Source organism: Streptomyces sp. NPDC030809 (assembly GCF_055572195.1).
Genome location: NZ_JBVIDV010000006.1, coordinates 27,333 through 140,323, shown reverse-complemented (window position 1 = coordinate 140,323; position 112,991 = coordinate 27,333). Strand labels below are relative to the sequence as shown.

General features: G+C 74.1%; 101 protein-coding genes, 7 tRNA genes and 2 pseudogenes. 78 read left to right on the top strand and 32 right to left on the bottom strand.

Annotated features, from left to right (window positions below; translation table 11 throughout):
- Positions 1-45 precede the first annotated feature (45 nt).
- Together ACZ407_RS10760 and ACZ407_RS10755 are read left to right on the top strand one after the other, a co-directional pair.
- Positions 46-2,883 (top strand): DEAD/DEAH box helicase, encoded by a 2,838-nt coding sequence (locus ACZ407_RS10760; RefSeq protein WP_468127318.1) that lies wholly within the window; start codon positions 46-48, stop codon positions 2,881-2,883.
- A gap of 114 nt (positions 2,884-2,997) precedes the next feature.
- The gene (locus tag ACZ407_RS10755) at positions 2,998-3,669 is read left to right on the top strand and encodes a TetR/AcrR family transcriptional regulator (RefSeq protein ID WP_468127317.1); all 672 of its coding nucleotides are present in this window, start codon (positions 2,998-3,000) and stop codon (positions 3,667-3,669) included.
- Positions 3,670-3,687: 18 nt separating this feature from the next.
- Here ACZ407_RS10755 and ACZ407_RS10750 read toward each other — a convergent pair whose 3' ends face one another.
- From ACZ407_RS10750 to ACZ407_RS10740, 3 genes are all read right to left on the bottom strand, one after another.
- On the bottom strand, positions 3,688-4,632 hold the full coding sequence (locus ACZ407_RS10750; RefSeq protein ID WP_468127315.1) for an RluA family pseudouridine synthase: 945 nt from the start codon (positions 4,630-4,632) through the stop codon (positions 3,688-3,690).
- A gap of 48 nt (positions 4,633-4,680) precedes the next feature.
- On the bottom strand, positions 4,681-5,523 hold the full coding sequence (locus ACZ407_RS10745) for a siderophore-interacting protein (protein ID WP_468127314.1): 843 nt from the start codon (positions 5,521-5,523) through the stop codon (positions 4,681-4,683).
- A gap of 70 nt (positions 5,524-5,593) precedes the next feature.
- Positions 5,594-6,499: a 5'-3' exonuclease gene (locus ACZ407_RS10740; RefSeq protein WP_468127582.1), complete on the bottom strand. Its 906-nt coding sequence runs from the start codon at positions 6,497-6,499 to the stop codon at positions 5,594-5,596.
- 176 nt (positions 6,500-6,675) lie between these two features.
- Between ACZ407_RS10740 and ACZ407_RS10735 the strand changes: the two genes are divergently transcribed.
- From ACZ407_RS10735 to ACZ407_RS10725, 3 genes are all read left to right on the top strand, one after another.
- The gene (locus tag ACZ407_RS10735; protein WP_468127313.1) at positions 6,676-7,332 is read left to right on the top strand and encodes a helix-turn-helix domain-containing protein; all 657 of its coding nucleotides are present in this window, start codon (positions 6,676-6,678) and stop codon (positions 7,330-7,332) included.
- On the top strand, positions 7,332-8,054 hold the full coding sequence (locus ACZ407_RS10730; protein ID WP_468127311.1) for a helical backbone metal receptor: 723 nt from the start codon (positions 7,332-7,334) through the stop codon (positions 8,052-8,054). The genes ACZ407_RS10735 and ACZ407_RS10730 overlap by 1 nt, the downstream gene beginning before the upstream one ends.
- 140 nt (positions 8,055-8,194) lie before the next feature.
- A complete protein-coding gene (locus ACZ407_RS10725) occupies positions 8,195-8,386 on the top strand; it encodes a hypothetical protein (RefSeq protein WP_468127310.1) in 192 nt (63 codons plus the stop codon).
- A 1-nt stretch (position 8,387) separates the two neighbouring features.
- Here ACZ407_RS10725 and ACZ407_RS10720 read toward each other — a convergent pair whose 3' ends face one another.
- Positions 8,388-9,557 carry a TDT family transporter gene (locus ACZ407_RS10720; RefSeq protein ID WP_468127308.1) on the bottom strand — a complete coding sequence of 390 codons (1,170 nt, stop codon included), beginning with the start codon at positions 9,555-9,557 and terminating at the stop codon, positions 8,388-8,390.
- A gap of 70 nt (positions 9,558-9,627) precedes the next feature.
- Here ACZ407_RS10720 and ACZ407_RS10715 point away from each other — a divergent pair, with 70 nt between their 5' ends.
- Complete coding sequence (locus ACZ407_RS10715; protein ID WP_468127307.1) at positions 9,628-10,575, top strand: LysR family transcriptional regulator; 948 nt, start codon at positions 9,628-9,630, stop codon at positions 10,573-10,575.
- A gap of 355 nt (positions 10,576-10,930) precedes the next feature.
- Here the strand turns inward: ACZ407_RS10715 and ACZ407_RS10710 are convergent, their stop codons facing one another.
- The 3 genes from ACZ407_RS10710 to ACZ407_RS10700 all read right to left on the bottom strand — a co-directional run bounded on the left by ACZ407_RS10710 (position 10,931) and on the right by ACZ407_RS10700 (position 14,176).
- Positions 10,931-11,632 (bottom strand): gamma-glutamyl-gamma-aminobutyrate hydrolase family protein, encoded by a 702-nt coding sequence (locus tag ACZ407_RS10710; protein WP_468127305.1) that lies wholly within the window; start codon positions 11,630-11,632, stop codon positions 10,931-10,933.
- A gap of 82 nt (positions 11,633-11,714) precedes the next feature.
- A complete protein-coding gene (gene eat, locus ACZ407_RS10705) occupies positions 11,715-13,253 on the bottom strand; it encodes an ethanolamine permease (protein WP_468127303.1) in 1,539 nt (512 codons plus the stop codon).
- Positions 13,254-13,390: 137 nt separating this feature from the next.
- Positions 13,391-14,176, bottom strand: coding sequence for a FadR/GntR family transcriptional regulator (locus ACZ407_RS10700; RefSeq protein ID WP_468127301.1), 786 nt, complete (start codon positions 14,174-14,176; stop codon positions 13,391-13,393).
- Between the two features lie 38 nt (positions 14,177-14,214).
- Here ACZ407_RS10700 and ACZ407_RS10695 point away from each other — a divergent pair, with 38 nt between their 5' ends.
- From ACZ407_RS10695 to ACZ407_RS10680, 4 genes are all read left to right on the top strand, one after another.
- Positions 14,215-15,588 carry a glutamine synthetase family protein gene (locus ACZ407_RS10695; RefSeq protein ID WP_468127299.1) on the top strand — a complete coding sequence of 458 codons (1,374 nt, stop codon included), beginning with the start codon at positions 14,215-14,217 and terminating at the stop codon, positions 15,586-15,588.
- An 8-nt stretch (positions 15,589-15,596) separates the two neighbouring features.
- Positions 15,597-16,964 carry an aldehyde dehydrogenase family protein gene (locus tag ACZ407_RS10690; protein ID WP_468127297.1) on the top strand — a complete coding sequence of 456 codons (1,368 nt, stop codon included), beginning with the start codon at positions 15,597-15,599 and terminating at the stop codon, positions 16,962-16,964.
- Between the two features lie 5 nt (positions 16,965-16,969).
- Positions 16,970-17,755 (top strand): 3-oxoacyl-ACP reductase, encoded by a 786-nt coding sequence (locus ACZ407_RS10685; RefSeq protein ID WP_468127295.1) that lies wholly within the window; start codon positions 16,970-16,972, stop codon positions 17,753-17,755.
- Positions 17,756-17,936: 181 nt separating this feature from the next.
- Complete coding sequence (locus ACZ407_RS10680) at positions 17,937-19,256, top strand: HAD family hydrolase (protein WP_468127294.1); 1,320 nt, start codon at positions 17,937-17,939, stop codon at positions 19,254-19,256.
- A 39-nt stretch (positions 19,257-19,295) separates the two neighbouring features.
- On the opposite strand, the gene ACZ407_RS10675 is transcribed toward ACZ407_RS10680, so the two are convergent.
- Positions 19,296-20,498, bottom strand: a complete 1,203-nt coding sequence (locus ACZ407_RS10675; protein WP_468127292.1) for an amino acid deaminase/aldolase — start codon at positions 20,496-20,498, stop codon at positions 19,296-19,298.
- Positions 20,499-21,081: 583 nt separating this feature from the next.
- Here ACZ407_RS10675 and ACZ407_RS10670 point away from each other — a divergent pair.
- The 3 genes from ACZ407_RS10670 to ACZ407_RS10660 are packed head-to-tail and all read left to right on the top strand — an operon-like array spanning position 21,082 to position 23,729.
- Complete coding sequence (locus ACZ407_RS10670) at positions 21,082-21,771, top strand: hypothetical protein (RefSeq protein WP_468127291.1); 690 nt, start codon at positions 21,082-21,084, stop codon at positions 21,769-21,771.
- Positions 21,768-22,976, top strand: coding sequence for a type VII secretion-associated serine protease mycosin (gene mycP / locus ACZ407_RS10665; RefSeq protein WP_468127289.1), 1,209 nt, complete (start codon positions 21,768-21,770; stop codon positions 22,974-22,976). The genes ACZ407_RS10670 and mycP overlap by 4 nt, the downstream gene beginning before the upstream one ends.
- A gap of 12 nt (positions 22,977-22,988) precedes the next feature.
- Positions 22,989-23,729 (top strand): SseB family protein, encoded by a 741-nt coding sequence (locus tag ACZ407_RS10660; protein WP_468127581.1) that lies wholly within the window; start codon positions 22,989-22,991, stop codon positions 23,727-23,729.
- A gap of 151 nt (positions 23,730-23,880) precedes the next feature.
- Here the strand turns inward: ACZ407_RS10660 and ACZ407_RS10655 are convergent, their stop codons facing one another.
- Positions 23,881-24,267 (bottom strand): DUF1844 domain-containing protein, encoded by a 387-nt coding sequence (locus ACZ407_RS10655; RefSeq protein ID WP_468127287.1) that lies wholly within the window; start codon positions 24,265-24,267, stop codon positions 23,881-23,883.
- Positions 24,268-24,632: 365 nt separating this feature from the next.
- Between ACZ407_RS10655 and infC the strand changes: the two genes are divergently transcribed.
- The 10 genes from infC (at position 24,633) to ACZ407_RS10605 (ending at position 35,599) form a co-directional block, all read left to right on the top strand.
- Positions 24,633-25,298 carry a translation initiation factor IF-3 gene (infC, locus tag ACZ407_RS10650; RefSeq protein WP_468127285.1) on the top strand — a complete coding sequence of 222 codons (666 nt, stop codon included), beginning with the start codon at positions 24,633-24,635 and terminating at the stop codon, positions 25,296-25,298.
- A gap of 101 nt (positions 25,299-25,399) precedes the next feature.
- On the top strand, positions 25,400-25,594 hold the full coding sequence (gene rpmI, locus ACZ407_RS10645) for a 50S ribosomal protein L35 (protein ID WP_030192941.1): 195 nt from the start codon (positions 25,400-25,402) through the stop codon (positions 25,592-25,594).
- A gap of 101 nt (positions 25,595-25,695) precedes the next feature.
- Positions 25,696-26,082, top strand: a complete 387-nt coding sequence (rplT, locus tag ACZ407_RS10640; RefSeq protein WP_043227974.1) for a 50S ribosomal protein L20 — start codon at positions 25,696-25,698, stop codon at positions 26,080-26,082.
- A 143-nt stretch (positions 26,083-26,225) separates the two neighbouring features.
- Positions 26,226-27,083 (top strand): TrmH family RNA methyltransferase, encoded by an 858-nt coding sequence (locus ACZ407_RS10635; RefSeq protein WP_468127283.1) that lies wholly within the window; start codon positions 26,226-26,228, stop codon positions 27,081-27,083.
- A gap of 53 nt (positions 27,084-27,136) precedes the next feature.
- A complete protein-coding gene (locus ACZ407_RS10630; RefSeq protein ID WP_468127281.1) occupies positions 27,137-28,291 on the top strand; it encodes a sensor histidine kinase in 1,155 nt (384 codons plus the stop codon).
- A 133-nt stretch (positions 28,292-28,424) separates the two neighbouring features.
- The gene (gene pheS / locus ACZ407_RS10625) at positions 28,425-29,552 is read left to right on the top strand and encodes a phenylalanine--tRNA ligase subunit alpha (protein ID WP_468127280.1); all 1,128 of its coding nucleotides are present in this window, start codon (positions 28,425-28,427) and stop codon (positions 29,550-29,552) included.
- Positions 29,552-32,080 carry a phenylalanine--tRNA ligase subunit beta gene (gene pheT / locus ACZ407_RS10620; protein WP_468127278.1) on the top strand — a complete coding sequence of 843 codons (2,529 nt, stop codon included), beginning with the start codon at positions 29,552-29,554 and terminating at the stop codon, positions 32,078-32,080. Before pheS ends, pheT begins: the two co-directional genes overlap by 1 nt.
- Before the next feature lie 208 nt (positions 32,081-32,288).
- Positions 32,289-33,386, top strand: coding sequence for a PP2C family protein-serine/threonine phosphatase (locus ACZ407_RS10615; protein WP_468127276.1), 1,098 nt, complete (start codon positions 32,289-32,291; stop codon positions 33,384-33,386).
- Between the two features lie 286 nt (positions 33,387-33,672).
- Positions 33,673-35,016 (top strand): transcriptional regulator, encoded by a 1,344-nt coding sequence (locus tag ACZ407_RS10610; protein WP_468127275.1) that lies wholly within the window; start codon positions 33,673-33,675, stop codon positions 35,014-35,016.
- Between the two features lie 52 nt (positions 35,017-35,068).
- Positions 35,069-35,599 carry an NUDIX domain-containing protein gene (locus ACZ407_RS10605; protein ID WP_468127274.1) on the top strand — a complete coding sequence of 177 codons (531 nt, stop codon included), beginning with the start codon at positions 35,069-35,071 and terminating at the stop codon, positions 35,597-35,599.
- Between the two features lie 27 nt (positions 35,600-35,626).
- On the opposite strand, the gene ACZ407_RS10600 is transcribed toward ACZ407_RS10605, so the two are convergent.
- Positions 35,627-36,499 carry a 3-hydroxybutyryl-CoA dehydrogenase gene (locus tag ACZ407_RS10600; protein ID WP_468127273.1) on the bottom strand — a complete coding sequence of 291 codons (873 nt, stop codon included), beginning with the start codon at positions 36,497-36,499 and terminating at the stop codon, positions 35,627-35,629.
- Positions 36,500-36,686: 187 nt separating this feature from the next.
- Here ACZ407_RS10600 and ACZ407_RS10595 point away from each other — a divergent pair, with 187 nt between their 5' ends.
- Entirely contained in the window at positions 36,687-37,928 is a 1,242-nt protein-coding gene (locus ACZ407_RS10595) for a glycoside hydrolase family 10-like protein (protein WP_468127271.1), read from the top strand.
- A gap of 52 nt (positions 37,929-37,980) precedes the next feature.
- Here ACZ407_RS10595 and ACZ407_RS10590 read toward each other — a convergent pair whose 3' ends face one another.
- On the bottom strand, positions 37,981-38,178 hold the full coding sequence (locus tag ACZ407_RS10590) for a DUF1918 domain-containing protein (protein ID WP_468127270.1): 198 nt from the start codon (positions 38,176-38,178) through the stop codon (positions 37,981-37,983).
- A 128-nt stretch (positions 38,179-38,306) separates the two neighbouring features.
- Positions 38,307-39,311: pseudogene (locus tag ACZ407_RS10585) on the bottom strand (DMT family transporter); the annotation flags it as partial.
- 343 nt (positions 39,312-39,654) lie between these two features.
- On the opposite strand from ACZ407_RS10585, the gene ACZ407_RS10580 reads away from it, so the two are divergent.
- The 8 genes from ACZ407_RS10580 to ACZ407_RS10545 all read left to right on the top strand — a co-directional run bounded on the left by ACZ407_RS10580 (position 39,655) and on the right by ACZ407_RS10545 (position 47,592).
- Complete coding sequence (locus ACZ407_RS10580) at positions 39,655-41,097, top strand: aminotransferase-like domain-containing protein (RefSeq protein ID WP_468127268.1); 1,443 nt, start codon at positions 39,655-39,657, stop codon at positions 41,095-41,097.
- 31 nt (positions 41,098-41,128) lie between these two features.
- Positions 41,129-41,704 carry a histidine phosphatase family protein gene (locus ACZ407_RS10575; protein ID WP_468127266.1) on the top strand — a complete coding sequence of 192 codons (576 nt, stop codon included), beginning with the start codon at positions 41,129-41,131 and terminating at the stop codon, positions 41,702-41,704.
- 85 nt (positions 41,705-41,789) lie between these two features.
- Entirely contained in the window at positions 41,790-42,575 is a 786-nt protein-coding gene (locus ACZ407_RS10570; protein WP_468127264.1) for an N-acetyltransferase, read from the top strand.
- A gap of 132 nt (positions 42,576-42,707) precedes the next feature.
- Positions 42,708-43,748 (top strand): N-acetyl-gamma-glutamyl-phosphate reductase, encoded by a 1,041-nt coding sequence (gene argC / locus ACZ407_RS10565; protein ID WP_468127263.1) that lies wholly within the window; start codon positions 42,708-42,710, stop codon positions 43,746-43,748.
- Positions 43,745-44,902: a bifunctional glutamate N-acetyltransferase/amino-acid acetyltransferase ArgJ gene (gene argJ / locus ACZ407_RS10560; RefSeq protein ID WP_468127261.1), complete on the top strand. Its 1,158-nt coding sequence runs from the start codon at positions 43,745-43,747 to the stop codon at positions 44,900-44,902. The genes argC and argJ overlap by 4 nt, the downstream gene beginning before the upstream one ends.
- Positions 44,899-45,810 carry an acetylglutamate kinase gene (argB, locus tag ACZ407_RS10555; protein ID WP_468127259.1) on the top strand — a complete coding sequence of 304 codons (912 nt, stop codon included), beginning with the start codon at positions 44,899-44,901 and terminating at the stop codon, positions 45,808-45,810. The genes argJ and argB overlap by 4 nt, the downstream gene beginning before the upstream one ends.
- Complete coding sequence (locus ACZ407_RS10550) at positions 45,807-47,021, top strand: acetylornithine transaminase (RefSeq protein ID WP_468127257.1); 1,215 nt, start codon at positions 45,807-45,809, stop codon at positions 47,019-47,021. The genes argB and ACZ407_RS10550 overlap by 4 nt, the downstream gene beginning before the upstream one ends.
- Positions 47,022-47,028: 7 nt before the next feature.
- Positions 47,029-47,592, top strand: a complete 564-nt coding sequence (locus tag ACZ407_RS10545) for an arginine repressor (protein ID WP_468127256.1) — start codon at positions 47,029-47,031, stop codon at positions 47,590-47,592.
- Positions 47,593-47,670: 78 nt separating this feature from the next.
- Here the strand turns inward: ACZ407_RS10545 and ACZ407_RS10540 are convergent, their stop codons facing one another.
- The 4 genes from ACZ407_RS10540 to ACZ407_RS10525 are packed head-to-tail and all read right to left on the bottom strand — an operon-like array spanning position 47,671 to position 52,110.
- The gene (locus tag ACZ407_RS10540; protein ID WP_468127255.1) at positions 47,671-48,390 is read right to left on the bottom strand and encodes a L,D-transpeptidase family protein; all 720 of its coding nucleotides are present in this window, start codon (positions 48,388-48,390) and stop codon (positions 47,671-47,673) included.
- 3 nt (positions 48,391-48,393) lie between these two features.
- Complete coding sequence (locus ACZ407_RS10535) at positions 48,394-48,975, bottom strand: pyridoxamine 5'-phosphate oxidase family protein (RefSeq protein WP_468127253.1); 582 nt, start codon at positions 48,973-48,975, stop codon at positions 48,394-48,396.
- A gap of 43 nt (positions 48,976-49,018) precedes the next feature.
- On the bottom strand, positions 49,019-50,554 hold the full coding sequence (locus ACZ407_RS10530; RefSeq protein ID WP_468127252.1) for a hypothetical protein: 1,536 nt from the start codon (positions 50,552-50,554) through the stop codon (positions 49,019-49,021).
- On the bottom strand, positions 50,551-52,110 hold the full coding sequence (locus tag ACZ407_RS10525; protein WP_468127250.1) for a hypothetical protein: 1,560 nt from the start codon (positions 52,108-52,110) through the stop codon (positions 50,551-50,553). The genes ACZ407_RS10530 and ACZ407_RS10525 overlap by 4 nt, the downstream gene beginning before the upstream one ends.
- Before the next feature lie 117 nt (positions 52,111-52,227).
- Between ACZ407_RS10525 and ACZ407_RS10520 the strand changes: the two genes are divergently transcribed.
- From ACZ407_RS10520 to ACZ407_RS10500, 5 genes are all read left to right on the top strand, one after another.
- Positions 52,228-53,421: an argininosuccinate synthase gene (locus ACZ407_RS10520; RefSeq protein ID WP_468127248.1), complete on the top strand. Its 1,194-nt coding sequence runs from the start codon at positions 52,228-52,230 to the stop codon at positions 53,419-53,421.
- A 137-nt stretch (positions 53,422-53,558) separates the two neighbouring features.
- A complete protein-coding gene (gene argH, locus ACZ407_RS10515) occupies positions 53,559-54,992 on the top strand; it encodes an argininosuccinate lyase (RefSeq protein WP_468127246.1) in 1,434 nt (477 codons plus the stop codon).
- 334 nt (positions 54,993-55,326) lie between these two features.
- A complete protein-coding gene (locus ACZ407_RS10510; protein ID WP_468127244.1) occupies positions 55,327-55,878 on the top strand; it encodes a TetR/AcrR family transcriptional regulator in 552 nt (183 codons plus the stop codon).
- Complete coding sequence (locus tag ACZ407_RS10505; RefSeq protein WP_468127242.1) at positions 55,875-57,419, top strand: MFS transporter; 1,545 nt, start codon at positions 55,875-55,877, stop codon at positions 57,417-57,419. The genes ACZ407_RS10510 and ACZ407_RS10505 overlap by 4 nt, the downstream gene beginning before the upstream one ends.
- A gap of 162 nt (positions 57,420-57,581) precedes the next feature.
- Positions 57,582-59,075, top strand: coding sequence for a membrane-associated oxidoreductase (locus tag ACZ407_RS10500; RefSeq protein ID WP_468127240.1), 1,494 nt, complete (start codon positions 57,582-57,584; stop codon positions 59,073-59,075).
- A 120-nt stretch (positions 59,076-59,195) separates the two neighbouring features.
- On the opposite strand, the gene ACZ407_RS10495 is transcribed toward ACZ407_RS10500, so the two are convergent.
- Complete coding sequence (locus ACZ407_RS10495) at positions 59,196-59,960, bottom strand: lysophospholipid acyltransferase family protein (RefSeq protein WP_468127239.1); 765 nt, start codon at positions 59,958-59,960, stop codon at positions 59,196-59,198.
- Positions 59,961-60,141: 181 nt separating this feature from the next.
- Between ACZ407_RS10495 and ACZ407_RS10490 the strand changes: the two are divergent.
- The 3 genes and pseudogenes from ACZ407_RS10490 to ACZ407_RS10480 all read left to right on the top strand — a co-directional run bounded on the left by ACZ407_RS10490 (position 60,142) and on the right by ACZ407_RS10480 (position 62,547).
- A pseudogene (locus tag ACZ407_RS10490) lies at positions 60,142-61,315 on the top strand (glycerophosphodiester phosphodiesterase).
- Between the two features lie 181 nt (positions 61,316-61,496).
- Complete coding sequence (locus ACZ407_RS10485; protein ID WP_468127238.1) at positions 61,497-62,012, top strand: sigma-70 RNA polymerase sigma factor region 4 domain-containing protein; 516 nt, start codon at positions 61,497-61,499, stop codon at positions 62,010-62,012.
- Between the two features lie 37 nt (positions 62,013-62,049).
- Positions 62,050-62,547 carry a GNAT family N-acetyltransferase gene (locus ACZ407_RS10480; protein ID WP_468127236.1) on the top strand — a complete coding sequence of 166 codons (498 nt, stop codon included), beginning with the start codon at positions 62,050-62,052 and terminating at the stop codon, positions 62,545-62,547.
- Positions 62,548-62,634: 87 nt separating this feature from the next.
- Here ACZ407_RS10480 and ACZ407_RS10475 read toward each other — a convergent pair whose 3' ends face one another.
- Positions 62,635-63,063 (bottom strand): hypothetical protein, encoded by a 429-nt coding sequence (locus ACZ407_RS10475; protein WP_468127235.1) that lies wholly within the window; start codon positions 63,061-63,063, stop codon positions 62,635-62,637.
- Complete coding sequence (locus ACZ407_RS10470; RefSeq protein ID WP_468127234.1) at positions 63,056-63,424, bottom strand: hypothetical protein; 369 nt, start codon at positions 63,422-63,424, stop codon at positions 63,056-63,058. The genes ACZ407_RS10475 and ACZ407_RS10470 overlap by 8 nt, the downstream gene beginning before the upstream one ends.
- A 562-nt stretch (positions 63,425-63,986) precedes the next feature.
- Between ACZ407_RS10470 and ACZ407_RS10465 the strand changes: the two genes are divergently transcribed.
- The 8 genes from ACZ407_RS10465 (at position 63,987) to ACZ407_RS10430 (ending at position 75,352) form a co-directional block, all read left to right on the top strand.
- Positions 63,987-65,075, top strand: a complete 1,089-nt coding sequence (locus ACZ407_RS10465) for a methionine ABC transporter ATP-binding protein (protein ID WP_468127232.1) — start codon at positions 63,987-63,989, stop codon at positions 65,073-65,075.
- The gene (locus ACZ407_RS10460; protein ID WP_468127231.1) at positions 65,072-65,740 is read left to right on the top strand and encodes a methionine ABC transporter permease; all 669 of its coding nucleotides are present in this window, start codon (positions 65,072-65,074) and stop codon (positions 65,738-65,740) included. Before ACZ407_RS10465 ends, ACZ407_RS10460 begins: the two co-directional genes overlap by 4 nt.
- 88 nt (positions 65,741-65,828) lie before the next feature.
- Positions 65,829-66,695 carry a MetQ/NlpA family ABC transporter substrate-binding protein gene (locus tag ACZ407_RS10455; protein ID WP_468127229.1) on the top strand — a complete coding sequence of 289 codons (867 nt, stop codon included), beginning with the start codon at positions 65,829-65,831 and terminating at the stop codon, positions 66,693-66,695.
- A 174-nt stretch (positions 66,696-66,869) separates the two neighbouring features.
- The gene (locus tag ACZ407_RS10450; protein WP_468127228.1) at positions 66,870-67,523 is read left to right on the top strand and encodes a GNAT family N-acetyltransferase; all 654 of its coding nucleotides are present in this window, start codon (positions 66,870-66,872) and stop codon (positions 67,521-67,523) included.
- 216 nt (positions 67,524-67,739) lie between these two features.
- On the top strand, positions 67,740-68,966 hold the full coding sequence (gene cbiE / locus ACZ407_RS10445) for a precorrin-6y C5,15-methyltransferase (decarboxylating) subunit CbiE (RefSeq protein WP_468127226.1): 1,227 nt from the start codon (positions 67,740-67,742) through the stop codon (positions 68,964-68,966).
- Between the two features lie 329 nt (positions 68,967-69,295).
- Positions 69,296-72,913 (top strand): nicotinate-nucleotide--dimethylbenzimidazole phosphoribosyltransferase, encoded by a 3,618-nt coding sequence (gene cobT, locus ACZ407_RS10440; protein ID WP_468127224.1) that lies wholly within the window; start codon positions 69,296-69,298, stop codon positions 72,911-72,913.
- 187 nt (positions 72,914-73,100) lie between these two features.
- Positions 73,101-74,330 carry a uroporphyrinogen-III C-methyltransferase gene (cobA, locus tag ACZ407_RS10435; RefSeq protein ID WP_468127222.1) on the top strand — a complete coding sequence of 410 codons (1,230 nt, stop codon included), beginning with the start codon at positions 73,101-73,103 and terminating at the stop codon, positions 74,328-74,330.
- A gap of 203 nt (positions 74,331-74,533) precedes the next feature.
- Complete coding sequence (locus ACZ407_RS10430; protein WP_468127220.1) at positions 74,534-75,352, top strand: TrmH family RNA methyltransferase; 819 nt, start codon at positions 74,534-74,536, stop codon at positions 75,350-75,352.
- A gap of 776 nt (positions 75,353-76,128) precedes the next feature.
- On the opposite strand, the gene ACZ407_RS10425 is transcribed toward ACZ407_RS10430, so the two are convergent.
- On the bottom strand, positions 76,129-77,325 hold the full coding sequence (locus ACZ407_RS10425) for a serine/threonine-protein kinase (protein ID WP_468127579.1): 1,197 nt from the start codon (positions 77,323-77,325) through the stop codon (positions 76,129-76,131).
- A 621-nt stretch (positions 77,326-77,946) separates the two neighbouring features.
- On the opposite strand from ACZ407_RS10425, the gene ACZ407_RS10420 reads away from it, so the two are divergent.
- From ACZ407_RS10420 to ACZ407_RS10410, 3 genes are all read left to right on the top strand, one after another.
- Positions 77,947-78,126, top strand: a complete 180-nt coding sequence (locus tag ACZ407_RS10420) for a hypothetical protein (protein WP_468127218.1) — start codon at positions 77,947-77,949, stop codon at positions 78,124-78,126.
- 262 nt (positions 78,127-78,388) lie between these two features.
- Positions 78,389-79,363: a phosphotransferase family protein gene (locus ACZ407_RS10415; protein WP_468127216.1), complete on the top strand. Its 975-nt coding sequence runs from the start codon at positions 78,389-78,391 to the stop codon at positions 79,361-79,363.
- A gap of 66 nt (positions 79,364-79,429) precedes the next feature.
- Entirely contained in the window at positions 79,430-79,708 is a 279-nt protein-coding gene (locus ACZ407_RS10410; RefSeq protein ID WP_468127214.1) for a TFIIB-type zinc ribbon-containing protein, read from the top strand.
- 150 nt (positions 79,709-79,858) lie between these two features.
- Here ACZ407_RS10410 and ACZ407_RS10405 read toward each other — a convergent pair.
- The 5 genes from ACZ407_RS10405 to ACZ407_RS10385 form a co-directional block, all read right to left on the bottom strand.
- Positions 79,859-79,930 (bottom strand) — tRNA-Val (locus ACZ407_RS10405).
- A gap of 39 nt (positions 79,931-79,969) precedes the next feature.
- Positions 79,970-80,041: transfer RNA gene (locus tag ACZ407_RS10400), tRNA-Val, on the bottom strand.
- A 34-nt stretch (positions 80,042-80,075) separates the two neighbouring features.
- Positions 80,076-80,147: transfer RNA gene (locus ACZ407_RS10395), tRNA-Val, on the bottom strand.
- Position 80,148: 1 nt separating this feature from the next.
- Positions 80,149-80,222 (bottom strand) — tRNA-Cys (locus tag ACZ407_RS10390).
- Between the two features lie 38 nt (positions 80,223-80,260).
- A tRNA-Gly gene (locus ACZ407_RS10385) sits at positions 80,261-80,333 on the bottom strand.
- A 178-nt stretch (positions 80,334-80,511) separates the two neighbouring features.
- On the opposite strand from ACZ407_RS10385, the gene ACZ407_RS10380 reads away from it, so the two are divergent.
- Genes ACZ407_RS10380 through ACZ407_RS10370 form a run of 3 tightly spaced genes read left to right on the top strand, consistent with a single transcriptional unit; the run spans position 80,512 to position 83,279 of the window.
- Positions 80,512-81,570, top strand: coding sequence for a chorismate-binding protein (locus tag ACZ407_RS10380; protein ID WP_468127212.1), 1,059 nt, complete (start codon positions 80,512-80,514; stop codon positions 81,568-81,570).
- Positions 81,567-82,388, top strand: coding sequence for an aminotransferase class IV (locus ACZ407_RS10375; RefSeq protein ID WP_468127210.1), 822 nt, complete (start codon positions 81,567-81,569; stop codon positions 82,386-82,388). Before ACZ407_RS10380 ends, ACZ407_RS10375 begins: the two co-directional genes overlap by 4 nt.
- A 42-nt stretch (positions 82,389-82,430) precedes the next feature.
- A complete protein-coding gene (locus tag ACZ407_RS10370) occupies positions 82,431-83,279 on the top strand; it encodes a GNAT family N-acetyltransferase (protein ID WP_468127209.1) in 849 nt (282 codons plus the stop codon).
- A 110-nt stretch (positions 83,280-83,389) separates the two neighbouring features.
- On the opposite strand, the gene ACZ407_RS10365 is transcribed toward ACZ407_RS10370, so the two are convergent.
- Positions 83,390-83,917 (bottom strand): DsbA family protein, encoded by a 528-nt coding sequence (locus ACZ407_RS10365; protein WP_468127207.1) that lies wholly within the window; start codon positions 83,915-83,917, stop codon positions 83,390-83,392.
- A 252-nt stretch (positions 83,918-84,169) separates the two neighbouring features.
- Between ACZ407_RS10365 and ACZ407_RS10360 the strand changes: the two genes are divergently transcribed.
- Positions 84,170-84,610, top strand: a complete 441-nt coding sequence (locus ACZ407_RS10360; RefSeq protein ID WP_468127206.1) for a hypothetical protein — start codon at positions 84,170-84,172, stop codon at positions 84,608-84,610.
- A 68-nt stretch (positions 84,611-84,678) separates the two neighbouring features.
- Complete coding sequence (locus tag ACZ407_RS10355; RefSeq protein ID WP_468127606.1) at positions 84,679-84,891, top strand: hypothetical protein; 213 nt, start codon at positions 84,679-84,681, stop codon at positions 84,889-84,891.
- A gap of 27 nt (positions 84,892-84,918) precedes the next feature.
- On the opposite strand, the gene ACZ407_RS10350 is transcribed toward ACZ407_RS10355, so the two are convergent.
- Together ACZ407_RS10350 and ACZ407_RS10345 are read right to left on the bottom strand one after the other, a co-directional pair.
- Complete coding sequence (locus tag ACZ407_RS10350; protein ID WP_468127204.1) at positions 84,919-85,476, bottom strand: CGNR zinc finger domain-containing protein; 558 nt, start codon at positions 85,474-85,476, stop codon at positions 84,919-84,921.
- 193 nt (positions 85,477-85,669) lie between these two features.
- Complete coding sequence (locus ACZ407_RS10345; RefSeq protein WP_004002642.1) at positions 85,670-86,083, bottom strand: SsgA family sporulation/cell division regulator; 414 nt, start codon at positions 86,081-86,083, stop codon at positions 85,670-85,672.
- 177 nt (positions 86,084-86,260) lie between these two features.
- Between ACZ407_RS10345 and ACZ407_RS10340 the strand changes: the two genes are divergently transcribed.
- Both ACZ407_RS10340 and ACZ407_RS10335 read left to right on the top strand, forming a co-directional pair.
- A complete protein-coding gene (locus tag ACZ407_RS10340) occupies positions 86,261-86,683 on the top strand; it encodes a TIGR02611 family protein (protein ID WP_468127203.1) in 423 nt (140 codons plus the stop codon).
- 64 nt (positions 86,684-86,747) lie between these two features.
- Positions 86,748-86,819, top strand: a tRNA-Val gene (locus ACZ407_RS10335).
- A gap of 105 nt (positions 86,820-86,924) precedes the next feature.
- On the opposite strand, the gene ACZ407_RS10330 is transcribed toward ACZ407_RS10335, so the two are convergent.
- On the bottom strand, positions 86,925-89,261 hold the full coding sequence (locus ACZ407_RS10330; protein ID WP_468127201.1) for an SCO7613 C-terminal domain-containing membrane protein: 2,337 nt from the start codon (positions 89,259-89,261) through the stop codon (positions 86,925-86,927).
- Between the two features lie 94 nt (positions 89,262-89,355).
- Here ACZ407_RS10330 and ACZ407_RS10325 point away from each other — a divergent pair, with 94 nt between their 5' ends.
- Together ACZ407_RS10325 and ACZ407_RS10320 are read left to right on the top strand one after the other, a co-directional pair.
- Positions 89,356-89,865, top strand: coding sequence for an SRPBCC family protein (locus ACZ407_RS10325; protein ID WP_468127199.1), 510 nt, complete (start codon positions 89,356-89,358; stop codon positions 89,863-89,865).
- 38 nt (positions 89,866-89,903) lie between these two features.
- A tRNA-Val gene (locus ACZ407_RS10320) sits at positions 89,904-89,978 on the top strand.
- Positions 89,979-90,076: 98 nt separating this feature from the next.
- Here the strand turns inward: ACZ407_RS10320 and ACZ407_RS10315 are convergent.
- Positions 90,077-90,802 (bottom strand): exonuclease domain-containing protein, encoded by a 726-nt coding sequence (locus ACZ407_RS10315; protein WP_468127197.1) that lies wholly within the window; start codon positions 90,800-90,802, stop codon positions 90,077-90,079.
- A gap of 216 nt (positions 90,803-91,018) precedes the next feature.
- Between ACZ407_RS10315 and ACZ407_RS10310 the strand changes: the two genes are divergently transcribed.
- From ACZ407_RS10310 to ACZ407_RS10295, 4 genes are all read left to right on the top strand, one after another.
- Complete coding sequence (locus ACZ407_RS10310) at positions 91,019-91,579, top strand: DUF4365 domain-containing protein (protein WP_468127195.1); 561 nt, start codon at positions 91,019-91,021, stop codon at positions 91,577-91,579.
- A 22-nt stretch (positions 91,580-91,601) separates the two neighbouring features.
- On the top strand, positions 91,602-92,816 hold the full coding sequence (locus tag ACZ407_RS10305; RefSeq protein ID WP_468127193.1) for a hypothetical protein: 1,215 nt from the start codon (positions 91,602-91,604) through the stop codon (positions 92,814-92,816).
- A gap of 169 nt (positions 92,817-92,985) precedes the next feature.
- Complete coding sequence (gene thrS, locus ACZ407_RS10300) at positions 92,986-94,962, top strand: threonine--tRNA ligase (protein WP_468127191.1); 1,977 nt, start codon at positions 92,986-92,988, stop codon at positions 94,960-94,962.
- An 84-nt stretch (positions 94,963-95,046) separates the two neighbouring features.
- Positions 95,047-95,607, top strand: coding sequence for an HIT family protein (locus ACZ407_RS10295; protein ID WP_468127189.1), 561 nt, complete (start codon positions 95,047-95,049; stop codon positions 95,605-95,607).
- Between the two features lie 122 nt (positions 95,608-95,729).
- Here the strand turns inward: ACZ407_RS10295 and ACZ407_RS10290 are convergent, their stop codons facing one another.
- Both ACZ407_RS10290 and ACZ407_RS10285 read right to left on the bottom strand, forming a co-directional pair.
- A complete protein-coding gene (locus ACZ407_RS10290; protein WP_468127187.1) occupies positions 95,730-97,397 on the bottom strand; it encodes a hypothetical protein in 1,668 nt (555 codons plus the stop codon).
- A gap of 210 nt (positions 97,398-97,607) precedes the next feature.
- Complete coding sequence (locus ACZ407_RS10285; protein WP_468127185.1) at positions 97,608-99,806, bottom strand: elongation factor G-like protein EF-G2; 2,199 nt, start codon at positions 99,804-99,806, stop codon at positions 97,608-97,610.
- A gap of 236 nt (positions 99,807-100,042) precedes the next feature.
- Between ACZ407_RS10285 and pgsA the strand changes: the two genes are divergently transcribed.
- The 14 genes from pgsA (at position 100,043) to ACZ407_RS10215 (ending at position 112,869) form a co-directional block, all read left to right on the top strand.
- Positions 100,043-100,726: a phosphatidylinositol phosphate synthase gene (gene pgsA, locus ACZ407_RS10280; protein WP_468127184.1), complete on the top strand. Its 684-nt coding sequence runs from the start codon at positions 100,043-100,045 to the stop codon at positions 100,724-100,726.
- Entirely contained in the window at positions 100,723-101,670 is a 948-nt protein-coding gene (locus tag ACZ407_RS10275; RefSeq protein ID WP_468127182.1) for a phosphatidylinositol mannoside acyltransferase, read from the top strand. The genes pgsA and ACZ407_RS10275 overlap by 4 nt, the downstream gene beginning before the upstream one ends.
- Positions 101,667-102,866, top strand: coding sequence for a glycosyltransferase family 4 protein (locus tag ACZ407_RS10270; RefSeq protein WP_468127180.1), 1,200 nt, complete (start codon positions 101,667-101,669; stop codon positions 102,864-102,866). The genes ACZ407_RS10275 and ACZ407_RS10270 overlap by 4 nt, the downstream gene beginning before the upstream one ends.
- A gap of 145 nt (positions 102,867-103,011) precedes the next feature.
- Positions 103,012-103,557, top strand: a complete 546-nt coding sequence (locus tag ACZ407_RS10265; protein WP_468127178.1) for a LemA family protein — start codon at positions 103,012-103,014, stop codon at positions 103,555-103,557.
- 339 nt (positions 103,558-103,896) lie between these two features.
- Complete coding sequence (pdxS, locus tag ACZ407_RS10260; protein ID WP_468127176.1) at positions 103,897-104,808, top strand: pyridoxal 5'-phosphate synthase lyase subunit PdxS; 912 nt, start codon at positions 103,897-103,899, stop codon at positions 104,806-104,808.
- Between the two features lie 6 nt (positions 104,809-104,814).
- Positions 104,815-105,408: a pyridoxal 5'-phosphate synthase glutaminase subunit PdxT gene (pdxT, locus tag ACZ407_RS10255; protein WP_468127174.1), complete on the top strand. Its 594-nt coding sequence runs from the start codon at positions 104,815-104,817 to the stop codon at positions 105,406-105,408.
- A 57-nt stretch (positions 105,409-105,465) separates the two neighbouring features.
- Positions 105,466-106,218: a YebC/PmpR family DNA-binding transcriptional regulator gene (locus ACZ407_RS10250; RefSeq protein WP_468127172.1), complete on the top strand. Its 753-nt coding sequence runs from the start codon at positions 105,466-105,468 to the stop codon at positions 106,216-106,218.
- 120 nt (positions 106,219-106,338) lie between these two features.
- Positions 106,339-106,869 carry a crossover junction endodeoxyribonuclease RuvC gene (gene ruvC / locus ACZ407_RS10245; RefSeq protein WP_468127170.1) on the top strand — a complete coding sequence of 177 codons (531 nt, stop codon included), beginning with the start codon at positions 106,339-106,341 and terminating at the stop codon, positions 106,867-106,869.
- Positions 106,866-107,501, top strand: a complete 636-nt coding sequence (ruvA, locus tag ACZ407_RS10240; protein WP_468127168.1) for a Holliday junction branch migration protein RuvA — start codon at positions 106,866-106,868, stop codon at positions 107,499-107,501. The genes ruvC and ruvA overlap by 4 nt, the downstream gene beginning before the upstream one ends.
- A 148-nt stretch (positions 107,502-107,649) precedes the next feature.
- A complete protein-coding gene (gene ruvB, locus ACZ407_RS10235; RefSeq protein ID WP_468127166.1) occupies positions 107,650-108,717 on the top strand; it encodes a Holliday junction branch migration DNA helicase RuvB in 1,068 nt (355 codons plus the stop codon).
- Positions 108,718-108,883: 166 nt separating this feature from the next.
- Positions 108,884-109,336, top strand: a complete 453-nt coding sequence (gene yajC / locus ACZ407_RS10230; protein ID WP_468127164.1) for a preprotein translocase subunit YajC — start codon at positions 108,884-108,886, stop codon at positions 109,334-109,336.
- 155 nt (positions 109,337-109,491) lie between these two features.
- Positions 109,492-111,267, top strand: a complete 1,776-nt coding sequence (secD, locus tag ACZ407_RS10225) for a protein translocase subunit SecD (protein WP_468127162.1) — start codon at positions 109,492-109,494, stop codon at positions 111,265-111,267.
- Between the two features lies 1 nt (position 111,268).
- Positions 111,269-112,324, top strand: a complete 1,056-nt coding sequence (secF, locus tag ACZ407_RS10220) for a protein translocase subunit SecF (RefSeq protein WP_468127160.1) — start codon at positions 111,269-111,271, stop codon at positions 112,322-112,324.
- Positions 112,321-112,869, top strand: a complete 549-nt coding sequence (locus tag ACZ407_RS10215) for an adenine phosphoribosyltransferase (protein WP_468127159.1) — start codon at positions 112,321-112,323, stop codon at positions 112,867-112,869. The genes secF and ACZ407_RS10215 overlap by 4 nt, the downstream gene beginning before the upstream one ends.
- Positions 112,870-112,991 lie beyond the last annotated feature (122 nt).

The following is a 112,991-nucleotide window of genomic DNA, read 5'->3' as shown; positions in this document are numbered from 1 at the left end:
AGATCGCGCCCGCTGTCAGAGGGGGCGGGTAGGCTCGGAGACAAGATGACAGAGGACCTCTCCCCCGCCGAGCGGTACGCCGCTGCCCGGATCCGCGCCGCCGAGGAGGCCACTGCCCTGGCCCCCTTCCGCGAGATGTACGAATTCGGCCTGGACCCGTTCCAGATCGAGGCGTGCAAGGCGCTGGAAGCCGGCAAGGGCGTGCTCGTGGCCGCGCCGACCGGCTCGGGCAAGACGATCGTCGGCGAGTTCGCCGTGCACCTGGCCCTGGCCCAGGGCCGCAAGTGCTTCTACACCACCCCCATCAAGGCGCTCTCGAACCAGAAGTACGCCGACCTGGTCAAGCGCTACGGCGCGGACAAGGTCGGCCTGCTGACCGGTGACAACAGCGTCAACTCCGAGGCGCCCATCGTGGTCATGACCACCGAGGTGCTGCGGAACATGCTGTACGCGGGCTCGCAGTCGCTGCTGGGCCTGGGCTACGTGGTGATGGACGAGGTGCACTACCTCTCCGACCGGTTCCGCGGGGCGGTGTGGGAGGAAGTGATCATCCACCTCCCCGAGTCCGTGACCCTGGTGTCGCTCTCCGCGACCGTCTCCAACGCCGAGGAGTTCGGCGACTGGCTGGACACCGTCCGCGGGGACACCGAGGTGATCGTCTCCGAGGAGCGGCCGGTCCCGCTGTGGCAGCACGTCATGGCCGGGCGCCGGATCTACGACCTCTTCGAGGAGGAGAGCGACCACGGCGGCCGCGGCTCCGCCCGCCGCGAGGTCAACCCCGACCTGCTGCGCATGGCGCGCATGGAGAACAGCCGCACCTACAACCCGCGGGACCGGCGGCGCGGGAAGATGGTCCGCGAGGCCGACCGGGAGCGGGAGCGGCGCTCGCGCAGCCGGATCTGGACCCCCGGCCGCCCCGAGGTCATCGAGCGCCTCGACAGCGAGGGGCTGCTGCCCGCGATCACCTTCATCTTCAGCCGGGCCGGCTGCGAGGCCGCCGTCCAGCAGTGCCTGTACGCGGGGCAGCGGTTGAACGACGACGAGGCCCGGCTCAAGGTGCGGGAGATCGTCGAGGAGCGCACCGCGTCCATCCCGGCCGAGGACCTGCACGTCCTGGGCTACTTCGAGTGGCTGGAGGGCCTGGAGCGGGGCATCGCCGCGCACCACGCCGGCATGCTGCCGACCTTCAAGGAGGTCGTGGAGGAGCTGTTCGTACGCGGCCTGGTCAAGGCCGTGTTCGCCACCGAGACCCTCGCGCTGGGCATCAACATGCCCGCCCGCACGGTGATCCTGGAGAAGCTGGTCAAGTGGAACGGCGAGCAGCACGCGGACATCACCCCCGGTGAGTACACGCAGCTGACGGGGCGGGCCGGGCGGCGCGGCATCGACGTGGAGGGCCACGCGGTGGTCCTGTGGCAGCGGGGCATGGACCCGGGCGCCCTCGCCGGCCTGGCGGGCACGCGCACGTATCCGCTGCGCTCCAGCTTCCGGCCCTCGTACAACATGGCCGTGAACCTGGTGCAGCAGTTCGGGCGGCACCGCTCGCGGGAGCTGCTGGAGACCTCGTTCGCCCAGTTCCAGGCGGACCGGTCGGTGGTGGGCATCTCCCGGCAGGTCCAGCGCAACGAGGAGGGCCTCCAGGGCTACCGCGAGGGCATGACCTGCCACCTGGGCGACTTCGAGGAGTACGCGCAGCTGCGCAGGGACCTCAAGGACCGGGAGACGGAGCTCGCCAAGCAGGGCGCGGCGCAGCGCCGGGCGCAGGCGGCGGCCTCGCTGGAGAAGCTGAAGCCGGGCGACGTGATCCACGTGCCGACGGGCAAGTTCGCGGGCCTGGCGCTGGTGCTGGACCCGGGGGTGCCGGCCGGGCGGGTCAACGGGCACCGCGGCTTCGAGTACCAGGAGGGCCCGCGCCCGCTGGTGCTGACCGCGGAGCGGCAGGTCAAGCGGCTGGCCTCGATCGACTTCCCGGTGCCGGTGGAGGCGCTGGAGCGGATGCGGATCCCCAAGTCGTTCAACCCCAAGTCCCCGCAGTCGCGGCGGGACCTGGCGTCGGCGCTGCGGACCAAGGCCGGGCACATCGTGCCCGACCGGCACCGCAAGGGCCGGGCGGCGGCGGCCGACGACCGGCAGATCGCGCGGCTGCGGGCCGAGCTGCGGGCGCACCCGTGCCACGGGTGCGACGAGCGCGAGGACCACGCGCGCTGGGCGGAGCGCTACCACCGGCTGCAGCGGGACACCAAGCAGCTGGAGCGCCGGATCGAGGGGCGCACCAACACCATCGCGCGCACCTTCGACCGGATCCACGCGCTGCTGACCGAGCTGGACTACCTGCGCGAGGACGAGGTCACCGAGCACGGCAGGCGGCTGGCCCGGCTGTACGGGGAGCTGGACCTGCTGGCCTCGGAGTGCCTGCGAGCTGGCATCTGGGAGGGGCTGAACCCCGCCGAGCTCGCCGCGTGCGTCTCCGCGCTCGTCTTCGAGGCGCGGCAGTCCGACGACGCGGTGGCGCCCAAGGTGCCGGGCGGTGCGGCCAAGGTGGCGCTCGGCGAGATGGTGCGGATCTGGGGCCGGCTGGACGCCCTGGAGGAGGAGCACCGGATCAACCAGGCCGAGGGCGTGGGCCAGCGCGAGCCCGACCTCGGTTTCGCGTGGGCGGCCTACCAGTGGGCTTCGGACAAGAGCCTGGACGAGGTGCTGCGCGAGGCGGAGATGCCGGCCGGGGACTTCGTCCGCTGGTGCAAGCAGGTCATCGACGTGCTCGGGCAGATCGCGGCGGCCGCTCCGGCCGCCGGTGAGGGCGGCAGCACGGTGGCGCGCAACGCGCGCAAGGCCGTGGACGCCCTGCTCCGCGGGGTGGTGGCCTACAGCTCGGTGGGCTAGCCCGCGCCTTCTCTCCCGGCCGCCCCTGCTTCGGAGCTTCCTCCGAAGCAGGGGCGGCTCTGATGTGGTCTGCACGCATGATCGAATCCGGCCGCGCTGTGCGAGGATCCGGCCATGAGTACGACAGGTCGCCGGGTGGGGCGCCCGCGGGCGCAGCGGAGGCAGCCGCAGAGCGGGCTGCCGCCCCGTCAGGAACTCCTCGTGGCGGCCGCCGAGCTGTTCACGGTCCGCGGATACGCGGCCACCACCACCCGGGCGGTGGCGGAACGGGCCGGCATGCGGCAGGCCACGATGTACCACTACTTCGGCGGCAAGGAGGAACTCCTCGCCGAGCTCCTGGAGTCGACGGTCGCCCCCTCCCTCCGGTTGGCCCGGCGGCTGCTCGCGGAGGGGGACCGCGCCGCCGAGACCCGGCTGTGGGAGCTGTGCCGCTCCGATGTGCTGCTGCTGTGCGGGGGGCCGCACAACCTCGGGGCGCTGTACCTGCTGCCGGAGGTGCGCAGCGAGCGGTTCGCCGGATTCCGGCGGATGCACCGGGAGCTGAAGGACTCCTACTGCAGGCTGCTGGCCCGCACCGGGGCCGCAGCCGGCCTGCCGGCTTCCGAACTGGAGCTCCGCGGGGACCTGGTGTTCGGGCTGATCGAGGGCGTGATCCTGGTCCACGACGCGGATCCGCCGCGCGAACCGGTCCGGTTCGCGGAGGCCACCGCCGACGCGGCGCTGCGGATCGCGGGGGTGCCGGCGGGCCGGGAGCGGGCTGCGGCCGGGGACCCCTCGCCGGCGTAGGGTCGGGCGGGGACGGGGCTACGGAGTGTCCCGAGGGGGCCAGGCGGCCAGGGTGCGGGTGCTTTCGAAGCGGTGGGCGCGGCCGGTGACGGGGTCGGTGAACTCCAGGCTCCGGGCGAGCAGTTGCAGCGGGTCGCGGTAGTCGTCGGGGGCCGGGTCGGTGACCTCGGGGTAGACCGGGTCCCCGAGGATCGGGACGCCGAGCGCGTTCATGTGCACGCGCAGCTGGTGGGTGCGGCCGGTCTGCGGGAGCAGCCGGTAGCGGCCCAGGCCGCCGCGGTGGGCGAGGAGTTCGATGCGGCTCTCGGCGTTGGCCGGGCCGGGGACCTCGGCCGCCGCCATCACCCCGCGGACCTTCTCGATGCGGCTGCGGACGGTGCGCGGCAGGGTGGCCGCCAGCTCCGGGTCGTGGCGGGCGACGGCCTCGTACTCCTTGCGGATCTCCTTGGCCTGGAACAGCTTCTGGTACGCGCCCCGGTCCTCGGGCCGCACCGTGAACATCACCAGCCCGGCGGTCAGCCGGTCCAGCCGGTGCGCCGGGCTGAGGGCGGGCAGCCCGAGGTCGCGGCGCAGCCGGGCGAGGACCGTCTCGGCGACGTGGGTGCCGCGCGGGGTGGTGGCGAGGAAATGCGGTTTGTCGGCCACGACCAGGTGCTCGTCCCGGTGGACGACGGTGACGGCGAAGGGCACCGGCGGCTCGGGCGGCAGCTCGCGGTGGAACCAGACGAACGCGCCGGGCTCGTACGGGTCCCCGGCCGCGCGGGGGCGGCCGTCGGCGCCGACGATCCCGCCGGAGGAGAGCAGCGCGGCGACCGCGTCCGCCCCGGCCCCGCCCGCGTACCGCTCGCGGAGGAAGGCGCCCAGGGTCTCCCAGGTGCCGTCCGCGGGCAGCCGCAGGCGCACGGGGTCGATCCCGTCCCGCTGGGGGAGGGGCGAGGGCGGGGGAGTGGGGCGGCGTCGCACCGCCCCACCCTACGTGCCGCCGCGGCGCGGACCGCGGTTCCCGTCGGGTCAGGCGGCGGAGCCGGACTGCTCCTGCTCGGCCTCGACCTGCGCGTTCCAGTCGCGCTTGATCGCGCGCCAGCCCTCGTCGGTCTGGCCCAGGCGCCAGTAGCCGGAGATGGACAGCTGCTCGCGGGGCACGGCCCGGTCGATGCGCAGGTGCCGGCGGAGCTCCTTGACGAAGCCGGCCTCGCCGTGGACGAACACCTGCGGGGTGCCGGCCGGGAAGGCGAGGGCGGTCACGGCCTGCACCAGCAGTTCGCCGACGGGGCGGTCCCCGCGGTGCAGCCACACCGGGGTGACCCCGTCGGCCGTGATGATCTTCAGCTCGTCCTCGGGGCCCGGGACCTCGATGAAGGCGTGCACGGTCGCCCCGGCCGGGATCCGCTCCAGCGAGGCGGCGATCGCGGGCAGGGCGCTCTCGTCACCGGCCAGCAGGTGCCAGTCGGCGGCCGGGTCGGGGGCGTACGCGCCGCCGGGGCCGAGGAAGTACACCCGCTCGCCGGGCCGGACCGAGGCCGCCCAGGGGCCGCCGACGCCCTCGTCCCCGTGCACCACGAAGTCGACGGTCATCTCCAGGTGCTCCGGGTCCCAGCTGCGCACCGTGTACGCGCGGTTGCGCGGCCACTCCTCGCGGGGGTGGGCGGCGCGGATCTGCTCCAGGTCCCAGGGCTCCTGGTACGTGGCGCCCTCCGCCGCGAAGAGGATCTTGATGTAGTGGTCGGTGAACTCGCCCGCGCCGAAGCCGGCCAGCTCCTCCCCGCCCAGGATGAGCCGCACCATGTGCTCTGTCAGCCGCTCGGTGCGCACGACGCGCGCAGTGCCGACCTTGCGGGCTGGTGCTTCTGCCACGGTTCTCCCCTGATCCCCTGGATGCGCTCCGGCAGGCGCCGGACGACTTAGGCTTGCCTAAGTTAACACTTCAGCGCTGGAGAGTGGAGAGCAGCCGGCCAACGGCTCCACCCAGCCCCCAGCGCTGGGCGAGCGCTTCGAGGGCCTCCGGGTCCGCGGGCGCGGCGGGCAGCGCCGGGTCGAAGGCCGGCAGCGGCACGTCCGAGGCCACCTTGACCACCTTCGGGGCCACCGCGACGTACGGCCGGGCCCCGTCGAGCTTCTTGCGCTGCGAAGGGGTCAGCTTCGAGGCCGGGTCGTCCACCGCGGCCATGATCCCTGCCAGGCTCCCGTACGCCTCCAGCAGTTTCGCGGCGGTCTTCTCCCCGATCCCCGGGACGCCCGGCAGGCCGTCGCTCGGGTCCCCGCGCAGCAGCGCCAGATCCGCGTACCCCGGGCCGTCCACCCCGTACTTCTCGCGCAGCACCGCCTCGTCCGTCAGCTGGAGGGTGCCCACCCCCTTGAGCGGGTAGAGCACGCGGATCCCGCGGGCGTCGTCGACCAGCTGGTAGAGGTCGCGGTCGCCGGTCACGATGTCCACCGGGCCCGCGGCCCGCCCGGCCAGGGTGCCGATCACGTCGTCCGCCTCGTACGAAGCCGCGCCCACCCGGGCGATGCCGAACGCGTCGAGCACCGCCTCGATCACCGGGATCTGCGGGAGCAGGGTGTCGGGGGTCTCCTCCTCGTCCGGCCCCGCCGGGATCTCCACGGCCACCCGGTGCGCCTTGTACGTCGGGATCAGCTCCACCCGCCAGTGCGGCCGCCAGTCGGCGTCCATGCAGGCCACGAGGTCGTCCGGCCGGTGGTCCTGGACCAGCCGGGCGATGAAGTCGAGCAGCCCGCGCACGGCGTTGACCGGGGTCCCGTCGGGGGCCCGGACCGAGTCCGGCACACCGAAGTACGCGCGGTAGTAGAGGGAAGCGGTGTCGAGGAGCATCAGGCGTCGGGTCACACCCAGGATGATGCCGCACCCCACCGACAGTGACCGTACGGGCACGTTCGTTCACCGGCGGCGTAGACCGGCTGGGCCGTGGGCGCGAAACCTGGGACCGAAGCTGCGTAAGGTGCTTACAGCACACCGATGTGCCGGGACAAGGGGAGGGCAGCCCCGCCATGGACCACACGGACGGCAACCGCGCCAGGGACGACAGGGACTCCCGGGACGACCGGGACGACCGGGACGACAAGGAAAAAGACCGCGAGAAGGACGCCAAGGAGCCGCTCCGGGTCGGAGTGGCCGTACGCAAGCGGCGGCGCGCGCTCCAGCTCACGCTGGCTGCGGTGTCGGCGCGCAGCGGCCTGTCGGTCCCCTTCCTCAGCCAGATAGAGAACGAGCGGGCCCGGCCGAGCATGCGCTCCCTGGAGCGCGTGGCCGATGCACTGGAGACCACCGCGGTCGAACTGCTGGCCGCCTCCGACAGCACCCGGACCGTCGACCTGGTGCGCGCCGACGACACCTCCGGGCTGGAGCCCGCGGCCGGGGTGCGCCCGCTGGTCCGCGGGCACCACCAGCTGCACGCGCTGGAGTTCACCGGCGAGCAGGACGCGGGCCGGGAGTACCAGCACCGCAACGACGAGCTGATGTACGTGGTCTCCGGGGCCTGCCAGGTCGAGGCGGAGGGGCGGGCCTACCGGCTGGAGAGCGGGGACGCGCTGTTCCTCTCGGGCGGGGTGCGCCACCGGTGGCGGGCGGCGACCGAGGACACCCGGATCCTGGTGGTCGCGGTCGGCGACCACATCGAGGCCACCGCCGAACCCCCGGGCCGCTGATGCGGGTCGTCTCCCTGGTGCCCTCGCTGACCGAGGCGGTCGCCGAGACCGCCCCGGGGCTGCTCGTCGGGGCCACCGACTGGTGCAGCCATCCCGCGGACCTCGCGGTCGCGCGGATCGGCGGCACCAAGAACCCGGACCCGGCCGCGATCACCGCCCTGCGGCCCGACCTCGTGATCGCGAACGAGGAGGAGAACCGGGCGCCCGACCTGGACGCCCTGCGCGCCGCCGGGCTGCGGGTGCTCGTGACCGAGATCCGCGACCTCCCGCAGGCCTTCCGCGAACTGGACCGGGTCCTGGTGGCGGGCTGCGGGCTGGCGCGGCCCCGCTGGCTGGACGAGGCGGAGGCCGCCTGGGCCGCGGTGCGCCCGGCCGGGCGGTGGACGGCGGTGGTGCCGGTGTGGCGGCGGCCGTGGATGGTGCTCGGCCGGGACACCTTCGCCGGCGACCTGCTGGCCCGGCTGGGCGTCCGCAACGCGTACGCGGACCATGCCGAGCGGTATCCGCGGGTGCCGGCGGACGGGGCCGCGCGCGGCTGCGACCTGGTGGTGCTGCCGGACGAGCCGTACGCCTTCTCGGCCGGCGACGGGCCGGAGGCCTTCCCGGGCCTGCCCGCCGCCCTCGTCAGCGGACGCCACCTGACCTGGTACGGGCCCTCGCTGCGGGAGGCCCCGGCGGTCCTGGGCGAGGCCCTGCGGGCGGCGCTGGAGCCGGCGGGCTGAGCTTGGGCGGCGGGCTGGACGGTGGCGCGGCGCGACGGGCGCCGCCGGCCGGGCGGCACCGGCCGGGCGGCACCGGCCGCAGTGCGCCGGGCCCGAGGACCGGCTGCAGCGCGGCAGGCCGGGCCGCGTACGCTGCGCACATGCGTTCCGTACGATGTTCCGCCCTGGTCCTCGGGGCCGTGCTGCTGGCCGGTGCCTGCGCCGCCCCCGACCGGGAGCCGCAGCCGGAGGAGCCGGCCCCGTCGGCCACGCTGCGGGGAGTCCCCCACGAGGCGTGGAACCTGGAGCCGGCTCCGCGAGGCACGGCCGCAGCGGACCGTACGGAGAAGTAGGTCAGCCGCGCGCTCCGGCGGGAACGGCGCAGGCGGGGGCGGGGGCCGCGAGCAGGCGCCCGGCGGCCAGGCCGCGCAGGGTGTGGAAGGCGGCGGTGAGCCAGGCGGCCACCAGGACCGCGAACAGCGCGGTGGCCAGCCACTCGAAGGCGATCAGGCCGGTGTGCCGGGCCAGGCCCTCGGCGCCGGTGACGCAGGTGCCGACGGGGAAGGTGAAGGCCCACCAGGTCATGGCGAAGCCCATCCCGGAGCGGGCGGCGCGAACCACCATGGACACGGCCAGGGCCAGCCACAGCAGGGCGAAGCCGATCACGGGCACCCCGTAGACCACCGCGAAGCCGCCGAGGGCGTCCGCGTACCCGCTGTCCACGGTGCCGGCGGCCTGGTCGGCGAGCTGGTTGACGGCGGTGACCGACTGGCCCAGGGGACCCAGCACCAGGAACAGGGTGGGGGTCAGGGGCAGGGGCAGGGGGTCGCCGGTCAGCAGCCGGCCGAAGATCAGGGGCAGCATCAGCAGGGTGGCCAGCAGGCTGATCCCGTACATGGCGTAGCAGGCCAGCAGGAGGCTCTCGCGGGCCTGGCCGGCGGCCAGGTGGGGGATGAGCAGGGGGCCGACCGCGGCCGAGACCATGGGGGCGACCACGGGCAGCAGCCACACGGGGGTGGCGGAGCCCGGGGCGACCTGGTGCCGGGTGACCATCAGGAAGGGTACGGCCACGGCGGCGGTCAGGCCGATGGCGGTGCCGGCGGTGAACAGCACGGTGTCCACGGCCACGGCGGCCGGGAGGCCGATCAGGTCCTTGCCGACGATGACGGTGCCGGCGCCGACCGCGAGCAGGGCCATCGAGAGGCAGCCGTAGAAGGGGGCCACGGCGGGGTCCATGAGGTGCGCGCGGGCCTGGTCGCGGTGGTGCAGCCAGTGGCCGGCGCGGGCGGTGAGGAGCACGGCGAGGGCGAGCGCGGACAGCGCCCAGACGAGCTGGCAGACCACCCGCTGTCCCGGCAGCTGGACCGGGAGGGCGGCACCCGCGTTGGCGATGATCGCCGTGCCCATGACGGAGGCGTACCAGTTGGGGCCCAGGTGGCGCAGCGCCGGGAGGCGGCGGGCGGGGCCCTGGGCGGTGGTACGGGCGAAGCGGGTGCCGGGTCGGAGGTCTGTGAGGGAGGACATGGCCCCAGCGTGCGCCGCGGCGGAACCCGCCAGTAGAACCGTTCTTCCTATGGCCCCATAAACTGGATTTATGAGCAACATCCCGAAGGGTCCGCACGATCCCGCCCCGGACGTCCCGCTGGCCCACCGGGTGCCCGACCTGGGCGCCCTGGAGCTGCTGCTCGCGGTGGCCCGCCTGGGCAGCCTGGGGGCGGCGGCCCGTCAGCTGGGCATCACCCAGCCCGCGGCCAGCGCCCGGATCCGCGCCCTGGAGGTCCGGCTCGGCGTGGGTCTCGTGGACCGGTCCCCGCGCGGCTCCACCCTGACCGCCGAAGGCGCCCTGGTCACGGACTGGGCGCGGGCGGTGGTCGAGGCGGCCGAGGCCTTCGACGCGGCGGCCCAGGCGCTGCGCGGCCGCCGGGACTCGCGGCTGCGGGTGGCGGCCAGCATGACCATCGCCGAGTACCTGCTGCCGGGCTGGCTGGTGGCCCTGCGCGCCGAGCGGCCGGGCACGGCGGTCTCGCTGCACGCCGGGAACTCGGCCACGGTGGCCGAACGGGTCCTCGCCCACGAGGACGACCTCGGCTTCGTGGAGGGGCTGACGGTGCCCGACGGGCTGGACTCGGCCGTGATCGCGCACGACCGGCTGGTGGTGGCGGTGGCGCCCGGGCACCCCTGGGCCCGGCGGCGGGCGGAGCTGCCGGCGGGGGAGCTGGCGGCCACCCCGCTCATCCTGCGCGAGCGCGGCTCGGGCACCCGGCAGGTCCTGGACGCGGCCCTCGCCGCGCACGGGGGGCTGGCGGCGCCGCTGTTGGAACTGGCCTCGACCACCGCGGTGAAGGCGGCCGCGGTCAGCGGGGCGGGGCCGTGCGTGCTGAGCGAACTGGCGCTCGGTGCGGAGCTGGCCGCCCGGCAGCTGGTCGCCGTACCGGTGGCGGGGGCGCCGCTGCGGCGGGCCCTGCGCGCGGTGTGGCCCTCCGGTGCGCGGCCGGCGGGGCCGGCGCGGGACCTGCTGTCGCTGACGCGGTTGGCCGGCTGAGCCGGCCGTCCTGCGGCGGGGTCGGCCCGGCCGCTCCGCCGGGTGGGCGGGGCGGCCGGGCCGGTGGGGGTGGGCCTGCCGGGTGGGGATGGCGGTCCCGGCGGCCCCGGGAGGTGGACCTGTCTGCTGCGCGGGGGCCTTGCACGGGGCTCCGCCCCGGACCCCGGTCCTCAATCGCCGGACGGGCTGGATTGTGCCGGGCCGGTTTGCCGGGGAGGGGGATCCTGCGCAGCACGCGGGGCTCCGCCCCGGACCCCGGTCCTCAATCGCCGGACGGGCTGGATCTTCGCCGGCTCGGTCCGGAACCGGAGCCGGAGCCGGAGCCGGGGCGAGGCGGGGGGCGGGCCGGGGAGTGTCAGGTGACCGGGGCCGTTGCGCGGCAGGACTCGATCAGGGACTGCATGACGCGGAGGTCCGTGCCGCGTTCCGGATGCCACTGGACGCCCAGGACCCACTGCTCGCCGGGCAGTTCCACGGCCTCGACCGTGCCGTCCTCGGCCCAGGCCGAGACGATCAGCCCTGTGCCCAGCCGGTCCACCGCCTGGTGGTGGTAGGTGGGCACGTCGCAGGGCTCGGGGGCGATCGCCGCGTACCGGGTGCCCGCCACCGGCTGGACCGGATGCGGGGTGACCACGGCCGGGGCGGCCGCGTGCCCGTCGATGTGCTGGACCAGGGTGCCGCCGAGGGCCACGTTCAGCACCTGCATGCCGCGGCAGATGCCCAGCAGCGGCAGGGTGCCCTCGGCCAGCGCGGCCTGCACCAGGGCCAGTTCCCACGTGTCGCGCGCCGGGTTGGCCGGGCCGGTGCGCGGCTCGCGCGCCGCCCCGTACCGGGCGGGATCTACGTCCGGACCGCCCGAGACCACCAGCCCGTCCAGCCGCTCCACCAGCGCGGCCGCCACCTCGGGTTCGTCGGGCGGGAGCAGTACCGCGGTGCCGCCGCACGCCTGGACGAGCTCGTGGTACCCGGAGGGGGCGAGGGCCGCGGGAACGTCCCAGGGCCCGTAGCGGGTGGACGCCTCCAGGTAGGTGGTGATGCCGATGAGCGGCCTGTGCACGGTGGGAACCTCCGGACGGGATGGGGCGGGACGGGGGCGGGAAAGGCGTGAAACGGACGGTCGGGCGGGCGGTGCGGCCGGATCAGCCGCGGTCGAGTTCCGCCTCGGCCGCGGCCAGGGCGGCGAACTCCTCCTCGGGCGCGCCCGCCACCAGACGGTGCCGACTGTAGAAGGCGAAGTAGGCCAGGGCGACGGCGTACACGGCGACTGCGATGAATGCCGCGTCCTTGTCCACCAGGAAGGTGGCGACGAGGGCCGACAGGGCGAGTACGAAGGCCACCGAGGAGGTCGCGATGCCGCCCGGGGTCCGGTACGGCCGGGCCAGCCCCGGCTCGCGCCGCCGCAGCACGATGTGCGACAGGGCCATGAGCGCGTACGAGATCGTCGCGCCGAAGACGGCGATGTTGAGCATGCGGGCCCCGTTGCCGGTGGCCGCGGCGAGGGCGAAGCCGATCGCGCCGGGGATCAGCAGGCCCAGGTACGGGGCCTTGCGGCGGCTGGTCAGCGAGAGGAACCGGGGCAGGTACCCGGCCCGGGAGAGGGCGAACAACTGGCGGGAGCCGGCGTAGATGAGCGAGAAGAAGGAGGCCACCAGCCCGGCCAGGCCCGCGTAGTTGACGAACCGGCTCAGTGCGGTGGGGCCGCCGTCCCCTTCCAGGGCGACGACCAGCGGGTTCCCCGCGTCCTTCACCGCGGCCGCGCCCTGCGCCCCGGTGGCCGCGAAGAAGGTGAGCACCGCGAGGAGTACGAGCACGCCCATGGAGATGGCCAGGGCCTTGGGCATGGAGCGCACCGGGTCCTGGGCCTCCTCCGCGGCCAGCGGCACCCCTTCGACCCCGAGGAAGAACCACATGCCGAAGGGGAAGGCCGCCCAGATGCCGAGGACCCCGAAGGGAAGCCAGGAGCTCGATCCGGCGGCGCCCGGGTCCACCGGGATGTCGTCGAGGCCGCCCGCGTCGAAGCCGGTGAAGGCGCCGACGGCGAAGACCAGCAGGGCGGCGACCGCGATGGCGGTCACGACCAGGCTGAAGCGCAGGGCCTCGCCGACGCCCCACAGGTGGATGCCGATGAACAGGGCGAAGCAGGCCAGGTAGACGGGCCAGCCGGAGGTGAGCCCGAACAGGCCGAGGGATTCCACGTAGTCGCCGATGAAGATGACGATCGCGGCCGGGGCGAGGATGTACTCGATGAGGATGGCGGTGCCGGTCAGGAAGCCGCCCCAGGTGCCGAGCGCGCGCCGGGCGAACCCGTAGCCGCCGCCCGCGGTGGGGAGGATCGCCGAGAGCTCGGCGAGGGAGAACACCAGGCAGGCGTACATGGCGCCCATCAGCACGGTGGCGAGGGCGAGGCCGCCGAAGCCGCCCTTGGCCAGGCCCAGGTTCCAGCCGGAGAAGTCCCCGGACACGACGTAGGCGACGCCCAGGCCGGTGAGCAGGAGCCAGCCGGCGCTGCCCCGGCGCAGGGTGCGGCGCTCCAGGTAGTCGGCGTCGGGGCCGGCGGCAGCGGAAGGGGTCGGAGCGGCCGAAGGGGCGGAAGGGGCGGAAGGGGCGGAAGGGGCCGCGGGGGCGGCGGGGGAGGTGCTCGCGGACCCTGCTGGTGTGCTCTCGGCATAGTCGGCCATGTGCGCTCCTGCCTCGGGATGCTTGCGCAGGGTGGACGGTACCCCGGCAATGGTTTAGGCGCATACCTTTGCGGCCGGATCCGGCCACGCGCAAGACCCGTGCGTAAAACGGCCGTTACGGAACCCTCACGCGCGGCTCAGGCCAGGAACCCGCGCAGCAGGGCCGCCGTGCCGCAGCAGTGCTCGCGCATCACCTCGCGGGCGGCCTCGGCGTCCCGCTCCAGCACCGCCCCCACCAGCACCTCGTGCTGCTGCTGGGAGTGTTCGAGGTTGCGCACCAGCAGCGGGATGCAGTCCAGCAGCTCGTTGACGGTCGCGCGGACGGCCGCGTACTGCGCGGTGAGGGTGGGGGAGCCGGACAGCTCGGCCAGGGTCAGGTGGAAGAGCGTGTCCCGGCGCCGGTAGTCGGACAGCGGCGCGTCGTGGGTGGCCTGCAGCGCCGCGCGCAGCCGGGCGGCGTCCGGCCCGGCCAGGCCCTGGGCGGCGCACAGTCCGGCGGCGCCCACCTCCAGCACCTCGCGGAAGCGCAGCACGTCCTCGATGTCCACGCCGGCGACCCGGCGGCGCAGCTCCGCCTCGGCGCTGTCCGCGGGAGTGTCGGGGCGGGGCAGCACGAACGTACCGCCGTACCGGCCGCGCCGGCTCTCCAGCAGGCCCTGGTCCTGGAGCACCTTCAGCACCTCGCGGAGGGTGACCCGGCTGATTCCCATCCGCTCCGCCAACTCCCGCTCGGGCGGAAGTCGTTCGCCGGCGGGCACCAGGCCGAGTCGGACCACCTGGAGGATCTGGGCCAGGGCCTCCTCGAAGCCGTTGCCGGCGCGCACCTGGCGCAGCACCGGGTTCAGCCGGTCCGCGCCCCCCGGGTTCACACTTTCGACGGCCACGATGGCTTCCCCTCTTCCCAAGCAATGGTTGTTCCCCATACCTTATGGCTTCTCGGCGCACCGAAGGAGAGAATCCCGTGGTAGACCGCACGCCGCCGCTCGGCATCGGGGAGCTTCGCGCCCTCGTCGCCGCCGGCGAGATCGACACAGTCGTCCTGGCCTTCCCCGACATGCAGGGCCGGCTCCAGGGCAAGCGGTTCGCCGCACAGTTCTTCCTCGACGACGTCCTCGCGCACGGCACCGAGGGCTGCAACTACCTGCTCGCCGTGGACGCCGACATGAACACCGTCGACGGCTACGAGATGTCCTCCTGGGACCGGGGCTACGGCGACTTCGCCATGCACCCGGACCTGTCCACCCTCCGCCGGGTCCCCTGGAACGAGGGGACCGCGATGGTCATGGCCGACCTCGCCTGGAACGACGGCAGCCCCGTCGTCGCCGCCCCCCGCCAGATCCTGCGGCGCCAGCTGGAGCGCCTCGCCGCCCACGGCTGGACCGCACAGGTCGGCACCGAGCTGGAGTTCATCGTCTTCAAGGACACCTACGAGCAGGCCTGGAACTCCGCCTACCGGGACCTGACCCCGGCCAACCAGTACAACATCGACTACTCGGTCCTCGGCACCGGCCGCATCGAGCCGCTGCTGCGCCGGATCCGCAACGAGATGGGCGCCGCCGGGCTGACCGTCGAGTCCGCCAAGGGCGAGTGCAACCTCGGACAGCACGAGATCGCCTTCCGCTACGACGAGGCGCTCGTCACCTGCGACCAGCACTCCGTCTACAAGACCGGGGCCAAGGAGATCGCCGCCCAGGAGGGCATGTCCCTCACCTTCATGGCCAAGTACAACGAGCGCGAAGGCAACTCCTGCCACATCCACCTCTCGCTCGCCGACGCCGAAGGCCGCAACGTCATGGCGGGTGACGACGGCGGCCCGCACCACGGGATGTCACCCGTCATGCGGCACTTCCTCGCCGGACAGCTCGCGGCCCTCCGGGAGTTCTCCCTTCTCTACGCCCCGAACATCAACTCGTACAAGCGGTTCCGCCCGGGTTCCTTCGCGCCCACGGCCGTCGCCTGGGGAGCGGACAACCGGACCTGCGCCCTGCGGGTGGTCGGCCACGGCCGCTCCATGCGCTTCGAGAACCGCCTCCCCGGCGGGGACGTCAACCCGTACCTGGCCGTCGCCGGCCTGGTCGCGGCCGGGCTCTACGGCATCGAGAACCGCCTCGAACTGCCCCCCGCCTGCCCCGGCAACGCCTACACCGCCGACTACGAACACGTACCCGGCACCCTGCGCGAGGCCGCCGAGCTGTGGGAGAACAGCGCCATCGCCAAGGCCGCCTTCGGCGACGAGGTCGTGGCCCACTACCGCAACATGGCCCGCGTCGAGCTCGACGCCTACGACTCCGCGGTGACCGACTGGGAACTGCGCCGCTCCTTCGAACGCATGTGAGGCACCACTTGCACCCGCTCGAACACCAGGTACTCAACCCCGCCACCGAAGAGCTCGTGGCCACCGTCCCGGCCGCCACGGCCGCCGACGTGGACGCGGCCGTCACCCGCGCCGCGGCCGCCCAGCGGTCCTGGGCCGCCACCGCCCCCGCGGACCGGGCCCGGCTGCTGCGCCGCTTCGCCGCCGTCGTCGACGAGCACCGCGAGGAGCTCGCCCGGCTGGAGGTCACCGAGGCCGGGCACACCATCGGCAACGCCCGCTGGGAGGCGGGCAACGTCCGCGACCTGCTCGACTTCGCCGCCGGGGGAGTGGAACGGCTCTCCGGACGGCAGATCCCGGTCCCCGGCGGCCTCGACGTCACCTTCCTCGAACCCCTCGGCGTGGTCGGCGTCATCGCGCCGTGGAACTTCCCCATGCCGATCGCCGCATGGGGCACCGCCCCGGCCCTCGCCGCCGGGAACGCCGTCATCCTCAAACCGGCCGAGACCACCCCGCTCACCGCACTCCGGCTGGCCGCACTCGCCCTGGAGGCGGGCCTGCCCGAACACCTCTTCCAGGTGCTGCCCGGGGCCGGCCCGGTCGCCGGGGACGCCCTCGTCGAGCACCCCGGCGTGGCGAAGATCGTCTTCACCGGCTCCACCCGGGTCGGCAAGCAGATCATGGCCAAGTGCGCCGCCCGCGTGAAGCGGGTGACCCTCGAACTCGGCGGGAAGAGCCCCAACATCGTCTTCGCCGACGCCGACCTCGAAGCGGCCGCCGCCGCCGCGCCGATGGCCTTCCTCGACAACAGCGGCCAGGACTGCTGCGCCCGCACCCGGATCCTCGTCCAGCGGTCCGTGTACGACGAGTTCCTCGCCCGCCTCGCCCCCGCCGTCGAGAAGGTGGTCGTGGGCGACCCCGCCGACGAGCGCACCGAGATGGGCCCGCTGATCTCCCGCGCCCAGCTGGAGCGCGTACGGTCGTACGTCACCGAAGAGCTCACGGCCGTCCGCGGCACCGCCCCCGAAGGCCCCGGCTTCTGGTACCCGCCGACCCTCGTCACCGGCGCCGCGCCCACCGCGCCCGTCGCCGCCGAGGAGGTCTTCGGACCCGTCGCCGTCGTCCTGCCCTTCGAGGACGAGGAGGAGGCCGTCCGGCTGGCCAACGCCACCGAGTACGGGCTCTCCGGCTCGCTCTGGACCCGCGACGTGGGCCGCGCCATCCGCGTCTCCCGCGCCGTCCGGGCCGGCAACCTGTCCGTCAACTCCCACAGCAGCGTCCGCTACTGGACCCCTTTCGGCGGCTTCGGCCAGTCGGGACTCGGCCGCGAGCTCGGCCCCGACGCCCTCGCCGCCTTCACGGAAACCAAGAACGTCTTCATCAGCACGGAGGCCTGAACCCGATGAGCACCGAAGAGATCGTCTGCCGCCGCCTGGTCGGCCGCACCGCCGTCATCACCGGGGCCGGCAGCGGCATCGGCCTCGCCACCGCCCGCCGCCTCGCGTCCGAGGGCGCGAACGTGGTCTGCGCGGACATCGACGAGAAGGCGGGCAAGGCCGCCGCCGAGGAGGTCGGCGGCACCTTCGTCAAGGTCGACGTCACCGACCCCGAAGAGGTCGAGGCCCTGTTCAAGACCGCTTACGACACCTACGGCTCGGTGGACATCGCCTTCAACAACGCCGGCATCTCGCCCCCCGACGACGACTCGATCCTCACCACCGGCCTGGAGGCCTGGAAGCGGGTCCAGGACGTCAACCTCACCTCGGTCTACCTCTGCTGCAAGGCGGCCCTGCCCTACATGCAGCGCCAGGGCCGCGGCTCCATCATCAACACCGCCTCCTTCGTGGCGATCATGGGCGCCGCCACCTCCCAGATCTCGTACACCGCCTCCAAGGGCGGGGTGCTCGCGATGTCCCGCGAACTCGGCGTGCAGTTCGCCCGCGAGGGCATCCGCGTCAACGCCCTGTGCCCGGGGCCGGTCAACACCCCGCTCCTCCAGGAGCTGTTCGCCAAGGACCCGGAGCGCGCCGCGCGCCGCCTCGTGCACATCCCGCTGGGCCGGTTCGCCGAGCCCACCGAGATCGCGGCCGCCGTCGCCTTCCTCGCCAGCGACGACTCCTCGTTCATCAACGCCACCGACTTCCTCGTCGACGGCGGCATCTCCGGGGCCTACGTCACCCCCCTGTAGACCGCCCGCGGCGGACGCCGTCCCCAGGCCGCCTCCCCCCCGGGTGTCCGCAGCCCCTCCGCCGGGGCGCGCACCGAGCGTTCACCCGGATCCCCCCACCCCGACAGCCGGGCGTCGCACGACGCCCGGCTGTCGCGTCTACCGTCCGCGACGATCACCCCCAGACAGGAGCGCCACCCGAGTGACCACCTTCACCACCCCGCGCGGACTGCCGGCCGTCGCCGCCGCCCTCGCGATCGCCGCGGGCGGGCTCGCCGCCGCCGCACCCGCCCAGGCCGCCCGCCCCGCCGCCACCGGCTCCCCGGCCGCCGCGCACTGCACCCTCCCGCAGGTCGGCGGCGGCTGGTACGGCGACAACCGGGCCCGCCTCCAGCGGCTCGTCGACACGTACGGCACGTGCAGCCCGCAGCGGCCCGGCGGGAGCGCCAAGCCCCTCGCCGTCTTCGACTGGGACAACACCGTCGTCAAGAACGACGTCGGCGACGCCACCATGTTCTGGATGCTGCGCAACGGCCGGATCCGCCGGCCCGCGGGCGGGGACTGGACCACCACCAGCCGGTACCTCACCGAACCCGCCGCCCGCTCCCTGGCCGCCGCCTGCGACGGCCTGGCCGCCCCCGGCGCCCCGCTGCCCACCGGCACCCCGGCCGGCACCGCCTGCGCCGACGAGATCAACGCCGTCTACGGCACCGGGGCCACCACCGCCGGCGCCCCCGCCTTCGCCGGCTGGAACCGCCGCACCACCGAACCCGGGTACGCCTGGCTGGCCCAGCTCCTGCACGGCTGGACCCCTGCGCAGATACGTTCCTTCGCCGCGGCCGCGCGCACCGAGAACCTCGCCGCGCCCATCGGCGCCAAGCAGCAGGTCGGCAGCGGCTCCGCCACCGGCTGGGTCCGCTACTACGACCAGCAGAAGGACCTCGTCCGCACCCTGCAGCGGGCCGGCTTCGACGTGTGGATCAGCTCCGCCTCCCCGCAGCCCGTGGTCGAGGTCTGGGCCCGCGGGATCGGCATCGGTCCCGGCCGCGTCATCGGGATCCGCAACACCACCACGCCCCGCGGCCGCCTCACCACCCACCTCCAGGGCTGCGGGACCGTCCGCGACGGCCAGGACTCGATGATCACGTACATCGACGGCAAGCGCTGCTGGATCAACAAGGCCGTCCTCGGGATCCGCGGCGCCGCCGCCGAGAAGGTCCAGCCGGCCGGCCGCCGCCAGGTGTTCGCCGCCGGGGACTCCGACACCGACGTATCGTTCCTGCGCGACGCGACCGCCCTGCGCCTGGTCCTCAACCGCAACAAGAACGAGCTGATGTGCCGGGCGTACGACAACAGCGACCGCCGCTGGATCGTCAACCCCATGTTCATCGAGCCGAAGAAGCAGAAGACCACCCCGTACCCCTGCGCCAGTACCGCCTACACCGGGGCCGACGGCACCCCGGCCCCGGTGCTGCGCAAGGACGGCAGCACCGTCCCCGACCAGCTCGACACCGTGTACTGAGCCGGGGCCGGGCACCGGGCCCGGCCCCCGCCCACCGCCTCAGAGGAAGGTGCGGCCCTCGCCCCGGTAGGTCGGGACGGCGGCCGTCACCCGGTCCCCCTCCACGAGGTGCAGCTCGTCGAAGCGCTCGCACATCTCGCCCGCCTTCGCATGGCGGAACCACACCCGGTCGCCGATCAGCAGGTCGTCGGCCGGGGCCCCCAGGAGCGGGGTCTGCACCTCGCCGGCCCCCTCCTGCGGGTCGTACCGCAGCCCCTGCGGCAGGTACGGGACCGGCAGCCGGTCCGCGCCCGCCGCCCCGGAGGCCGGGTAGCCGCCGCCCAGCACCGTCACCACGCCCACCCCGGGGCGCCGCACCACCGGCTGCGCGAACAGCGCCGCCGGCCGGCCCCGGAACGAGGTGTAGTTGTCGAACAGCCGCGGCACGTACAGCCCCGAGCCGGCCGCGATCTCCGTCACCGCCGCCTCGGCCGCCGTGTGCTGCACACTGCCCGTACCGCCGCCGTTGACGAACTCCAGTTCACCCACGGCCTCGCGGACGGCCCGCACCACCTCCGCCCGCCGCACCGCCAGCTCCTTGCGCGCGGCCGCCTGCATCAGCCGGACCGCCCGCGAGCGCAGCGGCCGCCCGGCCACCGCGTCCCCGACCCCGGCGATGTGCCCCTCGTACGCCATCAGGCCCACCACACGGAAGCCAGGGCGCTGCTGCACGGTCCGCGCCAGGGCCGCCAGCGCGGCCGGCTCGCGCAGCGGGGAGCGCCGCGCGCCCACCCGGACCCGGCCGCCGAACAGGTGCAGCGCCGTGTCCAGCTCCAGGCACACCCGGATCTCCTGCGCGCCGCCCGCCCGCGCCCGGTCGATCAGGTCCAGCTGGGCCACGTCGTCGACCATCACGGTCACGGCCGCCGCCAGCTTCGGATCGCCCGCCAGCTCCGCGTATCCGGCCCGGTCCGCGGAGGGATAGGCGAGCAGCACGTCCTCGAAGCCGGACCGGGCCAGCCACAGCGACTCGGCGAGCGTGTACGACATCAGGCCCGCGAACCCGTCCATGGCCAGGACCCGTTCCAGCAGCGCCCGGCACCGGACCGACTTGCTCGCCACGCGCACCGGCTTGCCCCCGGCCCGGCGGCGCAAGTCCCGCGCGTTCGCGTCGAACGCCTCCAGATCGACGATCGCGAGCGGAGCGTCGAGATGGGCGGTGGCCCGGTCGTAGCGGGCCCGGTCGGCGGCAGGGGAAGTCATGCGCGCAGCGTGCCAGATCGCGCTACCCGTGGGTAGGGGTCAACCCGTCCGCACACGGCCACCGGAGCCCCGCCGGGCCCCGTAGAGTACGCGGCGTACGAGGGGTACGGAACGGGGGCGGATCCGCATGACGACCAGTCACCACCCGCCCGAACCGCGCCCGCGGCCCCCCGCCCCGGCCCCGGGCCCGGGCCCTGGCCCGCAGGGCAGGTTTCCGGCCCGGTCCGCACCACCGCCCGGACCCTGGTCCGCACCACCCCCCGGACCCTGGTCCGCGCCGCCTTCCGGACCCCGGCCCGCCCGCCACCCGGCAGGCCCGGCCGAGCACTCCGGCCCACCCGAACACTCAGGCCCGTCCGCGCACTTCGGCCCGGGCCCGGCCGAGCCGCGGCCGCTCCCGCCCGGCCCCGGCCCGTACCCGCAGGCCCGCCCCGCGTCCGGGCCGCATCCCGCTCGGCACCCCGGCCCCGGATCCCCCCCGACGCCCCCGCCCCGCCCCGGCCCGCCGCCGGGGGAGCCGGGGCCGGGCGCGGCCCCCGCGCGGGCGGGCCGGGGGGCCCGCGCCGCAGCCGTCGTCTGCTGGGTGCTCGGCAGCGGGCTCGTGGCCGGCGCCGTGGCCGGGAGCTGGGCCGCACGGGCCGTGGAGGAGGTGCCCGCCGACGAGGCCTCCTGGGCGCGGGCCGGCGAACTCTGGCGGGAGGAGCCCGTGGACACCCTGCTCCCGCCGGTCCTCGTGGGCGAGGGCGCCGGGCCCGGCGGGGCCGCCCGCCGCTGGATCCGCACCTCGGTCGCCCCCGACGGCCCCTGCACCCCGGCCCTCGGGGACGCCTGGGCGCAGGCCCTCGCCCCCGTCGGCTGCACCCGGCTGCTCCGGGCCACGTACACCGATGCCACCCGCAGCTCGGTCGTCAGCGCGGGGATGGTCTTCACCCCCGCCGGCCGCACCGCGATGGGCACCCTGCGCGCCCGCTTCGAACCCGTCGCCCCGCCGCCCCGCGCCCTCGGCCTCGCCGACCGGCAGCGCGCCAGCTGGGCCGTCTCCGTCCTCCCCGACGCCCCCGTGGTCGTCTACGCCGTGTCCGCCTTCGCCGACGGCCGCACGGTCGCGCGCCCCCGCCCCGCCGCCTCGGCCACCGCCCCCACCGACACCAGCCCCGCCGCCCAGGCCGGCCTCGGCCACGAGGCACAGGCGGTGGCCGACCGCATCGAGCGGGCCCTGCGCCGCACCGCCGCCGGCCCCGCCCCGGCCGCCCGCCCGGGGGCCGGCCGGTGACCGCGCGCACGGGGCGGCCCGTCGTACGGGCGCTGGGGGCCGTGCTCGGCCTCGCCGCGGCCTCCGTGGCCGGGAGCGCGGCGCCCGCGGCGGCCGACGGCATCCGCGACCGGCAGTGGGCCCTCGAAGCACTGCACGCGCACGAGGCCTGGCAGACCACCGACGGGGCCGGGGTCACCGTGGCCGTCCTCGACACCGGAGTCGACGCCACCCACCCCGACCTGCGCGGCCAGGTGGCCGAGGGCACCGACCTGGTCGGCTTCGGCGCCGCCCGCGGGGACCGCACCTGGGCCCGGCACGGCACCGCCATGGCCGGGATCATCGCGGGCCGCGGCCACGGCCCCGGCGACGGCCGCGGAGTGCTCGGCATCGCACCCGGCGCCCGCATCCTGCCGGTCCGCGTGATCCTCGAAGAGGGCGACCCAGGCCGCGCCAAGGCCCGGCAGAGCAAGGGCGGCGCCCTCGCCGAGGGCATCCGCTGGGCCGCCGACCACGGCGCCGACGTGATCAACCTCTCCCTCGGCGACGACAGCGCCTCCGCCCACCACGAGGCCGCCGAGGACGAGGCGGTCCAGTACGCCCTGGCCAAGGGCATCGTCGTGGTCGCCTCCGCCGGCAACGGCGGCCAGGGCGGCGACCGGGTCTCCTATCCGGCCGCCTACCCCGGGGTGATCGCCGTCACGGCCGTCGACCGCCTCGACAACAAGGCCCCCTTCTCCACCCGCCACTGGTACGCCACCGTCAGCGCCCCCGGCGTGGACATCGTCATCGCCGACCCCGACCGCAGCTACTACGAGGGCTGGGGCACCAGCGCCGCCGCCGCCTTCGTCTCCGGTGCCGCGGCCCTGCTGCGCTCCGCCTACCCGGGCCTGTCGCCCGCACAGATCAAGCGGCTGCTGGAGGACACCGCCCGGGACGCGCCCGAAGGCGGCCGCGACGACTCCCGCGGGCACGGCCTGGTCGATCCCGCCGCCGCGCTGGCCGCCGCCGCGCGGCAGACGCCCGAGCCCGCCGTGCCGGTGCCCGCACCCGCGCCGCAGCGCTGGTTCGGGCCCGGCCCCCGGCCCCCGGCCCCGCCGGACCCGGCCGCCTCGCTGCCCGCGCTCACCGCCGGCGGGGCCGGGGCGCTGCTGCTGGCCGCGGGCCTCGCGCTCGGACGCCGCCGCCGCGCACCGGCGGACCCCGGGGGCCGGGGCAGGGGATAGGGTCGGGTGATTGTGGCCCTGAAGAACATTCCCGACCCCGGTTTCTCCGAAGACGACGGCTCCGCCGATCCCCGGCTGAGCGCGGCCCTCGCCGCGTGGGCCGAGGACAGATCGGCCGAGCCCCAGGTGCTGGCCGCCCTCGCGGGTGCGCGCCTGCTGGTCCCCGTGGTCGCCGTCCTCGGCGAGGTCGAGGAGGACCCGGAGACCGGGCTGCGGCGGGAGAAGACCAGCGACATGGCCGTGCCCACCCTGCGGGCCGGCGACCGGCGGGCGCTGCCCGCCTTCACCTCGACCGAGTCCCTGGCCCGCTGGGACCCCTCGGCCCGCCCCGTGGCCGTACCGCTGCACCAGGCGCTCCAGGCCGCCGCCCACGAGAAGGCCGACACCGTCGTCCTCGACATGGCCGGCCCGGTCACCTACCAGCTCACCGGGGCCGCCCTGCTCGCCCTCGCCGAGGGCCGCAGCTCGGCGGACCCGCTGGCCGACCCCGCCGTCACCGCCGCGGTCCGTGCGGCCGTCGCCGCCGAGCCCGCCGTGCTGCGGGCCCACCTCGCCCCGGGCGGCCCCGACGCGGACGGCATCCTCGCCATCGTCCTCGCCGACGGTACGCAGGCCCCGGCCGCGGCCCGCCGGGTCGCGGAGGCCCTGGCCGCCGACGAGACGCTGCGGGCCCGCCTGGTGCGCGGGCTCAACCTGGCGCTGCTGCCCGCCGCCGCCCCCGCCCCGCCCGGCGAGCCGCTGTTCACCCGCTGAACCGCCGGGAACGCGACGAGGCCGGCACCCGGACACGCGGTCCGGGTGCCGGCCTCGGCACATGCACGGCAGATCAGGAACAGCAGGAGCAGCAGAAAAGCAGAAGGAGAGCAGAACGGGTGGGAGCGGCCGCGGCGGCGCGGCCGTCCCGTCAGGCGAAGACCGGGCCCGTGAACTTCTCGCCCGGGCCCTGGCCCGCCTCGTCGGGGACGATCGAGGCCTCGCGGAAGGCCAGCTGGAGCGACTTCAGCCCGTCACGCAGCGGAGCCGCGTGGAAGGAGCTGATCTCGGTCGCGCTCGCGGTGACCAGCCCGGCCAGGGCCGTGATCAGCTTGCGGGCCTCGTCGAGGTCCTTGTGCTCGGAGTCCGGCTTGTCGAGGCCGAGGTTGACCGCGGCGGCGCTCAGCAGGTGGACCGCCACCGTGGTGATCACCTCGACCGCGGGCACGTCCGCGATGTCGCGGGTCATGGCGTCGTAGTCGGGGGCGTCCGGGGCCTGGCCGGCCTCCGGGGCGGTGGGGGGCGTCGCGTCAGTCATGCCTCACACGATAAGCCGGTGGGCGGGAGGCGGACGACGCCGGTCCGCTCCCACCCGGTTCGCACCCGCGGCCCGGTCCTGCTAACCTTGTGTGACGACCGGCCGGAGACGCATGTCCCCGGCCCGCAAGTGGAGGCTCCGTACTCCCACCCGACCGCCCTCCGGGACGGCGGGTCACCGGTCAGGTGGCATCCATCGTTCCGTACGGACGATGGAACGCCTCCCGATGTGCGCCCCGCACGTTCATGCGGCGGTGCTCCGGTTCCATGGAGCTCCCGCCTGTGTCCGTTCCGGGGCTTTTTTCATTGTCCTCGGTACGGCAGGTCTCCCAAGAACAGACGTCCGCGGCTGTCTGCCAGGCAGCCGTGTGGTGCTACCGAGGAGGATCCATCAGCGCCGAGCCCCGCATCAACGACCGGATTCGCGTTCCCGAGGTGCGACTTGTCGGTCCCAGCGGCGAGCAGGTCGGGATTGTTCCGCTTGCCAAGGCCCTGGAGCTTGCGCAGGAGTACGACCTCGACCTTGTCGAGGTGGCGGCGAACGCCCGTCCGCCCGTCTGCAAGCTCATGGACTACGGGAAGTTCAAGTACGAGTCGGCCATGAAGGCCCGTGAGGCGCGCAAGAACCAGGCGCACACGGTCATCAAGGAGATGAAGCTCCGGCCGAAGATCGACCCGCACGACTACGACACCAAGAAGGGTCACGTCGTCCGGTTCCTCAAGCAGGGCGACAAGGTCAAGATCACGATCATGTTCCGTGGTCGCGAGCAGTCCCGGCCGGAGCTCGGCTACCGACTGCTGCAGCGTCTGGCGGAGGACGTCCAGGACCTCGGTTTCGTCGAGTCGAACCCGAAGCAGGACGGCCGCAACATGATCATGGTCCTCGGTCCGCACAAGAAGAAGACCGAGGCGATGGCCGAAGCCCGCGAGGCGCAGGCCGCCCGCAAGGCCGAGCGCCAGGGCCAGCCCGCGGAGGCGTCCGAGGACGTCCCCGCCGAGGCCCCCGCAGCTGAGGAATCCGCCGAGGCCTGATTCCGGAGCAGCCTGCCCCGGATCAATCGACACAACTGACGCTCCCGGTGCCGGTCCGCAAGGACCGGTGGGAGCGCCACCGACGAGGAGACAACGGCGCCATGCCGAAGAACAAGACGCACAGCGGTTCCAAGAAGCGCTTCAAGATCACCGGCTCCGGCAAGGTGCTCCGTGAGCGCGCCGGCAAGCGCCACCTGCTCGAGCACAAGTCGTCCAAGCTGACGCGTCGCCTCACCGGCAACGCCGAGATGGCCCCGGGCGACGCCGCGAAGATCAAGAAGCTTCTCGGCAAGTGACGTCCTTCCGCTCCCCCTCGGGAGCGGGACGTCGAGACCGGGACCCTATCGAATTCGGGCCGTGTGAAGACAACCACGGCCCCGCTACAAGGAGTTAACAAGTGGCACGCGTCAAGCGGGCAGTAAACGCCCACAAGAAGCGCCGGGCGATCCTCGAGGCGGCCTCCGGCTACCGCGGTCAGCGTTCGCGCCTGTACCGCAAGGCCAAGGAGCAGGTCACCCACTCGCTGGTCTACAACTACAACGACCGCAAGAAGCGCAAGGGCGACTTCCGTCAGCTGTGGATCCAGCGCATCAACGCCGCTGCCCGCCAGAACGGCATGACGTACAACCGCCTCATCCAGGGTCTGAAGGCCGCCAACATCGAGGTGGACCGCAAGATCCTCGCCGAGCTGGCCGTCAACGACAGCAACGCGTTCGCCGCGCTGGTCGAGGTCGCGCAGAAGGCGCTCCCGGCCGACGTCAACGCCCCGAAGGCCGCCGCCTGATCCAGGCCCCCTTCGCCGAGGCCGCTCCGAGCCTCACCGCTCAGCGCCTCATAGGCATGTGCCCGGACCCGCAGGCCCCGCGCCTGCGGGTCCGGTGCGTTTGAACGATCCCTCCGCACGTACGGAAGAGAGCCGACCCTCCCATGGCAACCCCCGCCGAGCCGATCTCCCCGCGGTCCCCCAGGGTGGCCGCCGCCCGCCGACTCGCGCGGCGCAACTTCCGTACCAAGGAGCGCAGGTTCATCGCCGAGGGCCCGCAGGCCGTCCGCGAGGCCGTCGAGCACCGCGGCGAGGCCGGCCCGACCCTGATCGAGCTGTTCTCGACCGCCGAGGCAGCCGAGCGCTACGCCGACATCATCGAGGCCGCCCGGGCCGCCGGCGCCCGCGTCCACCACGCCTCCGACGAGGTGCTCGCCGAGGTCTCCCAGACGGTCACCCCGCAGGGCCTGGTCGGCGTCTGCCACTTCCTGGACTCGCCCTTCGAGGAGATCCTCAAGGCCCGGCCCCGGCTGGTCGCCGTGCTCGCGCACGTCCGCGACCCCGGGAACGCCGGCACCGTCCTGCGCTGCGCCGACGCGGCCGGAGCCGACGCCGTGGTGCTCACCGACGCCTCCGTGGACCTGTACAACCCCAAGTCCGTCCGCGCCTCCGTCGGCTCGCTCTTCCACCTGCCCGTCGCCGTCGGCGTACCGGTCGAGCAGGCCGTCGCCGGACTGCGGGAGGCCGGGGTGCGGATCCTCGCCGCCGACGGGGCCGGCACCGACGACCTCGACGCCGAGCTCGACGCCGGCACCATGGGCGGCCCCACCGCCTGGGTCTTCGGCAACGAGGCCTGGGGCCTGCCCGAGGAGACCCGCGCCCTGGCCGACGCCGTGGTCCGCGTCCCGATCCACGGCAAGGCCGAGAGCCTCAACCTCGCCACCGCCGCCGCGGTGTGCCTGTACGCGTCCGCGCGTGCACAGCGGGCGCCCGGAGGGTGCCGCTCCGTCACCCCCACCTAGTAATGTGGCGGCCCGGGGCCCACTGCGCACTCGGAGATGTGGGGTACGGGGACATGACCGTCGGTACGAACAGCTCGCCGCACGTGCACGGGACGGCCGCGCCCGGCCCCGTGCCCCGGCAGCCCCACCCCGCCCCGGAGCGCCCCCCGGCCCCCGCCGGCGACGGCCCGTACGGGCTGGACCCCGACGAACTCCCGGACGGCCTGGTCGTGGCCGACGCCACCGGCCGCGTGGTCTGCTTCAACCGGGCCGCCGCCCGCATCACCGCCGTGGACCCCCGTACCGCCCTCGGCGCCCGGATCGAGAGCGCCCTTCCGCTGGAGGACCTCGAAGGCCGCCGCTGGTGGGCCCTCACCGACCCGTACGGGGGCCTCGCCACCCGCCGCGGCCAGCCCGAGCGCAACCTGCTGCTGCCCGGCGGCCGCGAGGTGCTCGTCTCCGCCCGGTACGTCCGCGAGCACCCCACCGGCCCGCTGCGGCGCCTGGTGGTGACCCTCCGCGGCACCGAGGCCCGCCGCCGCACCGAGCGCAGCCACGCCGAGCTGATCGCCACCGTCGCCCACGAGCTGCGCTCCCCGCTGACCTCCGTGAAGGGGTTCACCGCCACCCTGCTGGCCAAGTGGGAGCGGTTCACCGACGACCAGAAGCGGCTCATGCTGGAGACCGTCGACGCCGACGCCAACCGGGTCACCCGGCTGATCGCCGAGCTCCTCGACATCTCCCGCATCGACTCCGGGCGGCTGGAGCTGCGCCGCCAGCCCGTGGACATCGCCACCGCCGTCGGCCGCCACATCCAGGCCCTCACCGCGAACGGGCAGGCCCCCGAGCGCTTCCTCGTCCGCATCGGCCGGCCCCTGCCCGACCTGTGGGCCGACCCCGACAAGATCGACCAGGTGCTCGGCAACCTGCTCGAAAATGCCGTGCGGCACGGCGAGGGAACAGTCACCATCGAGGTGGCCCCCCACGAGAAGGGAACCGCCGTCACCGTGACCGACGAAGGCCCCGGCATCCCCGAAGAGTCGATGGGCCGCGTTTTCACCCGCTTCTGGCGGGGGAGCAAGCGCGGCGGCACCGGCCTGGGCCTGTACATCGTCAAGGGCATCGTGGAGGCGCACGGCGGCGGCATCACGGTCGGCCGCGGCCCCGGCGGCGGCGCCGAGTTCCGATTTACCCTGCCCGTGGCAGCCCCGGCCTACCTCGCGCAGTAACCCTGCCGAGCGTCTCGCCAGGCGGCCCACGGGCTCCTTCACCCCCAGCGGCCTTTAGACTCGTCCTTTGGCACCTTTGTGTCCTTGTGTCGAGCGGGGACCTCCAGCCAGCCCATCGGAAGTACGGGAAGAGATGTCGGCACCGAACAAGTCGTACGACCCTGTCGAGGTCGAGGCACTGAAACCGGAAGAGATCGAGCGCATGCGGGACGAGGCGCTCGCCGCCTTCGCGGCCGCCGGCGACCTCGAGGCACTGGCGCACGCGAAGACCGCCCACGCCGGCGGCACCTCGCCGCTGTCCCTCGCCAACCGCGAGATCGGCGCGCTGCCGCCGCAGGCGAAGGCCGAGGCCGGCAAGCGCGTCGGCCAGGCCCGCGGCGCCGTGAACAAGGCGTTCGCGGAGCGCCTCGCGGAGCTCGAGGCGGAGCGCGACGAGCGCGTGCTGGTCGAGGAGGCGGTGGACGTCACGCTGCCGTACGACCGCGTGCCCGCCGGCGCCCGCCACCCCCTGACCACGCTGATGGACCGCATCGCGGACATCTTCGTGGCCATGGGGTACGAGGTCGCCGAGGGCCCCGAGGTCGAGGCGGAGTGGTTCAACTTCGACGCCCTCAACTTCACGCCCGACCACCCGGCGCGCCAGATGCAGGACACCTTCTTCGTCCAGGGCCCCGAGGGCACCGAAGGAGACGAGTCCGGCGTCGTGCTGCGCACCCACACCTCCCCGGTGCAGGCCCGCTCGCTGCTCGACCGGCAGCCGCCCGTGTACGTCGTCTGCCCGGGCCGGGTCTTCCGTACCGACGAGCTCGACGCCACGCACACCCCGGTCTTCCACCAGGTCGAGCTGCTCGCCGTGGACGAGGGCCTCACCATGGCCGACCTGAAGGGCACCCTGGACCACATGGTGCAGGCCCTCTTCGGCCCGGACATGACCACGCGGCTGCGCCCGAACTTCTTCCCGTTCACCGAGCCGTCCGCCGAGATGGACATGCAGTGCTACGTGTGCCGCGGCGAGTCGGTGGGCAACCCCGACCGCCCGTGCCGCACCTGCTCCAGCGAGGGCTGGATCGAGCTCGGCGGCTGCGGAATGGTCAACCCCAAGGTGCTCACCGCCTGCGGTGTGGACCCCGAGAAGTACAGCGGGTTCGCCTTCGGGTTCGGCATCGAGCGGATGCTGATGTTCCGCCACAACGTGGAAGACATGCGAGACATGGTCGAGGGTGACGTCCGGTTCACCCGGCCGTTCGGGATGGAGATCTGATGCGGGTCCCGCTTTCTTGGCTGCGGGAATACGTCGACCTGCCTGCGGGCGAGACCGGTCGTGACGTACAGGCCAAGCTCATCGATGCCGGTCTCGAGGTCGAGACCGTCGAACAGCTCGGCGCGGGCCTCAAGGGCCCCCTGGTCGTCGGCCAGGTGCTGACCATCGAGGAGCTCGAGGGCTTCCGCAAGCCGATCCGTTTCTGCACGGTCGACGTCGGCCAGGCCAACGGCACCGGCGAGCCCCAGGAGATCGTCTGCGGCGCCCGCAACTTCTCCGTGGGCGACAAGGTCGTCGTGGTCCTCCCCGGCGCCGTCCTGCCCGGCGACTTCGCGATCGCCTCGCGCAAGACGTACGGCCGGACCTCGCACGGCATGATCTGCTCCGGCGACGAGCTGGGCATGGGCGACGACGGTTCCGGCGGCATCATCGTGCTGCCCCCGGAGCACGAGGTCGGCACCGACGCGATCGAGCTCCTGGAGCTCGTCGACGAGGTGCTCGACATCGCCGTCACCCCGGACCGCGGCTACTGCCTCTCGATGCGCGGCGTCGCCCGCGAGACGGCCACCGCGTACGGCCTGCCGCTGCGCGACCCGGCGCTGCTCGACGTCCCGGCGCCGAACTCGTACGGCTACCTGGTCCAGATCAACGACCCGCAGGGCTGCGACCGCTTCACGGCCCGCACCGTCACCGGGGTCTCCCCGGACGCCCGGTCGCCGATCTGGCTCAAGCGCCGCCTGCAGAAGGCGGGCATGCGCCCGATCTCGCTGGCCGTCGACATCACCAACTACGTGATGCTGGAGCTCGGCCAGCCGCTGCACGCGTACGACCGCGCGCGCCTCGACGGCCCCATCGGGGTCCGCCGGGCCGAGCCGGGCGAGAAGTTCACCACCCTCGACGGGACCAAGCGGACCCTCGACGCCGAGGACCTGGTGATCACCGACAACAACGGGCCGATCGGTCTGGCCGGCGTCATGGGCGGCCAGAACACCGAGATCGCCGACCCGGTGACCGACCCCGAGACCGGCCTGGTCACGGGCACCACGGACATCGTGGTCGAGGCGGCGCACTTCGACCCCCTGTCGATCTCGCGCACCGCCCGCCGCCACAAGCTGTCCTCGGAGGCCTCGCGGCGCTTCGAGCGCGGGGTGGACCCGCAGGCCGCCGCCGCGGCCGCGCAGCGGACCGTGGACCTGCTGGTGCTGCTGGCCGGCGGCACCGCCGAGGCCGGCGTCACCGAGCTGACCGCCCCCTCGGCCCCGCACACCATCGCGATGCCGGCCGACCACCCGGACAAGGTGGCCGGCGTGGCGTACGGCCGCGAGACCGTCGTCCGCCGCCTCCAGGAGGTCGGCTGCGACGTCTACGGCCAGGACGAGCTCGTCGTCACCGTGCCCTCGTGGCGCCCCGACCTGCGCGAGCCCAACGACCTGGCCGAAGAGGTCATCCGGCTGGAGGGCTACGCCAACCTGCCCTCCACCCTGCCGCAGCCCCCGTCGGGCCGCGGTCTGACCGCCCGGCAGCAGCTGCACCGCCGGGTGGGCCGCGCGCTGGCCGGGGCCGGCTACGTCGAGGCGCTGAACTACCCGTTCCTCGGCGAGCAGGTCTTCGACCAGCTCCAGCTGCCCGCGCACGACGCCACCCGCCAGGTGGTCAAGCTCGTCAACCCGATCTCCGACGAGGAGCCGGCCCTGCGCAGCACCCTGCTGCCGGGCCTGCTCGGGGCGCTGCGCCGCAACGACAGCCGCGGCAGCCACGACCTCGCGCTGTTCGAGACCGGCCTGGTCTTCAAGGCCGGGGCCGAGCCGGGCCGCGCGGTGCGCCTGCCCGTCGACCGCCGTCCCACGGACGAGGAGGTGGCCGCGCTCAACGCCGCGCTGCCCGCCCAGCCGCGGCACGCCGCGGTCGTGCTGGCCGGTGCGCGCGAGCAGGCCGGCTGGTGGGGCAAGGGCCGTCCGGCCGACTGGGCGGACGCCGTCGAGGCCGCGCGCTCCCTGGCCCGCGAGGCCGGCGCGGAGCTCGTGGTCCGGCAGGGCCGCTACGGCCCCTGGCACCCGGGCCGCTGCGCCGAGCTGCTCGTCACCCTCGACGGGGTGGAGCAGGTCATCGGCCACGCCGGCGAGCTGCACCCGCGCGTGGTCAAGGCCCTCGGCCTGCCCGCCCGCACCAGCGCCATGGAGATCGACCTCGACCGCCTCGCGGCGGCCGGCGGCCGGGCCCTGCAGGCCCCGCGGATCTCCACCTTCCCGGTGGCCACCCAGGACGTGGCGCTGATCGTCGACGCGTCGGTTCCGGCCGCCGCCGTCGAGGCCGCGCTGCGCAAGGGCGCCGGCGAACTGCTCGAATCGCTGCGGCTGTTCGACGTGTTCACCGGCGAGCAGGTCGGCGAGGGCAAGAAGTCGCTCGCGTACGCGCTGCGCTTCCGCGCCCCCGACCGGACGCTGACGGCCGAGGAGTCCACGGCGGCCCGCGACGCGGCCGTCGCGCTCGCCGCCGAGCGCACCGGCGCGGTGCTGCGCGGCGCCTGAGAGCGGGCACGGCCGCACCGCGGCCACGGTCCGTGAGGATCATCGAGGGGCGTACCCGGGTCACCGGGTGCGCCCCTCACTCGTTCAGGTGAGAAGTGCCGGCAGGCCCCGTGAGCAGATCCGGACGATCGGCACAATCGTTCCGGCCGTGGGGGAGCAGAGAGTCACCGGCCGCCCAGACGCAGAGGCCTTCGGGGAGGTCGCCGGGATGATCCGTATGAGGGCCCGGTGGGCCGCGCCCGGCGAGGTGTCCCCGATGTGCCGGGCGGCCGTCCTGGCCTGGGGCGGGGCGGCGGTCTCCTGGCAGCTGTGGGCCCCGGCCCCCGGGGCCCTGCCGGCCCGGCTGGTCAGCGTGGCGGCCTTCCTGCTGCCGGCCGTGGGGACCGCCCTGTACATCCGCCGGCACCTGCTCGGCGAGCTGCGGCGCACCCAGGAGATCGCCGGGGCCGCCCAGCGGGCGCTGCTGCGGCCGCTCCCGCCCCGGATGGAGGGCCTGGCCCTGGCGGCGGCCCAGATGTCCGCGAGCCGGGGGGCGGCGGTGGGCGGGGACCTGTACGAGGCTGTGGCCTGCCCGTACGGGGTGCGGGTGGTCATCGGGGACGTCCGCGGACACGGTCTGGCCGCGCTGGGGGCGGCCGCCGCCGTCCTCGGCAGCTTCCGGGAGGCGGCGTACGACGAGCAGCACCTCGCGGGGGTGCTGCGCCGGATGGAGCGGGCCCTCCAGCGGCACCTGCGGGACCGGGTCCGGGCCGAGCACCCCGCCGCCTGTGCGGGGGAGCCGGAGAGCCCGGTGGCCGAGGAGTTCGTGACGGTCCTGCTGCTGGAGATCGCTCCGGACGGCCGGATCCGGGCCCTCAACTGCGGCCATCCCTGGCCCTACCGGCTGCGCCGGCTGCCGGGGCGGTACCCGGGGGTCCGCGACGGGTACGCCGAGGTGCTCACCGGCGAGGACCCGCTGCCCCCGCTGGGGGCCTTCCCGCTGCCCGCGGAGCTGCCCGTGCAGCTGCGGGCCCGGCTGCTGCCCGGCGAGGCGCTGTTCCTGCACACCGACGGGGCCGAGGACGCGCGGGACGGGGCGGGCCGGTACTTCCCGCTGCGCGGCGCGCTCACCGAGGCGGCGGGAGCCGTCGGGGCGGTCTCTCCGGCCGGCCTGGTGGCCGGTGTGCACGCCGCGCTGCTGCGCCACACCGGGGGGCGGCTCGCCGACGACGTCGCCCTGCTGGTGGTGCGCAACGACCGCCGCTCGCTGCCCGCACAGCCGCACGGGCAGGCGGTGTGCCGGGCGGGGACCCCGCACGGGACCTGACAGGTCCCCGGGAGCGGCGTCCGGACGCGGCGGTGGCAGGTGCGCCGCCCGCCCTGCCATGGAGTGTCGGGCAGACAGCAGGGCGGGCGACGCGGTATCGGGCCGTCGCACTGTACGAGGGGGAGCCGACGGCCCGGGGCTGCCTCTTGGCGAGGCGTCGCTTCAGTCAACCGGTTCCGGGGCCGCCCGCGGCAGGGTGCGCGGCGCATTTATGCGCGTACGCGGTTCACACCCCGTGTGAACTCCCCGCCCACTAGGCTGAGTCCGACGAGCCCTGGAGCGGCCCATGCAGCAGCCCAACACCCTGCTCGACGCCCTCCTCGCGGAAGCGGGGATGTCCCACGCCGGCCTGGCGGCGCACGTCAACCAGGCGGGACGGGCCAGGGGCCTGGCCCTGCGCTACGAACACACCGCGGTGAACCGGTGGTTGAGGGGCCAGCGGCCGCGCGGCCAGGTGCCCGACCTGATCTGCGAGGTGCTGACCCGCCGACTGGGCCGCAGCCTCGGGCTCGACGACATCGGACTCGGCGTCCCCGGGCGGGCCGCCGAGGGGCACGGCTGCCCGCTGAGCGGCTTCGTGGACCGGGCCACCGCCCTGTGGCGGGCCGACGACCAGGGCCGGGCCCAGTTGCTCTCGGCGGCCGCGGTCACCGGCACCCCCGCGGTGATCCCGGTCTGGGAGTGGGAGAACCCGCCCGAGGACTCCGACGTGTCGCGTGCCGGGCCGACCCGGGTGGGCCCCGAGCACATCGAGATCCTGCGGGCGGCCCGCGCCCACTACGAGCTGATGTACCGCCGGGCGGGCGGCCTGGCCACCCGGGCCCGGGTCGTGCGCTTCCTGGGGACCGAGGCCGCCCCGCTGCTGCGCGGCGGCTATCCCGACGCGGTGGGCCGCCGGCTGTACCGGGCCTCGGGCTCGCTGGTGGCCGTGGCGGGCATCTGCGCGTACGACTCGGACGCCCACGGCCTCGCCCAGCAGTACTTCCACCAGGCGCTGCGGCTGGCGAAGGCGAGCGGGGACCGGGGGCTGGGGGCGTACGTCATCGCGCTGATCGTCAACCAGTCCCTGCACCTGCGGGAGTTCCGCCAGGCGGTGGCCTTCGCGGAGGCGGCCCTGCGGGTGGCCGGGCGGCAGACCACCCCCGCGCTGACCGCGGACCTGTACGCGATGCAGGCCAAGGCCTTCGCCCAACTCGGCGACGCCTCGGCCGCGTTGGCGTGCATCCGGCGGGCCGAGGCGGCCGCGGAGCGGATCCGGCCGGGCGCCGAGCCCGACGAGACCGGCTACGTACAGCCCGGGCTGGTCAACGTGCAGGTGGCGGAGGCCCTGCTGAGCCTCGGGGACCTGCCGGCGGCCCACGAGCAGGCGGCCGCGGCGGTGGGCACCCCGGCGCACGACCGCGGCCGGGTGCACCGGCTGGCGATGCTCTGCGAGATCCAGCTGAGGCAGGGCGAAGCGGAACGGGCGGTGGCGGCGGCGGCCGAGATGGCCGAGCGGGCCCGGGGGATGGAGTCGCGCCGGCTGCGGGACCGGCTGCGGGCGGTCCGCGAACAGCTCCTGACCAGCGGGTGTGCCGGGGCGGAGGAGACGGCGGCGCTGATCGACGGGGCGCTGCGCGTTCCCCTGTGACCTGTCGGCTGCTGCCATGTTGCCACCTACTCGAACGGAAGGTGGCAGAACCGTGCAGTGGACGAACCTGAGTGAGCAGACCGTGTACAAGAACCGCTGGTTCCGCGTGAACCTGGCCGATGTGGCGCTGCCCGACGGCCGGCACCTGGACCACTTCCTGATCCGCATGCGGCCCGTCGCCGCGGCGACCGCCGTCAACGCGGCCGACGAGGTGCTGCTGCTGTGGCGGCACCGGTTCATCACCGACAGCTGGGGCTGGGAGCTGCCCGCGGGGGTGGTCGAGGACGGCGAGGACATCGCCGCGGCCGCGGCCCGCGAGATGGAGGAGGAGTCCGGCTGGCGCCCCGGACCGCTCCGCCACCTGATGACCGTGGAGCCGTCCAACGGGCTCACGGACGCCCGCCACCACCTCTACTGGGCGGACGGGGCGACGTACACCGGGCACCCCGAGGACGCGTTCGAGTCCTCGCGCCGGGAGTGGGTCCCGCTCAAACTGGTGCCCGGCATGATCGCCCGAGGGGAGGTCCCGGCCGCCAACATGGCGGCCGGCCTCCTCCTGCTGCACCACCTCCGGCTGGGCTGACCCGGGCGGGAGGCGGCGCGGGCCGGGTCACCCGTAGGGGTAGAAGCCCGAGCCGGTCTTGCGGCCGAGCCGGCCCGCGTCGACCATCCGCTGGAGCAGCGGGGGAGCGGCGTACAGCGGCTCCTTGTACTCGGCGTACATCGAGTCGGCGATGGAGACGATCGTGTCCAGGCCGATGAGGTCCGAGAGCTTCAGCGGGCCCATCGGGTGGGCGCAGCCGAACTCCATGCCGTTGTCGATGTCCTCGCGGCTCGCGATGCCCGACTCGAACATCCGGATCGCGGACAGCAGGTACGGGACCAGCAGCGCGTTCACGACGAAGCCGGAGCGGTCCTGGGCGCGGACCGCGTGCTTGCCCAGCACCTGGGTCACCAGGACCTCGGCCCGCTTCACCGTCTCCTCGCCGGTGGTCAGCGCCGGGATCAGCTCGACGAGCTTCTGCACCGGGGCCGGGTTGAAGAAGTGGATGCCGATGACCTGGTCCGGACGCGAGGTCGCGACGGCCAGCTTCACCAGCGGGATGGAGGAGGTGTTGGAGGCGAGGATCGCGTCCGGCCGGGTCACCACCTGGTCGAGGACCTGGAAGATCTCGGTCTTGACCTGCTCGTTCTCCACGACCGCCTCGATGACGAGGTCGCGGTCGGCGAACTCCCCGAGGTCGGTGGTGAACGTCAGGCGGGCCAGGGTCGCGTCGCGCTCCTCCTCGCTGATCTTGCCGCGTTCGGCGGCCTTGGTCAGCGAGTTGTACAGCCGGGTGCGCCCGATCTCCAAGGCCTCGCCGGTGGTCTCGGCGACCTTGACCTCAAGGCCGCTGCGGGCGCACACCTCGGCGATGCCCGCGCCCATCTGGCCACAGCCCACTACGCCGACGCGTGTGATGTCGGTAGGGAGGTCAGTCACTTCGTGCCTTTCCTGGTCAGCTGCCGGCAGGTCCCCCGTGCTCGTGATTTGTCGTCACTGCGTTCCGGCGCCCGCCACGCCCCCCGACGTTACTCCCGCCCCTGCTCGGCCGGTGGTGCCGGGGCGTGCATGCTGTCCCGGTACGGATCTTCGTCACACTCCGAGACGGGAGCATCACGTGGTGCACATGGGACGCAGGGGGCTGCTGGCAGGGGCGGCGGGAGCCCTGGCCGGAGCGGTGGCCGGGGCGGGCGCGGTACCGGCGGCGGCCGGCACCCCCGGGACCGGGCGGCGCGGCCCGGTGCCGGAGTTCCGGGGCATGTGGGCGGCCACGGTGCAGAACGTGGACTGGCCCTCCAAGGCGGGCCTGAGCGCCGCGCGCCAGCGCGAGGAGCTGCTCGGCCTGCTGGACACCGCGGTGGAGCGGCGCCTGAACGCGGTGGTCCTCCAGGTGCGGCCGGCGGCCGACGCCCTGTGGCCCTCCCGGTACGAGCCCTGGTCGCAGTGGCTGACGGGGACGCAGGGCCGCGATCCGGGCTGGGATCCGCTGGGCACGGCGGTGGCCGAGGCGCACGCGCGCGGACTGGAGCTGCACGCGTGGTTCAACCCGTACCGGGTGGCCAACCACACCGACCGCAGCAGGCTGGTGGAGCGGCACCCGGCCCGCCTGCACCCCGAGTGGACCGTGGCCTACGGCGGGAAGCTGTACTACAACCCCGGCCTGCCCGAGGTCCGCGCCTTCGTGCAGGACGCCATGCTCGACGCCGTGTCCCGCTACGCGGTGGACGCGGTGCACTGGGACGACTACTTCTATCCGTACCCGGTCGCCGGCCAGACCTTCGACGACGAGGACGCGTTCCGGAGGTACGGCAGCGGCTTCGAGTCCCGCGCGGCCTGGCGCCGGCACAACACGGACGCGCTGGTCGAGGAGATGTCCTGGCGGATCAAGCAGGTGCGCCCCGGCACCCGCTTCGGCATCAGCCCGTTCGGGATCTGGCGCAACGCGTCCGACGACCCGGAGGGTTCCGACACGGCGGGCCTGAGCACGTACGACGAGCTGTACGCGGACACCCGCCGGTGGGTGGAGGAGGGCTGGCTCGACTACATCACCCCGCAGGTCTACTGGCACATCGGCAACCGGGGCGCGGACTACGCCGTGCTCGTGCCGTGGTGGGCGCGGACCGTCCGCGGCACCGGGGTGGACCTGTACGTCGGAGAGGCCCTGTACCGCAGCGCGGCCGACAGCCCCACGGCGGCCTGGCGGGACCCGGCCGAGCTCTCGCGGCACCTGGCGCTGGCGGCCCGGCACGCCGAGGTCCGCGGACACGTGTACTTCTCCGCGAAGCACGTGGCCGCGGATCCCAACGGAGCCATGGACCGGGTGGTCTCCGACCACTACCCGACGGCGGTGCCGCCGCGCCGGCGGTAGAGGTGCGCGGGGCCGGGCCCGGGTGGGTGAGCGGCCTGGGGGCCCGGGCCGGTCAGTGAGCGGGTTCGGCGGGGTGCCGGACGACGCAGTCGGGCCCCGGGGACATCACTGCCTCGTGCCCGTCGGGGAAGCGGACGCGGTAGGGAGGGGTGCCGTCCTCGCCGAGTACCTGGGTGATCTCGCCCACCTTGTCGTGCTGTCCCACGACTCTGCCGTGCTGCACCAGCTGGTCGCCCTCGGTTGCGCGCATCGCAGACCTCCCTGGAGGCGGTGTTCGGTGTGCCGGGGGTTCCGGTGACAGCAGTTTACGGCGGTTCGTTGGATTTGATCCCGGTAAGTCCGGTACGCGGGGATGCGGGCCCGCGTACCGGCCGCCGTTCACGCGCGCTGGGTCACGGCGATGCAGACCAGGACCACCACCGCCGTCAGCGGGGCCGCGGCGCTGGGCCGCTCGCCCAGCAGGGCCACCGACCAGACCATGGTCAGCAGCGGCTGTGCGAGCTGGAGCTGGCTGGCCCGGGGCGCCCCGATCGCGGCGATCCCGCGGTACCACAGGTACCCGCCGAGGAAGGTGGCGCACACCCCGGCCCAGACCACCCCGACGACCCCGTGCGCGCCGGGCCGCACGGGCTCGTACGAGAGTCCTGCCGCGGCCCCGGCCAGGGCGAGGGGCAGGCACAGCACCAGGGCCCAGCCCATCACCTGCCAGCCCGGCATGATCCGGGCCAGCCGGCCGCCCTCCACGTACGCGGCCGCGCAGACGACCAGGGCTGCGAACAGGTAGCCGTCGCCGGCGGCCAGTCGGCCCCCGCCCGGGCCGAGCGCGAAGAGGAGCACCGCGGCGGCTCCGGCGAGGGCCGCGGCCCAGAAGGTCCGCGAGGGGCGGCTGCCGGTGCGCAGGGCGGCGAAGGCGGCGGTGGTCAGCGGCAGCAGGCCGACCACGACGGCGGCGTGCGAGGTGGTGGAGGTCCGCAGGGCCAGGGTGGTGAGCAGCGGGAAGCCGATCACGACCCCGCCGCCCACCACGGCCAGTCCGCCCCAGTGCCGGCGCGGCGGCACCGGCACCCGCAGTGCGAGCAGCAGGCTTCCGGCCACGGTGGCGGCGATGAGCGCCCGCAGGGAGACGAGCGAGAAGGGTCCGAAGCCCTCCAGGCCCCACGCGGTGGAGGGGAAGGTGGTGGAGAAGGCGAGCACGCCGAGCCCGGCCGAGGCCGTGCCGCCGAAGGCGGCGCGTCGGGGGCGCCGCCGCGGGGCGCCCTCCCGGGGGCCGGGCGGGGCTCCGGCCGGAGGCGCGGCGGGCGGGCCGGAGGCCCCGGGAGTGGCCCCGGGCGAGGCCCCGGGCGTGGCGGCGGCAGCGGCTGCGGGTGGCCCGGCAGCGGCGGCGGGGCGGGCGGCTGCCCCGGGAGCCGGGCCCGGCGCGCCGGGGCGAGGGGCCGCCGAACCGGCCCGGACCCGCGAGGCGGTCGCGGGGCCGGCCGCGGAGGAGGGGTCCGAGGCGGCGGAGGGGGGTGCCGCGCCGGCGGTACGGGCGGCGCCCGTGGCGGGTGCTGCGGCGGAAGGGTCCGCGGCGACGGGGCCCTCGGCGAGGGGGCCCGCGGCGACGGGGGCTGCGGCCGAGGGGCGTGCCGCGCCGCCGGTCCGGGGGGCGTCCGCGGCGGGGGCCGCGGCGGCCGGTGCAGGCGGGACTGCTATCGCGTTCTGCGGGGTAGCGCTATTCTCTGCTCTCATGAATCAGCGTAGCAGTGTGGCCGAACTTGCCGGTTCTCTGCGGGCGGAACTCGACCGCTACTCGATCGGTGGAAAGCTGCCGTCGAGCCGGACGCTCGTCGAGCGCTACCGGGTGAGCCCCGTGACCGTCTCCCGGGCCCTCGCCCTGCTCGCGGCCGAGGGCCTCGTCGTCACCCGGCCCGGCGCCGGAGCCTTCCGCGCCGAACCCCGCGTACGCCCCGCCGCCCCCGCCGACACCTCGTGGCAGGAGGTCGCCCTCAGCGCCGCCCCGGCAGGGGAGGCGGTGCCGCGCTCGGTGGACGCCACCGGCGTCCTCGCCTGCCTGGCCGCGCCCCCGGCCGGGGCCATCGGCCTGACCAGCGGCTACCTGCACCCTTCCCTCCAGCCCGAACGGGCCATGGCCGCCGCCCTCGCCCGGGCCGGCCGCCGCCCCGGGGCCTGGACCCGGCCGCCCATCGACGGGCTGCCCGAACTGCGCGCCTGGTTCGCCCGCGAGATCGGCGGGCCGGTGACCGCAGCCGAGGTCCTCGTCACGGCGGGCGGCCAGAGCGCGCTGACCACCGCCCTGCGCGCCACCGCGCCCCCCGGCGCCCCGGTCCTCGTCGAGTCCCCGACCTATCCCGGACTGCTCGACGTGGCCCGCGCCTCCGGCATGCGGCCCGTACCCGTCCCCGTGGACGGCGAAGGGGTGCGCACCGACCTGCTGGAAGCGGCCTTCGCGGCCACCGGCGCCCGGGTCTTCGTCTGCCAGCCGCTCTTCCAGAACCCCACGGGCTGCGTGCTCTCGGCCGCCCGCCGTGCCGAGGTCCTGCGCATCGCGCGGGCCGCCGGAGCCTTCGTGATCGAGGACGACTACGCCCGCCACCTCGGCCACGAGGAGGGGGCGGCGCTGCCCCCGCCGCTCGCGGCCGAGGACCCGGACGGGGCGGTCGTGCACCTGCGCTCCCTCACCAAGGCCACCTCGCCCAGCCTGCGCGTGGGCGCGCTCGCCGCCCGCGGCCCGGTGCTGGAGCGGCTGCGCGCCATCCAGGTGGTCGACAGCTTCTTCGTGCCGCGCCCGCTCCAGGAAGCCGCGCTGGAACTCGTCGGCGCTCCCGCCTGGCCCCGCCACCTGCGCTCCGTCGGCGCCGAGCTGCGCCACCGGCTGGACGTGCTCGCCCGCGAGCTGGAACGGCGGCTGCCCGGATTCCTGCCGGAGCGGCTGCCCGCCGGGGGCTACCAGCTCTGGGCCCGGCTGCCCGAGGGCACCGACGAGTCCGCGTACGTGGCCGCCGCACTGCGGGCCGGGGTGGCCGTGGCCCCGGGCCGCCCCTTCTTCGGGGCCGAGCCGCCCGCCGCCCACGTCCGGCTGAGCTTCGCCGGTGCGGCCGGGGCGGCCGAACTGGCCGAAGCGGCCCGCCGGCTCGCCGAGTGCGCAGGTCCGGTGCGTACGGACGCTTGACCGGGGGCGCCGGGCGCCCCACCATCACCGCATGCATGTTCGGGTCTCGCTCGTGGCGGCAGCCCGCAGTGCCCCGCTGCTCGCCGAGCGCTTCGACGACGACCGGCCCGTCGACCGGTCGGGCTGGCTGTCGGTCGAGCAGGCCGCCCGCGGGCTGGTCCCGCTCGGTGCGGCCGAGCTGCGCTACTGCTCGCCCACCGCGCGCAGCCGCGCCACCGGCCAGGCCCTCGGCTACGCCCCGATCGCCCAGCCGGCCCTGCGCGAGTGCGACATGGGCCGCTGGCGGGGGCTGACCCTCGCCGAGGTCACCGCCCGCGAGCCGGCGGCCGTGGACGCCTGGCTGGCCGATCCGCGGTCCGCCCCGCACGGGGGCGAGTCCCTCCTCGCCTTCATCGCCCGGATCGGCGGCTGGCTGGACACCCGGCCCGCCGAGGACGGCGGCTCGATCGTCGCGGTCGCCGAGCCCTCGGTGGTCCGGGCGGCCCTCGTCTACGCCCTCCAGGCGCCCCCGCTCAGCTACTGGAACGTGGACGTCCGGCCGCTGGCCGCCGTCACCCTGACCGGCTGCTCCGGCAGCTGGCACCTCTCCCTCCAGGCGCCCGTCTGAGCGCCGCCGCCCGGCCGGCCGAGGGGCCCGGCGGCGGCCCGGAATCCTTTTGATCTTCCCGGCGGAACCCGCCTAGCCTGCGGGCATGAACGACGCGACCCGCACACCCGGCACCCCCGAGACCCCCGACACCCTGCACATCACCACCCTCGCCGAGCGCCCCGAGCTGACCGGCCGGCTCTGGGACATGAAGGACGGCTGGCCCGAGTTCGTACAGCACGACCCGCTGGGCTGGCTGCTGTACGGCCGCATCGTCCGCGAGCTGCCCGAGTACGTCCTCGTGGCCACCGACGGCGAGGAGGTGGTCGCGCGCGCCTTCAGCCTGCCCTTCGCCCTGCACTGCGAGGGCCGCGGGGAGCTCCCCGACCGGGGCTGGGACCAGATCTTCCTGTGGGCCTTCTCCGACCTGCGCCACGGGGTCCGGCCGGACACGGTCAGCGCCATCGAGATCACCGTGGCCCGGGAGCGCACGGGCACCGGCCTGTCCGGCCGCATGCTCGCGGCGATGCGGGAGAACGCCCGCGCCCGCGGGTTCGGCGAGGTGGTCGCCCCCGTCCGCCCGAACCTCAAGCACGCCGAGCCGGAGACCTCCATACACGAGTACGCCTTCCGCACCCGCCCCGACGGCCTGCCGTACGACGCCTGGCTGCGGGTCCACGTCCGCGCCGGCGGGGTGATCGACAAGGTGGCCCCCGCCTCGATGACCGTCTCGGCGGGCCTCGCCGACTGGCGGGCCTGGACCGGCCTGCCCTTCGACACCCGCGGCCCGGTCACCGTGCCCGGGGCCCTCACCCCCGTGCACTGCGAACCCGAGCTCGGCTACGCGGTGTACGTGGAGCCGAACGTCTGGGTCCGCCACCCCCTGACCTGAGCCGACCTGGCCCCGACCCGACCCCACTCGACCCGACCCGACCCGCGCCCCGGCCGCCCCGCATGCTCCCGGAAGGGCTTTGCATAAACCTACAGCGATACGTATAGTCATGCCATCGAGGAGGAGGGTCCGATGGTGGTACGAGTCGCGGTGGCCGGGGCGAGTGGTTACGCGGGAGGTGAGCTCCTGCGCCTGCTCCTGTCCCACCCGGAGGTGGAGATCGGCGCCCTGACCGCGCACTCCAGCGCGGGGCAGCGCCTGGGCGCGCTGCAGCCGCACCTGGCCCCGCTCGCGGACCGGGTGCTGGAGCCGACCACGGCCGAGGTGCTGGCCGGCCGGGGCCGGCGGCACGATGTGGTCTTCCTGGCGCTGCCGCACGGGCAGTCGGCCGCCGTCGCCGAGCAGTTGGGCGAGGAGGTCCTCGTCGTCGACATGGGGGCGGACTTCCGGTTGGCGGACGCCGCCGACTGGGAGGCGTTCTACGGTTCCCCCCACGCCGGCACCTGGCCCTACGGCCTGCCCGAACTTCCGGGTGCCCGCGCCGCGCTGGCGGGCACCCGGCGGATCGCGGTCCCCGGCTGCTACCCGACGGCCGTGACCCTCGCCCTGTTCCCCGCGTACGTGCAGGGCCTGGCCGAGCCGGAGGCGGTCGTCGTGGCCGCGACCGGCACCTCGGGCGCCGGGAAGGCCCTCAAGCCGCACCTGCTGGGTTCCGAGGTGATGGGCTCGATGAGCCCGTACGGGGTCGGCGGTGGGCACCGGCACACCCCCGAGATGGTCCAGAACCTGTCCGCGGCGGCCGGCACCCGGGTCTCGGTGTCCTTCACCCCGACGCTGGCGCCGATGTCCCGCGGGATCCTCGCCACCTGCTCCGCCAAGGCCCGGCCCGGGACCACGGCCGAGTCGGTGCGCGCCGCGTACGAGAAGGCCTACGCCGACGAGCCGTTCGTCCGCCTGCTGCCCGAGGGGCAGTGGCCGGCCACGGCGTCCGTCCACGGTTCCAACGCCGTTCAGGTGCAGGTCGCGTACGACGCGGCCGCGGGCCGGATCATCGCCATCAGCGCCATCGACAACCTGACCAAGGGCACCGCGGGTGGCGCGGTGCAGAGCATGAACATCGCCCTGGGCCTCTCCGAGGGACTGGGACTTTCCACGATCGGAGTGGCACCGTGAGCGTGACGGCTGCGCAGGGATTCACCGCCGCGGGCATCGCGGCCGGCATCAAGGAGAACGGCAACCCGGACCTGGCCCTCGTGGTCAACCACGGGCCGCGCCTGGCCGCGGCGGGCGTCTTCACCTCCAACCGGGTGAAGGCCGCGCCGGTGCTGTGGTCCGAGCAGGTCCTGCGCGGCGGCACGGTCTCCGCGGTGGTGCTGAACTCCGGCGGCGCGAACGCCTGCACCGGTCCCCGGGGCTTCCAGGACACCCACGCCACCGCCGAGAAGGCCGCCGCCGTCCTCGGCGGCGAACACAACGCCGGCGAGATCGCCGTGGCCTCCACCGGTCTGATCGGGGTCCTGCTGCCGATGGACCGGCTGCTGCCGGGGATCGAGGCGGCGGCCGCCGCCCTGTCCGAGGACGGCGGGGAGTCCGCCGCGATCGCGATCAAGACCACGGACACCGTCCACAAGACCGCGGTCGCGGCCCGGGACGGCTGGACGGTGGGCGGCATGGCCAAGGGCGCGGGCATGCTCGCCCCCGGCCTGGCCACCATGCTCGTGGTCCTCACCACCGACGCCGACCTGGACGCCGCGGCCCTGGACCGGGCGCTGCGGGACGCCACCCGCACCACCTTCGACCGGGTGGACTCCGACGGCTGCATGTCCACCAACGACACCGTGCTGCTGCTGGCGTCCGGCGCCTCCGGGATCGTCCCTGAGCACGCGGCCTTCGCCGAGGCCGTCCAGGCGGTCTGCGCCGATCTGGCCCGGCAGCTGATCGGCGACGCCGAGGGCGCCAGCAAGGAGATCCGCATCGAGGTCGTGCACGCCGCGACCGAGGAGGACGCCGTCGAGGTCGGGCGGTCCATCGCCCGCAACAACCTCCTCAAGTGCGCCATCCACGGCGAGGACCCCAACTGGGGCCGCGTCCTGTCCGCCATCGGCACCACGAAGGCGGCCTTCGACCCCGACCGGCTCAACGTCGCCATCAACGGCGTCTGGGTCTGCAAGAACGGTTCCGTCGGCGAGCCCCGCGAGCTCGTCAGCATGAAGGACCGCGAGGTCCGCATCACCGCCGACCTGGCCACCGGCACCGAGTCCGCCGTCATCTGGGCCAACGACCTGACCGCCGAGTACGTCCACGAGAACAGCGCCTACAGCTCATGAGCACCGCCCGGAAGCACACCGCCCTGCCCAAGGCCCAGATCCTCATCGAGGCCCTGCCCTGGCTGACCCGCCACCACGGCAAGACCGTCGTCATCAAGTTCGGCGGCAACGCCATGATCGACGAAGAGCTCAAGGCCGCCTTCGCCCAGGACGTGGTCTTCCTGCGGCACGCCGGGCTCAAGCCGGTCGTGGTGCACGGCGGCGGCCCGCAGATCAGCGCCCAGCTCGACAAGCAGGGCCTGGTCAGCGAGTTCAAGGCGGGCCTGCGGGTCACCACCCCCGAGGCCATGGACGTCGTACGGATGGTGCTCGCGGGGCAGGTCCAGCGCGAGCTCGTCGGACTGCTCAACCAGCACGGCCCGCTCGCCGTCGGCATGACCGGCGAGGACGCCCACACCATCACCGCGGTCAAGCACACCCCGGAGATCGACGGCGAGCTCGTCGACATCGGCCGGGTCGGCGAGATCACCGGCATCGAGACCGGGGCCATCGAGGCCCTGCTCGACGACGGCCGGATCCCGGTGATCTCCTCCATCGCCCGCAGCGCCGACGACGGCCACGTCTACAACGTCAACGCCGACACCGCCGCCGCGGCCCTCGCCGCGGCCCTCGGCGCCGAGACCCTGATGGTCCTCACCGACGTGGAGGGCCTGTACGCCGACTGGCCCGCCAGCGACGAGGTCATCAGCCAGCTCACCGCGGCCGAACTGGAGCGGCTGCTGCCCGAGCTGTCCAGCGGCATGGTCCCGAAGATGGAGGGCTGCCTGCACGCCGTGCGCAACGGGGTGCGCACCGCGCGCGTGATCGACGGCAGGGTGCAGCACGCCATCCTGCTGGAGATCTTCACCGACGAGGGCATCGGCACGATGGTCGTGCCGGACACGGAAGACGAAGGGGGAGCGCAGTGAACGACGGCGGCAACGAGGCCTACGCGCAGCGCTGGAAGACCGCGCTGACCGACAACTACGGCACCCCCTCCGTGGCCCTGGTGCGCGGCGAGGGCGCCCAGGTCTGGGACGCCGACGGCCGGCAGTACACCGACTTCGTCGGCGGCATCGCCGTCAACGCCCTGGGGCACGCGCACCCGGCCGTGGTCCGCGCGGTCTCCGACCAGGTCGCGACCCTCGGCCACGTCTCCAACCTGTACGCCTCCGAGCCCGTCCTCGCCCTCGGCGAGCGGCTGCTCGGACTCTTCGGCCGCAAGGGCCGGGTGTTCTTCTGCAACTCCGGTGCAGAGGCGGTCGAGGCCGCCTTCAAGATCGGCCGGCTCACCGGCCGCACCCGCATGGTGGCCACGCAGGGCGGCTTCCACGGCCGCACCATGGGCGCCCTCGCCCTGACCGGCCAGCCGGCGAAGCAGGAGCCCTTCCTGCCGCTGCCCGGCGAGGTCACCCACGTCCCGTACGGGGACGCCGAGGCCCTGCGGGCCGCGGTCACCGAGGAGACCGCCCTCGTGGTCGTCGAGCCGGTCCAGGGCGAGAACGGCGTGGTCGTCCCGCCCGCCGGCTACCTGAAGGCCGCCCGCGAGATCACCCGGGCCACCGGCACCCTGCTCGTCCTCGACGAGGTGCAGACCGGCATCGGGCGCACCGGCCACTGGTTCGCCGCCCAGGCCGAAGGCGTCGAGGCGGATGTGGTCACCCTCGCCAAGGGGCTCGGCGGCGGACTGCCCCTCGGCGCCACCGCGGTCTTCGGCCCCGCCGCCGACCTGCTCCGCCCCGGCCAGCACGGCACCACCTTCGGCGGGAACCCGGTGTCCTGCGCCGCCGGTCTCGCCGTCCTCGACACCATCGAGGCCGAGGGGCTGCTCGACCGGGTCAAGGAGACCGGCGAGCGGCTGCGCACCGGAATCGAAGGGTCCGGGCCCGCCGGGAAGCACCGGCTGGTCTCCCACGTCCGCGGTGCGGGCCTGCTGCTGGGTATCGTGCTGACCGAGCCCCTCGCACAGAAGGTGCAGCAGGCGGCTCAGGATGCCGGCTTCCTGGTCAACGCGCCCGCCCCGGACGTCGTACGGCTCATGCCGCCGTACGTACTGTCCGACGCCGAGGCGGACGCGTTCGTACGGGCCCTGCCGGGCATCCTCGACGCAGCCGACGGGGACGGACGATCCGGAGAATGAGACGACGATGAGCCAGGCGCAGGACAACGAGGACTGGCGGAACTCCCGGACGGAGTCCGGGGGCGGCCCCGCCGTTCCGCAGACCCGCACCGCCCGCCACCGCCGGATCGTGGACATCCTCAACCGGCAGCCGGTGCGCTCCCAGAGCCAGCTGGCCAAACTGCTCGCCGACGACGGGCTGAGCGTCACCCAGGCGACGCTCTCCCGGGACCTCGACGAGCTCGGCGCGGTGAAGATCCGCAACACCGGCGGCGAGCTGATCTACGCGGTGCCCAGCGAGGGCGGTTTCCGCACCCCGCAGGCCCCGCTGGGGGAGTCCGCCAAGGAGGAGCGGATGCGGCGCCTCTCCGGCGAGCTGCTGATCTCGGCGGAGGCCTCCGCCAACCTCGTGGTCCTGCGCACCCCGCCGGGTGCCGCCCAGTTCCTGGCCTCGGCCATCGACCAGGCCGAACTGCACGCGATCCTCGGCACGATCGCCGGGGACGACACCCTGATGCTCATCAGCCGCGATCCGGCGGGCGGCCAGGCCCTCGCCGACCACCTGCTGCGGCTGGCCCAGAAGGAGAGCTGACCCGGCGCCGGGCCGGCCGTTCCCCCTCCGCGGGGACGGCCGGCCCGGCGCCTTCCGGTACGGCGTCCGGCCGGCGGCTCAGTACCGGGTGATGGCGGTCGGGCCCGACGCGGTGCCGATCGCGATGTGCGGGGCGCGCCGCGGGTCCGCCCAGGCCAGGATCCGGCGCATCGCGTACTCCGGCACCGACACGCAACCGGCGGTCGCGCCCTGCCCGTTGACGTGCAGGAAGATCCCGGCCCCGCGGTTGCGCACCGGGGTGGTGTAGTTGAAGCCGATGACCATGGCGTACGCGTACTGCTGCGCGTAGGCCACCAGGTGCTCGGCCTCGCCCGGGGCGCAGTCCGCGGGCAGCGGCTCCACCCAGCGGTTGTAGCTCTCCGAGGCGTTGTCCTGGCACCACCAGGAGTCCTGGCGCACCGGCCGGTACGCCATCCGGGTCCCCGCGGGGACCGGCTTGGTCCCGAAGGCGTACGGCAGCGCGTACAGCCCGGTCGGGGTGGTGTTCGTGCCCTGCTGCCGGGTGGTCCCCTCGGCCAGGCCCTTGGCCCCGAAGCGGGCCCCGCTCGTGCCCACCGCGGCCCAGTGCCCGGCCCGCCGCTCCCACCAGGTCACCTTGCCGGTGGTCGCGCCGGGGCCGGAGGCGACGGCGGTGATGAGCTGGGTGCCGCGGCCGGTGTCGGCCATCAGGGCCGGGAGCGGCTGGGCGGTTGCCGCGGGCTCGGCGGCCGGGGCGGGCCCGGCGAGCGCGGTGACGAGGAGTGAGGCGGTGGCCAGTGCCAGGACGGTTCTTCGCATGCGTCAGACGGTACGCGGGGGCAACGGCAGCGGCAGCGCGGGGAGTCCGTCCAGACTGGTGCCGACGAGCTCCTTGCGCTCGCAGTACTCCGCGAACTCCTCGTCGGTCTTGCGGCCGAAGTACTCGGCGTGGAGCGTGCGCTCCTCCTTGTACTCCATGAAGGGGACGGCGTAGCCGCAGGTGTCGGACACCCGGCGGGCGTGTACCACGATGACGGCCCGCGCGGACGGCCCGTCGGCGTCCCCGAACCGCTCGATCAGCCCGGCCCAGCGCGGGTCGTCCCGGAAGACGGCCTCGCCCTCGCCGTGCACGCGGACGATGTTCGGCGGCCCGCTGAACGCGCACCACATCAGCGTGATCCGCCCGTTCTCCCGGACGTGCGCGATGGTCTCCGCGCCGCTGCCGCCGAAGTCCAGGTAGGCGATGGTCTGTTCGTCGATGACGACCAGGGTCCCGGCCCGGCCCTTCGGGGACAGGTTGATGTGCCCGTCCCCGGCCAGGGGCGCCGTCGCCGTGAAGAACACCGGCTGCTCCTCGATGAACCTGCGCAGCCGTCCGTCTATGCGTTCGTAGGTCTGTCCCATGGCCAGGATTATCCGCTCCACGCCCCGGCCCGCCCCCGGAAGGTCACCCACCCAGCCCAAGACCCCACCGCAGGGCCTTCACCCCGTACTCGTCGGACGCCCGAACACAGCGCTCCAGGGCCGCAGCCACAACCGGGTCCCGCCCGGGCACCCCATCAGGCCCGAACCACTCCCGCAGGGCCGCCACGGCAGCCCCGCGCAGCCGCGGATCGGAAGAGTCCAGCACCGCGGCCGAGGCCTCCACCACCGGGCGCCCGCCGCGCGCCCGCAGCAGGCGGAACGCGGCCCGCCGGGTGTGCACCGGGTGCTCCGGACCGAGCAGGGCCGCCGGCGCCTCCGCCGGCACCCGTTCCGCGAACGGCAGTAGCGCCAGGGCGGTTTCGCGGGCGACCGCGGGCACCGGGTCCGCCAGCAGCGGCAGCAGCGGATCCGGGCGGACCCGCCCGAGCAGCCGCAGCCCGGCCACCGCCCGGGCGCGCACCCCGCCGTCCGGGTGCGTCAGCAGCGGCCACAGCAGTGCGTCGTCCTCGGGCCCGCCGCATTCCGCCAGCCCGTACGGGGCCCATTGCGGCAGGTCCCGGCCCGCGGGGCCGGCGCACAGCGACCGGTACCGGGCCGGCGGGTCCTCCCCGGCCCGGCGCAGCACGAATCGGGCGCACGCCCGCACCAGCCCCGACCGGTCCACCAGGTACCGCCCCGCGTCGGCGGTGCGCCCCACGGCGGGCAGGGCGGTCACCCCCGCGGAACGCACCATCGCGGCCCGCGCCGCCAGCAGCAGGTCCACGGCGGCCGCCGCATCCCCCGCCGGGGCCCCGGGCAGGGCCGCCACGGCCGCGTCGGCGTACAGCCGGCCGACCACCGGGTCCCCCTCGCGGGCAGCCCGCGCGGCCAGTTCCGCCGCCGGGCGGCGCTCCTGCCGGAGGGCCACCCGGGCGCCGAGCCGGCGCAGGGCCCGGTCGGGGCTCGCCTCCAGTCGTGCCGCTGCCTCGGCGGACGGTCCGGAGAGCGCCGCGAGCAGCCGCTCGTACGCCCACGCTCCGCGTTCCTGCCGGGCCACCCGCAGGACGACCGGCCCGAGTTCCACCGCCGTGGCCGTGCCCCCGGGAGCGCCGAGCACCCCGTCGAGGAGTTCCCGGGCCCGGGCGCGGACCGGCCCGGCCCAGTCGGCGCAGCGGACCACGACGAGCGGCAGCAGGCGCGGGAAGCCGGCCGCGCGGCCCAGCGCGGCCTCGCGGACCCGGCCGTCCGGGTGGCACAGGGCGAGCGCGACCTCCGACTCGCGCAGGGGATCCGTCCGCCCCTCTTCCGGCCGGGGCCGGTTCCACGGCCAGTGGAAGGTCTGCACGCCGGTCATCCGTTCCAGGCCGGGCAGCCGCACCCAGTGGTGCCGGGACCAGCCCCGGGCCGCGCGGTCGAGGTCGGTCCACCGCTGCGCCTCCCCGGCGGGGGCGCCCGGGCCGACGGCGGTCTCCAGCGGCGCCCCCTCGGCCAGGCGGCACACCCGTTCGTGCCAGGGGTGCAGGTAAGCGTCCTGAGTGGTCTGAGTGGTCTGAGGGGCCTGCGGGGTCTGGGGGGTCACTGCCCGGGATGCCTTTCGTAGTGGGCCCGTTGGGACTCGTAGCGGACCTCGGGGTCCTCGTCCTCCGCCAGGGGGGCGAGGACCCGTTTGCGCAGGTCCAGCCCGTGGGCGGAGAGCAGGCGCAGGCCGGCGCGGCGGACGTGCCGCGGCCGCCCGGGGGCCACCAGGCCCGCGAGCCACTCCTCCGGCAGCAGCAGGACGTACGGGACCAGGGCCTTGCGTGCGGTGCGGACCACCGGCGGGTGCGGGTCGGACATGGCGCGCATCAGCTCGTCGGGGGAGACCGCCCCGGCGATGCGCAGGGCCGCCAGGGCCGCCGCCCGGACCCGGCCGACGGGGTGCGCGGCCAGCCGCCGCAGCAGGGTGACCGCGTCCGGGAGGGAGCTCTCGACGAGGCCGAAGGCGAGCCCGGGCGGCGGGCCGCCGGGGTCCGCGGCGGTCTCCTCGTACAGCTCCCGGTAGAGCGCCGCCGGGTCCTCGCCCTCCATGCGCAGCACCAGCCGCGCCGCCGAGCGGACCCGGGCCGAGGGGTCGGCCAGCCAGGCCCGGGCCGCGGCGCCCCGGCCGGTGCGGTGCAGGGCGGTGACGGCGCTGGAGCGGGCCACCGCGGAACTCGCCGTGCCGAGGATGCCGAGCACGTCCGCCGGGTCCTCGTGCCCCACGGCGGCGAGCGCGGCGGCCAGGCAGCGGCGGCGCAGCTGCGGGTCCCCGCCGGTGCATGCGAGCCGGGCCAGCCGTCCGGGCGGCAGGAGTCCGGAGTCCACGGCCGCGTCGAGGGCCGTGTGCCGGATGCCGGGATCCGGGCTGCCGGTGATCAGGGCCTCGGCGAGCGGGAGGGGCAGGGGCCCGGCGGCCAGGAGCGCGGCGAGCGCGGCCCGCCGGATCCGGATCTCCGGGTCGCCGGCGGCGAGTTCCCCGAGCCGTCCGGCGCCGAGCAGGCCGTACTGCGCCGCCCTCCGTACGGCGGCCTCGCGCAGCCGCAGGTCCGGGCTGCCGAGCTGTTCGAGGATCCGCTCCGCCGGCACGGCCCCCCGGGCGCGGACCGTGAACTCCCAGCCCCAGTCCCCGTACGGGCGCAGGCCCGCGAGCAGGGCCACCGGCGCCAGCCGGTCCGCGGTCTCCGGGTCCGGCAGCGCCGCCCCGGCCAGCAGCTCCCGGGCCCGGGCGCGTACGGCCGGGTGCGGGTCGGCGCACCGGAAGAGGACCAGGGGGAGCAGCCCGGGCAGCGCGGCGGCGAAGCCGAGGGCGGCCTCCCGGACCCGCGGGTCGTGGTGGCAGAGCCCGAGGGCCGTCTCCGCGGGGCCGGGCGGGACCGCGGACCAGGCGACGCCGGGCGGCCGGGCGGTCTCCTGCCAGCGGGGCGCGGCGCTCCAGTCGGGGCGTTCGCCCGGCACCCGTACCTCCCGGTACGCGGGATGCGGGTCGGTCTCGCGGGCGACGGTCCGGTCCAGGCGCAGCCAGGACGGCGCGTCCGAGACGTGCAGGGCCTGCTCGGGCGGGACGCCGAGCAGCAGCCGCTCCGCGGGGGACAGGGAGGGGCGGAACGCGGGGCTCATGGCAGCACTCTAGGGAGACACGCCCGCTCTGACCAGGCCTTTCCCCGGCTCGTTGACGAAACATACGGAGTAGTGCATAGTTATGCCTGTCGTTGAATGCACCGTAAGGAGAAACCCGTGACCGAGCGCGTCGTACTCGCCTACTCGGGCGGCCTGGACACCTCCGTCGCCATCGGCTGGATCGCCGAGGAGACGGGCGCCGAGGTCATCGCCGTTGCCGTGGACGTCGGCCAGGGCGGCGAGGACCTGGACGTCATCCGCAAGCGCGCGCTCGCCTGCGGTGCCGTCGAGGCCGAGGTCGCGGACGCCAAGGACGAGTTCGCCAACGAGTACTGCCTCCCGGCGATCAAGGCCAACGCCCTCTACATGGACCGCTACCCGCTGGTCTCGGCGCTCTCCCGGCCGACCATCGTCAAGCACCTCGTCGCCGCCGCGAAGAAGCACAACGCCTCGATCGTGGCCCACGGCTGCACCGGCAAGGGCAACGACCAGGTCCGCTTCGAGGCCGGCATCGCCGCCCTCGGCCCCGACCTGAAGTGCATCGCCCCGGTCCGCGACTACGCGATGACCCGGGACAAGGCCATCGCCTTCTGCGAGGCCAAGCAGCTCCCGATCGCCACCACCAAGAAGTCCCCGTACTCGATCGACCAGAACGTCTTCGGGCGGGCCGTCGAGACCGGCTTCCTGGAGGACATCTGGAACGCGCCGATCGAGGACATCTACGAGTACACCTCGAACCCGGCCACCCCGCGCGAGCCCGACGAGGTCGTCATCTCCTTCAAGGAGGGCGTCCCGGTCGCCATCGACGGCAAGCCGGTCACCGTCCTGCAGGCCATCCAGCAGCTCAACGAGCGGGCCGGCGCCCAGGGCATCGGCCGGATCGACATGGTCGAGGACCGCCTCGTCGGCATCAAGTCCCGCGAGGTGTACGAGGCTCCGGGCGCGATCGCGCTGATCACCGCCCACCAGGAGCTGGAGAACGTCACGGTCGAGCGCGAGCTGGCCCGCTACAAGCGGCAGGTCGAGCAGCGCTGGGGCGAGATGGTCTACGACGGCCTGTGGTTCTCCCCGCTCAAGCGGGCCCTGGACGGCTTCATCAACGAGGCCAACCAGCACGTCACCGGCGACATCCGGATGACCCTGCACGGCGGCCGCGCGGTGGTCACTGGCCGGAAGTCCGACGAGTCGCTCTACGACTTCAACCTCGCCACCTACGACACCGGCGACACCTTCGACCAGTCGAAGGCCCAGGGCTTCATCGAGATCTTCGGCCTGTCCTCGAAGATCGCCGCGAAGCGCGACCTGGCCTGAGCGCGACCGCGCCCGAGCGCGTGATCGCCTGACCGACCGGCAGTACGTGGCGGCCTCCCCGTTTCCTCCGCGGCGGGGAGGCCGTTTCACACCCGTAGCACGCCGCAAGGGCGGTGCAGTCTTGAGGAGCAGCAGCAGTGAGCAGCAACAACGGTGGTGACGTCCGGCTCTGGGGCGGCCGTTTCGCCGACGGCCCGGCCGAGGCCCTCGCGAAGCTTTCCGCGTCGGTCCACTTCGACTGGCGGCTGGCGCCGTACGACATCGCCGGGTCCCGCGCCCACGCCCGCGTGCTGCACAAGGCCGGGCTGCTCACCGCCGACGAGCTCGACCGCATGATCGCCGGCCTGGACCGGCTCGAAGCGGACGTGGCCGACGGCTCCTTCACCGGCACCATCGCCGACGAGGACGTGCACACCGCCCTGGAGCGCGGGCTGCTGGAGCGGCTCGGCCCCGACCTCGGCGGCAAGCTGCGCGCCGGCCGGTCCCGCAACGACCAGGTGGCCACCCTCTTCCGGATGTACCTGCGCGACCACGCCCGGACCATCGGCGGCCTGATCGCCGAACTCCAGGACGCGCTGGTGGGCCTCGCCGAGGCCCACGCGGACGTGGCCATGCCGGGCCGTACGCACCTCCAGCACGCGCAGCCCGTGCTCTTCGCCCACCACGTCCTGGCCCACGTGCAGTCCCTGTCCCGGGACGCCGAGCGGCTGCGGCAGTGGGACACCCGGACCGCGGTCTCCCCGTACGGCTCCGGCGCGCTGGCCGGCTCCTCGCTGGGGCTGGACCCGGAGGCGGTCGCCGCCGACCTGGGCTTCGAGCGGGGTTCGGCCGGCAACTCCATCGACGGCACGGCCTCGCGGGACTTCGTCGCCGAGTTCGCCTTCATCACCGCGATGATCGGGATCAACCTCTCCCGGATCGCGGAGGAGATCATCATCTGGAACACGAAGGAGTTCTCCTTCGTGACCCTGCACGACGCGTTCTCCACCGGCTCCTCGATCATGCCGCAGAAGAAGAACCCGGACATCGCGGAGCTGGCGCGCGGCAAGTCGGGCCGCCTCATCGGCAACCTGACCGGCCTCCTGGCCACCCTCAAGGCGCTCCCGCTGGCCTACAACCGGGACCTCCAGGAGGACAAGGAGCCGGTCTTCGACTCCTGCGACACCCTTGAGGTCCTGCTGCCGGCCTTCACCGGCATGATGGCCACGCTCACCGTGAACCGGGAGCGGATGGAGGAGCTGGCCCCGGCCGGCTTCTCCCTCGCCACGGACATCGCGGAGTGGCTGGTCAAGCAGGGCGTGCCGTTCCGGGTGGCGCACGAGGTGGCCGGCGAGTGCGTCAAGGAGTGCGAGGCGCAGGGGATCGAGCTGGACGAGCTCACCGACGAGCAGTTCGCGAAGATCTCCGGGCACCTGACCCCCGAGGTCCGGTCCGTGCTCAACGTGCCCGGCGCCCTGGCCTCCCGCAGCGGCCGCGGCGGCACCGCCCCGAGCGCCGTCGCCGTCCAGCTGGCCGAACTGAAGGCCGACCTGGTCGTCCAGCACGCCTGGGCCACCGCCAAGCAGAAGTAACCCCGCCCGCACCCGCCCGAGGGGCGGCAGGCCCGGCGCCCCGCGCCCGCCCTGCCGCCCCTCGGCCGTACCCGCCCCGCGCCCGTATCCGCCCCGTCAGCCCGCCCAGGCGGCGAGCGCCTCGAAGTCCTCCCGCAGCAGGCCGACCCGCTCCCAGGTGCGTGGTGTAGCCCGCAGGCCGGCGCTCGGCCTGTGCCGCGTACGGGTTCAGCGGGCCGTCCACATCGATCAGCAGCAGCGGCTTCATCGCTCAAGTGTTCCCTTCTTGGGCCCGGTGAGGCGTGTGCATCTCTGGAATGAGACATCGACGTCTCATTTGGTGTATCGTTGTCTCATGGCAATGGATCGTGACCAGGTGCTGCGTGACGCGGCCGCGCTGCTCTCCCGCAAGTCGACCGCCACCATGGACGAGGTCGCCAAGGCCGCCGGGATCGGCCGGGCGACCCTCCACCGGCACTTCGCGGGGCGGGACGCGCTGGTGCGTGCGCTCGAAGACCTCGGCATCCGCGAGTTCGAGATCGCCTTCGACAGGGCGCGGCTCGACGAGGGCAGCGCCGTGGACGCACTGCGCCGCCTGGTCGCCGAATCCGAGCCCAACGCCCAGCTGCTGGCCTTCCTCGTCACCGAGAACCAGCTGTTCGAGGGCGACCAGGTCAACGAGGGCTGGGCCCGGCTCGACGCCCGCGTGTCCGCGCTCTTCCGCCGCGGACAGCAGGAGGGCGACATCCGGATCGACCTCAGCCCCGCCTGGCTGACCGAGGCCCTCTACGGCCTCGTCGGCACCTGCGCCTGGGCCGTCATGGACGGCCGGGTCGCAGCCAAGGACTTCCAGCACATGGTCACCGAGCTGCTGCTCGGTGGCGCCCGACGGAGTGTGGAGAAATGAACGGAACCGAACAGACCGGCCTGCGTACGGAGGCGGAGGTCAAGAGCCCCGGCCGCTGGCTGGCCCTGTCCGTGCTCGTGCTCGCCGTGCTGCTGGTCGCCGTCGACGCCACCGTACTCGGCCTGGCCACACCCTCACTCAGCGAGGACCTCAAGCCCTCCGGCAGCCAGCTGCTGTGGATCGGCGACATCTACTCCTTCGTGATCGCCGGCCTGCTCGTCTCCATGGGCAGCCTCGGCGACCGCATCGGCCGCAAGAAGCTGCTGCTCGTCGGCGCCACCGCGTTCGGCGCCGTCTCGGTGCTCAACGCCTACGCCACCAGCCCCGAGATGATGATCGTGGCCCGCGCCCTGCTCGGCGTGGCCGGCGCCACCCTGATGCCGTCCACCCTCGCGCTGATCCGCAACATCTTCCACGACCCCAAGGAGCGCAGCCTCGCCATCGGCATCTGGGGCGCCACCGCCTCCGCCGGTGCGGCCGTCGGCCCGGTCGTCGGCGGGTTCCTGCTCCAGCACTTCTACTGGGGCTCGGTCTTCCTCATCAACCTGCCGGTCATGCTGGTCCTGGTCCTCGTCGGCGTGAAGCTGCTGCCCGAGTCCCGCAACGCGGTGGCCGGCCCCTGGGACCTGGTCAGCGTCGGCCTCTCCCTCGTGGGCATCATCGGGGTCGTCTACGCCGTCAAGGAGGTCGCCAGCCACGGCCCGACCGCCGGAGCCGGACTCGCCGCACTGCTCGGTGCCGCCGCGCTGTACGGCTTCGTGCGCCGCCAGTTCACCCTGACCGCACCCCTGCTCGACATGCGCCTGTTCCGGCACCGCGGGTTCTCCGGCGCCGTCCTCGCCGACCTGCTGACCGTCTTCGGCCTGTCCGGCCTGGTCTTCTTCCTCTCCCAGTTCCTCCAGCTCGTCCAGGGTCGCGAGCCCCTGGAGGCGGGCCTCGCCGAACTGCCCGCCGCCATCGGCGCGGTGGCCACCGGCCTGGTCGCCGGCCGCTACGCCCGCCGGTACTCCGTACGGGCCATCGTGTCCGGCGGTCTCGCCGCCATCGGACTCGCGCTCGGCGTGATCACGCTGGTCCACAAGGAGACCGGCTACCCGCTGCTCGGCGCGGCCCTGCTGGTCGTCGGCCTCGGCGCCGGCTTCTCCTTCACCGTGACCGCCGACGTGATCCTCTCCAGCGTCCCCAAGGAGCAGGCCGGCTCGGCCTCCGCGGTCTCCGAGACGGCGTACGAGCTCGGCGCGGCCCTCGGCATCGCCCTGCTCGGCTCCGTCGTCACCGGGGTCTACCGGGACTTCACCGTCCCGGCCGGGGTCCCGGCCGAGGTGGCAGGCGCCGCGCACGAATCCCTGGGCGGAGCGGTCGAGGCCGCCAAGACCCTGGACCCGCAGACCGCGCACACCGTGGTCGGCGCCGCCCAGGAGGCCTTCGTCGACGGCCTGCGCCTCGCCTCCGGCGTCGGCGCGGCCGTGCTCCTCGCCACCGCCGCGGCGGCCTGGTTCCTGCTCCGCGGGCAGCGGCTCCAGGACGGCATCGAGCACTGACGCCCTCGGTCCGGCGGCGGCCCGGCTCCTTCCGGGTCCCGCCGCGCCGCCGCCGTCCGCCGGACGGCGGCCGACCGGCTCCGGCCCTCCCTGACGGTCCGGCAGGACGCCCCGCCCGGGCCGCAGTTGACAGTGTGATCATCAGGCGGCAGCATCCGCCCGGTGGAGATGACCGAGCTGACCCCGGCGGAGCGCCGCATCTGGCAGGCGTTCCCGTCCGACGAGGCCGTGGACCTGCGCGAAGGCCCGGCCGACGGCCCGGGCGCCGCGGCCGACGGCGCCTCCTGGGGACCCGGCCGCACCGTGCGGGCCGAGGTGCTGCGGGCCCTCCTCCTCACCGCCCCGGCCCGCGAGGGCGCCGCCGCCGGGCTCAACCTCCACGGCGCCCGGATCACCGGCGTGCTCCGCCTGAAGTACGCCGCGATCGACCACCCCGTACGGATGCGCGGCTGCCACTTCGAGCAGGAGCCCGACCTGTACGGGGCCCGGATGCGGGCCCTGGTCCTCACCGCCTCGGACCTGCCCGGCCTGGAGGCCTCCAACCTCGACCTGGAGGTCTACCTCCGGCTGTCCTGCTGCCGCATCCGGGGCCAGCTGCGGCTGTCCGGCTCCCGCATCGGCGGCGGGGTCTTCCTCAACGACGCCGTGATCGGCACCCCCGGCGCGCCCGTCCGGGGCGACGAGTCCCAGCCCACCAGCCTGCTGGTCAACCACACCACGGTCGGCACCGACATCCGGGCCAAACGCCTCACCGTCCACGGCCGGTTCCTCCTCAACGGCACCACCGTGGCCGGGCGGGTGCTCCTGGACGGCGGCTCCTTCAGCAACCCGGGCGGCAGCGCCATCCACGCCGAGACCCTGTCCGTCGGCACCGACCTGTCCGCCAAGGACATCCGCGCCACCGGCCGGATCGACCTCAAGGGCGCCCGCATCCCCGGCCAGCTCGACCTGCACCGCGTGACCCTGTCCAACCCCGGCGGTCTGGCCCTGCGCATCACCAGCGCCGAGGTCGGCGAGCTCTGGCTGCGCGGCTCCCGGCCCGTCTCCGGCACGGTCAGCCTCCGCCGCTCCACCCTCGACCTGCTCCACGTGCCCACCGAGGTGCTCCCCGACGGGGTGCTCCTGGACGGCCTGACCTACCGCACCCTGGCCCCGCACCGCCCCGCCGAGGAGCGGCTGCCGCTCCTCGAACGCGACGAGGCGGGCTACCTGCCGTACGCGTACGAGCAGCTCGCCGCCGCCTACCGGACCGCCGGGGACGAGGCCGGCGCCCGCACGGTCCAGCTCGCCAAGCTCCGCCGGCACCGCCGCACCCTGCCCCGGTACGCGCGCGTCTGGGGGCACCTCCAGGACTCCACCGTGGGCTACGGCTTCCGGCCCATGCGGGCGGCCGGCTGGCTGGCGGCCCTCCTGCTGATCGGCTCGGTCGCCTTCGCCGTGCGCCATCCCCCGCCGCTGAAGGCGGACGAGGCGCCGGAGTTCAACCCCGTCTTCTACACCCTCGACCTGCTGCTGCCGATCATCGGCTTCGGACAGGAGAGCGCCTTCGCCCCGGCCGGCTGGCAGCAGTGGCTCTCGTACCTGCTCATCGTCACGGGCTGGACGCTGGCCACCACGATCGCCGCGGGCATCACCCGCTCCCTCAGCCGGCAGTAGGCGGACTCGCGGACCCCGCGCGCCCGGCCCGGGCGCTCACCGGCTCACGGGCTCAGGGGCGCACGGCCGAGGGCCGGACCCCGGACGGGATCCGGCCCTCGGTGGCGGGGGCGGGAGCGGTTACGCCGCTTCCTTCGCCTTCGTGGCGTACATGTCCACGTACTCCTGGCCCGAGAGGCGCATGACCTCGGCCATCACCGAGTCGGTGACCGCCCGCAGGACGTAGCGGTCGCGGTCCATGCCCTCGTAGCGGGAGAACTCCATCGGCTCGCCGAAGCGGATCGTGACCCGGCCCGGGCGGGGCATGCCCTTGCCGCCGGGCTGCAGCTTGTCGGTGCCGATCACCGCGAACGGGATCACCGGGGCGCCCGTCATCAGCGTGAGCCGGGCGATGCCGGTGCGGCCGCGGTACAGCCGGCCGTCGGGGGAGCGGGTGCCCTCCGGGTAGATCCCGAAGATCTTGCCCTCCTCCAGGATCCGGCGGCCGGTCATCAGCGCGGCGACACCGCCGTTGGCCCCGTCCCGGTCCACCGGGATCATGCCCGAGCCGGTGAAGAACCACGCCATCAGCCGGCCCTTGAGGCCCTTGCCCGTCACGTACTCGTCCTTGCCGATGAAGTGGACCGTCCGGTCGCACACCAGCGGAAGGATCATCGAGTCGATGAAGGTGAGGTGGTTGCCCGCCAGGATCACCGCACCGCTGCCCGGGATGTTCTCGACGCCCTCCACACGGGTGCGGAACATCATGCGCATGACGGGTCCGACAGTGGCTTTGATGAGCGCGGTACGGAACAACGTGGGCCCTCCGGCGTCGAAAGCGGTCTTGCACCACAGCGAGTCAGTGCAGGTGAGGACGATACTCGCGGCCCGCGGCTGATCGCACATCGGGTTCACGGAACGGATACGCAGTGTTGACGCACGTTTCCGCCATGTTCCGCCTGCACTCGCCCCGTCTTCAGGGAGCGCTGCCTACCATCGCCGCGCCGAGAACGGCCGAGAACGGCCGTGGGGCGACCGGGAACCGCCCGGCGGCCCGGGCCGGCCGAGAGCAGAAGGAGGAGCGGTCATGGCGCAGGGTGGGGCAGCGCGGCGGACGGTGCTGGGCGCGGCGGTGCTGGCCGCGGGCGGGGGTGCAGTGGGCCTGGGCGCGGGCCGGGCGGACGCGGCTCCGTCGGGGACCGCGGCCGCGGCGGCCGAGGACGGCGGACGCCCGCAGGGCCACCGCAGCCTGCCGGTGCCCACCGTCATCGGGCACCGCGGGGCCAGCGGCTACCGCCCCGAGCACACCCTCGGCTCGTACCAGCTCGCCCTGGACCTCGGCGCCCACGTGATCGAACAGGACCTCGTCCCCACCAAGGACGGCCACCTGGTCTGCCGCCACGAGAACGAGATCGGCGGCACCACCGACGTCGCCGACCACCCCGAGTTCGCCGGGCGGCGCACCACCAAGACCGTGGACGGGGTCGCCGTGACCGGCTGGTTCACCGAGGACTTCACCCTCGCCGAGCTCAAGACCCTGCGCGCCAAGGAGCGCATTCCGGCCCTCCGCCAGCGCAACACGCTCTACGACGGCCGCTGGGCCGTGCCCACCTTCGAGGAGGTGCTGCGCTGGGCCCGCCGCGAGGGCCGCCGGCGCGGCCGGGAGGGTCTGGCTGCACGTCGAGACCAAGCACCCCAGCTACTTCCGCGCCCTGGGCCTCGGCCTGGAGGAGCCCCTCGCCCGGCTGCTGCGCCGCTACGGCCGCGACGGGCGCAACGCCCCGGTGTTCCTCCAGTCCTTCGAGCCCTCCAGCATCCAGCGGCTGGCCAAGCTGGTGGCCGCCCCCAAGGTGGTCCTGCTGTCCGGCGCCGCCACCCGGCCCTGGGACTTCGAGCAGGCGGGGGACCCGCGCACGGTCGCCGACCTGGTCCGCCCCGAGGGGCTGGCCTGGATCGCCGGCTTCGCCCAGGGCATCGGCCCCACCCTGGACCTGGTCATCCCGCGCACCGCCGCGGGCGGGCTGGGCACGCCGACCACCCTGGTCCGCGACGCCCACGCCGAGGGCCTGGTCCTGCACCCCTACACGGCGCGCAACGAGAACTCCTTCCTGCCGGCCGAGTTCCGCAAGGGCACCGACCCGGCCGCGTACGGGGACGCCTTCGGGGCCCTGCGCACCTACTTCGAGCAGGGCATCGACGGCATCTTCACCGACCAGCCCGACACCGCCCTGCTGGCGGCCGCCGACTTCACCGCCCGCTAGGCCGCGGGCCGGGGGAGTCCGCGCGCCGGGCCCGCTCCGGCCCCGCTCCTGTGCTGTCCCGGCCCCGCTCCGGGCGGCGGTATCCGGCCAATGTCCGTCAACGGCCGAACGGCCGTCGCCCTTGCGGGTGAGCCGCACCCGTCGCGGAAACCTCCCGCCGCGTCCCTGCGTCCCGGCGGGCATGGACGTGATGCGCGAACTCGGCCCTCTGCTCCCGCTCCTCTCGGCGGAGGCGGCCGCCGAGGCCCCCGGCACCGGCGTGGACCCCGCGGACCTCGAACAGGCCGTATGGGTGCGGCTGCTGGAGAGCGACCGGGCGGCGGGCCGGCCCTCCGAGGCTGCCCGGTGGCTGCGCCGCGCGGTGCGGGCCGAGGCCCGCGGTGCCCGGCGGCGGGCCCTGCGGGAGATCCCGTACGGGGGCCTTCCGGAGGGCAGTTCCCCCTCGCCGGAGCGGGCCGCGCTGGACGGGGAGGCCCAGGAGGCACTCCGTTCGGCCGTCGCCCGTCTGCCCGGACGCTGCCCCGAGCTGCTGAGCGCACTTCTCTCGCCCCGGGACCTCACCTACCGTGAAATCGCAGGAGAGTTGGGTATCTCACAGGGCAGTCTGGGGCCCGTACGTTCCCGTTGCCTGGGATGTCTGCGCAGAATGCTCGCGGCAGAGGTTGCAGCTCCTGAACTCCGGGGAAAGGAGCGGTAGACCGACGGGCTACCAGGTGAGCGGGAGGCATGCACACATGGGCATGAGCGTGACCATCACTGCGGCGAATGCGGAAGACGCCGAGCAGATCTTCAGACTGCAGTACCTCTGCTTCCAGAGCGAGGCGGAGCTCTACGGCAACTACCGCATCGAGCCGCTCGTCCAGTCCCTCGACTCGGTCAAGGCCGAACTCGACACGGACTGCGTCCTGGTCGCGCGGCTCGGCGAAGAGGTGGTCGGCACGGTGCGCGGCTCGGCGGCCGAGGACGGCACCGCCCGGATCGGCAAGCTCTGCGTCCACCCCCGCCTCCAGGGCCACGGACTCGGCGCCCGGCTGCTGCGCGCGGTCGAGGAGGCCCTCGCGGGCCGCGGCGGCACGAGCAGGTTCCAGCTGTTCACCGGCGAGCGCAGCGAGGCGAACCTGAGCCTCTACCGCAAGGCCGGCTACGCCCGGGTCGCCGACCGCACGGGCGCCGACGGCATCCGCCTGATCGTGCTGGAGAAGGCGGCCACGGAGTACGCGGTCAGCGCCTGAGGGGCACCGCCCGCCGCGGCCGCGCCGCACCCGCAGGTGCCGCGCGGCCGTCCCGGTGCGTCCCGGCGTCGGCCGCCTCCGGCGTGTTCAGCGCCTCCGGCGCAGCCACAGCATCCCGGTGACCGGCAGGATCACCGGGATGAAGAGGTAGCCCATCCCGAAGTCCGACCACACGGTGGCGTCCGGGAAGGCCTCGGGCCGCACCAGCGTCCAGACCCCCACGGTCAGCACCCCGGCCAGCTCGACGGCGCAGCACACCAGCGCCGCCCGGCGGGCCGCCTCCCCGCCGCGGACGAGGGAGTACGTGATGAACGCGTAGACCAGCGCCGCCACGGCCGACAGCGCATAGGCCAGCGGGGCGCGGTCGAACTCAGTCGAGATCTGGTAGGCCGAGCGCGAGACCGCGCCGACCACCATGACCCCGTACAGCCAGACCAGCAGCAGTCCCGGGCCCTTGACCAGGCGCTTGTCCGGCCCCGAAGGGGCTGTGGACGTGGTGGTGGCGGACTCAGGCACCGGTGCCTCCCCAGATGTCGGTGAGCCGTACTTCCAGCACGGCGAGGACCACGGCGCCGGCGGCGACCGTCACGGAGCCCCACTTGGTGCGCTCGGTCAGGGACAGCAGCCCGGCGGCCGGGACCGCGCAGAAGGCGCCGATCAGGTAGGCGACGAAGATGACCCCGCCCTCGTCGGGCTCCCCGCCCTGCGCCAGCCGGACGATGCCCACCACCAGCTGGGCCAGGGCCAGCAGGGTCACCACCGCCATGCCGATGAAGTGCCAGTCCTTGGTCGGCTGGTCCCGGTAGGCGGCGAATCCGCACCAGCCGGCGAGGGCCATGGCGGCCGCGCCGAGGGTGAGGGTGAGGGCATCGAGCATGCAGCGAGGGTATTACGGGCCCGCCCGGCGGCTGCGTCCAGCCCGCCCCGCGGGTCCGTGCCGGGCCGGCACCACAGTGGTCTTGACCACAGCCGGTCCCCGGACGCCCCGGCGCGCACCCCGCCGCGCACTCCGCCCCCCAGTGTCGTTCCTGCAGGTCAGGATCGGTTCCGAGGGGTGGGACCAGAAGCGTCGAGTGGTGGCTCTTGTCCGGTATGCGGCTGAGATCCGTCCGCTATTCGGACAGATCTGATCGCTCCGGCGGACCGTCTGCTTTACTGGGCCCATGACCACGACGAGCAGCCGCACCCTTGCGACCGAGGCGATGATGACGCCCGGTGCTCGTTGTATGTGTCGAATGTGCGCCTTCTGAGGGCCCCTTCCCGAGCCTCGCGCCCCGAAGCGAGACCTGGCCGAGCCTGTCCGCGTTCCCGGATCTGCTCCTGCCCCGCGCACGCGCTGCACTGCGTAATTTCTTCCGGTTCAGCCCGTATCGCGTCCCCAGATGAATGCCCCGTGCCCGGCACTGCTGCGCCGCGCACTCGACAGCGACGGAAATCCTGTGATCACCACATCGGGCCTCACGAAGGTCTACCAGTCCCGTGGCCGCGAGGTCACCGCCCTGGACGGCGTCGACCTGCACGTCCGTGAGGGCGAGGTCTACGGAGTCATCGGCCAGAGCGGCGCGGGCAAGTCCTCCCTCATCCGCTGCGTCAACCTGCTGGAGCGCCCCACCTCCGGAACCGTCACGGTCGACGGGGTGGAGCTGACCGCCCTCGCGGGCGGCGGCGGCCGCCGGGCCGGCAAGGAGCTCCGCGAAGCCCGCAGCCGCATCGGCATGGTCTTCCAGCACTTCAACCTGCTGTCCTCGCGGACCGTGCAGGCCAACATCGAGCTGCCGCTGGAGATCCTCGGGGTCTCCGGCCGCGAGCGCTCCCGCAAGGCCCTCGAACTCCTCGACCTCGTCGGACTCGCCGACAAGGCCAAGGCCTACCCGGGCCAGCTCTCCGGCGGCCAGAAGCAGCGCGTGGGCATCGCCCGCGCCCTCGCCGGCGACCCCAAGGTGCTGCTGTCCGACGAGGCCACCAGCGCCCTCGACCCCGAGACCACCCGCTCGATCCTCCAGCTGCTGCGCGACCTCAACCGCCAGCTGGGCCTGACCGTGCTGCTCATCACGCACGAGATGGACGTGGTCAAGAGCATCTGCGACTCCGCCGCACTCATGAAGAAGGGCCGCATCATCGAATCGGGCACCGTCTCCGAGCTGCTGGCCACCCCCGGCTCCGAACTCGCCGCCGAGCTGTTCCCCGTCAGCGGCACCGCCACCGGCGAGGACCGCACCGTGGTCGACGTCACCTTCCACGGGGAGGCCGCCACCCAGCCGGTCATCTCCCAGCTGTCCCGCACGTACAACATCGACATCTCGATCCTGGGCGCCGCGATGGACACCGTCGCCGGCAAGCAGATCGGCCGGATGCGCATCGAGCTGCCCGGCCGCTACGAGGACAACGTCGTGCCCGTCGGCTTCCTGCGCGAGCGGGGCCTCCAGGTGGAGGTCGTCGACGAGGACGGGCCCGCCGCCGGCATCGCGGGGACCGCGGCCGCCGAGGTCGTCGCCGCCGCCGAGCTCATCAAGGACGGTGCCAAGTGACCTGGTCCGAAATGCAGCCGCTGCTCACGCAGGGCACCTACGACACCCTCTACATGGTGCTGTGGTCCACCCTCGTGACCGTGCTGGCCGGCCTCCCGCTCGGCATCCTGCTGGTCCTGACCGACAAGGGGGGACTGCTGCAGAACCGTCCCCTCAACAAGGTCCTCGGCGTGATCGTGAACATCGGCCGCTCGCTGCCGTTCATCATCCTGCTGATCTTCCTGATCCCGGTCACCACCGCGGTCGTCGGCACCTTCATCGGCCCCACCGCCATGATCGTCCCGCTGGCCATCGGAGCCGTCCCCTTCTTCGCGCGCCTCGTGGAGACCGCGGTCCGCGAGGTGGACCACGGACTGGTCGAGGCCGTCCAGTCCATGGGCGGCGGCATACCGACCCTGGTCTGGAAGGTCCTGCTGCCCCAGTCCCTGCCCTCCCTGGCCGCCGGCGTCACCACCACCGTCATCACCCTGGTCGGCTACTCGGCCATGGCCGGCGCGGTCGGCGGCGAAGGCCTCGGCTCCAAGGCCATCACGTACGGCTTCCAGCGCTTCGAGACCGGCTTCATGTTCGCCACCGTGGCCGTCCTCATCGCCCTCGTCACCGTCATCCAGCTGCTCGGCGACGGCGTGGTCCGCCTGCTCGCCCGCCGCGGCCGGACGGCCTGACCGCCGGCCCCCGGACTTCCTCCCCACCCACAGCCCGCACTCGTTGTGCCCGGGCGTCGTCCGCACCACCCAGAAAGAGGCACTCTTCGTGCGCAAGAACATCAAGCTCGCCGCCGCCACCGCTGCCGCCGCCGCCCTGGCCCTCGGCCTGACGGCCTGCGGCTCCTCCTCCGACCCGGCGTCCACCAAGGACTCCGGCACCGGAGCGGCCGCCGAGTCCAAGCCCCTCGTCGTCGCGGCCTCCCCGACCCCGCACGCCGACATCCTCAACTTCGTCAAGGACAACCTGGCGGCCAAGGCCGGACTCAAGCTGGAGGTGAAGGAGTTCACGGACTACGTCCTCCCCAACACCGCCACCCAGCAGGGCCAGGTCGGCGCCAACTACTTCCAGCACAAGCCGTACCTGGACGACTTCAACAAGAAGAACGGCACGGACATCGTCCCGGTCGCCAACGTCCACCTGGAGCCCCTCGGCCTCTACTCCAAGAAGCTCAAGAGCCTCAAGGACATCAAGGCCGGCCAGACCGTCGCCGTCCCCAACGACACCACCAACGAGGGCCGCGCCCTCCAGCTGCTCGCCGCCAACGGCCTGATCAAGCTGAAGGACGGGGTCGGCACCAGCGCCACCCTCGCCGACATCACCGACAAGAAGGGCCTGGAGTTCAAGGAGCTGGAGGCCGCCACGGTCCCGCGCGCCCTGAACGACGTGGACGCCGCCGTCATCAACGGCAACTACGCCCTCGAAGCGGACCTCAAGCCCGCCAAGGACGCGCTCGCCCTGGAGAAGGCCGAGGGCAACCCGTACGCCAACTTCCTCGCCGTGAAGCGCGGCAACGAGAACGACCCCCGCGTCCAGAAGCTCGCGAAGCTCCTGAACTCGCCCGAGGTCAAGAAGTTCATCGAGGACAAGTACGAGGGCTCGGTCATCCCCGCCTTCGGGAAGCCCGCCGCCTGATCCCGCATCAGGACCGGTCCGCCGGGCCCCGCACCCTCCTGAGCCAGGGGTGCGGGGCCCGGCCATGCGCATCCCGGGGCCGATGCTGCATGCTGTGCGAAGAAGGCCTCTTCTCACGGGCCGTCAAACGGCCTGAAACGGCCCGGAATCCGGTCCCTCGGCATGGAGCTGCGCATGACTACCACCTTCCCGGACGTCTCCATCAGCACGGACCGGCTGGTGTTGCGCCCCTTCGAGGAGGCGGACGTCATGGCCCTGACCGAGATGATGAACGACGAGCTCATCACCGCCTGGACCGCGGTGCCGCACCCCTACACCGTCCAGGACGCCCGCGACTGGGCCCTGCACCACTCGCACGCCGAACGCACCGAGGGCCGCGGAATCGTCTTCGCGGTCACCGAGTTCCTCACCCAGCGCCTGGTCGGGATCGTCCACCTGCAGAACGTCAACTGGCGCTGCCGCACCGCCGAGGTCGGCTACGTCACCGCCCCCTGGGCCCGCGGCGAGGGCTACGCCTGCGAGTCGGTCCTCGCGGCCGCCCAGTGGCTCTTCCGCGACCAGAAGTTCGAGCGCCTGGAACTGCGCACCGCCGCCGACAACACCGCCTCCCAGCAGGTGGCCCAGAAGATCGGCTGCATCAGCGAAGGGGTCCTGCGCAACGCGTGGATAGTGCGCACCCAGACGCCCGACGGCGGCTGGGCGGACACGCGCACCGACCTGATCGTCTGGAGCCTGCTCCCCGAGGACCTCGACGGGCTCGACGGCCAGCTCGCCGAGGCCGGCGGCTACAGCGGCTACACCGACTGGAACAGCGCCGACTGGAACTAGCGCCTCGGCCCGGGCGGCACCACGGGCCCGGCCACCGGGACCGCGCCACCCCGCCGGGCCGCGCCCGGCCACCGGGACCGCGCCACCCCGCCGGGCCGCGCCCGGCCCCCGCCGAAGGTCCGGACCACACCCCCTACCAACAGGTAGTCTCACGGTGTCCGCCCCGCGCGGACCAGCTCCCCCCACTGCCGACGCCGACCCCAGGAGACCGAGAAGATGGCCGACCGGGTCACGGTGATCGGCTGGGACGGCTCGCCCCTCACCGCGGCCGCCAGGTCCGCCCTCTCCGCCGCCACCCTCGTGGCCGGGGCCGCCCACCACCTGGCCCTCCCCGAGATCCCCCCGGCCGCCGAACGCATCCGCCTCGGCAGCCTCGGCCTCGCCGCCCGCCGCATCGCCGGCCACCGCGGCACCGCCGTGGTCTTCGCCGACGGCGACCCCGGCTTCTTCGGAGTGGTCCGCGCCCTGCGCGCCCCCGAACACGGGCTGGAGGTCGAGGTGGTCCCCGCCGTCTCCTCCGTCGCCGCCGCCTTCGCCCGCGCCGGCATGCCCTGGGACGACGCCCGCGTGGTCGTCGCCCACCCGCGCACCCTGCGCCGCGCCGTGAACGTCTGCCGGGCCCACCCGAAGGTGGCCGTCCTCACCTCCCCGGGCGCCGGACCCGCCGAGCTCGCCCTCCTCCTCGACGGGGTCCACCGCACCTTCGTCATCTGCGAGGAACTCGGCACCGCCAACGAGCAGGTCACCGTACTCACCTCCGACAAGGCCGCCGACCACACCTGGCGCGACCCCAACGTGGTCATCGCCATCGGAGGCGGCGGCACCGTCGAGGGCGCCGACGGCGGCTGGCTGGCCGGCACCGCCGGACCCGGAGCCGACCGCGGCTGGGCCCGCCCCCTCGCCGACGCCCCCGAAAGCGAGGGCGAACAGCTGCGCGCCCTCCAGCTCGCCCGGCTCGGCCCCCGCCCCGGCGACCTCGTCTGGGACGTGGGCGCCGGCAGCGGGGCCTTCGCCGTGGACGCCGCAGCCTTCGGAGCCGCCGTCATCGCCGTGGACGCCGACCCGCACGCCTGCGCACGGACCAAGGCCCTGGCCCGCACCCGCGGGGTGCAGCTCCAGGCGGTGCCCGGCCGCGCCCCGCACATCCTCGAAAGCCTGCCCGAGCCGGACGTCGTACGCATCGCAGGGGGCGGGGTCCCCGTCGTCGCCGCCTGCGCCGAGCGCCGCCCCGAGCGGATCGTCACCCACGCCTCCACCCGCGACGAGGCCGAGGCCGTGGGCCGTGCGCTGGCCGAACGCGGCTACACCGTCGAATGCGCGCTGCTCCAGGCCGTCGGCCTCGACCCGCACACCTGGGCCGAGCGCGAGCGCTCCGTCGTCTTCCTGCTCTCCGCCACCCGCGCCGAGCGGGCCGAGCGCGCGGACCGTGCCCCCCGCGGCTGACGTCCCGACACGCGGGGTAGGCTGGCAGATCGTTGTACTGCCCCGGACCCCCCGGCCTTCCCGCCGGAACGGACCCGGACGAGGCGCCCGAGTCGGGCGCCTTTTGCGGTACACGAGTCCCGGAGGACGCGCGACGTGGCGCAGTCCACAGCGGGCCGTGGCGGTTATGGCTGCCATGGCGGCGAACGGACGCGACAATGCTTGTTGTCGGCGGGCGTTCGTGCCGCGCGGCACTCACGCTCGTTCTTCACAGGGGGCGCCGGGTGTGCCGCGGAGCGGTCGCCCGGCGAGCTGATCGACGACGCACAACCGATGGGCGAGGGGTACGCATGACTGACACCGGCCAGGTTCCGGAGGGTCTCCCGGAGAACGCGGGCATGGTGGATCAGCCGGGCATCCCCGCCCCGGGGTCCTTCACCTACCTCGACCCGGCGGCGGCCGCACCCGGTGCGGAACCGGCCGAGGAAGAGGAAATGCTGCTGATGCCGAGCGGCCAGGGCGCCTGGAGCGACCCGCAGCTCGTGCCGCCGGCGCCCTTCCCGCAGGAGGCGTACCCGCAGGAGTACGGCCGGGAATTCGTCCAGGAGTTCCCGCACGACCCCGCGCAGGACACCGGTGCGCACGAGGCGGGCGGCCGGGACACCGGCGCCGTGGACCTCGGTGCCGTACGGGTTCCGCACCCGGCCGCGCCGGCCGCCGTCCAGCAGCAGCCGGGCCGCCGTCCGCTGCACATGGGCCCGCCCGTCCCGGAGGCCACCGGTGGTGTGGTCCGCTCCCTCGCCGACCGCGGCCCCGCCGCGCCCGCCGCCCCGGCGTCCCCCGTGGCCCCCGCCGCGGCGGGGGCGGCCCCGGCCGCGGCGGTGCAGGCCGCGCCCGTGCCGCCGGTGCAGGCCGGTCCCGCGACCCTCGGGCCCGAGTACCTCGACGTCCAGCCCGCCGAGGCCGGGGTGCTGCCGGGCCCGCAGCTGGGGGAGATCCCGCCGCAGGCCGGTGCCCCCTGGGGCCAGGACCCGGCCCAGCCGGTGCCGCAGGAGCCGGTGGCGCCCGTACTGCAGCCGCAGATCCCGCTCGTGGGGCAGGCCGCTCCGGCGGTTCCCGCGGAGCCGGTGGCCCCCGGGACGCCTGCGGGGCCTGCAGAAACGGTCGTGCCGGAAGGGATCCTTCCGGTTGAGCCGGGCGCCGAGCCGGTGGCCCCGGTGGCCCCGGAAGCACCGGTGGAGCAGCCCGCGGCCGTGGCGGCCGCGCCCGTGGAGCAGCAGTCCGTGACCGTGGCGCCCGCCCCCGTCGAGCAGAGCGCGGTCCCCGGCGAGCAGGCCGTGGCCGTGGAGCCGGTCCCGGCGGGCGGTCAGCCGGCGGTGGAGCAGCCGGAGGCCGTCGCGGAGGTGCTCCCGGAGCAGCAGCCGGAGCCGGCGGAGGCCGTGGCCGCCGCAGAGCCGGTCCCGGCCGGGATCCCGGCCCAGCCGGAGCCGGTCGTCGAGACCGCCCCGGCCGCGGTGGAACCCGTACCCGTACCCGTCGCCGCGGAGGCGCTGCCCGTGCAGCCGGCCGCCGGGCCGCTGGCCGCGGCCGAGGCCGGACAGCCCGCCGAGGCCGTACCGGCCGAGGAGCCGGCCGCGGTCGTCGAGGCCGTGCCCGTGGCCGCGCCCGAGGCGGTTCCCGCCGAGCCGGTCCCGGCCGAGCAGGTCCCGGCCGAGGCCGTGGCCGCCCAGGCGGTCGCCGCCGAAGTGGCCGCCGAAGCCGTGGCCGCCGCGGTCGCCGTCGAGCCCGTGCCCGCCGAGGCCGTTCCGGCCGAGCAGGTCCCGGCCGAGGCCGTTCCGGCCGGTCACGTGCCCGCCGAGGCCGTTGCCGTCCCCGCGCAGGCTCCCGCCGCCGAACCCGTACCGGCAGAGGCGGCCGCTCCCGTGACCGACCCGGCCGCCGAGGTGCCCGCTGCCCAGGCCGCCGAGCCGCAGCCCGTCGCCGAGCCGGTCCCCGCCGAGGCCGCGCAGGCCGTCGAGCCCGCGCAGGCCCCCGAGGCCGCGGAGCCCGCCCGGCCCGCTCCCGCCGAGGCCGAAGTCCAGCCCGAGGGCACGGAGTTCCCCGCCGCCGAGCCCGCCGCTGAGCCCGTCGCCGCCGACGCCACCGCACCGGAGCCGCACGCGGCGGAGGCAGCCGAGGGCGCCGAGGCACCGGAGGCCGAGGCCGCCGAAGCCGCCGCCCCCGAGGCCGAGGAGCGCCCGGCCGCCCCCGGCTACGCCGACGCCGAGCGCGAGGCCGTCCTGCGCGTCATGCGCGAGCGCCGCGACATCCGCAACGGCTTCCGCACCGACCCGATCCCGCACGAGGTCCTCCTGCGCGTGCTCGAGGCCGCGCACACCGCCCCGAGCGTCGGGCACTCCCAGCCCTGGGACTTCGTCGTCATCCGGTCCGCCGAAACCCGGCGGACCATGCACGAGCTGGCCACCCGCCAGCGCGAGGCGTACGCCAAGTCGCTGCCCAAGGGCCGGGCCAAGCAGTTCAAGGAACTGAAGATCGAGGCCATCCTCGACACCCCGGTGAACATCGTCGTCACCGCCGACCCCACCCGCGGCGGCCGCCACACCCTCGGCCGGCACACCCAGCCGCAGATGGCCCCGTACTCCTCGGCCCTCGCCGTCGAGAACCTCTGGCTCGCCGCCCGCGCCGAGGGCCTCGGCGTCGGCTGGGTCAGCTTCTTCGACGAGCGCGAGATGGTCCGCGCCCTCGGCCTGCCCGAGCACCTCGAAGTCGTCGCCTACCTGTGCGTCGGCTACGTGGACGAGTTCCCGGACGAGCCCGAGCTGATGCAGGCCGGCTGGTCCAAGCGCCGCCCGCTCTCCTGGGTGGTCCACGAGGAGACGTACGGCCGCCGCGCCCTGCCCGGCGAGGAGCCGCACGACCTGCTCGCCGAGACCGTCGCCGGCATCCGCCCGCTGGACGCCAAGGCCCTCGGCGAGGCCTGGGAGCGGCAGAAGCGCATGACCAAGCCGGCCGGCGCCCTCGGCATGCTGGAGATCATCTCCGCGCAGCTGTCCGGCCTGTCCCGGGTCTGCCCGCCCCCGATCCCGGAGCCGGCCGCCGTCGCGATCTTCGCCGGAGACCACGGCGTGCACGCCCAGGGCGTCACCCCGTGGCCGCAGGAGGTGACCTCGCAGATGGTCGCCAACTTCCTCGGCGGCGGCGCGGTCTGCAACGCCTTCGCCAACCAGGTCGGCGCCGAGGTCTGCGTCATCGACGTGGGCGTCGCGGGGGAGCTCCCGGCCACCCCCGGGCTGCTGCCGCGCAAGGTCCGCCCCGGCACCGCCGACATGACCGCCGGTCCCGCCATGACCCGGGAAGAGGCCGTCGCGGCCATCGAGGTCGGCATCGAGACCGCCCGCGACCTGGTCGCCGCCGGGAACAAGGCGCTCCTGACCGGTGAGATGGGCATCGCGAACACCACCGTGTCCGCCGCCCTGATCTCCGTGTTCACGGACACCGACCCGGCCGAGGTCACCGGCCGCGGCACCGGCATCAACGACGAGACCCACGCCCACAAGATCGAGGTCGTCCGCCGCGCGCTGGAGCTCCACCAGCCCGACCCGTCCGACCCGATCGGCGTCCTCGCCGCCATCGGCGGCCTGGAGCACGCCGCGATCGTCGGCCTGCTGCTCGGCGGCGCCTCGCTGCGCACCCCGGTCATCCTGGACGGCGTGAGCGCGGGGGCCGCGGCCCTGGTCGCCCGGGCCATCGCCCCCGAGTCCCTCTCGGCGTGCATCGCGGGCCACCGCAGCGCCGAGCCGGGTCACGTGGCCGCCCTCACCAAGCTGGGCCTGCGCCCCCTGGTCGACCTGGACCTGCGCCTCGGCGAGGGCACCGGCGCCCTGCTGGCCCTCCCGCTGGTCCAGAGCGCCGCCCGCGCCATGCACGAGGTGGCCACCTTCGACTCGGCGGGCGTGACGGAGAAGTAGCCGGGTGCGGGGGGCCGCCCCCCGCACCCCGGGTCCCGGTCACCGGGCGGGCCCGGAACTCGGGCCTGCCCCCGCCCCGCCGTATCGTGGACCCTGCACCACCAGCAAAACCGCACGTCACACCCCGACAGGCCGCTCCAGCGCAGCAGCGGCACAGCAGAACCGCCGCACCAGGAGCCGCACCGCCATGGCAGACACCCCCGCGTACCCCGTCGGCCTGCGACTCACCGGCCGCCGCGTCGTCGTCATCGGCGGCGGCCAGGTCGCCCAGCGCCGCCTGCCCGCCCTGGTCGCCGCCGGGGCCGACGTCCTGCTGATCTCCCCGTCCGCCACCCCGTCCGTGGACGTGATGGCCGAGACCGGCGAGATCCGCTGGGAGCGCCGCCGGTACGAGGAGGGCGACCTCGACGGGGCCTGGTACGTGCTCGTGGCCACCCGCGACCGGGAGGCCAACGACCGCGTCTCGGCCGAGGCCGAGCGCCGCCGCATCTGGTGCGTGCGCAGCGACGACGCCGAGGCGGCCACCGCCTGGACCCCGGCCACCGGCCGCAGCGAGGGCGTCACCGTGGCCGTCCTCACCGGCAACGACCCCCGCCGTTCCGCCTCCGTGCGCGACGCCATCGTCGAAGGCCTGCGGGACGGCTCCCTGGCCGCCCCGGCGCACCGCGACCGTCCGCACAACCCGGGCGTGGCGCTGGTCGGCGGAGGCCCCGGGGACCCGGACCTGATCACGGTGCGCGGCCGCCGGCTGCTCGCCGAGGCCGACGTGGTCATCGCCGACCGGCTCGGCCCCCGCGACCTGCTGGACGAGCTCCCGCCGCACGTCGAGGTCATCGATGCGGCGAAGATCCCGTACGGTCGCTTCATGGCCCAGGAGGCCATCAACAACGCGCTGATCGAGCACGCCAAGGCCGGCAAGGCCGTGGTGCGGCTCAAGGGCGGCGACCCGTACGTGTTCGGCCGGGGCATGGAGGAGGCGCAGGCCCTCGCCGAGGCGGGCATCGCCTGCACCGTCGTCCCGGGCATCTCCAGCTCCATCTCGGTGCCCTCCGCGGCCGGCATCCCGGTCACCCACCGCGGGGTGGCCCACGAGTTCACCGTCGTCAGCGGGCACGTCGCCCCCGAGGACCCGCGCTCCCTCGTGGACTGGGCCGCCCTGGCCAAGCTGACGGGCACCCTCGTCGTCCTCATGGGCGTGGACAAGATCGGCGCGATCGCCGCCCGCCTCGTGGAGTGCGGCCGCGCCCCGGAGACCCCCGTCGCCGTCGTCCAGGAGGGCACCACGGCCGCCCAGCGCCGGGTGGACGCCACCCTGGCCACGGTCGGCGAGACCGTCCGAACCCAGGACGTCCGGCCGCCGGCCGTGATCGTCATCGGCGAGGTCGTGAACGTCGGCATCCCGCCGCTCGCGGGGTGACGGGCGGGGCCCGTCCGGTCCTCGGCCGGGCCCGGGACTCCGCACGCGGGGCACCGCGCTCCGGGCCGGGGCACCCGCTTCGCTCCGGGCCGGGGCACCCGCTTCCACCACTCGGGGCCGGACCCGGCCCGGCCCTGTAACCGCCGGTAGCGGATCTCGCTTCCGGCGTTGGCACCACACCCAGGACAAGGCAGTATCACCCTGTGGCTGATCTCATCACCGTCGAAGACCCCGACGACCCGCGCCTGCGCGACTACACGGGACTGACCGACGTCGAACTCCGGCGCCGCCGCGAGCCCGCCGAAGGCCTGTTCATCGCCGAGGGCGAGAAGGTCATCAGACGGGCCAAGAGCGCCGGCTACGAGATGCGGTCCATGCTGCTCTCCGCGAAGTGGGTCGACGTCATGAAGGACGTCATCGACGAGCTCCCGGCCCCGGTCTACGCCGTCAGCCCCGAGATCGCCGAGCGGGTCACCGGCTACCACGTGCACCGCGGGGCCCTCGCCTCCATGCAGCGCAAGCCGCTGCCGACGGCGGAGGAGCTCCTCGCGACCGCCCGCCGCGTCGTGATCATGGAGTCGGTCAACGACCACACCAACATCGGCGCCATCTTCCGCAGCGCCGCGGCCCTCGGCATGGACGCCGTCCTGCTCTCCCCGGACTGCGCGGATCCGCTCTACCGGCGGTCGGTCAAGGTCTCGATGGGCGCGGTGTTCTCCGTCCCGTACGCGCGGCTGGAGGCCTGGCCCCGGGGGCTGGAGGCGGTCCGCGAGGCGGGCTTCAAGCTCCTTGCCCTGACCCCGCACGAGAAGGCCTCCGCCATCGACGACGCCGCCCCCCACACGCTGGAACGGGTCGCCCTCATGCTCGGCGCGGAGGGCGACGGGCTCTCCACGCAGGCCCTGCGGGCCGCGGACGAGTGGGTCCGCATCCCGATGGCCCACGGGGTGGACTCCCTGAACGTCGGTGCGGCTGCGGCGGTGGCCTTCTACGCGGTAGCCACGGGCCGCCCGCACGCGTAACCCCCTGCCCCTACGATCCGGCCCTCCCGCGCCCCGTTGCCCTGCCCCTGCGGGTCGGCTCTTCCGCGCCGCGCTGCCCCTACGACCCGGCTCCTCCGCGCCGCACTGCCCCTGCGGGTCGGCTCTTCCGTGGCTCGCTGCCCTGCCCCTGCGGGTCGGCTCTTCCGTGGCTCGCTGCCCTGCCCCTGCGGCTCTTCCGTGCCGGGTGCCCGATCCCGCCGGTCGGACTCCGACCCCGCGGGGGCAAATCCAGCCTCGCCGGGGGGTGGGGGGGGGGGGGGGGGGGGGGGGGGGGAAGGAAGGGCTAACACGGTTGCGCTTAGGGGTGTTTTCCCCCCACCCCCCTTCCCCTCTCCCCCCCCCCCCCCCCCCCCCCCCCCCCCCCCCCCCCCCCCCCCCCCCCCCCCCCCCCCCCCCCCGGCGAGGCTGGAATCGGCTCAGCGGGGCTGGAATGTGCCCCGCGAGGCTGGAGGTTGCCCCGTGAAGCTGGACGTGTGCCCGGCGAGGCTGGAATGGGGCCCCGGGCCTCCGCCCCGCGCCTCAAGCGCCGACGAGGCTAGAGCGTGCCCGGCAGGGCTGGAATGGGCCTCGTGAGGCCGAAGGCTGGGGGCTTCGCCCCGGAGTCGCGCCGCGTATCCGGGCCGGAGGCCGGGGGTGCCGCACGGCGGCAATTCAGCCGCGCCGGCGTTTGAGGCGCGGGGGCCCGGGGGCGGAGCCCCCAACCCAAGCCCCGCCGGCGATTGAGGCGCGGGGTGCGGGCGCGGAGCCCCGGGGGGCTACAGCTTCTGGGCCGCCGCGATGCCGAGTGCAACGATCAGCGTGACCACCACGAACACGATCAGCCGCTGCCGCAGCAGCCGCCGGTCCGGACCACTCGCCCGCCGCCCCGCCCCGGTGGTGCGAGGCGCCGCCGCCCGCCCCCCGGTCCGGGACCCGGTCCGCGGCGCCGGCGGACGCCCACCCGGCCCGCGCCGCTCGGACGCCGTTCCCGGGGCCCCGCCCGGCCGGGAGGACTGCGAGGGCCGCGGCGTCGGCGTCCCCGCCGCCCGCCGCTCCGTGCGCTGCTGCGCGTACTGCTCCGCCAGCCGCCCGCCGGGCCGCTCCGGTACGCCCCGCTGGGCGGGCGGACGGGCGTCGGACAGCCCCTGCGCCTCGCGGGCCGCGATCTCCTTGAGCCGCATCGACAGCTGCAGCGTGCTCGGCCGCTCCTCCGGGTCCTTGGCCAGACAGGCGTGCACCAGCGGGGCGAGCGCGTCGGGAACCCCGTACAGCTGCGGCTCCTCGTGCACGACGCGGTACAGCATCACCTCGGAACTCCCGTGCCCGAAGGGGGAGTCGGCGGTGGCCGCGTACGCCAGCGTGGCCCCGAGCGCGAACACGTCCGTGGCGGGGGTGACGGCCGCGCCCCGCACCTGCTCCGGGGCCAGGAAGCCGGGGGAGCCGACGGCCGTGCCCACATGGGTGAGGGTGCTCGCACCGGTGGCCCAGGCAATGCCGAAGTCGATGATCCGCGGCCCCTTGGGCGACAGCAGGATGTTGGAGGGCTTCAGGTCCCGGTGGACCACCCCGGCCTCGTGGACGGCGACCAGGCCCTCCGAGAGCGCGGCCCCGATCGCGGCGATCTGGGCGGCCGACAGCGGGCCCTCCTCGGCCACCTTGTCGTGCAGAGAGGGCCCCGGCACGTACTGGGTGGCGAACCAGGGGCGCTCCGCGTCCAGGTCGGCCGCCACCAGCCGGGCCGTGCAGCCGCCGCGGATCCGCCGGGCCGCCTGCACCTCGCGGGCGAAGCGCGAGCGGAACTCCTGGTCCTCGGCGAGGTCCGGACGGATCACCTTCAGGGCGACGCGCTGGCCGCGGCGGTCGGAGCCGAGGTAGACCACGCCCATGCCGCCCGCACCGAGCCGCCGGTGCAGCCTGAACGAGCCGACGACACGCGGGTCCTCGCGCCGGAGCCGCATCATCGCCATGTCCACCCCGTGTGCCCGGTCGTCCTGTTGACGTGGCACAGCTTACGGACCATCCGCCATGTGTGCTCAGAGGCCGCGCCCTCGGCCCGGAATTCGATTGTCAGTACGGGGCGCGACACTTGAGGGTTGGTCAGAACCGCTCGCCGGCTCCGCACACCGTACCGTTCGAGCCACCAAGATTCCCCGTGTGCAAGGGCGTTGGGGCGACCCGGCGGCCTCCGGCGGCCGCCCGCGGGCGCCGGCGCGGGGGAGGGGCGCAAGGGGAGCGGGCGGGCCCGTGCCGGCACCCGGCGGCGGGCGCACACCGGACAGACAGGAGCAGGAAGTGATCGAAGTCACTCTGCGTGGTGCACTCGGTGCCGCGCAGTGTCCGCCCGTACGGAGCTCCCCCGCGGCCGACCCTTCCGGGAAGTCCCCCATAGAGGGGGCGCCGTCTCCACCCAGGGGAGTACACGGGGCACACGGGCCTCATCCTCCCGGAGGCCCGGGAAAGGGTACGAGGGCATGAGGACCGGGCGGCCGCACACACCTACTGTGGAAGGCAAGCGGCGGGTGAAAGCACTCGTCCCCCGAGGTCAGACACCCGCCGCTGCCAACCTGCAGGCACAGAGCGAAAGGGAGAGGGACATGGCCTTCACGGCAGGCCGGACATTGATCCGCACCCGGGGCGCGAAGACCGCCCCGCGCCACCCGCTGGTGGCCGTGGCCATGGTCCTCCCCCTCGCCACCCTCCTGGTCGTCGTCTTCGGCGGCTGGGACGCGGTGGTCACACAGGCGTCGTCCGTGGGCGTGATGCTGGGGCGCTGAGCGGCGCCCCGGGTCCGGGAGAGCGGCCCGGGCCGGGACATCGGCCACCAGCCCCGTGGGGACGGGGGTGCCGCGGACGGCAGGGAAAGGGTGCTGCCCGTACGACTGGGGAGTCGTACGGGCAGCACCCTTTCGCGTGCACGCCCGCCCGGCCCCGACCGGGACCGCTGCGGCGACCGGACGCATCCCCGACGCGTACGCCGGGCACACCGCGCACCCCTGCGCGTACGATCCCTGCAGGCCCGACGACCTGGGGGAACTCATGAACCGCTTTGCCGCGGAGCTGGCCGCCCTGGCCGTCCAGGGCGCCGCGGGGGGACCCCGGGAGCGCCTCGGAGTGCCGCGGCAGCACATCCTGCTCGCCGACCGCCCCGACGGCACCGTCGTCCGCAACGGCGGGGTCGTCGTCAAGGCCCATGCCCGCGACACCGACCATGCGGCCCTGGCGGTGCGGATCGGGATCGCCGCGGCCCCGCCGCTGCAGGGCATCCTGCTGCCCCCGCTCGCCGTCACCGCCCCCGAGGGCGCCCTCACCACCCTGCTCCGGGGCCGGCCGGTGTCCGCGTGGCCGCACGGCCAGCCCGTGGACCCGGAGCGCCCCGAGGCCGCGCCCTGGGAGGACGCCGCCCGGCTGCTGGCCCGGCTGCACCGGGTGCCGGCCGGTGCGCTGCCCGGACCGGTGCCGCCGATGCGGGGGCCCGACAAGGTGGCCAGGGCCCTGTCCCGGATGGCGGCCGCCGGCCCGCACCCGCAGGCCGCCGTCGTGCGCGCCGCGGCGGCCCGGCTGCCCGCCTGGGCCCGCGGCGAGGCCCCGGCCCCGCCCGCGTCCGTGCTCTGCCACGGGGACCTGCACCTGGGACAGCTCGTGCGCCACCCCGCGCCGGACGGCCCGTGGCTGCTGATCGACGTGGACGACCTCGGGCTCGGGAACCCGGCCTGGGACCTGGCCCGCCCGGCGGCCTGGTACGCGGCCGGGCTGCTCGGCCCCGAGGTGTGGGACCGGTTCCTGGCCGCCTACCGGGAGTCCGGCGGCCCCGCGGCGGGCCCCGCCGGGACCGACCCCTGGCCGGAACTCGACGTGGCAGCCCGGGCGCTGACCGTCCAGACGGCCGCGCTGGCCCTGGCCAAGGCGCACGCGGAGGACCGCGGACTCGACGAGGTGGAGCTGCTCGTGGTGCAAAGCTGTGCCCGAATCGGCACACTCCCGCCGGACTTGGAGCAGGTCCCTCCGTCGTAGGGTGAACTCCACGTCACCGGGCATGCATCCGGTGACGAAGCCCGACGGCGAGGAGTTGAGCCGATCATGCAGTGTCCGAAGTGCCACGCCATCATGCACACGTACAACCGCAGCGGTGTTCAGATCGAGCAGTGCAGCGGCTGCCGCGGCATATTCCTGGACTACGGAGAGCTGGAGGCCCTGACCCGCATGGAGGGCCAGTACGGTCAGGTCCCGCCGCCGCCGGCCCCGCCCGCCTACCCGGCCGGCCAGGCCCCCGCCTGGGGCGCTCCCCAGCACCACGGACACCACCACGGCGGCCATGGCCACCACCGCGGCTTCGGCCGGATGCTCTTCTCCTCCTGACCTCCTGCCAGGACGGCACACGGGACGGCGTCTCCGCACGGGACGCCGTCCTCGCGCGTCTCCGGGCCCGCGCGTCCCGCGGCCCGCGGCCGCCCGGTCCGTACGCACGAAGAAGCCCCGGCCGTCGAGACGGCCGGGGCTTCCGGGCGGTGCGCGATACTGGGATTGAACCAGTGACCTCTTCCGTGTCAGGGAAGCGCTCTCCCGCTGAGCTAATCGCGCGGGAACCACGGTCCGGAGACCGCAGGTCAGGGTGTTGCGTGCGCGATACTGGGATTGAACCAGTGACCTCTTCCGTGTCAGGGAAGCGCTCTCCCGCTGAGCTAATCGCGCGGGGGATCCGAAGATCCGGGATCCGGAGATCCAGTGGACGATACTGGGATTGAACCAGTGACCTCTTCCGTGTCAGGGAAGCGCTCTCCCGCTGAGCTAATCGTCCTTGGAGGTGGAGACGGGATTTGAACCCGTGTAGACGGCTTTGCAGGCCGTTGCCTCGCCTCTCGGCCACTCCACCAGGAGCTGCAGGGGTTCTCGGGAAGATCCCCCACTTCGAGCGGACGACGAGATTCGAACTCGCGACCCTCACCTTGGCAAGGTGATGCTCTACCAACTGAGCCACGTCCGCATGTCGCCGTGTTGCTTGGGGTTTTTTCCTTCGCTCCCCGGCGACGTGTTGAACTCTAGCGGATTCCGGGGCCAGCTCAAAAACGCGTTTGTGCAGCGTGCTGCCGTACGTTCACGGCGGGGCGGCCCGCACGGCGTCTCACCGGCGCCGGACCGCCACCCGCCATAGACTCGCAGCCGTGCACGACCTGCCACCCATGGCCCGCTTCGGCGGCCTTCTCGCGACCGACCTGCGCGACGTGACCAGTGATCCGAGCGCCCTGGAGTCCACCGGCTTCTGGGCGGTCTCGGCCGACTTCGAGGGGCGCCTCGTCTGCGCCCGCTTCGGGGACATACGCCCCGACCCCGTGCCCGAGCCCGTCCCGGGCGCCTGGCTGGGCCCCACCGCGGGGGAGTGGACCTCCTCCCTGGACCGAGAGGCCTACGTGGCCGGGGTCCGGCGGATCCGCGAGTACATCGCGGCGGGCGAGGTCTACCAGGCCAACCTGTGCCGGGTGCTGTCCGCTCCGCTCCCCGACCCGGCCCGGGCCGACGTGGACGCCCTGACGTCCCTGCTCGCGCGCGGGAACCCCGCACCGTTTGCAGGAACGATCCGGCTGCCCGCCCACGGGGTGGAGATCGCCACCGCCTCCCCGGAGCTCTTCCTCCGCCGGACCGGTCACATCGTGGAGTCCGGACCCATCAAGGGCACCGGCCGCACCGCGGCCGACCTGCTGCCCAAGGACCACGCCGAGAACGTGATGATCGTGGACCTGGTCCGCAACGACCTCGGCCGCGTCTGCACCACCGGATCCGTGACCGTCCCCGAGCTGTGCGCCGTGGAGGAGCACCCCGGGCTCGTCCACCTCGTCTCCACCGTCCGCGGCGAGATCGCCCACGGAGCCGGCTGGCCCGGGCTGCTCGCCGCCGCCTTCCCGCCCGGCTCCGTCACCGGCGCACCCAAGTCCTCCGCCCTGCGGATCATCGAGGAGCTGGAGACCGCCCCCCGCGGCCCCTACTGCGGGGGCATCGGCTGGGTGGACGCAGACCGGCGCACCGGAGAGCTCGCCGTCGGCATCCGCACCTTCTGGATCGACCGCGAGGCCCCCGGCGGCCCCCGCCTGCGCTTCGGCACCGGGGCGGGCATCACCTGGGGCTCCGACCCCGAGCGCGAATGGGCGGAGACCGAGCTCAAGGCCTCCCGGCTGCTCGCGGTAGCGTCGGGTACGTACCAGGCGAGTGGAGGGACCGTACGGTGAGAATCTGGCTCGACGGAGAGCTGCGGGACGCGGACGGCGCCAAGGTGTCCGTGTTCGACCACGGGCTGACCGTGGGGGACGGCGTCTTCGAGACGCTCAAGGCGGTGGACGGGCGGGCCTTCGCCCTCACCCGCCACCTGGACCGGCTGACCCGCTCCGCACGCGGCCTGGGCCTGCCCGACCCCGACCTCGACGAGGTCCGCCGCGGCTGCGAGGCCGTCCTGCAGGCCAACCCCATGCCGCTCGGCCGGCTGCGCATCACGTACACGGGCGGCCTCTCCCCGCTCGGCTCCGACCGCGGGGAGACCGGCCCGACCCTCGTCGTGGCACTCGGCGAGACCACACGCCGCCCCGACTCCACGGCCGTGATCACCGTGCCCTGGGTCCGCAACGAGCGCAGCCCGCTCGCCGGGCTCAAGACCACCTCGTACGCCGAGAACGTCGTGGCGCTGGCCCGCGCCAACCGCGCCGGGGCCTCCGAGGCCCTCTTCGCCAACACCGTCGGCCGGCTCTGCGAGGGCACCGGCTCCAACGTCTTCGTGGTCCTCGACGGAGAGCTCCACACCCCGCCGGTGCCCTCCGGATGCCTCGCCGGCATCACCCGGGCCCTCGTCGTCGAGTGGACCGGCGCCAAGGAGACGGACCTGCCCTTCGAGGTGCTGCAGAGCGCCGAGGAGATCTTCCTGACCTCCACCCTGCGCGACGTCCAGGCCGTCCACCGGGTCGACGACCGGGTGCCGGCCGCCGCGCCCGGCCCGGTCACCGCCAAGGCCATGCGCGTGTTCGATGAGATGGCGGGCGCCGACCTCGACCCGTAATTGCCGGTGACGGACGGCCGCGGGGCAGGTACAACTCGACTGATGACCACCACCCTGCGGCCGACCGGGCCGCTCCAGCAGAGCAGCAGCGGGGCGCGGGTGCGCGCCTACGCGGTCTGCGTCAACAGCCGGCACGTCGGCGCCCTCGAACTCGGCTCTGACACCCCCTTCGGGCCCGTCCTGGGCGAGATCAGAGGGCTGCGGATCGACGAGCCCGACCGGGGGCGCGGCCGCGGCGCGGTCGCCGCCCTCGCCGCCGAGGAGGTGCTGCGCTCGTGGGGCTGCCGCCGGGTGCGGGCCTCGGTCCCCGCCGGTTCTGCGGCGGGCAACCGGCTGGCGGCCTCCCTCGGCTACCGCGAGGTCTCCCGGAACATGGTCAAGGACCTCGAAGGCGGCCCCCGCACACTGCCGGCCGGAGTCGCCGGGCGGCCGATGACGGAGGCGGAGTACGGGCCCTGGCTGGCCCGGGCCATCGACAACTACGCCCAGGAGTGGGCGGACCGCGGGCTGCCTGCCGAGGCGGCGAGGGCCAAGTCGCTCGCCGACCACGACACGATGCTCTCCGCCGGGCTCGCCACCCCCGGGGTCTGGATGCGGGTGCTGGAGCAGGAGGCCGACGGAACCGCCCTGGGCACGCTGTGGGTCTCCCGGCGCGAGGACGTGGTCCCCGGCCGCCCCGGAGCCTTCGTCTTCGACGTGGAAGTGGCGCAGGAGCAGCGGGGCAGGGGCCACGGCCGCTCGCTGATGCTGCTCGCCGAGGACGTGGCCCTGGCCGCCGGGGCGCAGGTCATCGGACTCAACGTCTTCGCGGGCAACACCCCGGCGCTGCGGCTGTACGAGTCCCTGGGCTACCGGCCCAGCTCGTTCAACTACGGCAAGGAGCTGATCTAGCCGCCGGGGCCGGACCGGGCCGGGCGGAGGCCGTCCCGCCGGGCGTTCCGGGGGCAGGCCTCCGGCCGCTTGCGCCCGGCGGGCGGAGCCGGCGTGCGGGCGCCGCGGACTCAGGCGCCGAGAAGGCGGTCGGCGATCTCCACGATGCGGGCGCGCAGCCCCTCCTGGCTCTTGCCGCCGTCGAGGCGCTCCCCGCCGATGACGTACGTCGGCGTGCCGGTCACGCCGATCGCCTTGCCCTCGGCCTGGTCCGCGTCGACGATCAGGATGTGCCGGCCGTCGATCAGCGCGCCGTCGAACTCCTCGGCGTCCAGGCCGAGTTCGCGGGCCACCTCGAGCAGCACGGCCTCGCCGCGCCCGCCCAGCTCCTCGGTCCGCGCGAGCAGGGCCTCGGCGTACGGCCAGCCCTGGCCCTGCTCGGCGGCCTCCTCGGCGGCCTGGGCGGCGGCGAAGGCGTGCTTGTTCTTCTCCAGGGGGAAGTGGCGCAGCCGGATGTCGAGCCGCTCGCCGTACTGGGACCGCAGGGCGCGCAGGTCCTCCAGGGCGCTTCGGCAGTCGGGACACTGGAGGTCGCACCAGACCTCCAGGACGACCGGGGCGTTGGCGGTTTCGGCGGTTGCGGGCTGGGAATCGCTCATGCCCCCCAGTCTTCCAGCCGCCGCAGCACGGCCCCAACCTGGCCCACCCGCCCCGTCCGGCACCCGTTCCGGCCCGCCGCCCCCGGGATCCGCCCCGCGCCCTGCTCCCTGAGGAGGAGGACCGCCCCGGAGATCCCCCGGAGATCCGGTAGGGGCCGCCCGCGGACATGGCCCGTCCGCGGCCGGGCGGTGCAGGATGGAGGGAGACCGCCTCCCCGGCGCCGTCCGGGGCCCGCCGAGCTGGAGGACCGCATGCTTGCCGAGACCATCTGTTCCGCGGTGTCCGCGGCCGGCCTGGGCCTTGCGGCGCTGACCGCCTACCGCAAGCGGTTCCTGGCGGCCACCCGGATCGCCGCGTACGCCCTGGTCCCGCTGGGCCTCGTCATGACCGGGGTCGTGGACTGGCTGTCCGGGATCGTCTTCAGGCCGAGCGTGTGGATCGGCTTCGGCGTCCTCGGCCTGGCCTGGCTGCTCTTCACGACGGCCCGGCTGGTGGAGCGCCGCGGGACCGGCGGCCGCAAGGAGCGCAAGGCGGGCTCCGCGGCCGGTCCCGGGGCCGTGGCCCCTGCGGCCTCCGCACCCCCGCTCGGCGGCCGCCCCGCTCCGGCCCCCGGCCCCGCGCGGCCCGAGGCCACCGCTCCCGCGGATGACTTCTCCGACATCGAAGCGATTCTCAAAAAGCACGGGATCTGACGAACTGGCCCGTCCGGCGGGCGTGTTGAGGGCGGGCCGGCGGCGGGCTGCGCCATCATCGCCCCGAGATGCCACCGAACACCCCGAGGGGCGAGGCCCCCGTCGTCGCGGCAGCGGCCGCGCCCCTGCCGGCTTCCGCCGGCGCCGCCGAACCGCCGCCGCCCGCCCCCGAGGCCCGCGGCTGCCTGTACGCGCTGTCCCAGCCCCCGCTGATGATCTTCCTGGCGGTCATCGCCGCCCTGCTGCTGATGGCCGCGATGCACGACCTGTTCCTGCTGTGACCGCCCGGCCGGCGGGCGGCGCCGGAACTATTCGCCCGCTTCCTTGCGCCGGGCCCGGTACGCGGCGACGTGCAGGCGGTTCCCGCAGGTGCGGCTGTCGCAGTAGCGCCGCGAGCGGTTGCGGGACAGGTCCACGAACGCACGCCGGCAGTCGGGGGCCTCGCAGCGCCGCAGCCGCTCCCGCTCCCCGGAGACGACGATGAAGGCGAGGGCCATCCCGCAGTCCGCGGCGATGTGGTCGCCGACGGAGGCGCCCGGGGCGAAGTAGTGCACGTGCCAGTCGTAGCCGTCGTGGTCCGTCAGCCGAGGGGTGGTCCCGGCCGCGGCCACCAGCTCGTTGATCACCCCGGCCGCGATCCGGGCGCTCTTGGCTCCGAACACCTGGGCGAACCGGGTCCGGACGGCGCGGACCCCCGCGAGATCCCGTGCGCCCAGTTCACCGACGTCGCTGATCTCGTGCTCGCGCACGAAATCGCGCAGGGCCCCGAGGTCGGACAGTCCGTCGGCCTGGTCCGCTTCGGGCGCGGTGTTCACCAGGTCGACGACGACGTCGAGGGCGCGACGGGTGTCGTGGGGAATCTGCACGTGATCCGCTCCCTGGGGCTGCTGGCAGGAGGTTCCCGCCGATGCTGGCCGACTTTAGCGGCTCCCCGGAAAGCGCACCGGCGCCGTCCCCGCAGGTGGCTCCCGCGGGAACAGCGCCGGTACTGCCGTATGTGGTTGTCCAGCTCACACCGTCGCCCCGAGTCGGACGGTGTGGAGCGGTGCTCGTGCTGGCTCAGCTTTCCGCCAGGATGTGGGAGAGCTCCTGGTCGAGGTCGAAGTGCCGGTGCTCGGTGCCTGGTGGGACCGCGGCGTCCGTCCGCTTCAGGAACGATTCCAGCGCCCGTGCGGGTGCTTCCAGCAGGGCTTCTCCCTCCGGTGAGCTCAGGGCGATGCACACGACGCCCTGGCCGTGGCTCCGGGACGGCCAGACACGGACGTCTCCGGTGCCGGTGGGCCGGTGGAGGCCCTCGGCGAGGAGGTCGCGGGCGAACACCCACTCGACCGTTTCCTCGGCTCCGGTGTGGAAGGTGGCGTGCACGGCGTAGGGGTCGGCCGTGTCATACCGCAGGCCCGCGGGTACAGGCAGTGAGGACTCGCTCGACACAACGAGGCGCAGGTGCAGCTCGCAGCTGACCGTGGTGTTCATAAGCGCCAGGGCCTTTCGCTCAGTGTGCGCTCGGGGATTCGCACGTCGGCGAAATCGACATGCCACCTACGGTGCCGTTGTAAACCCCTCTGACCGTTTTGTGGTTCTTCAGGTACCTCGTACGGCGGATCCCCGAGGACGTTCCCGTGTGCTGGGGGCTCCGGTAGGTTGGCACTCATGAATACGGGGAGTGACGAAGAGAAGAGTGTCGAGACGCCCGGATCGGAGCAGCCGCTGGGCTCCCGGGCGCCCGAGTTCGTCAAGGCGCGCCGGACCCTGCACCTCAGCTGGCAGGTCGGCGTCTTCATCGTGGGTCTGGCCGTGGTCGTGGCCGGCGTGATCATGCTGCCGCTGCCGGGGCCCGGCTGGCTCGTGATCTTCGCGGGCATGGCGATCTGGGCCACCGAGTTCGTCTGGGCCCAGCTCGTCCTGCGCTGGACCAAGCGCAAGGTCACCGAGGCCGCGCAGCGGGCGCTGGACCCCAAGGTCCGGCGGCGCAACCTGATCCTCATCGGCACCGGACTGGTGATCACCGGGGCGCTGCTGGGGGTCTACCTCTGGAAGTTCGGGTTCGCGATGCCGTGGAACATCAGCCAGTGATCCGACGGGGCGCCGGGGTGGTGCCGGGCACCCGCTGACATGCGGTAATGTTCTCTGTGTGCCCGGGCGATTAGCTCAGCGGGAGAGCACTTCGTTCACACCGAAGGGGTCACTGGTTCGATCCCAGTATCGCCCACCCGGCCCGAAGGCCCGGAGACCGATCGGTCTCCGGGCCTTCGGCATGCTCCGGGCCGCCGGGGCCGGATCTGCCCCCGCGGCATCGGCCTGCCGCCCCCCCGTCTCACCGCAGCCGGCCCAGGGCCTCGCGGGCGCGGCGTACGTCCCGGAGGCGCTTCTCGTACGTGGCGCCCAGGACCAGCAGGAGCAGGCCCGCCAGGGCCGGGGGGAGCCACCGCGGGAGGAGGCCCGCCACCTGGATCACGTACGGGGCCAGTTCGTGCAGGGCGACCAGCAGCAGGACGGCGCCGCCCAGGAGCAGGGGGGCCTGCAGGCGCAGGCGGGCGCCCGCCAGGGTCACGGCCAGGGCCGCCAGGCCCAGCAGGAGCGGCCGCAGCCAGTGGGCGTCGCCCCAGGCCGCCGCCAGGCTCGGCAGCAGGGTGGCCGCCAGGCCGGGGCCGTGCGCCGTCCAGGAGGAGGCCTGCGGATCGCGGCGCAGCCGCAGGGCCCCGATCACCAGGGCCGGCACGGTCACCGGCAGGGTGTACGCCTCCGGCAGGGCCACCTCCCAGGCGGCCAGGCGCACCCAGGCCGCCGCGACCAGCAGTCCGGCCGCCGGAAGGCCGGCCGCCCGGCGCTCCGGCCGCAGGGCCGCCCCCGCGCACACCACCCCGCACAGCGCCAGCACCAGTGCCAGCCAGGCCGGCTGCTGCGCCGCCAGGGCCACCGCGAGCACCCCCGCAGCACCCGCCGCCGCCTCCACCGGCACCCGGCAGGCCCGGGGCGGACGCGCCGCCACCGCGGCGGGCACCAGCAGCACGAGGAGCGCGCACCCGTGCCACGGCAGCTCCAGCGCCCGGCCCGAGGCCACCGCGAGCGCCGTCGCGCAGCCCACCGCCAGCACCGCGGGCACCGGCCGGGTGCGGCCTGCGTACCCGCCCACCAGGCCGAGGGCCCCGAGCACCGCGAAGGTCGCCACCCGGCCGTCCAGCGCCGCCAGCGCCACCGACAGCGCGCCCAGCACCCCGCACACCTCGAACGCCGCGGCCGTCTCCCGGCCCGGCAGCAGCCGGGCCGCCGCGAACAGCCCGGCCACCGCCGCCACCTGCACCGCCAGCGCCCCCGCCGGCGGCAGGCCGAGCGCCGCAGGCAGCACCGCCAGTCCGAGCCAGCCCGCCACCCCCGCGGCCGCCCACAGCCGCGGCCACTGCGCCGCCCGGCCCAGCCACCCGGCACCGGCCGCCACCGCGAGCAGCACCAGCGGGACCACCCCGCCCGGCCACGCGAGCGTCCGCTCCGGGGCCGAACCGGCGTCCCACACCTCGTCCAACGTCCCCAGCGGCGCGGCCAGCGCCTGACCCGCCACCGGCAGCACCAGCAGCACCGCCAGCGACGCCGTGACCCCCGCCGCCCCCAGCAGACCGCCCGCCACCGGCTTCCGCTCCGCACCCAGCCGCACCGCCCCCAGCAGCGGAGCCGCGCACAGCAGGTACACGGCCGCCAGCCACGTGGTGTCCGAAGGCCGCACCACGCCCCCGGCCCCCGCCACCAGCGCCAGGCCGGAGACCAGCCCGAGCGCGCCCGCCAGGGCCGGGCCGGAGCCCGCCCGCGGCATCCGCCACCCGGCGGCCAGGGCACCCGCACCCGCCGCGAGCAGCAGCGCCTCCGCCACCAGCGCCGTACCGGTACGCGGCGCCGCCGACCAGGACTCCACGAGCGCGATCAGCAGCGCACCCGCGCCGGCCATCGCACCCGGCGCCGCCGCGAACCACCGCAGCAGCGGACCCGTCCGCAGGGCCACCGCCCCGTCCAGCGCGGCCGTCCCCAGCAGCGCCCAGGCGACTCCGGCCGGGGGCGCACCGGCGGCCAGGGCCGCGAGGGGCAGCGGCAGCTGCGCTGCGAGCAGCGCGGCAGGAGCCGGCAGCCGCAGCCCGGGCAGCAGCCGTCCGTAGCCCGACCAGGCCGCCGCGAGTACGGCCGAGGCCCCCGCCGCGTACCCGGTGGGGTCCAGACCGGACAGGCCCACCGCGTACAGGGCGTACGCGTCCAGCACCGTGAGGGCCAGCCCCAGGCCGGCCACCGCCCCGGCCGTCGCGGCCAGCCCGCGGCGCAGCAGCGCGGCCGGAGCGGCCAGCGCCGCCGCCGTCACCAGGCCCAGCACCGCCGAGCGGCCGCCGATGCCGAGCGAACCCCAGCTGACGACCGTGAAGGCCAGTGCGGCGATCGCCAGCAGGGCGGCCCCGAGCGCCAGCAGCACGTGCTGGGCCGCCGGACCCTGCCCCTCCCGGTCCGCGGCGGCCGGGGGAGACCACGGGGTGAAGGGCGGGGCGGCGGCCGGGGGCGTCAGGACGCCCAGCAGCCAGGCCCGGCGGGCCAGCAACCGGGCGCGGTGGGCGTCGAGTCGGGCGAGCTCGCGGTCGAGCAGCACCAGCTCCTCGGCGGGCGGGGGTACGTTCTCCATGCCCGGAGTGTGGCGCCGGTCACGCCGCGGGGACATGGGTGCGCGTACTCAGATTCGCCCCCGCCCGTCCCTGAGTACGGTCCACACTGGCGGTGTGGACTGGAGCCGGTACCGCTTCCGCAGTGTCTGGGACCTCGACGCCCCGCCCGGCCGCGTGTTCGCGGTGCTCGCGGCCCCCGAGCGGTATCCCGCGTGGTGGCCCCAGGTCCGGCGGGTGGTCCCGCGGGGCGAGGACGCCGGCGCCGCGGTCTTCCGCTCCTTCCTGCCGTACGAGCTCCACGTCACGGCCGTCGCCCGCCGGACCGACCCGGCCGCCGGGGTGCTGGAGGCCGCCCTCCACGGAGATCTCGAAGGCCGGGTGCGGTGGACCCTGCTGCCCCGCGCCGGCGGCGGCACCCGGGCCGTCTACGAACAGGAAGTCACCGTCCGCAAGCCGCTGATGAGGCTCCTCGCGGTGCCCGGCCGGCCGCTGTTCCGGCTCAACCACGCCCTCATGATGCGCTCGGGGCGGCGCGGGCTGCGGGCCCTCCTCGCCGCCTCGGGGGGACCGGCCGGAGGCACGGCGGAACGCGCACCGGAAGACGGCCCGGAGGGCGCGGTTTGATCGAACCCCGCGACCCCTGTATGGTTCAGTGCGTTCCCGGGCGATTAGCTCAGCGGGAGAGCACTTCGTTCACACCGAAGGGGTCACTGGTTCGATCCCAGTATCGCCCACCACCGGGAGAAGCCGGTCCGTCAGCAGACGGACCGGCTTTTTCGCGTCCGCAGCCGCGCACCCCCCCGGGCCGCCGGCTGCACCGCCCGGGCCGCCCCGGTCAGGCCGCCGTGGTCAGCTCCGGCCGCACCGGCCAGTGCGGATCCACCGCCTCCTCCGAGCCGTTGCGCGCGAACCACGCCTGGAGCCCCCGCGCCTGTGCCGCGTGCCACACCGCCTGGAGCGTGTGCAGCTCCGCCGGCGACAGCCTCTCCAGCCGGCCCGCGAACCGCCGGCCCACCGCCCGCACCACCTCCATCGAGGCCACCGCGTCCGCCGCCGCGTCGTGCGCCCCGTCCAGGGTGATCCCGTAGTGGGCGCACAGGTCGGTCAGCGTCCGCCGGCCCTTGCGGTAGCGGTCCAGATGCTTGTCCAGCACCCGCGGATCCAGCACGGTCAGCGGCCGGTTGTCGAGGTACCGCGCCAGCGTGGACGCCCGGTGCCGACGCAACTCCCGGTCCAGCAGCGTCAGATCGAACGGCGCGTTCATCACCACCACCGGACGGCCCGCCGCCGCCTGCTCCCCGAGCGTGCGGGCTATCTCCTCCATCACCGGCGCCGGCCACCGGCCGTGCCGCTGGAGGTGCTCGTCGGTCAGGCCGTGCACTTCCGTGGCCCCGGCCGGAACCGGAATGCCGGGATTCACCAGCCAGCGCGTCGAGCGGACCCGGCCGCCCGCACACTCCTGCACCACGATCGCAGCCGACACGATGCGGTCCTGCTCGACGTCAACTCCGGTGGTCTCGGTGTCAAAAGCGGCCAGCGGGCCCTCGTACCAGCGTGTCATGTCCGAACTCCTCGTCCCCGAAAGGCAGCAGGCGCATCGGCCCCGGAACCACCCGGATCGCGCCGGCCCCGCCCGAGTCGGTGATACCCGGGCCGTTCACCCCGTACGCCGTTTGCGGCCCGTCCGCTGCGGAGACAACACCCTTGGGGGACCGTACAACTGAACGGTCGTCATGGGAGCGTCCGGGGAGACCGGACCGGAAGACGACGGGGAGCCATGGCGCTCGCACAGCCCGAAGAGGGCGTGCCCGAGCGGACCGAACCGCTGCGCGGCACACTCGCCACCACCGCCTGCATGGAGACGCTCCAGGTGGGCTACCTCCACGCGGTCGCGGCCGCCGCCGGCTGCTCCCTGTCCCAGCCCTTCCCCGACAACGGCATCGACTGGCACGTCAGCCACGGCTCACCCGCACACACGGTGGACGACGAGGTCACCATCAAGATCCAGCTCAAGGCGACCGCCCAGGTGGCCCCCGGCCCGCCCGGCCCCACCTTCGCCTTCACCCTCGACAACGACCACCTCGTCAAACTCGCCCGCACCCCCGTCGCCGTCCACAAGATCCTCGTGGTGATGCTCGTGCCGCGCGACCGCGGGGACTGGCTGCGCGCCGGGCACGACCGGCTCGACCTGCGCCACTGCTGCTACTGGACCAACCTGGCCGGGCACCCGGTGACCGGCCGCCGCCGGACCACCGTGCGGATCCCGACCAGCCGGATCTTCGACGACCGGGCGCTGTGCCGGATCATGGCCCGGGTCGGATCGGGAGGCAGGCCCTGATGCCCGCCGGAAGGGAGCCCTCATGAACCGGCCGCACCCGGAGCCCCTGCCGCCGCACTTCGCGGAACCGGGCGGACCCCTCCCCGCAGCCGTCGATCCCGGGGTGCTCGGCGCCCTGCTGGACCGGCACGGCTGGCAGCGCTGCGGGGGCGCCGCCGGACGGTACGCCCGCTGGGCCCCGCCCGGATCCCCGCTCCGCGGCGGCACCAGCCTGCTCGTCCCCGAGAGCGACGCCTTCCCCGACAGCGGGGACCTGATCGAAGAGGCCCTCACCGCCCTCTCCCGCAGCGGGCTGCCCTCCGCCCGCGAGGTGCTCTACGGGCTCACCGTGCCCAGCGACGAGGTCCGCTGGTGGCGGGACCTGCCCGACGGGCTGCCCCACGACTCCTCCTGGCCCGTGCAGGAACAGCTGCGCTCCGCCGCCCGCCGGCTGCTGCTCGCCGGCGCCCTCGCCGACGTGGCCCGGGCCGGCTACCACGGCGCCCGGCACCGCGGCCAGGCCGAGCGGAAGGTCGACGGGATCCTCGTCGGCCCCGCCCCGGGCGGCCGCCGGCTCACGGCCTTCGTCCCCGTGGACGGCGGCCGCGGGGCCGTCACCTGGCTGCACCGGGCCCTCCACGCCGCCCGCGAGGCCGTCGACTACCAGCGGGCCACCGGTGGCATGGAGGCCTTCGACACGGCCGTCGAGGCCGGCGTCAGCCGGGAACTCGCCGACGCCCTGATCGCCCTGGTCCGCGGCACCGAGGGCGCCCGCATCGCACTGGCCTGGGCCCCCGCGGCCGGCACCCCCGCCGGCTGCGCCGCCCGCCCCGAGGCCGTCGAGTTCTCGCCCGGGGATCTGCCCGCCCTGCGCGCCGCCGCCGCCCGCTACACCGGCGCCGAGCCCGCCGTGCCCGTCAGCCTGGCCGGCGCCGTCGTCCGCATGCGCCGCTCCGCGCCCCGCGGGGGCGGCACCGTCCGGCTGCGGGTGCTGGCCGGGGCGCCGGTGCCGTACGTGCGGGCGGTGCTCGACGAGGCGGCGTACGCCGTCGCCGGCCACGCCCACCTGGCCGGACTGCCGGTCCGGCTCAGCGGGCGGCTCCAGCGGCGCGGCGGGTTCCGCCGCCTGACCGACGTGGCCGGGGTGGCCGCCGTACCCCTCGACGAGGTGGAGCGGGACCGGCTGGTGAAGTCCCTCGGGGAGGACATCGACTACTTCACGGAGGCGGCGGACGGCGCGGAGGAGCGGGACGGGTGACACGGGGAGGAGCCGTGGGCGTGCGGCCCGGCCGACCCGGCGGAACCCTTCGCTCCGGGCCCGGTGCCCTCCGGCTCCCGTAACCGTTTCGCGGGCGACCGCATCGGCTCGGTACGATTCAGGCGCGCGCAGTGACCACTGCCGCACCCCCATGAGTCAGGAGAGACCGGTGTCGGACGTCCGTGTGATCATCCAACGCGATTCCGAGCGGGAAGAGCGCGTGGTGACCACGGGCACCACTGCGGCGGACCTCTTCTCCGGCGAGCGCACCGTCGTCGCGGCCCGCGTGGCCGGCGAGCTGAAGGACCTCGCGTACGAGGTGCAGGACGGCGAGACCGTCGAGCCGGTGGAGATCTCCTCCGAGGACGGCCTGAACATCCTGCGCCACTCGACCGCGCACGTCATGGCCCAGGCCGTGCAGGAGCTCTTCCCCGAGGCCAAGCTGGGCATCGGCCCGCCGGTCCGCGACGGCTTCTACTACGACTTCGACGTGGCGAAGCCCTTCACCCCCGATGACCTCAAGGCCATCGAGAAGAAGATGCAGGAGATCCAGAAGCGCGGCCAGCGCTTCGCCCGCCGCGTGGTCACCGACGAGGCCGCCCGCGAGGAGCTCGCGGACGAGCCGTACAAGCTGGAGCTCATCGGCATCAAGGGCTCCGCGTCCACCGACGACGGCGCGAACGTCGAGGTGGGCGGCGGCGAGCTGACCATCTACGACAACCTGGACGCCAAGACCGGCGAGCTGTGCTGGAAGGACCTCTGCCGCGGTCCCCACCTGCCCACCACCCGGAACATCCCGGCGTTCAAGCTGATGCGCAACGCCGCCGCCTACTGGCGCGGCAGCGAGAAGAACCCGATGCTCCAGCGCATCTACGGCACCGCCTGGCCCTCGAAGGAGGAGCTGAAGGCCCACCTCGACTTCCTCGCCGAGGCCGAGAAGCGCGACCACCGCAAGCTCGGCAACGAGCTGGACCTCTTCTCCATCCCGGACGAGATCGGCTCCGGCCTCGCCGTCTTCCACCCCAAGGGCGGCATCATCCGCCGGGTCATGGAGGACTACTCGCGCCGCCGGCACGAGGAGGAGGGCTACGAGTTCGTCTACTCCCCGCACGCCACCAAGGGCGCCCTCTTCGAGAAGAGCGGCCACCTGGACTGGTACGCGGAGGGCATGTACCCCCCCATGCAGCTCGACGGTGGTACCGACTACTACCTCAAGCCCATGAACTGCCCGATGCACAACCTGATCTTCGACGCGCGCGGGCGCTCCTACCGCGAGCTGCCGCTGCGCCTGTTCGAGTTCGGCACCGTGTACCGGTACGAGAAGTCCGGCGTGGTGCACGGCCTGACCCGGGCCCGGGGCTTCACGCAGGACGACGCGCACATCTACTGCACCCGCGAGCAGATGGCCGACGAGCTCGACCGCACCCTCACCTTCGTGCTGAACCTGCTGCGCGACTACGGTCTGACCGACTTCTACCTGGAGCTGTCCACCAAGGACGAGGAGAAGTTCGTCGGCTCGGACGAGGTCTGGGAGGAGGCCACCGCGGTCCTCCAGCAGGTCGCCGAGAAGCAGGGCCTCCCGCTGACCCCCGACCCGGGCGGCGCCGCCTTCTACGGCCCGAAGATCTCGGTGCAGGCGCGGGACGCGATCGGCCGCACCTGGCAGATGTCCACCGTCCAGCTCGACTTCAACCTGCCGGAGCGCTTCGACCTGGAGTACACCGCGGCGGACGGCTCGCGCCAGCGCCCGGTCATGATCCACCGCGCGCTGTTCGGCTCGATCGAGCGGTTCTTCGCAGTGCTGCTGGAGCACTACGCGGGCGCCATGCCGCCGTGGCTGGCCCCGGTGCAGGCGGTCGGCATCCCGATCGGCGACGCGCACGTCGAGTACCTGCAGGACTTCGCCGCCGAGGCGAAGAAGAAGGGCCTGCGGGTCGAGGTGGACGCCTCCTCCGACCGGATGCAGAAGAAGATCCGCAACCACCAGAAGCTCAAGACCCCGTTCATGATCATCGTCGGTGACGAGGACATGGCCGCGGGCACCGTCTCCTTCCGTTACCGCGACGGTTCGCAGGAGAATGGCATCCCGAAGGCCGACGCCCTGGCCAAGCTGGTCCAGGTCGTCGAGGACCGCGTACAGGTCTGAGCCGCGCCGCACGCCGAAGCGTGGACGGAAGGCCCCCGGAAAGCACTTTCCGGGGGCCTTCCTCGCACCATCCGGCGAGGTCATATGCTGCATGGCATGACGACTGAGCCGGAGCAGCAGATCGGTGTCGGGGTGCAGGACGCGTTCCAGCGGCTGTGGACGCCCCACCGGATGGCCTACATCCAGGGCGAGAACAAGCCGACCGGCCCGGAGGCGGGGGACGGCTGCCCGTTCTGCGGGATCCCGGAGATGTCCGATCAGGACGGCCTGGTGGTGGCCCGGGGCCGGCACGTGTACGCGGTGCTCAACCTGTACCCGTACAACGGCGGGCACCTGATGGTGGTCCCGTACCGGCACGTGGCGGACTACACGGACCTCGACGGCCCCGAGACGGCGGAGCTGGCTGACCTCACCAAGCGGGCGATGGTCGCGCTCCGCAAGGCCTCGGGGGCGCACGGCTTCAACATCGGCATGAACCAGGGGGCCGCGGCGGGCGCGGGGATCGCCGCCCACCTGCACCAGCACATCGTGCCGCGCTGGGGCGGGGACACGAACTTCATGCCGGTGGTGGGGCACACCAAGGTGCTGCCGCAGCTGCTGGCCGACACCCGGCAGATGCTCGCGGACGCCTGGCCCACGGGCTGAGCGTCCCGCACTCCCCGAACCGGCGGCGCGAGTCCGCCGGGCCGCGTGCCCGGCGGACTCGCGCCGTTTCCGTTCCCGCAGTCCGTTCCCGCCGTCCGCCGTCCGCCGTCCGCCGTCCCGCGTCAGCCGTCGTAGACGTCGGCCTTGCGGGGGCTGGCGTCCTGGACGAGGCCGCTGACGATCATCGAGCGGTTGTTGAAGCGCTCCGTGTCCACGCCGTTGTCGGCGAGGACCTTCATCGCGGCGGTGTGGACCACGCGGAGCACGGGGGTGGCGGCGCGCAGGGCGTCGTCGGCCATGAAGCGGTGCCGCCAGGGCTGGCCGGCCCAGACGTGCCGGACGCCGAAGGGCTCGGGCAGCACCATCTTGCCGCCGAGGAACTCCAGCAGCGGCGGGTACCAGGTGAGCGGGGCGCGCACCGCCAGGCGGACCACCTCGCTGGCGTCGACCAGCGGCAGGGTGTTCTCCATGGTCTCCCAGAACCGGACGGTCTTGGAGACCTCGACCGTCTTGGGCGCGGACTTGGTGGTGAACAGGCCGTGTACGGGGCCGAGGGCATGCCCGGTGACCTCGATGCGCAGGGTCTGGTAGAGCACGGTGACGGTGACCATCATGGTGATGACCAGCTGCCCGTCCCAGAGGGTGAACTGGATGCCCAGGTAGTGCCGGTTGCCGTTGCTGAACTGCTGCTCGTTGCAGATGCGGGTGACTTCCTGCGGGCTGACCTGGAAGGGGTCCACGCCCTCCCCGGCGGGCCGGGCCACCTCCTTGGCGCCCTCGCCGACGGGGGAGACGATCCAGTGCTTGACGGTGGGGGTGGGGAAGCCGCCGGTGTGCAGCGGGCCGCGGTGCAGCTGGGAGAGCTGCTTCTCGATGGCCCGGATCACGTCCCAGCTGCGGAACGGGTTGATGTCGGTGCCGGGGGTGGCGGGCACGAGTTCCTCGGCGAGCTGCCAGCTGCCCCAGCGGGTGCCCATGCCGAGTATGCCCTTGGGGCCGGCGTAGAAGACGGAGTTGCTGCGGTCCTCGGCGGTGAGCCGGGAGAGCTGCTGGCGCAGTTCCTCGGCGGCGGTCTCGCCCGGGTTGGCGGGGACGGCCTCGGGGATCTTGGCGCCGATGCCGCCGCCGTCGAGGAGGCCGTCCCAGCGGGCCCGCATGTCGGCGGCGGTGCGCTCGCAGATCCGGCGGGCGAGGTACCAGCCGGCGACCGGGGCGATGATGATGCCGCGGAGGTAGTAGCCCCAGAATCCGGTGAAGGGCAGCCGGAACATGAGCACGGTCGCGGCGATGCCGATCCCGACGAGCACGGCGGTGCCCATCCAGGTGGCGCGGGCGCCCTCGTGCTTGGCGAGGGTCTTGCGGAGCTGGAAGAGGGCGATCCACAGGAGGGTGCCCGGCAGGAACAGGATGCCGCAGACGACGGTGATCAGCCGGAGCTGCCGGTCGCGCTGCTTGCGCAGGCGGGAGGCGGCGAGGCAGTGCTCGACCACGGTCTGCGGCTCGGCGCCGAAGGACTGGATCAGGGGTTTGCGGCCGCCGCCGAGCATGCGCGCCTGGACGGCGGCGCAGAAGGCTTCGCCGAAGTTGGGGGCGAAGAGGGAGAGCTTGCCCTTCTTGACGGCGGACTCGTGCCATTCGTTGTTGGCCTTGAGGATCTCCTCGGCCGGGCTGTCGCGGTAGGCCGCCGAGGCGAGGGCGTTCGTCGCCGCCGTCTGCCCGCCCGCTCCCTGGAGGGGTACCTGCGCCCCGGGACTGAAATCGAAACTGCCGTCCGCCACCGTTGCCCCCATCGCCGTGCCGTGCCGTGTGCCGTGCCGGCCGCGCGGCGGGCGCACTGGCGCCCGCCCGTTCACCGGTCCCCTGGCGGGTCGTTCCCCGCCGCCCCACCCGGCACACCTGCCGAAGAGCCTATCGGGGGCGGGTGCCCCCGCGTCAGAGGACAGGGAAATGCCGCCCACCGCAAGCGAGTTGGGTGGGCGGCGGCAGGATTTTTCGGGTAACTACGCCCCCTTTTCCGCCTGTTCGCGCATCTTGTCGGCGAGCGGCTGCGGCATCGGCTCGTGGCGGGCGTAGCTGCGGCTGAACCGGCCGGTGCCGTGGGAGAGGGAGCGGAGGTCCACCGCGTACCGGTCGATCTCGATCTCGGGGACCTCGGCGCGGACCAGCGTACGGGCCTCGCCGGCCTGTTCGGTGCCGACGACCCGGCCGCGCCGGCCCGACAGGTCGCTCATGACCGGTCCGACGTAGTCGTCGGGGACCAGGACCGCGACCTCGGCCACCGGTTCGAGGAGGTCGATGCGGGCTTCGGCGGCCGCCTCGCGCAGGGCGAGCGCGCCGGCGGTCTGGAAGGCGGCGTCGGAGGAGTCCACCGAGTGGGCCTTGCCGTCCAGCAGGGTGATCCGCACGTCGACCAGCGGATGCCCGGCCGCGACCCCGCGCGCCGCCTGCCCCCGTACGCCCTTCTCGACGGACGGGATGAACGAGCGGGGCACCGCGCCGCCGACCACCTTGTCGACGAACTCGATCCCGCTGCCGGGCGGCAGCGGTTCCACCTCGATCTCGCAGATGGCGAACTGGCCGTGCCCGCCGGACTGCTTGACGTGCCGGCCGCGCCCGGCGGCCTTGCCGGCGAAGGTCTCGCGCAGGCTCACCCGGTGCGGGACCGGATCCACCTGGACCCCGTAACGGCTGCGCAGGCGTTCGACCACCACGTCGCGGTGCGCCTCGCCGAGGCACCACAGGACGACCTGGTGGGTGTGCGGGTTCTGCTCCAGGCGCATGGTCGGGTCCTCGGCGACGAGCCGGGCCAGGCCCTGGGAGAGCTTGTCCTCGTCGGCCTTGCTGTGGGCCTGGACGGCGAGGGGGAGCAGCGGGTCGGGCATCTCCCACGGAGCCATGAGGAGCGGGTGGTCCTTGGCGGAAAGGGTGTCCCCGGTCTCGGCCCGGGTGAGCTTGGCCACGCTGGCGAGGTCGCCGGCGATGCAGCGGCCGAGGGTGCGCTGCTGCTTGCCGAAGGGGGAGGTGAGGGCGCCGATCTTCTCGTCCACGTCGTGGTCCTCGTGGCCGCGGTCGGTGAGCCCGTGGCCGCTGACGTGGACGGTCTGGTCGGGACGGAGGGTGCCGGAGAAGACACGGACCAGGGAGACGCGGCCGACGTAGGGGTCGGAGGAGGTCTTGACCACCTCGGCGAGGAGGGGGCCGTCGGGGTCGCAGCCGACCGCGGGCCGGGGCTTGCCGTCGGGGGTGGTGACCTCGACCGGGGCGCGTTCGAGGGGGGTGGGGAAGCCGCCGGTGATCAGTTCGAGGAGCTCGACGGTGCCCAGGCCCTGGCGGGCGCCGTCGGCGGCGGGGGCGGCCATGAGGACGGGGTGGAAGGTGCCCCGGGCCACGGCCCGCTCCAGGTCGTCGATCAGGGTGCGGAGGTCGATGTCCTCGCCGCCGAGGTAGCGGTCCATGAGGCCCTCGTCCTCGCTCTCGGCGATGATCCCCTCGATGAGCCGGTTGCGGGCCTCGGAGATGAGGGCGAGTTCGGCGGGGTCGGGGTCGCGCTCGGTGCGCTCGCCCGAGGAGTAGTCGTAGACGCGCTGGGAGAGGAGGCCGAGCAGGCCGGTCACGGGTGCGTGCCCGTCGGCTCCGGCGGGGCCGTGCAGGGGCAGGTAGAGGGGGACGACCGCGTCGGGGTCGTCCCCGCCGAAGATGTCCCCGCAGGCGGAGGCCATCTGGGAGTAATCGGCGCGGGATGCCTCCAGATGGGTGACGACGATGGCCCGGGGCATGCCCACGGCCTCGCATTCGTCCCAGACCAGCCGGGTGGCGCCGTCCACTCCGTCGGCGGCCGAGACGACGAAGAGGGCCGCGTCCGCGGCGCGCAGACCGGCCCTGAGCTCTCCGACGAAGTCGGCGTATCCCGGGGTGTCCAGGAGGTTGATCTTGATTCCGCCCCACTCCACGGGGACGAGGGACAGCTGCACCGAGCGCTGCTGGCGGTGCTCGATCTCGTCGTGGTCGGAGACGGTGCTGCCGTCCTCGACCCGGCCGGCCCGGTTGACCGCGCCCGCGGTCAGGGCCAGGGCCTCCACGAGGGTGGTCTTGCCGGACCCGCTGTGGCCGACCAGCACGACGTTCCGGAGGGAGTCGGGCCGCTCGGCCGACAGTGCCCTGCCGGCGGCCCCGGATGGTGTGTTCGCCTTGTCGCCCATGGGTATCGGGCCTCCCGGTCCTAGCGGTGGGGTGGCGTGAGGTTGGCGCCGGAGCGGAACCGGTGGATCCGGTCGCTTCCGCGATCCTTCGAGCTTTGCACCGGCGCCAGCGGGCGTCCATACGTCGTACCTGACGCGAACCGGTGGGTGCGCGGGGCTGCGGCCCGGCCCCTGGCTACGATGGGCCAGCCGGTGGCCGCTGTGGCCGCGCGGCCCAGCGACCCTCCGGGAAGGCCATGCTGAACAAGTACGCGCGTGCATTCTTCACGCGTGTCCTCACACCGTTCGCCGCGTTTCTGCTCCGCAGGGGGGTGAGCCCCGACGCGGTCACCCTCATCGGCACCGCCGGTGTGGTGGCGGGTGCGCTGGTCTTCTTCCCCCGGGGCGAGTTCTTCTGGGGGACGATCGTCATCACCCTGTTCGTGTTCTCGGACCTCGTGGACGGGAACATGGCCCGCCAGGCGGGCGTCTCCAGCCGGTGGGGGGCCTTCCTCGACTCCACCCTCGACCGGGTCGCCGACGCGGCGATCTTCGGCGGGCTGGCGCTCTGGTACGCGGGCTCGGGTCACGACAACATGCTGTGCGCCGTCGCCATCTTCTGCCTGGCGAGCGGCCAGGTCGTCTCGTACACGAAGGCCCGCGGCGAGTCGATCGGGCTGCCGGTGGCCGTCAACGGGCTGATCGAGCGCGCCGAGCGGCTGGTCATCTCCCTCGTCGCGGCCGGCCTGTCCGGGCTCCGGACCTTCGGGGTGCCCTCGTGGATCGGGGTGCTGCTGCCGGTGGCCCTGTGGGTGGTGGCCGTGGGCTCGCTGATCACGCTGATCCAGCGGGTGGTCACGGTCCGCCGCGAGGCCGCCGAGGCGGACGCCGCCGCGGCCGAAGGAGCCGGCGCGGGCACGGCCGACGGCGGTGCCGCGTGAGCCTCCGGGACAAGCTGACCGACGGGCTGTACGGGGCCGGCTGGGGCGGGGTCAAGAAGCTCCCCGAGCCGGTTGCCGAGGCCCTCGGCCGCAAGATCGCGGACCTGGCCTGGCAGCGCCGCGGCCCCGGCGTGCAGCGGCTGGAGGCCAACCTGGCCCGGGTGGTGCCCGAGGCCGGACCGGAGCGGCTGCGGGCGCTGTCCCGCGCGGGCATGCGCTCGTACCTGCGCTACTGGATGGAATCGTTCCGGCTGCCCGCCTGGACCCCGGAGCGGATCCGCGAACGGGTGGTCATCGACGGGGAGCAGCACCTGCGGGACGGGCTGGCGTCCGGCCGCGGGGTGATCGTCGCGCTGCCGCACCTGGCCAACTGGGACCTCGCGGGCGCGTGGGTCACCTCGTACGTCGGGGTGCCGTTCACCACGGTCGCGGAGCGGCTGAAGCCGGAGAGCCTCTTCGACCGGTTCGTGGCCTACCGGGAGAGCCTGGGCATGGAGGTGCTGCCGCACAGCGGCGGGGCCGCGTTCGGGACCCTGGCACGGCGGCTGCGGGCCGGCGGGCTGATCTGCCTGGTGGCGGACCGCGACCTGTCCGCGTCCGGGATCGAGGTGGACTTCTTCGGGGCCGCGGCGCGGATGCCCGCCGGCCCCGCCCTGCTGGCCCAGCAGACCGGCGCACTGCTGCTCCCGGTGAACCTCTGGTACGAGGGCCCCCTGATGCGGGGACTGATCCACCCGCCGGTCGAGGTCCCGCAGACGGGCACCCGGAAGGAGAAGACCGCGGTGGTCACCCAGGCCATGGCGGACGCCTTCGCGGCGGGCATCGGGCGGCACCCGGAGGACTGGCACATGCTCCAGCGGCTGTGGGCGGACGACCTCGACCCCGCGAAGGCGCCCGCGAAGGCCTCCGGCAGGGCGCCCACGACCGAGGGGGCGGACGCGTGAGGATCGGCATCGTCTGCCCGTACGCCTGGGACGTCCCCGGCGGGGTCCAGTTCCACATCCGCGACCTCGCCGAGCACCTGATCGGGCTCGGCCACGAGGTCTCCGTCCTCGCCCCGTCCGACGACGACACCCCGCTGCCGCCGTACGTGGTCTCCGCCGGGCGGGCCGTGCCGGTCCGCTACAACGGCTCCGTGGCCCGGCTGAACTTCGGCTTCCTGTCCGCGGCCCGGGTCCGGCGCTGGCTGCACGACGGCACCTTCGACGTGATCCACATCCACGAGCCGACCTCCCCCTCGCTGGGCCTGCTCGCCTGCTGGGCCGCCCAGGGCCCGATCGTGGCCACCTTCCACACCTCGAACCCGCGCTCGCGCGCGATGATCGCGGCCTACCCGATCCTCCAGCCGGCGCTGGAGAAGATCAGCGCCCGCATCGCCGTGAGCGAGTACGCCCGCCGCACCCTGGTCGAGCACCTCGGCGGGGACGCGGTCGTGATCCCCAACGGGGTGGACGTGGACTTCTTCGCCCGCGCCGAGCCCAAGGCCGAGTGGCAGGGCGGCACCCTCGGCTTCATCGGCCGCATCGACGAGCCCCGCAAGGGCCTGCCGGTGCTGATGGCGGCCCTCCCGAAGATCCTGGCGGAGCGGCCGGACACCCGGCTGATCGTCGCGGGACGCGGGGACGAGGTGGAGGCGGTCGCCTCGCTGCCGGCCGAGATGCGCTCCCGGGTCGAGTTCCTCGGCATGGTGAGCGACGAGGACAAGGCGCGGCTGCTGCGCAGCGTGGACGTGTACGTGGCCCCCAACACGGGCGGCGAGAGCTTCGGCATCATCCTCGTCGAGGCCCTGTCGGCCGGGGCGCCGGTGCTGGCCTCCGACCTGGACGCCTTCGCGCAGGTCCTGGACCAGGGGGCGGCCGGCGAGCTGTTCGCCAACGAGGACGCCGACGCGCTCGCGGCGGCGGCCGTGCGGCTCCTGTCGGATCCGGACCGCCGCGCCGCCCTGAGCAAGCACGGTGCGGCCCACGTCCGGCGCTTCGACTGGTCCACGGTCGGCGCGGACATCCTGGCGGTCTACGAGACGGTCACCCAGGGCGCGGCCTCGGTGGACACCGACGAGCGGGTGCCGCTGCGCACCCGCTGGGGCCTGGGCGCCTCCTCGGGGGCGGCGGGGTCGAGCTCGGGGTTCTCGGCCGAGTAGCAGCCCGGCGGACGCCCCCGCGGCGGGGCCGGATCCGGCTCCCGCCACGGGGCGCCTCCCGGCGGTGGCCGGGGGAGACCGGGGCGCGGGTCCCGGGGCGGAGCCCCCGTCGACGGTGCGCCCCGTACCGGTAGAGTCGCGTCGCGTGATCGAAACGCTCGTCTGGATCGCCGTGGCCCTCTGCGCCATCGGCCTCTACCTCAGCTGGACCGCCGGCCGCCTGGACCGCCTGCACTCGCGCATGGACGCGGCCCGGGCCGCCCTCGACGCGCAGCTCGTGCGCCGGGCCTCGGTGGTCCTGGAGCTGGCCACCTCGGGGGTGCTCGACCCGGCCTCCTCGATCGTCCTCTACGAGGCGGCGCACGCGGCCCGGCAGGCCGAGGAGGACCAGCGCGAGGTGGCCGAGAGCGAGCTGAGCCAGGCGCTGCGGGCCGTCTTCGAGGACGCCGACCAGGTGGAGGCGCTCCGGGAGGCCCCGGGCGGACCGGCGGCCGCCGAGGAGCTGGCGGCTGCCGTCCGCCGGGTGCCGATGGCCCGCCGGTTCCTCAACGACGCCGTACGGGCCGCCCGGGCGCTGCGCCGGCACCGCAAGGTGCGCTGGTTCCGCCTGGCCGGGCACGCCCCCTTCCCGCTGGCCTTCGAGATGGACGACGAGCCGCCGGCCGCGCTGGCCGACCGGCCGGCCGGCTGACCTGCGTACCGACCCGGGCCCCGACCAGCGGGTGTCCGCGCGTCGCGGCCCGGCCGGGCCGCCGTAAGCTGGAGGTTCCGCCGGACCGTGCGCCCGGCGGCCCGAGGGCCGGCGCGCGGGGCCCGACTCCCGGAGCCCGACGTCTGAAGCCCGGAGCCGGAGCCCGAGCCCGGAGCCCGGACGCGGGTCCGGACCGGTGATCCGCAGGCCGGACGCCCGTCGCACCGGCCGGTCCGCAGGCCGAAGGAGCCACTGGGTGACTATTGGCCCTTGCAGTGGACTGGTCCTCGGGGTTTCCTGGCACAGCACCACCCGTCTCTCTCCCAGCGAGGTCAACCCGTGAGCACGCTTCCCACCACCACTCAGTCCCCCGAGACCGGCACCGCCCGCGTCAAGCGCGGCATGGCCGAGCAGCTCAAGGGCGGCGTAATCATGGACGTGGTCAACGCCGAGCAGGCGAAGATCGCCGAGGACGCGGGCGCCGTGGCCGTCATGGCCCTGGAGCGGGTCCCCGCCGACATCCGCAAGGACGGCGGCGTGGCGCGCATGTCCGACCCGAACATGATCGAAGAGATCATCGGCGCGGTCTCCATCCCCGTCATGGCCAAGTCCCGCATCGGCCACTTCGTCGAGGCCCAGGTCCTCCAGTCCCTCGGCGTCGACTACATCGACGAGTCCGAGGTCCTGACCCCGGCCGACGAGATCAACCACTCCGACAAGTGGGCGTTCACCACCCCCTTCGTCTGCGGCGCCACCAACCTCGGCGAGGCCCTGCGCCGCATCGCCGAGGGCGCGGCCATGATCCGCTCGAAGGGCGAGGCCGGCACCGGCAACGTCGTCGAGGCCGTCCGCCACCTGCGCCAGATCAAGAACGAGATCGCCAAGCTGCGCGGCTTCGACAACAACGAGCTGTTCGCCGCCGCCAAGGAGCTGCGCGCGCCGTACGAGCTGGTCAAGGAGGTCGCCGAGCTCGGCAAGCTCCCCGTGGTGCTGTTCTCCGCCGGTGGCGTCGCCACCCCGGCCGACGCCGCGCTGATGCGCCAGCTCGGTGCCGAGGGCGTCTTCGTCGGCTCCGGCATCTTCAAGTCCGGCGACCCGGCCAAGCGCGCCGCCGCCATCGTGAAGGCCACCACCTTCTACGACGACCCGAAGGTCATCGCGGACGCCTCCCGCAACCTGGGCGAGGCCATGGTCGGCATCAACTGCGACACCCTCCCCGAGTCCGAGCGCTACGCCAACCGCGGCTGGTAACCACCGATGAACAATCCCCCCGTGATAGGCGTCCTGGCCCTCCAGGGCGACGTACGGGAGCACCTGATCGCCCTGGCCTCGGCGGACGCCGTGGCCAGGCCGGTCCGGCGCCCCGAAGAGCTCGCCGAGGTCGACGCCCTGGTGATCCCGGGCGGCGAGTCGACGACCATGTCCAAGCTCGCGATCCTGTTCGGCATGCTGGAGCCGCTGCGCGAGCGCGTGCGCACCGGCATGCCCGTGTACGGCACCTGCGCCGGCATGATCATGCTCGCGGACAAGATCCTGGACGGCCGCGAGGACCAGGAGACCCTCGGCGGCATCGACATGATCGTCCGCCGCAACGCGTTCGGCCGCCAGAACGAGTCCTTCGAGGCCGCGATCGACTTCGCCGGCATCGAGGGCGGCCCGGTCGAGGGCGTCTTCATCCGCGCGCCGTGGGTGGAGTCCGTGGGCGCGTCGGCCGAGGTGCTCGCCACGTACGACGGCCACACCGTGGCCGTGCGGCAGGGCAACATCCTCGCCACCTCGTTCCACCCGGAGCTCACCGGCGACGACCGGGTCCACGCGTACTTCGTGGACATGGTGCGCGCATCGGCCTGATCCCGCCCCGGTAGGATCTGAGCAGAACACTGTTGGTTACGCGAAGGAGACAGGCGGATGTCCGGCCACTCTAAATGGGCTACGACGAAGCACAAGAAGGCCGTGATCGATGCCAAGCGCGGCAAGCTCTTCGCGAAGCTGATCAAGAACATCGAGGTCGCGGCCCGCACGGGCGGCGCCGACCCGGACGGCAACCCGACCCTCTTCGACGCCATCCAGAAGGCCAAGAAGAGCTCGGTGCCCAACAAGAACATCGACTCCGCGGTCAAGCGCGGCGGTGGTCTCGAGGCCGGCGGCGTCGACTACGCGACGATCATGTACGAGGGCTACGGTCCGAACGGTGTCGCGGTGCTCATCGAGTGCCTCACCGACAACCGCAACCGTGCCGCGTCCGACGTCCGCGTCGCCATGACCCGCAACGGCGGCTCCATGGCCGACCCGGGCTCGGTCTCGTACCTGTTCAACCGCAAGGGCGTCGTCGTGCTGCCCAAGGGCGAGCTGACCGAGGACGACGTCCTGGAGCACGTGCTCGAAGCGGGCGCCGAGGAGGTCAACGACCTCGGCGAGCAGTTCGAGATCATCAGCGAGGCGACCGACCTGGTCGCGGTGCGCACCGCGCTGCAGGAGGCCGGCATCGACTACGACTCGGCCGAGTCCAGCTTCGTCCCGACCATGCAGGTCGAGCTGGACGAGGAGGGCGCGCGCAAGATGTTCAAGCTGATCGACGCCCTGGAGGACAGCGACGACGTGCAGAACGTCTTCGCCAACTTCGACGTCAGCGACGAGGTCATGGAGAAGGTCGACGCCTGAGCCGTCGCCTGATCCGAGGGCACCACACCGCGGGCCGACGGGGACACACCCCCGTCGGCCCGCGGCGTTGTCGGTGCCGGGGGATAGCCTGCACGAACAGGAATACGAGGGGAGGGCGGCGTGCGCGTACTCGGGGTGGACCCGGGGCTCACCCGGTGCGGTGTGGGAGTGGTCGAGGGCACGGCCGGCCGTCCTCTGAAGATGCTCGGCGTCGGCGTCGTACGGACGGCCGCCGATGCGGAGGTCGCACTGCGGCTGGTCGGGATCGAGGAGGGCATCGAGCGCTGGCTGGACGAGTTCCGGCCCGAACTCGTCGCCGTGGAACGGGTCTTCAGCCAGCACAACGTGCGCACCGTGATGGGCACCGCCCAGGCCAGCGCCGTCGCCATGCTCTGTGCCGCGCGCCGCGGGATACCGGTCGCCCTGCACACCCCCAGCGAGGTCAAGGCGGCCGTCACCGGCAGCGGCCGCGCCGACAAGGCGCAGGTCGGGGCCATGGTGACCCGGCTGCTGCGGCTGGACGCCCCGCCCAAGCCGGCCGACGCCGCCGACGCCCTCGCCCTCGCCATCTGCCACATCTGGCGGGCCCCCGCCCAGAACCGCCTGCAGCAGGCCGCTGCCCTGCACGCATCGAAAGGCCGAAGCGCATGATCGCTTTCGTGAGCGGCCCGGTGGCCGCCCTCGCCCCCACCACGGCCGTCATCGAGGTCGGGGGCGTGGGCATGGCCGTCCAGTGCACCCCGGACACCATCGCGGGCCTCCGGGTCGGCGAGCCCGCCCGGCTCGCGACCTCCCTGGTCGTACGGGAGGACTCCCTCACCCTGTACGGCTTCGCCGACGACGACGAGCGGCAGGTCTTCGAACTCCTCCAGACCGCGAGCGGGGTGGGCCCGCGGCTGGCCCAGGCCATGCTGGGCGTGCACCGCCCCGACGCCCTGCGGCTCGCCGTCTCGACCGGGGACGAGAAGGCGCTGACCGCCGTGCCCGGCATCGGGAAGAAGGGCGCGCAGAAGCTGCTCCTGGAGCTGAAGGACAAGCTGGGGGCGCCGCTGGGGGCGAGCGGTCTGGTCGGGGCGCAGCGGGCGGCCGCCGCGGCCGGGCCGGCCCCGTGGACCGAGCAGCTGGCCGCCGCGCTGGTCGGGCTCGGCTATGCGGCGCGCGAGGCGGAGTCCGCGGTCGAGGCGGTCACCCCGCAGGCGGAGGCCGCCATCGCGGAATCGGGCTCGGCCCCCGTCCCGCAGCTCCTCCGAGCCGCCCTCCAGACCCTGAACCGCGCCCGCTAGGCGCCCCCTTGCCGAAGCGGGGGGTCCGCCCCCCCCACCCCCGTCCCCCAACACCAGAAAGGACGAAAAAAAAAACCCATTCTGGAGGGGGCGGACCCGTTGAAACCCCCCACCACGGACGGCCACGCACGACAACGAGAAGGCAGACGTGAACTGGGACGACGACCACACCGAGGAACAGGCCCGCCTCGTCGCACCCGCGGCAGACGGCGAGGAGAGCGCCGTGGAGGCCGCCCTCCGCCCCAAGGACCTCGACGAGTTCGTGGGCCAGGAGAAGGTGCGCCAGCAGCTGGACCTGGTCCTCAAGGCCGCCCGCCAGCGCGGCGCGACGGCCGACCACGTCCTGCTCTCCGGCGCGCCCGGCCTCGGCAAGACCACCCTCTCGATGATCATCGCGGCGGAGATGGGCGCCCCCATCCGCATCACCTCCGGCCCCGCCATCCAGCACGCCGGGGACCTCGCGGCCATCCTCTCCTCGCTCCAGGAGGGCGAGGTGCTCTTCCTCGACGAGATCCACCGCATGTCGCGGCCCGCCGAGGAGATGCTCTACATGGCGATGGAGGACTTCCGCGTCGACGTCATCGTCGGCAAGGGCCCCGGGGCCACCGCGATCCCCCTGGAGCTGCCGCCGTTCACCCTGGTCGGCGCCACCACCCGGGCCGGGCTGCTGCCCCCGCCGCTGCGCGACCGCTTCGGGTTCACGGGGCACATGGAGTTCTACAGCCCGGCCGAGCTGGAGCGGGTGGTGCACCGCTCGGCCCGGCTGCTCGACGTGGAGATCGAGGCCGACGGCGCCGCCGAGATCGCCGGCCGCTCCCGCGGCACCCCCCGCATCGCCAACCGGCTGCTGCGCCGGGTCCGGGACTACGCCCAGGTCCGGGCTGACGGATTGATCACACGCGAGGTGGCGGCCGCGGCCCTCGGGGTCTACGAGGTGGACGCCCGCGGGCTGGACCGGCTGGACCGGGCGGTGCTGGAGGCCCTCCTCAAGCTGTTCGGCGGCGGCCCGGTGGGCCTGTCCACCCTGGCGGTGGCGGTCGGCGAGGAGCGGGAGACCGTGGAGGAGGTCGCCGAGCCCTTCCTCGTACGCGAGGGCCTGCTGGCCAGGACCCCCCGGGGCCGGGTCGCGACCCCCGCGGCATGGGCGCATCTCGGCCTCGTTGCGCCCGGCGGCAAGGCCGGATCCCATGGACAACAGGGCCTGTTCGGGGCGTGACGGCGCGGGGCGTGGCCGGGTCCGGAACTGCGGTGCCATGCTGGGCGTTGTTCCATCGGTGTGGACTCGCCTAGACTCCGCCGATGCCGACCGGTCCAGGTCGGTGTGCCCGCCCCCGTAGAAGAAGGCCGCTCACCAGCGCGGTCGTGCGAAGGATCTCCGTCCCGTGAACAATCTCGTGACCTTCCTCCCGTTCATCGTGCTCATCGGGGCCATGTTCCTGATGACCCGGTCTGCGAAGAAGAAGCAGCAGCAGGCCGCGTCCATGCGCGACCAGATGACGCCCGGCACGGGCGTCCGCACGATCGGCGGCATGTACGCCACGGTCAAGGAGGTCGGCGCCGACACCGTCACCCTCGAGGTGGCGCCGGGCGTGCACGCCGTCTACGCGAAGAACGCGATCGGCGCTGTCCTGGACGACGACGAGTACAACCGCATCGTCCACGGCACCGGCGATGATCTGACGATCGACACGCCGGTCGTTCCGGACGACGCTTCTTCGCTGACCGAGGCGGAGGCCGAGCAGCCGAAGCTGGACCTGGGCAAGAAGGCCGAGACCGAGACGTCCGAGGACGCCAAGGGCGAGGGCAAGACCGACGGCGAGGCCGACGCGAAGTAGTCTGCGGCCGGTGAGCCGAGCGGCGCCCAACCGGCGGCCGTCGGCCCACCGGCGCCAGCGGTCGCTTCTGCGGGGGGCAGGGGTCCCCACACACTTTTTTCGTGGCCGTCCGGCGCACACCCGGCGCGGACGGTTGGACAGGGAGATACGACAAGGTGGCAGCACCGAAGAAGGGCCGGCGGCCCGCGGGGGCTCAGGGCAGGCCGGGGCGTGCCCTGGCAGTGATCCTGATCGCGATGGTGGCGCTCACCGCGGGGATGTTCATCTCCAAGCAGACGACTCCGCGCCTGGGCATCGACCTCGCGGGCGGCACGAGCATCACGCTGAAGGCCAAGAGCGAGCCCGGCAAGCCGGACTCGATCAACCCGACCAACATGAACACTGCGGTCGGCATCATCGAGCGCCGCGTCAACGGTCTCGGCGTCTCCGAGGCCGAGGTCCAGACGCAGGGCGAAGATCACATCATCGTGAACATCCCCAAGGGGACGAACGAGAAGCAGGCGCGTGAGCAGGTCGGCACGACCGCTCAGCTCTACTTCCGCCCCGTGCTGGCCATCGGCGCCGGCGGCCCGGCCACCGAGCCGGCGCCGAAGCCCTCGGCCAGCGCCTCCGGCAACAAGGCCGAGAGCGGCAAGAAGGACGGCAAGAACGCCTCCTCCGCGCCCACCCCGTCGTCCAGCGCCACTTCGCAGGGCCGTGCCGTCAGCGAGGCCCTCAAGGCCCCTGGTGCCACGCCCACGCCCTCCGCGGGCGCGTCGAAGAAGGCAGACGACAAGAAGGCGTCCCCGGCGCCGACCCCCTCCGCCCCCACCGGCGCCGCCGCCGACCTCCAGAAGAAGTTCGCGGCGCTGGACTGCACCAACGAGGCCCAGCGGGCCGCGGCCGGCCTGGGCGTCAAGCCCAGCGACCCGACCGTCGCGTGCGGCAAGAACAGCCAGGGCCAGTGGGCCAAGTGGCTGCTCGGCCCGGCCGGCGTCGAGGGCAAGGACATCAAGGACGCCAAGGGCGCGTTCGACACGCAGCGCGGCATCTGGCTCGTGCAGATGCAGTTCAACGACCGGGGCGCGGACCAGTTCGCCAAGGTCACCGGTGAGCTGGCCACCAAGCAGTCCCCGCAGAACCAGTTCGCGATCGTGCTCGACGGCGAGGTCGTCTCCGACCCGTACGTGAGCACCTCCATCGCGGGCGGCAACGCGGAGATCAGCGGCAGCTTCAACCAGCAGTCCGCCCAGGACCTCGGCAACATGCTGTCCTACGGCGCCCTGCCGCTGTCCTTCCAGGAGGACAGCGTCACCACCGTCACCGCCGCGCTCGGCGGCGAGCAGCTGAAGGCCGGTCTGATCGCCGGCGCCATCGGCCTCGCCCTGGTCGTCATCTACCTGGTGGCGTACTACCGCGGTCTCGCGCTGATCGCCATCGTCAGCCTCCTGGCCTCCGCGATCCTCACCTACACGATCATGGCGCTGCTCGGAAAGGGCATCGGCTTCGCGCTGAACCTGCCCGCCGTCTGCGGTGCGATCGTGGCCATCGGCATCACCGCGGACTCGTTCATCGTGTACTTCGAGCGCATCCGCGACGAGATCATGGAGGGCCGGACCCTGCGCCCGGCCGTGGAGCGTGCCTGGCCGCGGGCCCGGCGCACCATCCTGGTCTCCGACTTCGTGTCCTTCCTGGCCGCTGCGGTGCTCTTCATCGTCACCGTCGGCAAGGTCCAGGGCTTCGCGTTCACGCTCGGCCTGACCACCCTGCTCGACGTGGTCGTGGTGTTCCTGTTCACCAAGCCGATCATGACGCTGCTGGCCCGTACGAAGTTCTTCGGCGAAGGCCACCCCTGGTCCGGTCTGGACCCGAAGCGGCTCGGCGCCAAGCCGCCGCTGCGGAGCTCCCGCCGCTCCCCGTCCGCCGCCCGTGTCGAACCGAAGGAGGCGTGAGATGGCCAAGTTCTCCAATCTCGGCGCCCGCCTGCACAAGGGCGAAATCAGCTACGACTTCGTCGGCAAGCGATTCGTCTGGTACGCCGTCTCGGTCCTGATCACCATCACGGCGATCGTGGCCCTGGCCGTCCAGGGCCTCAACATGGGCATCGAGTTCAAGGGCGGTGCCGTCTTCACCACCCCGAAGACGGACGTCTCGGTCTCCCGGGCCACCGAGGCCGCGGAGCAGGCCTCCGGCCACGACGCGATCGTCCAGAAGCTGGGCAACGGCACCCTGCGCATCCAGGTCAGCGGCCTGGACACCGACCAGGCGAACGGCGTCAAGACCAAGCTCGCCGCCGACCTCGGCGTCAAGGAGCAGGACGTCAACGCCGACCTCGTCGGCCCCAGCTGGGGCGAGCAGATCGCCAACAAGGCCTGGACCGGTCTCGCCGTGTTCATGGTCCTGGTGGTCGTCTACCTGGCCATCGCCTTCGAGTGGCGCATGGCCGTCGCGGCCCTCGTCGCCCTGGTCCACGACCTCACCATCACGGTCGGCATCTACGCGCTGGTCGGCTTCGAGGTCACCCCGGGCACGGTCATCGGTCTGCTGACGATCCTCGGTTACTCCCTCTACGACACCGTCGTCGTCTTCGACGGTCTGAAGGAAGCCTCCAAGGACATCACCAAGCAGACCCGCCACACCTACAGCGAGATCGCCAACCGCAGCCTCAACGGCACGCTGGTCCGCTCGATCAACACCACCGTCGTGGCGCTGCTCCCGGTCGCCGGCCTGCTCTTCATCGGCGGCGGCTTCCTGGGCGCGGGCATGCTCAACGACATCTCGCTGTCGCTGTTCGTCGGCCTCGCGGCCGGTGCCTACTCCTCGATCTTCATCGCCACCCCGCTGGTCGCCGACCTCAAGGAGCGCGACCCGGCGATGAAGGCCCTCAAGAAGCGGGTGCTCGCCAAGCGGGCCTCCGCCGCGAAGGGCGAGGAGCCGCTCGACGCCGAGGAAGGCGCCGAGGTCGTGGCGCAGGCGCGGGCCGGCCGGGCGGCGGGACGCCGCCGATGACCGACGCGCAGGGCGTACGCGAGCTGCTGCTCAGCCGGATCACGGACGTACCGGACTACCCGAAGCCGGGCGTGATGTTCAAGGACATCACCCCGCTGCTCGCCGACCCCGAGGCGTTCCGGACCCTGACCGGCGCCCTCGCCGAGCTGTGCGTCCGGCACGGCGCGACGAAGATCGTCGGTCTGGAGGCCCGCGGCTTCATCCTGGCGGCCCCGGTCGCCGTCCAGGCGGGCCTCGGCTTCGTCCCGGTCCGCAAGGCCGGCAAGCTGCCCGGGGCGACCCTGAAGCAGGCCTACGCGCTGGAGTACGGCACCGCCGAGATCGAGATCCACGCCGAGGCCCTGGTCCCCGGCGACCGGGTCCTGGTCATCGACGACGTCCTGGCCACCGGCGGCACCGCCGAAGCCTCGCTGGAGCTGATCCGGCGGGCCGGGGCGGACGTCGCCGGCGTATCGGTCCTCATGGAGCTGTCCTTCCTCGACGGCCGCGCCCGGCTGGAGACCGCCCTCGCGGGAGCCCCGCTGGACGCCCTGATCGTGGTCTGACCGGTCCGGCCCGTACGGCCGGACCATCCGAGCAGTACCCCGCAGCGGGGGGGGGAGAGGGGGGGGGGGGGGGGAGGGGGTGGGGGGGGGGGGGGGGGGGGGGGGGGGGGGGGGGGGGGGGG

Coding starts and splice junctions, on each gene's coding strand:
- ACZ407_RS10760 (WP_468127318.1), top strand. CDS start 46: ATGACAGAGGACCTCTCCCCCGCCGAGCGGTACGCCGCTGCCCGGATC.
- ACZ407_RS10755 (WP_468127317.1), top strand. CDS start 2,998: ATGAGTACGACAGGTCGCCGGGTGGGGCGCCCGCGGGCGCAGCGGAGG.
- ACZ407_RS10740 (WP_468127582.1), bottom strand. CDS start 6,499: ATGCTCCTCGACACCGCTTCCCTCTACTACCGCGCGTACTTCGGTGTG.
- ACZ407_RS10735 (WP_468127313.1), top strand. CDS start 6,676: ATGGACCACACGGACGGCAACCGCGCCAGGGACGACAGGGACTCCCGG.
- ACZ407_RS10730 (WP_468127311.1), top strand. CDS start 7,332: ATGCGGGTCGTCTCCCTGGTGCCCTCGCTGACCGAGGCGGTCGCCGAG.
- ACZ407_RS10725 (WP_468127310.1), top strand. CDS start 8,195: ATGCGTTCCGTACGATGTTCCGCCCTGGTCCTCGGGGCCGTGCTGCTG.
- ACZ407_RS10720 (WP_468127308.1), bottom strand. CDS start 9,557: ATGTCCTCCCTCACAGACCTCCGACCCGGCACCCGCTTCGCCCGTACC.
- ACZ407_RS10715 (WP_468127307.1), top strand. CDS start 9,628: ATGAGCAACATCCCGAAGGGTCCGCACGATCCCGCCCCGGACGTCCCG.
- eat (WP_468127303.1), bottom strand. CDS start 13,253: ATGGCCGACTATGCCGAGAGCACACCAGCAGGGTCCGCGAGCACCTCC.
- ACZ407_RS10700 (WP_468127301.1), bottom strand. CDS start 14,176: ATGGGGAACAACCATTGCTTGGGAAGAGGGGAAGCCATCGTGGCCGTC.
- ACZ407_RS10685 (WP_468127295.1), top strand. CDS start 16,970: ATGAGCACCGAAGAGATCGTCTGCCGCCGCCTGGTCGGCCGCACCGCC.
- ACZ407_RS10675 (WP_468127292.1), bottom strand. CDS start 20,498: ATGACTTCCCCTGCCGCCGACCGGGCCCGCTACGACCGGGCCACCGCC.
- ACZ407_RS10655 (WP_468127287.1), bottom strand. CDS start 24,267: ATGACTGACGCGACGCCCCCCACCGCCCCGGAGGCCGGCCAGGCCCCG.
- rpmI (WP_030192941.1), top strand. CDS start 25,400: ATGCCGAAGAACAAGACGCACAGCGGTTCCAAGAAGCGCTTCAAGATC.
- ACZ407_RS10635 (WP_468127283.1), top strand. CDS start 26,226: ATGGCAACCCCCGCCGAGCCGATCTCCCCGCGGTCCCCCAGGGTGGCC.
- ACZ407_RS10630 (WP_468127281.1), top strand. CDS start 27,137: ATGACCGTCGGTACGAACAGCTCGCCGCACGTGCACGGGACGGCCGCG.
- pheS (WP_468127280.1), top strand. CDS start 28,425: ATGTCGGCACCGAACAAGTCGTACGACCCTGTCGAGGTCGAGGCACTG.
- pheT (WP_468127278.1), top strand. CDS start 29,552: ATGCGGGTCCCGCTTTCTTGGCTGCGGGAATACGTCGACCTGCCTGCG.
- ACZ407_RS10615 (WP_468127276.1), top strand. CDS start 32,289: ATGATCCGTATGAGGGCCCGGTGGGCCGCGCCCGGCGAGGTGTCCCCG.
- ACZ407_RS10610 (WP_468127275.1), top strand. CDS start 33,673: ATGCAGCAGCCCAACACCCTGCTCGACGCCCTCCTCGCGGAAGCGGGG.
- ACZ407_RS10595 (WP_468127271.1), top strand. CDS start 36,687: ATGGGACGCAGGGGGCTGCTGGCAGGGGCGGCGGGAGCCCTGGCCGGA.
- ACZ407_RS10590 (WP_468127270.1), bottom strand. CDS start 38,178: ATGCGCGCAACCGAGGGCGACCAGCTGGTGCAGCACGGCAGAGTCGTG.
- ACZ407_RS10580 (WP_468127268.1), top strand. CDS start 39,655: ATGAATCAGCGTAGCAGTGTGGCCGAACTTGCCGGTTCTCTGCGGGCG.
- ACZ407_RS10575 (WP_468127266.1), top strand. CDS start 41,129: ATGCATGTTCGGGTCTCGCTCGTGGCGGCAGCCCGCAGTGCCCCGCTG.
- ACZ407_RS10570 (WP_468127264.1), top strand. CDS start 41,790: ATGAACGACGCGACCCGCACACCCGGCACCCCCGAGACCCCCGACACC.
- argC (WP_468127263.1), top strand. CDS start 42,708: ATGGTGGTACGAGTCGCGGTGGCCGGGGCGAGTGGTTACGCGGGAGGT.
- argB (WP_468127259.1), top strand. CDS start 44,899: ATGAGCACCGCCCGGAAGCACACCGCCCTGCCCAAGGCCCAGATCCTC.
- ACZ407_RS10545 (WP_468127256.1), top strand. CDS start 47,029: ATGAGCCAGGCGCAGGACAACGAGGACTGGCGGAACTCCCGGACGGAG.
- ACZ407_RS10540 (WP_468127255.1), bottom strand. CDS start 48,390: ATGCGAAGAACCGTCCTGGCACTGGCCACCGCCTCACTCCTCGTCACC.
- ACZ407_RS10535 (WP_468127253.1), bottom strand. CDS start 48,975: ATGGGACAGACCTACGAACGCATAGACGGACGGCTGCGCAGGTTCATC.
- ACZ407_RS10525 (WP_468127250.1), bottom strand. CDS start 52,110: ATGAGCCCCGCGTTCCGCCCCTCCCTGTCCCCCGCGGAGCGGCTGCTG.
- ACZ407_RS10510 (WP_468127244.1), top strand. CDS start 55,327: ATGGCAATGGATCGTGACCAGGTGCTGCGTGACGCGGCCGCGCTGCTC.
- ACZ407_RS10505 (WP_468127242.1), top strand. CDS start 55,875: ATGAACGGAACCGAACAGACCGGCCTGCGTACGGAGGCGGAGGTCAAG.
- ACZ407_RS10495 (WP_468127239.1), bottom strand. CDS start 59,960: ATGTGCGATCAGCCGCGGGCCGCGAGTATCGTCCTCACCTGCACTGAC.
- ACZ407_RS10485 (WP_468127238.1), top strand. CDS start 61,497: ATGGACGTGATGCGCGAACTCGGCCCTCTGCTCCCGCTCCTCTCGGCG.
- ACZ407_RS10480 (WP_468127236.1), top strand. CDS start 62,050: ATGGGCATGAGCGTGACCATCACTGCGGCGAATGCGGAAGACGCCGAG.
- ACZ407_RS10470 (WP_468127234.1), bottom strand. CDS start 63,424: ATGCTCGATGCCCTCACCCTCACCCTCGGCGCGGCCGCCATGGCCCTC.
- ACZ407_RS10450 (WP_468127228.1), top strand. CDS start 66,870: ATGACTACCACCTTCCCGGACGTCTCCATCAGCACGGACCGGCTGGTG.
- cbiE (WP_468127226.1), top strand. CDS start 67,740: ATGGCCGACCGGGTCACGGTGATCGGCTGGGACGGCTCGCCCCTCACC.
- cobT (WP_468127224.1), top strand. CDS start 69,296: ATGACTGACACCGGCCAGGTTCCGGAGGGTCTCCCGGAGAACGCGGGC.
- cobA (WP_468127222.1), top strand. CDS start 73,101: ATGGCAGACACCCCCGCGTACCCCGTCGGCCTGCGACTCACCGGCCGC.
- ACZ407_RS10420 (WP_468127218.1), top strand. CDS start 77,947: ATGGCCTTCACGGCAGGCCGGACATTGATCCGCACCCGGGGCGCGAAG.
- ACZ407_RS10415 (WP_468127216.1), top strand. CDS start 78,389: ATGAACCGCTTTGCCGCGGAGCTGGCCGCCCTGGCCGTCCAGGGCGCC.
- ACZ407_RS10410 (WP_468127214.1), top strand. CDS start 79,430: ATGCAGTGTCCGAAGTGCCACGCCATCATGCACACGTACAACCGCAGC.
- ACZ407_RS10370 (WP_468127209.1), top strand. CDS start 82,431: ATGACCACCACCCTGCGGCCGACCGGGCCGCTCCAGCAGAGCAGCAGC.
- ACZ407_RS10365 (WP_468127207.1), bottom strand. CDS start 83,917: ATGAGCGATTCCCAGCCCGCAACCGCCGAAACCGCCAACGCCCCGGTC.
- ACZ407_RS10360 (WP_468127206.1), top strand. CDS start 84,170: ATGCTTGCCGAGACCATCTGTTCCGCGGTGTCCGCGGCCGGCCTGGGC.
- ACZ407_RS10355 (WP_468127606.1), top strand. CDS start 84,679: ATGCCACCGAACACCCCGAGGGGCGAGGCCCCCGTCGTCGCGGCAGCG.
- ACZ407_RS10345 (WP_004002642.1), bottom strand. CDS start 86,083: ATGAACACCACGGTCAGCTGCGAGCTGCACCTGCGCCTCGTTGTGTCG.
- ACZ407_RS10340 (WP_468127203.1), top strand. CDS start 86,261: ATGAATACGGGGAGTGACGAAGAGAAGAGTGTCGAGACGCCCGGATCG.
- ACZ407_RS10330 (WP_468127201.1), bottom strand. CDS start 89,261: ATGGAGAACGTACCCCCGCCCGCCGAGGAGCTGGTGCTGCTCGACCGC.
- ACZ407_RS10315 (WP_468127197.1), bottom strand. CDS start 90,802: ATGACACGCTGGTACGAGGGCCCGCTGGCCGCTTTTGACACCGAGACC.
- ACZ407_RS10310 (WP_468127195.1), top strand. CDS start 91,019: ATGGCGCTCGCACAGCCCGAAGAGGGCGTGCCCGAGCGGACCGAACCG.
- ACZ407_RS10305 (WP_468127193.1), top strand. CDS start 91,602: ATGAACCGGCCGCACCCGGAGCCCCTGCCGCCGCACTTCGCGGAACCG.
- ACZ407_RS10295 (WP_468127189.1), top strand. CDS start 95,047: ATGCTGCATGGCATGACGACTGAGCCGGAGCAGCAGATCGGTGTCGGG.
- ACZ407_RS10290 (WP_468127187.1), bottom strand. CDS start 97,397: ATGGGGGCAACGGTGGCGGACGGCAGTTTCGATTTCAGTCCCGGGGCG.
- ACZ407_RS10285 (WP_468127185.1), bottom strand. CDS start 99,806: ATGGGCGACAAGGCGAACACACCATCCGGGGCCGCCGGCAGGGCACTG.
- pgsA (WP_468127184.1), top strand. CDS start 100,043: ATGCTGAACAAGTACGCGCGTGCATTCTTCACGCGTGTCCTCACACCG.
- pdxT (WP_468127174.1), top strand. CDS start 104,815: ATGAACAATCCCCCCGTGATAGGCGTCCTGGCCCTCCAGGGCGACGTA.
- ACZ407_RS10250 (WP_468127172.1), top strand. CDS start 105,466: ATGTCCGGCCACTCTAAATGGGCTACGACGAAGCACAAGAAGGCCGTG.
- ruvA (WP_468127168.1), top strand. CDS start 106,866: ATGATCGCTTTCGTGAGCGGCCCGGTGGCCGCCCTCGCCCCCACCACG.
- secF (WP_468127160.1), top strand. CDS start 111,269: ATGGCCAAGTTCTCCAATCTCGGCGCCCGCCTGCACAAGGGCGAAATC.
- ACZ407_RS10215 (WP_468127159.1), top strand. CDS start 112,321: ATGACCGACGCGCAGGGCGTACGCGAGCTGCTGCTCAGCCGGATCACG.